Source organism: Amycolatopsis anabasis, from assembly GCF_009765355.1.
GTDB classification, from domain to species: domain Bacteria; phylum Actinomycetota; class Actinomycetes; order Mycobacteriales; family Pseudonocardiaceae; genus Amycolatopsis; species Amycolatopsis anabasis.
Genome location: NZ_VTHK01000009.1, coordinates 114223 through 227132 on the forward strand (window position 1 = coordinate 114223; position 112910 = coordinate 227132).

General features: G+C 68.8%; 117 protein-coding genes (2 of these 117 only partly in view). 66 read left to right on the plus strand and 51 right to left on the minus strand.

The genetic code is table 11. The features are described from left to right. From FXO23_RS14320 to FXO23_RS14360, 9 genes are all read right to left on the minus strand, one after another. Window positions 1-142: the beginning of a methyltransferase gene (locus tag FXO23_RS14320; RefSeq protein ID WP_158884914.1), read on the minus strand. Its footprint begins 896 nt before the window's first position; the window shows 142 of its 1038 coding nt (coding positions 1-142); its start codon is at window positions 140-142; its stop codon lies off the left edge, out of view. A gap of 25 nt (window positions 143-167) precedes the next feature. Then, window positions 168-1289, minus strand: a complete 1122-nt coding sequence (locus FXO23_RS14325) for a 2-oxo acid dehydrogenase subunit E2 (RefSeq protein ID WP_158884916.1) — start codon at window positions 1287-1289, stop codon at window positions 168-170. Then, window positions 1282-2289, minus strand: coding sequence for a transketolase C-terminal domain-containing protein (locus tag FXO23_RS14330; RefSeq protein ID WP_158884918.1), 1008 nt, complete (start codon window positions 2287-2289; stop codon window positions 1282-1284). Before FXO23_RS14330 ends, FXO23_RS14325 begins: the two co-directional genes overlap by 8 nt. Further along, on the minus strand, window positions 2276-3220 hold the full coding sequence (locus FXO23_RS14335; RefSeq protein ID WP_158884920.1) for a thiamine pyrophosphate-dependent dehydrogenase E1 component subunit alpha: 945 nt from the start codon (window positions 3218-3220) through the stop codon (window positions 2276-2278). The genes FXO23_RS14330 and FXO23_RS14335 overlap by 14 nt, the downstream gene beginning before the upstream one ends. Before the next feature lie 15 nt (window positions 3221-3235). Beyond that, window positions 3236-4270, minus strand: a complete 1035-nt coding sequence (locus FXO23_RS14340) for a class I SAM-dependent methyltransferase (protein ID WP_218952014.1) — start codon at window positions 4268-4270, stop codon at window positions 3236-3238. Window positions 4271-4343: 73 nt separating this feature from the next. Beyond that, window positions 4344-4667: a TcmI family type II polyketide cyclase gene (locus FXO23_RS14345; protein ID WP_158884922.1), complete on the minus strand. Its 324-nt coding sequence runs from the start codon at window positions 4665-4667 to the stop codon at window positions 4344-4346. A 206-nt stretch (window positions 4668-4873) separates the two neighbouring features. Continuing rightward, entirely contained in the window at window positions 4874-5206 is a 333-nt protein-coding gene (locus FXO23_RS14350) for an antibiotic biosynthesis monooxygenase family protein (protein ID WP_158884924.1), read from the minus strand. Window positions 5207-5219: 13 nt separating this feature from the next. Further along, window positions 5220-6866, minus strand: a complete 1647-nt coding sequence (locus FXO23_RS14355) for an FAD-dependent oxidoreductase (protein ID WP_158884926.1) — start codon at window positions 6864-6866, stop codon at window positions 5220-5222. A 62-nt stretch (window positions 6867-6928) separates the two neighbouring features. Further along, the gene (locus FXO23_RS14360) at window positions 6929-8425 is read right to left on the minus strand and encodes an MFS transporter (protein ID WP_158884928.1); all 1497 of its coding nucleotides are present in this window, start codon (window positions 8423-8425) and stop codon (window positions 6929-6931) included. Between the two features lie 163 nt (window positions 8426-8588). Between FXO23_RS14360 and FXO23_RS14365 the strand changes: the two genes are divergently transcribed. Both FXO23_RS14365 and FXO23_RS14370 read left to right on the plus strand, forming a co-directional pair. Further along, a complete protein-coding gene (locus tag FXO23_RS14365; protein ID WP_158884930.1) occupies window positions 8589-9194 on the plus strand; it encodes a TetR/AcrR family transcriptional regulator in 606 nt (201 codons plus the stop codon). 82 nt (window positions 9195-9276) lie between these two features. Further along, window positions 9277-9708 (plus strand): hypothetical protein, encoded by a 432-nt coding sequence (locus FXO23_RS14370; protein ID WP_158884932.1) that lies wholly within the window; start codon window positions 9277-9279, stop codon window positions 9706-9708. A gap of 40 nt (window positions 9709-9748) precedes the next feature. On the opposite strand, the gene FXO23_RS14375 is transcribed toward FXO23_RS14370, so the two are convergent. From FXO23_RS14375 to FXO23_RS14390, 4 genes are all read right to left on the minus strand, one after another. Beyond that, the gene (locus FXO23_RS14375; RefSeq protein ID WP_158884934.1) at window positions 9749-10441 is read right to left on the minus strand and encodes a VC0807 family protein; all 693 of its coding nucleotides are present in this window, start codon (window positions 10439-10441) and stop codon (window positions 9749-9751) included. Further along, window positions 10431-11432, minus strand: coding sequence for an NADP-dependent oxidoreductase (locus FXO23_RS14380; protein ID WP_158884936.1), 1002 nt, complete (start codon window positions 11430-11432; stop codon window positions 10431-10433). Before FXO23_RS14380 ends, FXO23_RS14375 begins: the two co-directional genes overlap by 11 nt. A 32-nt stretch (window positions 11433-11464) precedes the next feature. Continuing rightward, window positions 11465-12322, minus strand: coding sequence for an AfsR/SARP family transcriptional regulator (locus FXO23_RS14385; protein WP_158884938.1), 858 nt, complete (start codon window positions 12320-12322; stop codon window positions 11465-11467). A gap of 490 nt (window positions 12323-12812) precedes the next feature. After that, the gene (locus tag FXO23_RS14390; RefSeq protein ID WP_158884940.1) at window positions 12813-13487 is read right to left on the minus strand and encodes a TetR/AcrR family transcriptional regulator; all 675 of its coding nucleotides are present in this window, start codon (window positions 13485-13487) and stop codon (window positions 12813-12815) included. A gap of 127 nt (window positions 13488-13614) precedes the next feature. Between FXO23_RS14390 and FXO23_RS14395 the strand changes: the two genes are divergently transcribed. Next, window positions 13615-14844, plus strand: a complete 1230-nt coding sequence (locus FXO23_RS14395; protein ID WP_158884942.1) for a lipase family protein — start codon at window positions 13615-13617, stop codon at window positions 14842-14844. A gap of 35 nt (window positions 14845-14879) precedes the next feature. Here the strand turns inward: FXO23_RS14395 and FXO23_RS14400 are convergent, their stop codons facing one another. Then, on the minus strand, window positions 14880-15734 hold the full coding sequence (locus tag FXO23_RS14400) for a LysR family transcriptional regulator (protein WP_158884944.1): 855 nt from the start codon (window positions 15732-15734) through the stop codon (window positions 14880-14882). A gap of 108 nt (window positions 15735-15842) precedes the next feature. On the opposite strand from FXO23_RS14400, the gene FXO23_RS14405 reads away from it, so the two are divergent. After that, window positions 15843-17285 carry a CoA transferase gene (locus tag FXO23_RS14405; protein ID WP_246257231.1) on the plus strand — a complete coding sequence of 481 codons (1443 nt, stop codon included), beginning with the start codon at window positions 15843-15845 and terminating at the stop codon, window positions 17283-17285. A gap of 95 nt (window positions 17286-17380) precedes the next feature. Here FXO23_RS14405 and FXO23_RS14410 read toward each other — a convergent pair whose 3' ends face one another. Both FXO23_RS14410 and FXO23_RS14415 read right to left on the minus strand, forming a co-directional pair. Further along, entirely contained in the window at window positions 17381-18412 is a 1032-nt protein-coding gene (locus FXO23_RS14410; RefSeq protein WP_246257233.1) for a S1 family peptidase, read from the minus strand. Between the two features lie 355 nt (window positions 18413-18767). Then, the gene (locus FXO23_RS14415; protein WP_158884946.1) at window positions 18768-19460 is read right to left on the minus strand and encodes a TetR/AcrR family transcriptional regulator; all 693 of its coding nucleotides are present in this window, start codon (window positions 19458-19460) and stop codon (window positions 18768-18770) included. A 117-nt stretch (window positions 19461-19577) separates the two neighbouring features. Here FXO23_RS14415 and FXO23_RS14420 point away from each other — a divergent pair, with 117 nt between their 5' ends. Both FXO23_RS14420 and FXO23_RS14425 read left to right on the plus strand, forming a co-directional pair. Further along, the gene (locus FXO23_RS14420; protein ID WP_158884948.1) at window positions 19578-20558 is read left to right on the plus strand and encodes an AurF N-oxygenase family protein; all 981 of its coding nucleotides are present in this window, start codon (window positions 19578-19580) and stop codon (window positions 20556-20558) included. Next, window positions 20558-22072 carry an FAD-dependent oxidoreductase gene (locus FXO23_RS14425; protein WP_158884950.1) on the plus strand — a complete coding sequence of 505 codons (1515 nt, stop codon included), beginning with the start codon at window positions 20558-20560 and terminating at the stop codon, window positions 22070-22072. The genes FXO23_RS14420 and FXO23_RS14425 overlap by 1 nt, the downstream gene beginning before the upstream one ends. A gap of 19 nt (window positions 22073-22091) precedes the next feature. Here FXO23_RS14425 and FXO23_RS14430 read toward each other — a convergent pair whose 3' ends face one another. Next, the gene (locus FXO23_RS14430; RefSeq protein WP_158884952.1) at window positions 22092-22652 is read right to left on the minus strand and encodes a TetR/AcrR family transcriptional regulator; all 561 of its coding nucleotides are present in this window, start codon (window positions 22650-22652) and stop codon (window positions 22092-22094) included. 109 nt (window positions 22653-22761) lie between these two features. Between FXO23_RS14430 and FXO23_RS14435 the strand changes: the two genes are divergently transcribed. From FXO23_RS14435 to FXO23_RS14450, 4 genes are all read left to right on the plus strand, one after another. Next, complete coding sequence (locus FXO23_RS14435) at window positions 22762-23166, plus strand: DUF6463 family protein (RefSeq protein WP_246257234.1); 405 nt, start codon at window positions 22762-22764, stop codon at window positions 23164-23166. A gap of 105 nt (window positions 23167-23271) precedes the next feature. Beyond that, window positions 23272-24069, plus strand: a complete 798-nt coding sequence (locus tag FXO23_RS14440) for an SDR family NAD(P)-dependent oxidoreductase (protein ID WP_158884954.1) — start codon at window positions 23272-23274, stop codon at window positions 24067-24069. A gap of 67 nt (window positions 24070-24136) precedes the next feature. Continuing rightward, on the plus strand, window positions 24137-24805 hold the full coding sequence (locus FXO23_RS14445; RefSeq protein ID WP_179956766.1) for a class I SAM-dependent methyltransferase: 669 nt from the start codon (window positions 24137-24139) through the stop codon (window positions 24803-24805). 175 nt (window positions 24806-24980) lie between these two features. After that, window positions 24981-25937: a Gfo/Idh/MocA family protein gene (locus FXO23_RS14450; protein WP_158884956.1), complete on the plus strand. Its 957-nt coding sequence runs from the start codon at window positions 24981-24983 to the stop codon at window positions 25935-25937. Here the strand turns inward: FXO23_RS14450 and FXO23_RS14455 are convergent. Next, window positions 25929-26822 carry a LysR family transcriptional regulator gene (locus FXO23_RS14455; RefSeq protein WP_158884958.1) on the minus strand — a complete coding sequence of 298 codons (894 nt, stop codon included), beginning with the start codon at window positions 26820-26822 and terminating at the stop codon, window positions 25929-25931. The genes FXO23_RS14450 and FXO23_RS14455 overlap by 9 nt on opposite strands. A 105-nt stretch (window positions 26823-26927) precedes the next feature. Between FXO23_RS14455 and FXO23_RS14460 the strand changes: the two genes are divergently transcribed. Then, window positions 26928-28340, plus strand: coding sequence for an LVIVD repeat-containing protein (locus FXO23_RS14460; RefSeq protein ID WP_158884960.1), 1413 nt, complete (start codon window positions 26928-26930; stop codon window positions 28338-28340). On the opposite strand, the gene FXO23_RS14465 is transcribed toward FXO23_RS14460, so the two are convergent. Further along, entirely contained in the window at window positions 28337-28951 is a 615-nt protein-coding gene (locus FXO23_RS14465; RefSeq protein ID WP_158884962.1) for a TetR/AcrR family transcriptional regulator, read from the minus strand. The genes FXO23_RS14460 and FXO23_RS14465 overlap by 4 nt on opposite strands. Before the next feature lie 94 nt (window positions 28952-29045). Between FXO23_RS14465 and FXO23_RS14470 the strand changes: the two genes are divergently transcribed. Then, complete coding sequence (locus FXO23_RS14470; RefSeq protein WP_246257235.1) at window positions 29046-30602, plus strand: MFS transporter; 1557 nt, start codon at window positions 29046-29048, stop codon at window positions 30600-30602. On the opposite strand, the gene FXO23_RS14475 is transcribed toward FXO23_RS14470, so the two are convergent. The 3 genes from FXO23_RS14475 to FXO23_RS14485 form a co-directional block, all read right to left on the minus strand. After that, window positions 30603-31139, minus strand: a complete 537-nt coding sequence (locus FXO23_RS14475) for a GNAT family N-acetyltransferase (RefSeq protein ID WP_158884964.1) — start codon at window positions 31137-31139, stop codon at window positions 30603-30605. Between the two features lie 467 nt (window positions 31140-31606). Next, window positions 31607-31846: a hypothetical protein gene (locus FXO23_RS14480; protein ID WP_158884966.1), complete on the minus strand. Its 240-nt coding sequence runs from the start codon at window positions 31844-31846 to the stop codon at window positions 31607-31609. A 613-nt stretch (window positions 31847-32459) separates the two neighbouring features. Next, window positions 32460-32882 carry a PPOX class F420-dependent oxidoreductase gene (locus FXO23_RS14485; protein ID WP_218952016.1) on the minus strand — a complete coding sequence of 141 codons (423 nt, stop codon included), beginning with the start codon at window positions 32880-32882 and terminating at the stop codon, window positions 32460-32462. A gap of 122 nt (window positions 32883-33004) precedes the next feature. On the opposite strand from FXO23_RS14485, the gene FXO23_RS14490 reads away from it, so the two are divergent. The 4 genes from FXO23_RS14490 to FXO23_RS14505 all read left to right on the plus strand — a co-directional run bounded on the left by FXO23_RS14490 (window position 33005) and on the right by FXO23_RS14505 (window position 36066). After that, on the plus strand, window positions 33005-33943 hold the full coding sequence (locus FXO23_RS14490; protein WP_158884968.1) for a LysR family transcriptional regulator: 939 nt from the start codon (window positions 33005-33007) through the stop codon (window positions 33941-33943). A 94-nt stretch (window positions 33944-34037) separates the two neighbouring features. Next, window positions 34038-34358, plus strand: coding sequence for a hypothetical protein (locus FXO23_RS14495; RefSeq protein ID WP_158884970.1), 321 nt, complete (start codon window positions 34038-34040; stop codon window positions 34356-34358). Beyond that, on the plus strand, window positions 34358-35581 hold the full coding sequence (locus FXO23_RS14500) for a WXG100 family type VII secretion target (protein WP_158884972.1): 1224 nt from the start codon (window positions 34358-34360) through the stop codon (window positions 35579-35581). The genes FXO23_RS14495 and FXO23_RS14500 overlap by 1 nt, the downstream gene beginning before the upstream one ends. A gap of 17 nt (window positions 35582-35598) precedes the next feature. Further along, window positions 35599-36066 (plus strand): hypothetical protein, encoded by a 468-nt coding sequence (locus FXO23_RS14505; protein ID WP_158884974.1) that lies wholly within the window; start codon window positions 35599-35601, stop codon window positions 36064-36066. 15 nt (window positions 36067-36081) lie between these two features. On the opposite strand, the gene FXO23_RS14510 is transcribed toward FXO23_RS14505, so the two are convergent. Continuing rightward, window positions 36082-36735 carry a GNAT family N-acetyltransferase gene (locus tag FXO23_RS14510; protein WP_158884976.1) on the minus strand — a complete coding sequence of 218 codons (654 nt, stop codon included), beginning with the start codon at window positions 36733-36735 and terminating at the stop codon, window positions 36082-36084. Between the two features lie 111 nt (window positions 36736-36846). On the opposite strand from FXO23_RS14510, the gene FXO23_RS14515 reads away from it, so the two are divergent. Further along, window positions 36847-37686 carry a TetR/AcrR family transcriptional regulator gene (locus tag FXO23_RS14515; protein ID WP_158884978.1) on the plus strand — a complete coding sequence of 280 codons (840 nt, stop codon included), beginning with the start codon at window positions 36847-36849 and terminating at the stop codon, window positions 37684-37686. Window positions 37687-37753: 67 nt separating this feature from the next. Here FXO23_RS14515 and FXO23_RS14520 read toward each other — a convergent pair whose 3' ends face one another. The 3 genes from FXO23_RS14520 to FXO23_RS14530 form a co-directional block, all read right to left on the minus strand. After that, entirely contained in the window at window positions 37754-39091 is a 1338-nt protein-coding gene (locus tag FXO23_RS14520) for a P1 family peptidase (protein ID WP_158884980.1), read from the minus strand. A 65-nt stretch (window positions 39092-39156) separates the two neighbouring features. Beyond that, window positions 39157-40566 (minus strand): XrtP-associated glycosyltransferase, encoded by a 1410-nt coding sequence (locus tag FXO23_RS14525; RefSeq protein WP_158884982.1) that lies wholly within the window; start codon window positions 40564-40566, stop codon window positions 39157-39159. Beyond that, on the minus strand, window positions 40563-41114 hold the full coding sequence (locus FXO23_RS14530) for an exosortase/archaeosortase family protein (RefSeq protein ID WP_246257237.1): 552 nt from the start codon (window positions 41112-41114) through the stop codon (window positions 40563-40565). Before FXO23_RS14530 ends, FXO23_RS14525 begins: the two co-directional genes overlap by 4 nt. Before the next feature lie 415 nt (window positions 41115-41529). Between FXO23_RS14530 and FXO23_RS14535 the strand changes: the two genes are divergently transcribed. Together FXO23_RS14535 and wecB are read left to right on the plus strand one after the other, a co-directional pair. After that, entirely contained in the window at window positions 41530-41715 is a 186-nt protein-coding gene (locus tag FXO23_RS14535; RefSeq protein ID WP_158884984.1) for a peptidase, read from the plus strand. A gap of 22 nt (window positions 41716-41737) precedes the next feature. Continuing rightward, the gene (gene wecB, locus FXO23_RS14540; protein ID WP_158884986.1) at window positions 41738-42895 is read left to right on the plus strand and encodes a non-hydrolyzing UDP-N-acetylglucosamine 2-epimerase; all 1158 of its coding nucleotides are present in this window, start codon (window positions 41738-41740) and stop codon (window positions 42893-42895) included. Here the strand turns inward: wecB and FXO23_RS14545 are convergent. The 3 genes from FXO23_RS14545 to FXO23_RS14555 are packed head-to-tail and all read right to left on the minus strand — an operon-like array spanning window position 42870 to window position 46333. Next, window positions 42870-44564, minus strand: coding sequence for a cobaltochelatase CobT-related protein (locus tag FXO23_RS14545; protein ID WP_158884988.1), 1695 nt, complete (start codon window positions 44562-44564; stop codon window positions 42870-42872). The genes wecB and FXO23_RS14545 overlap by 26 nt on opposite strands. Window positions 44565-44567: 3 nt before the next feature. After that, window positions 44568-45521 (minus strand): AAA family ATPase, encoded by a 954-nt coding sequence (locus tag FXO23_RS14550; RefSeq protein WP_246257238.1) that lies wholly within the window; start codon window positions 45519-45521, stop codon window positions 44568-44570. Further along, window positions 45518-46333 carry an IclR family transcriptional regulator gene (locus tag FXO23_RS14555; protein WP_158884990.1) on the minus strand — a complete coding sequence of 272 codons (816 nt, stop codon included), beginning with the start codon at window positions 46331-46333 and terminating at the stop codon, window positions 45518-45520. Before FXO23_RS14555 ends, FXO23_RS14550 begins: the two co-directional genes overlap by 4 nt. A gap of 179 nt (window positions 46334-46512) precedes the next feature. Between FXO23_RS14555 and xsc the strand changes: the two genes are divergently transcribed. From xsc to FXO23_RS14575, 4 genes are all read left to right on the plus strand, one after another. Beyond that, window positions 46513-48267 (plus strand): sulfoacetaldehyde acetyltransferase, encoded by a 1755-nt coding sequence (gene xsc, locus FXO23_RS14560; RefSeq protein WP_158885211.1) that lies wholly within the window; start codon window positions 46513-46515, stop codon window positions 48265-48267. 64 nt (window positions 48268-48331) lie between these two features. Continuing rightward, on the plus strand, window positions 48332-49336 hold the full coding sequence (locus tag FXO23_RS14565; protein ID WP_246257240.1) for a phosphotransacetylase: 1005 nt from the start codon (window positions 48332-48334) through the stop codon (window positions 49334-49336). Beyond that, entirely contained in the window at window positions 49337-50059 is a 723-nt protein-coding gene (locus FXO23_RS14570) for a sulfite exporter TauE/SafE family protein (protein WP_158884992.1), read from the plus strand. A 52-nt stretch (window positions 50060-50111) separates the two neighbouring features. Continuing rightward, a complete protein-coding gene (locus FXO23_RS14575; protein WP_158884994.1) occupies window positions 50112-50903 on the plus strand; it encodes an IclR family transcriptional regulator in 792 nt (263 codons plus the stop codon). Here the strand turns inward: FXO23_RS14575 and FXO23_RS14580 are convergent. Further along, a complete protein-coding gene (locus tag FXO23_RS14580) occupies window positions 50890-53763 on the minus strand; it encodes an FAD-binding and (Fe-S)-binding domain-containing protein (protein WP_158884996.1) in 2874 nt (957 codons plus the stop codon). The genes FXO23_RS14575 and FXO23_RS14580 overlap by 14 nt on opposite strands. Before the next feature lie 118 nt (window positions 53764-53881). Here FXO23_RS14580 and FXO23_RS14585 point away from each other — a divergent pair, with 118 nt between their 5' ends. Continuing rightward, window positions 53882-55156: a hydroxyacid-oxoacid transhydrogenase gene (locus FXO23_RS14585; RefSeq protein WP_158884998.1), complete on the plus strand. Its 1275-nt coding sequence runs from the start codon at window positions 53882-53884 to the stop codon at window positions 55154-55156. Window positions 55157-55173: 17 nt separating this feature from the next. Continuing rightward, a complete protein-coding gene (locus tag FXO23_RS14590) occupies window positions 55174-56532 on the plus strand; it encodes an MFS transporter (RefSeq protein WP_158885000.1) in 1359 nt (452 codons plus the stop codon). Between the two features lie 62 nt (window positions 56533-56594). On the opposite strand, the gene FXO23_RS14595 is transcribed toward FXO23_RS14590, so the two are convergent. The 8 genes from FXO23_RS14595 to FXO23_RS14630 all read right to left on the minus strand — a co-directional run bounded on the left by FXO23_RS14595 (window position 56595) and on the right by FXO23_RS14630 (window position 68371). Further along, window positions 56595-57971, minus strand: coding sequence for an amino acid permease (locus tag FXO23_RS14595; protein WP_158885215.1), 1377 nt, complete (start codon window positions 57969-57971; stop codon window positions 56595-56597). 272 nt (window positions 57972-58243) lie between these two features. Beyond that, complete coding sequence (locus FXO23_RS14600) at window positions 58244-59608, minus strand: aspartate aminotransferase family protein (RefSeq protein WP_158885002.1); 1365 nt, start codon at window positions 59606-59608, stop codon at window positions 58244-58246. Between the two features lie 108 nt (window positions 59609-59716). Beyond that, window positions 59717-61180, minus strand: a complete 1464-nt coding sequence (gene pdxR / locus FXO23_RS14605) for a MocR-like pyridoxine biosynthesis transcription factor PdxR (protein ID WP_158885004.1) — start codon at window positions 61178-61180, stop codon at window positions 59717-59719. Between the two features lie 87 nt (window positions 61181-61267). Then, entirely contained in the window at window positions 61268-62557 is a 1290-nt protein-coding gene (locus FXO23_RS14610) for an SGNH/GDSL hydrolase family protein (protein ID WP_158885006.1), read from the minus strand. 194 nt (window positions 62558-62751) lie between these two features. Then, window positions 62752-63729, minus strand: a complete 978-nt coding sequence (locus FXO23_RS14615; RefSeq protein WP_246257241.1) for an alpha/beta fold hydrolase — start codon at window positions 63727-63729, stop codon at window positions 62752-62754. A 285-nt stretch (window positions 63730-64014) separates the two neighbouring features. Continuing rightward, window positions 64015-65427 (minus strand): APC family permease, encoded by a 1413-nt coding sequence (locus FXO23_RS14620; protein ID WP_158885008.1) that lies wholly within the window; start codon window positions 65425-65427, stop codon window positions 64015-64017. Further along, window positions 65424-66719, minus strand: coding sequence for a flavin monoamine oxidase family protein (locus FXO23_RS14625; RefSeq protein WP_158885010.1), 1296 nt, complete (start codon window positions 66717-66719; stop codon window positions 65424-65426). The genes FXO23_RS14620 and FXO23_RS14625 overlap by 4 nt, the downstream gene beginning before the upstream one ends. Window positions 66720-66730: 11 nt before the next feature. After that, window positions 66731-68371, minus strand: coding sequence for an amidohydrolase (locus tag FXO23_RS14630; protein ID WP_246257242.1), 1641 nt, complete (start codon window positions 68369-68371; stop codon window positions 66731-66733). A 47-nt stretch (window positions 68372-68418) separates the two neighbouring features. On the opposite strand from FXO23_RS14630, the gene FXO23_RS14635 reads away from it, so the two are divergent. From FXO23_RS14635 to FXO23_RS14675, 9 genes are all read left to right on the plus strand, one after another. After that, entirely contained in the window at window positions 68419-69120 is a 702-nt protein-coding gene (locus FXO23_RS14635) for a TetR/AcrR family transcriptional regulator (RefSeq protein WP_246257264.1), read from the plus strand. 128 nt (window positions 69121-69248) lie between these two features. Continuing rightward, a complete protein-coding gene (locus FXO23_RS14640) occupies window positions 69249-70433 on the plus strand; it encodes a macrolide family glycosyltransferase (RefSeq protein WP_158885011.1) in 1185 nt (394 codons plus the stop codon). Between the two features lie 784 nt (window positions 70434-71217). Further along, the gene (locus FXO23_RS14645) at window positions 71218-72639 is read left to right on the plus strand and encodes an NsdA family TPR-like regulatory protein (RefSeq protein ID WP_425484863.1); all 1422 of its coding nucleotides are present in this window, start codon (window positions 71218-71220) and stop codon (window positions 72637-72639) included. Beyond that, a complete protein-coding gene (locus tag FXO23_RS14650) occupies window positions 72636-73601 on the plus strand; it encodes an FAD-dependent oxidoreductase (RefSeq protein ID WP_158885015.1) in 966 nt (321 codons plus the stop codon). The genes FXO23_RS14645 and FXO23_RS14650 overlap by 4 nt, the downstream gene beginning before the upstream one ends. 91 nt (window positions 73602-73692) lie before the next feature. Further along, window positions 73693-74019, plus strand: coding sequence for a hypothetical protein (locus FXO23_RS14655; RefSeq protein WP_158885017.1), 327 nt, complete (start codon window positions 73693-73695; stop codon window positions 74017-74019). 619 nt (window positions 74020-74638) lie between these two features. Then, window positions 74639-74998 carry an SAV_915 family protein gene (locus FXO23_RS14660; RefSeq protein ID WP_158885019.1) on the plus strand — a complete coding sequence of 120 codons (360 nt, stop codon included), beginning with the start codon at window positions 74639-74641 and terminating at the stop codon, window positions 74996-74998. After that, window positions 74995-75285, plus strand: a complete 291-nt coding sequence (locus FXO23_RS14665; protein WP_158885021.1) for a hypothetical protein — start codon at window positions 74995-74997, stop codon at window positions 75283-75285. The genes FXO23_RS14660 and FXO23_RS14665 overlap by 4 nt, the downstream gene beginning before the upstream one ends. A gap of 94 nt (window positions 75286-75379) precedes the next feature. Further along, complete coding sequence (locus FXO23_RS14670; RefSeq protein ID WP_158885023.1) at window positions 75380-76513, plus strand: hypothetical protein; 1134 nt, start codon at window positions 75380-75382, stop codon at window positions 76511-76513. A 16-nt stretch (window positions 76514-76529) separates the two neighbouring features. Next, a complete protein-coding gene (locus FXO23_RS14675; RefSeq protein ID WP_158885025.1) occupies window positions 76530-77159 on the plus strand; it encodes a hypothetical protein in 630 nt (209 codons plus the stop codon). A 141-nt stretch (window positions 77160-77300) separates the two neighbouring features. Here the strand turns inward: FXO23_RS14675 and FXO23_RS14680 are convergent, their stop codons facing one another. Genes FXO23_RS14680 through FXO23_RS14695 form a run of 4 tightly spaced genes read right to left on the minus strand, consistent with a single transcriptional unit; the run spans window position 77301 to window position 80130 of the window. Further along, the gene (locus FXO23_RS14680) at window positions 77301-77936 is read right to left on the minus strand and encodes a hypothetical protein (RefSeq protein ID WP_158885027.1); all 636 of its coding nucleotides are present in this window, start codon (window positions 77934-77936) and stop codon (window positions 77301-77303) included. Continuing rightward, window positions 77917-79104 carry an MAB_1171c family putative transporter gene (locus FXO23_RS14685; protein ID WP_158885029.1) on the minus strand — a complete coding sequence of 396 codons (1188 nt, stop codon included), beginning with the start codon at window positions 79102-79104 and terminating at the stop codon, window positions 77917-77919. Before FXO23_RS14685 ends, FXO23_RS14680 begins: the two co-directional genes overlap by 20 nt. Before the next feature lie 5 nt (window positions 79105-79109). Further along, a complete protein-coding gene (locus FXO23_RS14690) occupies window positions 79110-79700 on the minus strand; it encodes a hypothetical protein (protein ID WP_158885031.1) in 591 nt (196 codons plus the stop codon). Beyond that, window positions 79693-80130: a hypothetical protein gene (locus tag FXO23_RS14695; protein ID WP_158885033.1), complete on the minus strand. Its 438-nt coding sequence runs from the start codon at window positions 80128-80130 to the stop codon at window positions 79693-79695. The genes FXO23_RS14690 and FXO23_RS14695 overlap by 8 nt, the downstream gene beginning before the upstream one ends. Before the next feature lie 240 nt (window positions 80131-80370). Here FXO23_RS14695 and FXO23_RS14700 point away from each other — a divergent pair, with 240 nt between their 5' ends. From FXO23_RS14700 to FXO23_RS14725, 6 genes are all read left to right on the plus strand, one after another. After that, window positions 80371-80724 carry a hypothetical protein gene (locus tag FXO23_RS14700; RefSeq protein WP_158885035.1) on the plus strand — a complete coding sequence of 118 codons (354 nt, stop codon included), beginning with the start codon at window positions 80371-80373 and terminating at the stop codon, window positions 80722-80724. Then, window positions 80721-81161, plus strand: a complete 441-nt coding sequence (locus tag FXO23_RS14705; protein WP_158885037.1) for a hypothetical protein — start codon at window positions 80721-80723, stop codon at window positions 81159-81161. Before FXO23_RS14700 ends, FXO23_RS14705 begins: the two co-directional genes overlap by 4 nt. Further along, complete coding sequence (locus tag FXO23_RS14710) at window positions 81158-81376, plus strand: hypothetical protein (protein WP_158885039.1); 219 nt, start codon at window positions 81158-81160, stop codon at window positions 81374-81376. The genes FXO23_RS14705 and FXO23_RS14710 overlap by 4 nt, the downstream gene beginning before the upstream one ends. An 89-nt stretch (window positions 81377-81465) precedes the next feature. Further along, window positions 81466-82641: a hypothetical protein gene (locus FXO23_RS14715; RefSeq protein ID WP_158885041.1), complete on the plus strand. Its 1176-nt coding sequence runs from the start codon at window positions 81466-81468 to the stop codon at window positions 82639-82641. Next, window positions 82638-83183, plus strand: a complete 546-nt coding sequence (locus FXO23_RS14720) for a zinc finger domain-containing protein (RefSeq protein WP_158885043.1) — start codon at window positions 82638-82640, stop codon at window positions 83181-83183. The genes FXO23_RS14715 and FXO23_RS14720 overlap by 4 nt, the downstream gene beginning before the upstream one ends. Beyond that, a complete protein-coding gene (locus FXO23_RS14725) occupies window positions 83180-83992 on the plus strand; it encodes a DUF7341 domain-containing protein (RefSeq protein ID WP_158885045.1) in 813 nt (270 codons plus the stop codon). The genes FXO23_RS14720 and FXO23_RS14725 overlap by 4 nt, the downstream gene beginning before the upstream one ends. Before the next feature lie 253 nt (window positions 83993-84245). Here the strand turns inward: FXO23_RS14725 and FXO23_RS14730 are convergent, their stop codons facing one another. The 4 genes from FXO23_RS14730 to FXO23_RS14745 all read right to left on the minus strand — a co-directional run bounded on the left by FXO23_RS14730 (window position 84246) and on the right by FXO23_RS14745 (window position 87061). Continuing rightward, the gene (locus tag FXO23_RS14730; RefSeq protein WP_158885047.1) at window positions 84246-85520 is read right to left on the minus strand and encodes a DUF932 domain-containing protein; all 1275 of its coding nucleotides are present in this window, start codon (window positions 85518-85520) and stop codon (window positions 84246-84248) included. A gap of 140 nt (window positions 85521-85660) precedes the next feature. Continuing rightward, window positions 85661-85918 (minus strand): hypothetical protein, encoded by a 258-nt coding sequence (locus tag FXO23_RS14735; RefSeq protein WP_158885049.1) that lies wholly within the window; start codon window positions 85916-85918, stop codon window positions 85661-85663. Window positions 85919-86016: 98 nt separating this feature from the next. Continuing rightward, window positions 86017-86436 carry a hypothetical protein gene (locus tag FXO23_RS14740; RefSeq protein WP_158885051.1) on the minus strand — a complete coding sequence of 140 codons (420 nt, stop codon included), beginning with the start codon at window positions 86434-86436 and terminating at the stop codon, window positions 86017-86019. Between the two features lie 94 nt (window positions 86437-86530). Beyond that, entirely contained in the window at window positions 86531-87061 is a 531-nt protein-coding gene (locus FXO23_RS14745) for a hypothetical protein (protein WP_158885053.1), read from the minus strand. A 751-nt stretch (window positions 87062-87812) separates the two neighbouring features. Between FXO23_RS14745 and FXO23_RS14750 the strand changes: the two genes are divergently transcribed. The 26 genes from FXO23_RS14750 to FXO23_RS14865 all read left to right on the plus strand — a co-directional run bounded on the left by FXO23_RS14750 (window position 87813) and on the right by FXO23_RS14865 (window position 108390). Beyond that, window positions 87813-88046, plus strand: a complete 234-nt coding sequence (locus FXO23_RS14750) for a hypothetical protein (RefSeq protein WP_158885055.1) — start codon at window positions 87813-87815, stop codon at window positions 88044-88046. A 69-nt stretch (window positions 88047-88115) separates the two neighbouring features. Beyond that, the gene (locus tag FXO23_RS14755; protein WP_158885057.1) at window positions 88116-88823 is read left to right on the plus strand and encodes an adenine nucleotide alpha hydrolase family protein; all 708 of its coding nucleotides are present in this window, start codon (window positions 88116-88118) and stop codon (window positions 88821-88823) included. Next, window positions 88804-89220, plus strand: coding sequence for a hypothetical protein (locus tag FXO23_RS14760; RefSeq protein WP_158885059.1), 417 nt, complete (start codon window positions 88804-88806; stop codon window positions 89218-89220). Before FXO23_RS14755 ends, FXO23_RS14760 begins: the two co-directional genes overlap by 20 nt. A 6-nt stretch (window positions 89221-89226) precedes the next feature. Next, window positions 89227-89355, plus strand: coding sequence for a hypothetical protein (locus FXO23_RS52250; RefSeq protein ID WP_281356530.1), 129 nt, complete (start codon window positions 89227-89229; stop codon window positions 89353-89355). Between the two features lie 765 nt (window positions 89356-90120). Next, complete coding sequence (locus FXO23_RS14765) at window positions 90121-90582, plus strand: phage terminase small subunit P27 family (RefSeq protein WP_158885061.1); 462 nt, start codon at window positions 90121-90123, stop codon at window positions 90580-90582. Next, window positions 90542-92266: a terminase large subunit gene (locus FXO23_RS14770; RefSeq protein WP_246257246.1), complete on the plus strand. Its 1725-nt coding sequence runs from the start codon at window positions 90542-90544 to the stop codon at window positions 92264-92266. The genes FXO23_RS14765 and FXO23_RS14770 overlap by 41 nt, the downstream gene beginning before the upstream one ends. Window positions 92267-92280: 14 nt before the next feature. Further along, complete coding sequence (locus FXO23_RS14775; protein WP_246257248.1) at window positions 92281-93855, plus strand: phage portal protein; 1575 nt, start codon at window positions 92281-92283, stop codon at window positions 93853-93855. Further along, complete coding sequence (locus FXO23_RS14780) at window positions 93852-94811, plus strand: hypothetical protein (protein ID WP_158885063.1); 960 nt, start codon at window positions 93852-93854, stop codon at window positions 94809-94811. Before FXO23_RS14775 ends, FXO23_RS14780 begins: the two co-directional genes overlap by 4 nt. Before the next feature lie 670 nt (window positions 94812-95481). Beyond that, window positions 95482-96000, plus strand: coding sequence for a hypothetical protein (locus tag FXO23_RS14785; RefSeq protein ID WP_158885065.1), 519 nt, complete (start codon window positions 95482-95484; stop codon window positions 95998-96000). 40 nt (window positions 96001-96040) lie between these two features. Next, a complete protein-coding gene (locus tag FXO23_RS14790) occupies window positions 96041-97036 on the plus strand; it encodes an SU10 major capsid protein (RefSeq protein ID WP_158885067.1) in 996 nt (331 codons plus the stop codon). Next, window positions 97033-97236: a hypothetical protein gene (locus tag FXO23_RS14795; RefSeq protein WP_158885069.1), complete on the plus strand. Its 204-nt coding sequence runs from the start codon at window positions 97033-97035 to the stop codon at window positions 97234-97236. The genes FXO23_RS14790 and FXO23_RS14795 overlap by 4 nt, the downstream gene beginning before the upstream one ends. A gap of 23 nt (window positions 97237-97259) precedes the next feature. Continuing rightward, window positions 97260-97631: a hypothetical protein gene (locus FXO23_RS14800; RefSeq protein ID WP_158885071.1), complete on the plus strand. Its 372-nt coding sequence runs from the start codon at window positions 97260-97262 to the stop codon at window positions 97629-97631. Window positions 97632-97637: 6 nt separating this feature from the next. Then, window positions 97638-97967: a hypothetical protein gene (locus FXO23_RS14805; protein ID WP_158885073.1), complete on the plus strand. Its 330-nt coding sequence runs from the start codon at window positions 97638-97640 to the stop codon at window positions 97965-97967. Between the two features lie 3 nt (window positions 97968-97970). Continuing rightward, complete coding sequence (locus FXO23_RS14810; RefSeq protein WP_158885075.1) at window positions 97971-98291, plus strand: hypothetical protein; 321 nt, start codon at window positions 97971-97973, stop codon at window positions 98289-98291. Continuing rightward, the gene (locus tag FXO23_RS14815; protein WP_158885077.1) at window positions 98288-98698 is read left to right on the plus strand and encodes a hypothetical protein; all 411 of its coding nucleotides are present in this window, start codon (window positions 98288-98290) and stop codon (window positions 98696-98698) included. The genes FXO23_RS14810 and FXO23_RS14815 overlap by 4 nt, the downstream gene beginning before the upstream one ends. Window positions 98699-98720: 22 nt before the next feature. After that, window positions 98721-99377 carry a phage tail tube protein gene (locus tag FXO23_RS14820; RefSeq protein WP_158885079.1) on the plus strand — a complete coding sequence of 219 codons (657 nt, stop codon included), beginning with the start codon at window positions 98721-98723 and terminating at the stop codon, window positions 99375-99377. A 261-nt stretch (window positions 99378-99638) separates the two neighbouring features. Next, a complete protein-coding gene (locus tag FXO23_RS14825) occupies window positions 99639-99917 on the plus strand; it encodes a hypothetical protein (RefSeq protein WP_158885081.1) in 279 nt (92 codons plus the stop codon). A 68-nt stretch (window positions 99918-99985) separates the two neighbouring features. Then, window positions 99986-100321, plus strand: coding sequence for a hypothetical protein (locus FXO23_RS51545; RefSeq protein ID WP_246257250.1), 336 nt, complete (start codon window positions 99986-99988; stop codon window positions 100319-100321). Window positions 100322-100346: 25 nt separating this feature from the next. After that, window positions 100347-102305 carry a phage tail family protein gene (locus FXO23_RS14835; protein ID WP_158885083.1) on the plus strand — a complete coding sequence of 653 codons (1959 nt, stop codon included), beginning with the start codon at window positions 100347-100349 and terminating at the stop codon, window positions 102303-102305. A 74-nt stretch (window positions 102306-102379) separates the two neighbouring features. Next, window positions 102380-102670 (plus strand): hypothetical protein, encoded by a 291-nt coding sequence (locus tag FXO23_RS14840; RefSeq protein WP_158885085.1) that lies wholly within the window; start codon window positions 102380-102382, stop codon window positions 102668-102670. A gap of 128 nt (window positions 102671-102798) precedes the next feature. Further along, on the plus strand, window positions 102799-103329 hold the full coding sequence (locus FXO23_RS14845; RefSeq protein ID WP_158885087.1) for a hypothetical protein: 531 nt from the start codon (window positions 102799-102801) through the stop codon (window positions 103327-103329). A 101-nt stretch (window positions 103330-103430) separates the two neighbouring features. After that, complete coding sequence (locus FXO23_RS14850; RefSeq protein WP_158885089.1) at window positions 103431-106223, plus strand: hypothetical protein; 2793 nt, start codon at window positions 103431-103433, stop codon at window positions 106221-106223. A gap of 356 nt (window positions 106224-106579) precedes the next feature. After that, window positions 106580-106711: a hypothetical protein gene (locus FXO23_RS52255; protein ID WP_281356532.1), complete on the plus strand. Its 132-nt coding sequence runs from the start codon at window positions 106580-106582 to the stop codon at window positions 106709-106711. 108 nt (window positions 106712-106819) lie between these two features. After that, window positions 106820-107134 (plus strand): hypothetical protein, encoded by a 315-nt coding sequence (locus FXO23_RS14855; RefSeq protein WP_158885091.1) that lies wholly within the window; start codon window positions 106820-106822, stop codon window positions 107132-107134. A 3-nt stretch (window positions 107135-107137) separates the two neighbouring features. Continuing rightward, window positions 107138-108028, plus strand: a complete 891-nt coding sequence (locus tag FXO23_RS14860; RefSeq protein WP_158885093.1) for a glycoside hydrolase family 25 protein — start codon at window positions 107138-107140, stop codon at window positions 108026-108028. A gap of 65 nt (window positions 108029-108093) precedes the next feature. Continuing rightward, window positions 108094-108390 (plus strand): hypothetical protein, encoded by a 297-nt coding sequence (locus FXO23_RS14865; RefSeq protein WP_158885095.1) that lies wholly within the window; start codon window positions 108094-108096, stop codon window positions 108388-108390. Window positions 108391-108630: 240 nt separating this feature from the next. On the opposite strand, the gene FXO23_RS14870 is transcribed toward FXO23_RS14865, so the two are convergent. From FXO23_RS14870 to FXO23_RS14890, 5 genes are all read right to left on the minus strand, one after another. Next, window positions 108631-108858, minus strand: coding sequence for a hypothetical protein (locus FXO23_RS14870; protein ID WP_158885097.1), 228 nt, complete (start codon window positions 108856-108858; stop codon window positions 108631-108633). Window positions 108859-108887: 29 nt separating this feature from the next. Beyond that, entirely contained in the window at window positions 108888-110288 is a 1401-nt protein-coding gene (locus FXO23_RS14875; protein ID WP_218952022.1) for a recombinase family protein, read from the minus strand. 309 nt (window positions 110289-110597) lie between these two features. Next, a complete protein-coding gene (locus tag FXO23_RS14880; protein WP_158885101.1) occupies window positions 110598-110777 on the minus strand; it encodes a hypothetical protein in 180 nt (59 codons plus the stop codon). 458 nt (window positions 110778-111235) lie between these two features. Then, a complete protein-coding gene (locus tag FXO23_RS14885) occupies window positions 111236-111697 on the minus strand; it encodes a carboxymuconolactone decarboxylase family protein (protein WP_246257253.1) in 462 nt (153 codons plus the stop codon). 192 nt (window positions 111698-111889) lie between these two features. Beyond that, on the minus strand, window positions 111890-112910 hold the 3' portion of the coding sequence (locus tag FXO23_RS14890) for a lactonase family protein (RefSeq protein ID WP_158885105.1). The gene runs 20 nt beyond the window's last position; 1021 of the gene's 1041 nt are visible here — the last part of the coding sequence; its start codon lies beyond the right edge, outside the window; the stop codon is at window positions 111890-111892.

Below are 112910 nucleotides of genomic sequence, written 5' to 3' on the forward strand. Positions count from 1 at the left end.
GCGGTCCGCCGGCGAGCAGATCGGCGAGGCCGAGTTCGGCCGCCACCTGCAGGGCACGCGCCTTCCAGGTGCCGTGCAGGATGGCGATCAGCCGGCCGGGATCTGCCGCGGCCGCACCGGTTTCGTATTCCTTGTCCGCCACTGGGCTGGCTCCTTCGTTGTCGACGTCACCGCAGGAGTCCGGTGAGCAGTTGTGGTTGTTCGACCTGGATCCGGATCGCGCGCAGGAACTGGGCGGCGTAGCGGCCGTTCACCACGCGGTGGTCGTAGGACAGTCCGAGGTGGAAGTACGGCCGGCGCTCGAAGGTTCCCCGGCCGGTGTCGCGGAGCTCCGACCGGAGCCCGCACACCGAGAGCATGCACGTCTGTCCGGGAAGGACGAACGGGATGGAGAGCACGATCTCGGTGTAGTCGCTGATCGACACCGAGAGGTTCCCGCCGCCGAGCTCCTCCGCCCGCAGCTCCGATCCGGCCGCGCGCCGGCGCTGGTCCCGGATCACCGCGGCGATCTCGGGCAGGGACCGGTGCTCGGCGTCCTCGACGACCGGGACGAACAGTCCGGAGCCCAGATCGACGGTGACCCCGACGTGGGCGACCTCGGGCCGGTGCACGGTTCCGTCCGCGCCGAGACCGGCGAAGCAGTCCGGGAACCGGGGCCGCAGCCGGGCGGCCACCGCGACGATCAGTGTGCCGAGATCGAACGGCGTTTCCCCGCTCGCCGCGATTTTCCGGCGCAGCGCGGAAATCCCCGAAGCGTCGATCCTGGCCAGCACGAACGCGGCCGGAATCGTCCGGTGGGATTCGGCGACCACGTTCGCGGTGGCCCGCTGCCGCCGGGACAGCCGGCCGGACTCCGCCGTGGTTGCCCCGGCGGCCAGCAGTTCCTCGACGTCCGCCCGCCGGATGAGCGGCCTGCCCAGTGCCCGCAGGCGCTCCGGATCGACGGCGTGCCGGTCCAGGAGCGCCCGGGCCGGCTCGGTGATGATCAGTTCCGGTCCCGCGCCGGGGGAGTCCGCGGCCGCGGACTCGCGCAGGAACTCCTGATGGGCGGAGCTGTCCGCGAAGACGAAGCCGAGCACGTCACCCGGCCGGCAGTCCGCCCCGGCCGGTTTCGCGCGGTGCAGCACCCCGCCGGTCTCGGCGACGAGTTCCTCGACGGCCTTGGCCGTTTCCACTGCGGCCACCGGATCCCCGGCGGTCACCCGTTCCCCTTCCGGGAAGAGCCATTCGACCAGCACGTAGCTCGTGTCGTTGTTGTTCAGGCGGGGAACCGTGATCCGCTCAACCACGCAGCGCCTCCCGCGTCGCGGCGACGATGCGCTCGGGCTGGAGCAGCACCTCGTGTTCCAGATGGCGTGCGGTGGGCACGATCGACGGCCGGGCGCCCACCAGCACGACGCGGTGCCGCAGCCGGGGCCACAGGCGCTCGTACACGCGGTGCGCGACTTCCGCGCCCCAGCCGCCGCCCTCGGTGCCCTCCTCGGCCACGACCACGAGCCGCGCCTCGCCCAGCAGGTCTTCCAGGGGGCGGATGTCGAACGGGTAGAGCCGGACCGGGGTGATCACCCGGCAGACGATCTCGGCTTCGAGGAGCAGGCTGCGCGCCGCGGCCAGCGCGGTGAAGGTCGCTCCGCCCGGGGCGATGAGCACCACGTCCGCGGGGCCCGGCTCGCCCGGCGAAGAGACCGCGTGGTCCCCGGCGAACTCGAAGGTGAACAGCTCGTCGATCCGGCCCCCGGTGAACCGCCGGCTGCCGTAGAGCCGCTTCTCCTCGAAGAGCAGTGCCGGCGTGCCCAGGTTGACCAGCTCGTCGAGCAGCGTGCGGTTGTCGTGGAACGGGGTCACCTCGAACAGGCTCAGGTCCGGGATCCCGAGGAAGTGCTTGTGCACGGCCTGGCTGTGCGTCGGCCCGTACCCGCGGTGCCCGCCGACCGGGCAGCGGATCACCAGGTTCATCGCTTTCGCGTGGCCGTACATGGAAACGGACTTCGCGGCGAAGTTGCAGATCTGATCGAAGGCGAGCAGTGCGAAGTCGCCGAACATCACCTCGGCGATGACCCGGTTGCCGCACAGGGCCAGGCCGTTGCACAGGCCGAGGAGCCCGTTTTCGCTGATCGGTGTGCTGAGCACCCGGTCCGGGTACTTCGTGGACAGTCCACGGGAGACTTTGAACGCGCCGCCGTAGGGATCGGACACGTCCTCGCCCACGAGATACGCGTCGCGGTAATCCGCGAAGACGTGGTGGAGCGCGTCGTTGAGGTTCTCGGCGATCCGGTCAGCCCCAGCCATCGGTCCCCCAGGTCGAAAGTGGCCGTCCGCGGACCTCGCGCACCACGTCCGCCACGGCTTTCCGTTGCCGCTCTTCGGTTTCCGCGAACAGGTCCGGGAACGAGCGCTGGTAGTGCCGGTACCAGTCCCGGCGCCGCAGGGAACGCAGCTCCTCCGGCGCCCGGGTGTCGTCCCCCTTGCTGTGCGGGCCCAGCCGGGGAACCGAGAACTCGAGCACCCCCGGCACCCCGTGCGACCGCACGCGTTCCAGGTCGCCGCGGACGAGTTCGCGGATCCGCCCGACGTCGGGGGAATCGACCCGGCGGTGCGTCAGGCCGAACGCGGCCGCCCGGCCGCCGATGCTGCCCGCCAGTTGTGCCTCGGTGGGGGAGGACTGCGCGATTCCGTTGTGCTCCACCACCAGCAGCAGCGGCAACCGCCACAGCGCGGCCATGTTCAGGGCTTCGTAGACCGCGCCCTCGCCCCAGGTGCCGTCCCCGATGAAGGCCACGCTCAGCGCGCCCGGGCGGTGGCGTTTGAGGTGCAGCGCCACCCCGGCCGCGACCGGCACGCTCTCGCCCTGGACGCCGGTGGTGAGGAACCCGGCACGATGGATGTGCTGGCTGCCCCCGACGCCGTGGCAGACCGCCCCGGCGCGTCCCAGGATCTCCGCGAGCAGGCCCGCGGGATCGCCGAACCGGGCCAGGTAGTGCCCGTGCCCGCGGTGGTTGCTGAACAAGAAGTCCTCCGGGTGCAGCAGCGTCCGCAGCGCGACCGGCACGTGTTCCTGCCCGATGCAGGTATGGGTGGTTCCGTTCACCTCACCGGCGGAGAACAGGTCCAGCACGGCCTGCTCGAAGTGCCGGATGAGCAGCAGCAGGTCCAGATCGGACCGGTCCACGTCGGTGGCGATCGGCCCGCCGGCCTCCCGGCGGCGCTCGGTCGTCGACATCGAGGCCACCACCGGCTACCGCGACACGCGTTCCGCGACGAGCACCCGGTACGGCAGCCCCGGCACGGTCCGGGAAACCGGCTCGCCGAATCCGCTCGCGGCCAGCATGCGCCGGTAGCACTCCGCGGAGTGCACCTCGCCCTCGAAGGTCCACGCGAGCATCAGGACCGAGAACAGGTGCGGCGCCGGGTCGTCCCCGGGCAACGCGTCATCGGTGGTGAAGCCGACCAGGCCGATCCGGCCGCCGGGCTCGACCACCGAGGCCACCCGGGTCAGCAGCGCGGTCGCGCGTTCCTCGGAGAAGTGGTGCAGCACGTTCGTGACCAGGGCGAGGTCGTAGGGCCCGCCGAGCGGTACCTCGAACATGTCGCCGGCGATCGAATCGGTGCGCGCGGCGACCCCGAACCGTTCGGCGTGGGACGCGGCGACGGCGAGGACGTTCTCCCAGTCGAGTGAGGTCACGTGCGCCCGCGCGAACCGCCGGGCGACGCTGAACCCGTAGACACCGTGACCGCAGGCCACGTCCAGCACCTTCAACTCGGGCCGGGGAGTCGCCCAGGGCTCGAGGATGTCGGTGAGGACGTTCGCGGTGGGCTCGGCGACCACCGGGACGTGGGCCGCGAAGTCCTCCCAGTACTCGTATTCCGGGGTTTCCGCGTGCTCGGCCTGGACGGTGCCACCGCGGCGAACCGCCTCCCCGAGGTTCTTGAGCGCGTCCCATTCCCAGTCGCTGGCGAATACGCGCACCATGTCGCCGACGAACTCGGCGCCGCCCGCGGCGAGCAACCGGTCGGCGCCCGGGGCGAGCCAGTAGCACGACCCGTCGCATTCGACGAGGTGGATCGCGGCCAGCGCGTTGAGCAGGATCCTGGTGCCGCGCGGATCCAGGCCGAGCGCGTCGGCGACCTCGGCGGCCCCGGACGGTCCGGTCGCGAGGCGGTTGAACACGCCCAGTTCGACCCCGGTGCGGAGCAGGCTGGTGCGTTTGTACGCCTGCATGATCTGGAACAGGCCGTGTCGCGTGATGGTGGGTGAACTGACGTCGGTCACGAGTGGGGTTCTCCTTGTTTCTGGCATTCCTGGCGGGACGCGGAGCGGACGGATCGGCGAAGGCGCGGGCGGCTCAGTCCGCTTCCCACGTGTAGAACGCCTCGGCTTTGGAGTCCTTGAGTTCCGTCCAGTCCGGCGCGTATGGCGTGAGCAGGCCGGACAGGCGGTCGTTCGTCTTCCGGAAGACCGGGTGCTCGCGTGCCCGGTAGAGGCTGGCCATGATGTCCTCGTCGGCCTCGATCAGATGCAGGTACAGATCGTGGAAACGGAAGAGCGTGCGCCGGTTCGCGCCGATTTCCACCGGCAGGGTGGTGCGATCATGCTCGGCGAACGCCGCGGCGACCTGCTCCGCGTTCTCCGGGTTCATCCGCATGACCATGAGCGCTCGGTACACCACAACGACTCCCCTTTTCCTCGCCTGGTTCGGCGGCGACCGTATTCCGCTCGCCGGAGAACCCATCATGCGACGACCGGCTTGAAATCCAGTCGGACGGTGATTGTGCCCGGCCTGGGGAATGCCCGGTGAGAAATGGCGAAGGGGCCGCTCCGCGTTGCCGGAACGGCCCCTGCACCGCTGTCGGCGGGTGCGTTCGAAATCCTCGGTCAGGCGGTCGTCCTGGCCTCGTCCACATAGGAAACCGTACAGAAGACGGGGTTCGGCTTGGAGATTTCCCGGCAGGCGGCGAAGTGCTCGCGCGCCTTCGGATCGGCGTGCATGGTGCGGAAATCCGCTTCACTTCGCCACTGCGCGTAATTGATCACACTGGTTCCGTCCAAGCTCAGGTGAATATTCGCGGAAATGTATCCGGGGAAGTGCTTGACCACTTCCTCGGTGGCCTCCACCAGGATGTCCCGCAGTTTCTCCTGATGCTCCGGTTCCACGGTGAACACGTTGATCAGCGTGAAGACCCCGGAGTTCGTGGAAATGGTGCCCATGATCGGATTCCCCCTAACGGCTCCCGGCGATGTCGGCCGTCCTGGCCAGCGTGCGCAGCAGCACGTCGCGCAGGGTGCTCACCGTGTCGGTGTCCGCGCTCTCCGCCCGCCAGCCGACGAATCCGTCCGGGCGGAGCAGCAAGGCGCCGCTGCTGGTCAGCCCGGTGGTGCCGAGGAAGGCGCCGTCCGGATCGGCGAGTTCACCGGATTCGCTCACCACGTACGAGGTCAACGGGACGTCGATCTCCTCGGCGACCGTCCGGGCCGCGGTGACCCACTCGGCGCCGTCGGGGCCGGTCAGCAGCACGAACGAGGCCACGGCAAGATCCACAGTGGACACTTGGGTTTCGCCGCGCCGGAGCCAGATGTGCGGCACCCGGTACCCCGGGCGGCCGGTCATCTCGAGCTCCGTCGGGATCGGTTCCGGGTACCTCGGACCGATGACGGCCTTCGAGGTGTACCGGTAGCCGGTGCTCACCACCGTGGAGTCGCGCATCGCCGCGCGCTGGGTCTCGTTGGCGGAACCGCGGATCGTCTGCCGCATCCATGCCTGCTCGGCGGTGGCCTCGCCCACCGGATGACGTTCCTCCTCGTAGGTGTCCAGCAGGTCCTCGCCCGCCCAGCCCTGGAGCACCGCGGCGAGTTTCCACGCGAGGTTGTGCGCGTCCTGGATACCGGCGTTCGCGCCGTAGGCGCCGGCTGGCGGGTGGACGTGCGCCGCGTCCCCGGCCAGCAGCACGTGTTGGCTCCGGTACGACTCGGCGACGTTGTGCGAAAGCTCCCAGGATTTGGTCATCTGCACCTCGAGGTCGAGGTCGGTCGCCCCGGTCGCGGTCCGGATGATCTGCAGGCACCGCTCTTCGGTGAACTCCGCCGGATCGGTTTTGCGCGGATCGTAGAAGAAGCCGAAGATCCAGCGTTCCTCGTCGAAGCGGTGGAGCATTCCCGGAGCCTCGGGATTCGGCAGGTAGCAGATGATGAAACGCCGGCCCTGAATGGTGGAATCGAGGTCGGCCTTGAACAGGATGCTCATCACGTGCCCGATCGGGCCGTGTCCCACGCGGCCGATGCCGAGCGATTCGCGCACCGCGCTGTGCACGCCGTCCGCGGCGATGAGGTACCGGGCGCGAATGGTGGTTCGCTCTTGCGTGGCCTGGTCGAGCACCACGGCGGTCACGCCGTCCTCGTGCTGTTCGAAGCTCTCCATCCGCGTGTTGAAGTGGACCTGCGCGCCGCGCCGGATCGCCTCGTCGCGGATGATCGGCTCCAGCTTGTCCTGGCCGCACCAGTACGGCTCGGTCGGGCTGACGTGCCCGATCTCCACCGAAGGTTCCTCGACCACCACCGCGTTCTCGATGTCGGCGATGCTGTTGGCCCGCAGGATCACCCGGGGGATCTGGTTGGCGGGCTGGCCGAGTTCGCGCCACCGGTGCCCGGCTACGAGTTTCATCCCCTGGCTGACCACGGTCTTTTCCAGTCCGGCGTTGCGCAGCAGTTCCATCGTTCGGGAGTTCACCCCGGCGGCGCGCAGCAGCACCGCGGTGGTTTCGTGCTTCTCCACGAGGTAGCAGTCGATTCCGTGCTGGCTGAGGAACAACGCGGAGGACAGTCCGGCCAGTCCGCCGCCCACGATCAATACGGGAACTTCTTTGACTGTCATGCTTTCTTCTCCATTGTGAGTGTTGGCTTGTCTGGTTGGAAATCTCGTGGCGCGGTGGTGGATCATTCGCCCGGAGCGGCGGGTTTGGCCCAGGGCCGGACCCGGATGGCGAGCAAGGCGACGATCCCGGCGACGAGGGCGAAGCCGGCCCCGAGCGCCAGGGCGTCGCCCCAGCCGTGGGTGAGTTCCGCGGCTTCCGCCGCCCGGCGGTCGGCCCCTTCCACGCCGGTGACGTGGGCGGAGAGGGTGACCATCGCGGCCAGCCCCAGCGAACCGCCGACCTGCTGGCAGCTGTTGAGGACCCCGGAGGCGACCCCGGTTTCCCGCGGTTCCACCCCGGAGACCACCGTGACGGTCAGCGGGACGATCGCCGACCCCAGGCCGAGCCCGACCAGGATCAGGGCCGGCAACAGCAATCCGGCGTAGGTCGAGTTCTCGGACATGAACGACACGTAGAACAGCCCGAGGGCGAGGGAGAACGCGCCGAACGCGATCAGCGGCAGCGGTCCGATCCGGCCCAGCAGCCGGGCTCCGACCTGGCTGGCCAGGATCACGCAAGCGGTCGAAGGCAGGAAGGCCAGCCCGGTGGCCAGCGGGCTCAGGCCGAGCACCTCCTGCGCGAACTGGCTGAAGAAGTAGTACGTCCCCAGCAGCGCCGCGTTGTTGAGCAGGTGCACCACGAAGGCGCCGGACCGGTTGCGGCTGGCGAACATCCGCAGCGGCAGCAGCGCGTGTTCGCGACCGCGCTGCAGGAGGATGAATCCGGTGAGCAGCACCACGGCGGCCCCGAAGGACACCAGCGTGCCGGCCGCCGTCCAGCCGCTGAGCGGTGCGTTGATGAAACCGTTGACCAGCAGGGTGACCCCGGCGGTCACCAGCAGCGCGCTCGGCAGGTCGATCCGGCGGCGGGTGCGTTGCGGTTCGGCCAGGACCAGCGCCGAGCCGATCAGCACCAGCACCCCGAGCGGGATGTTGATGAAGAAGACCCACCGCCAGGACACCAGATCGGTCAGCACGCCACCGCCCACCGCACCGACCGCCGCACCGGCCCCGGACACCGCGCCGTAGACGCCGACCGCCCGGTTGCGGGGTTTGCCCTCCGGGAAGGACGTCGCGACCAGCGCCAGCGCGGTCGGTGACAACAGGGCCGCGCCGAGCCCTTGCCCCGCCCGGCTGGCGATCAGCCACGCCTGGTGGTCGGCGAACCCGCCGAGCAGCGAGGCCACCACGAACAGGACGGCCCCGGTCTGGAAGACCATCCGCCGGCCGAGCACATCGCCCAGCCGGCCGCCGAGCAGCAGAAAACCGCCGAACGCCAGGGTGTAGGCGCTGACCACCCATTGCAGCGTGGTCGCCGTGTAGTGCAACTCGTGCTGGATGCTCGGGATGGCGATCGTGATGATCGTCGTGTCCAGCACCACCATGAGCTGCGCCCCGGCGAGAACGGTCAGCACCCAGCCGGGGTGGCGAGGACTCGTCGGCTGCCACTGTCCGGCCGCCGCTTCAACCGATCCGGATCCGGACACCAGGCACCCTCCCGCCAGATTCTTAGTGGACATCCCCGTCCCTTATCGGCCAGCGTACGGCGACCGGAAAGGAAACGCAAGCGTCCACTGTTTCGCCGCCGTCGCGTAGGATCGTCGACTCGGGGGCAGTACGGATCGACTCCGGCGGCGTCGATAATGGCTGTGCCGGCGAAACCCCGACGATGAGAGGCTGCTGGTGACTGAGCTCGAGAGTGATCGCGCGGTCCGCACGCGCCGTCGCGGGCAGGTGCTGGAGGAGGCGATCTTCGCCGCGGTCCTGAGTGAACTGGCCGAGCGCGGCTACGGCACGCTGAGCATGGAGGGCGTGGCCGAAGCCGCCGGCACCGGCAAGTCGGCGCTCTACCGGCGCTGGAAGTCCAAACAGGACCTGGTGCTCGACACGCTCATCCACACCCTCCCCAGCACCACCGTGCGGGCCAAGGACACCGGCGAACTGCGTGGCGACCTCACCTTCCTGCTCGGCCGGATGTCCCGGGTCATGGAGACCCCGGTGGGGCAGGTGATGCGTTCGGTCATCGCGGAGGGGGATCGCCAGCCGCAGATCGTGCACGCCGTCGACGACACCTTGATCCAACCGCGCATCAAGCTGATCTACGACGCGTTCGTGCGGGCCGCCGAACGCGGCGAGATCGAAACGGCGGAGGGCACGTGGATCATCGCCCGGACCGGTCCGGCGCTGATCATCCAGCAACTCCTGCTGACCGGACGGCCACCGGACCGGGCCGGGGTGGCGGAGATGATCGACAAGGTGATCTTTCCCGCGCTGGGACTGCCGCGGTAACCGCCCCAGCACGGCTGGCCCGAAGCTCACGCGGCCGACGACATGCTCGGTGCGACCGAAGAGGCCGATCCGAGGAGCAGACATGTCGTCCACCCGATCCCTGGCCGCCGTGGGAGCGCTCACCGCGGCCGCCCTGTGCGTGCCGGTGCAGCCCGCTGCCGCCGCACTGCCCGGCTGCCACACGCTGGCCGGCGGAACCTGGGCGGCCACCACGGACGCGGGCACCGGCGAGCCGCTGACCTCCGACTTCGTCTTCCACCGGGACCGCACGCTGACCTTGCGCACGGCCGAAGGGGTGCCGGGGCACGGAAGGTGGAGCGGCGGCCGGAGTTTCGCCTTCGACGCCGAGCATCCGGACACCTGGAACGGGGTGAGCGGCACCGTGTTCATCCACGAGGAGGGCACGTTGCGCTGCGACGAGTTCCAGGCCGCCGGCACCACGCGGTTCGTCAGCTCGACCGGGCAGGAGATCGCCCGGATTCCCATCACCACCACCGCGGTACGGCACCGCTGACCGCCGTCCGGCCGGGCGGAACAGCCCGGCCGGACGGCCGTCACGATCGGCTCGCCAGATCCCGGCGCACGGATTCCTGGGTCCGCCGGCCGTACCACTGGGTCCACGTGACGAGCGCCAGGATGGACAGCGCGCCGAGCGTGGGCGAGGCGATCGCCGCGATGTCCAGGGGGAGCCGGAAAGCCAGGCCGATCCTGATCGTCGCTTCGGCGATCAGGCCCACCGCCCACACGATCGTGGTGACGCGGTTGACCTGGCGGAACCGGGCCGAGCGAGCCCAGCTTTCGTCCCAGCTTCCGGGGTCGCCGGCGAAATCCCGCCGGATGTAGTAGGTCATCGGCCGGGCCAGCAGCAGGGAAACCGCCGCGACCACGCCGACCGATCCGGTGATGATGGAATCCTTGACCAGCACCATCCGGGCGTCGCCGGTGATCAGCCCGGCCACGACGCCGAGGCTGAACCGGGTGATGATCAGCACCGACAGCGCGCTGATGGCGCGGCGGCGCAAATAGGTGAAGCCGACCTGCAGAACCGAGACCCCACCGGCCGCCGCGAGGGCGAACACGTCCGACAGCCCGATCCTGCTCAGCAGCAGGTAGACCAGATAGGGGATGCCCACATCGGTCAGGACGACCTTGAACACCCTTTTGGCCGAGGTCGTGGCCGGCTGGCGGATTTCCCCGACCTCCGTCGCGGCTCCGCCGCGGTCGTCCGGTTCCTGTTCAGCCGACATCGACGACCAGCTTCCCCACGTGTTTCCCGGCCAGCATTCCGATGAACGCGTCGATCGCGGCGGGCAGCCCCTCGACCACGGTCTCCGCGTTGATCAGCTTCCCCGCGCGCAGCCATTGCTCGTAGTCCGCGAGATACTCGGCCTGCCGGGCGGCGTACTCGTGGCCGGTGAAACCGCGCAGGGTCAAGCTCTTCTCCACCGCGGCCATCAGGTTGCGCGGGCCGGCGCCGGACCCGCCGGTGAACTGCACCAGCGCCCCGCACAGGGCGATCCGGCCGAACGGCCGCAGCACTTCGAGCGCGGCCTCGAGCTGCGGCCCGCCGGTGTTGTCGAAATAAACGTCGACGCCGTCCGGTGCGAGTTCGCGGAGCCGGTCCACGACCGGCCCGTCGTGGTAGTCGAAACCGGCGTCGAAACCGAGCGTCCGGGTCAGGAACTCGACCTTCCGCGCCGAGCCCGCGCTGCCGATCACCCTGGCCGCACCCTTCAGCCGCGCGATCTGGCCTGCCAGGCTGCCGACCGCGCCGGCCGCGCTCGACACGAAAACCACGTCGCCCGGGCGCATCCGGGCCGCGTCGAGCAAACCGAAGTAGGCGATCAGGCCGGTGCTCAGGAAATCCGTCAGGCGGGGCCGGGCGCTCGGATCGATCTTGGTGAACCGGGCGGCCGCGGCGACCGCGTACTCCCGCCAGCCGAACTGGTGCACCACCACGTCACCGGGGTGCAGCTCGTCGGACCCGGACGTCACGACCTCGCCCACCGCCCGCCCGGTCATCGGCTCGCCGAGTTCGTACCGGGGGACTTTCACCCCGAGGTCCGACATCTGCGCCCGCATGCCGGCTTCCAGCGACAGGTATTTGTTGCGCACCACGACTTCGCCGGGACCGGGACTGGGCACCCGGCCCTCGGTGACGGCGAAGTCGTCCGGCTGGACCACCGGACCCGGCCGCCGGACGAGCCGTATCTCGCGTCCGGTGAGCCAATTGCTCATTACCGTCTTCTCCTTTCCGGGAGCCGTCGCGGCTACCAGGTGATCGCGAGCGAGTCGAGCAGCGTGCCCAGCCGGTGCCGCGGCTCGCTGAGTTGCGGATCCGCCGACAACAGGGCGCGATGCAGCGCCTGCAGCCGCGACGACGGCTCGATGCCGAGTTCCTCTTTCATGCGGCTGTCCAGTTGCCGGAAAACGCCCAGCGCGCCGGGGGTGCGGCCGGAGCGGTGGAGGGCGACCATGGACATCGCGTGCACCGATTCCTCCAGGGGGTATTCGATGACCAGCGAGGAAAGCTCGCTCACCAGTTCCTGGTGCAGCCCGCGGCACAGGTCCGCTTCGATCCGCTGGATGAGCGCGAAGAACCTGCGCTCCTCCAGGCGGTTGAGACTGGCCCGCACGTGGTCGCTCTGCGCTCCTTCGAAGGTCATCGGGCCGCGCCACAGGTCGAGTGCGCGGGTCAGGTGCATGGCCGCCCGGCCGTGCTGGCCCTCGGCCAGCGCCGAACTGCCCATGGCGACCAGTCGTTCGAACTCGAAGACATCGAACTGATCCGGCCGCACGCGCAACAGATAGCCGCCGGAATACGTGATGAGGAGCTTGTCGGAAATATAGGCCGAACTGACCCCGAGTGCGCGCTCGAAAAGCTTGCGGAGCTGGAAAACGTAGGTCTGCAGTGTGTTGCGTGCGCTTGATGGGGCCTCCCCTTCCCAGAGCCCGTCGAGCAATGTGGATACGGTGACCACTCGGTTACTGTTGATCAGCAGAAGGCAGAGCAGAGTCCGCAGTTTGGGGGCGCTGGGCGTGATGTCGACGTCGGAGTATTTTACGGAAAGCGGCCCCAGTAATTCGAAGCGTAACTGCGGGACGAATCTGTGAATAGAAGACTCCATAGGTGGCCTCGATGTCTTGTCGGCACGTCTGAGGTACGGAGGCGCCTCGACGCCGCGCTGGAGTCATAGGTCCCCCGGTCTGCTCGGTGTCCGCACCCGCGCGACGGGGTGCGGCGTCCGGGCTGGACGCGTGTCGCGTGCCCGTTCACCTGCTGGCCTTGCCCCCAGTGTTGCGCTTGGCGTCTGACCGTCCACGTCGCTCAGTGCACGACACCGACCACTATCAGTCTGACATAGCGATCCGTACTTGTCACCCAAAACGGAAAATCTTCTAAATCTCGGCAGGTTGGTTTGATCTTTTCGATTCGGGTGCGGACGGATCTCGGCGGGCCGTCCCGCGGCGTGCGCCAACGAGTGCGCGTTCCGCCTGTCGGCGGACGTTTACCGGAGCCCAATTCAGCGCTTGTAGAGTTTGGCACACGTACCTATTCGACCGCTGGTTCGGTGGCGGGTACATGCGCTGCGGCGGGGTCACCCCGGGCTCACCGTCCTATCCGGACTGATCGATATGCGCGTCGGGTTCCGGGTGGCCCTCGTCGAAGGTTCGTGCCAGTGCGCGTACCAATTCGCTCAACGGGGTGCGTAGCGTGCTCAAGGCGGCGAGGTCGCCTTGAGCTATTCGGGTGGTCGCCATGGAAACGACGGCGCCGACGAGCGCTTCGCAGGTCAACCGTTGCTGGGGCGTGGCGGCCCCGGTCAGTTGGGCGAGGGTCTCGATGACGGAAGTGTGGAAGGCGGTCCGGCGGAGCAGGAACTCGGGTCCGACGGCGTAGGCCTCGACCAGGAAGAGCCTGGCCAGGACCGGTTCGGCGGCGAGCGTGTCCAGGTAGGCGCCGATGGACCGTTCGACGGCGTCCCACGGCCCTCCGCCGCCGTCCAAGGCCTGGGTCAGCACGTCGGTCAGCGCCGTGACGGCGGCGTCGTAGGCGGCGGTGAAGCAGTCCTGCTTGTTGAAGAAGTGCTGGTAGAAGGTCAGGCGCGACACCCCCGCGCGGTTGAGCACGTCGGCGACGGTGGTGGCCCCGTACCCCTTCTCGGCGGTGACCTCCGCCATCGCCGCCAGCAGCCGCTCGCGCTGGGAGGCGACGACTTGCTCCCGGACCAAGCCGTGCCGCCCCGGGGGCAACCGTTTGGGGGCGGGCGCGGGGACGGCGGAATCCTCCATCGCACCGATGTTATCCGGGGGTCTCCGGCGGCGCGGCCACCCCTTGCCCTTTATAGACATCTTTGTTTATATATCTTCCCTCACCCGGCGACCGCCGTCGGAACCGGCGGAGCGAGGAGATGTCGACGTGCGCGGAACCCGCTCTCTGCTGGTCGCGGTCGCGATGGCCGCCGCGACGCTGACCGCCGCGCCAGTGGCGCAGGCCGCGGACACGGGACACCCGGCGCCGCCCGGGGCCGCCGGTTTCACCACACCGCCCGACCCAATTCCGCCCGGCAGGCCGGGCGACGTCATCCGCGCCGAGCCGATGGCCGCACACCTGCTGCCCGGTGTCGCGCTGCCCGCCCGGGCCTGGCGAGTCCGGTACCGATCGACGACGGCCACCGGTGCGCCCACCGCCGTATCCGGCGTGGTTCTCGTGCCGACGGCGCCCTGGAAGGGGCCCGGCGAGCGTCCGCTCATCGGGCACGCGGTGGGCACCCAGGGCATCGCCGACCGCTGCGCCACGTCCCGTTTGCTCGATTCCGGTTTGGACTACGAGGCCGGTTTCTTCGCCCTCGAGCTCGCCCGGGGGTGGGCGGTCGCGATCACCGACTACCCCGGTCTGGGAACGCCCGGTGACCACACCTACGTCGTCGGCCGCGCGCTCGGCCCCGCCGTGCTGGACTCCCTCCGCGCGGCGCGCAACCTCCGCGAGGCCGGGCTCTCCCCGGACGGCCCGCTCGCCATCACCGGCTACTCCGAGGGCGGAACCGGCGCGGAGTGGGCGCTGCAACTCCAGCCTTCCTACGCCCCGGAACTGGAACTCGTCGGCGGGGCGGCGGGAGACGGCACCACCGACCTCCTGCACACCGCCAACAGCGTCGACGGCGGCCCGCTGGGGTTTCTTCAGCTCTACGCGGCCATCGGGCTCAACGCCGCCTATCCCGAACTGCAGCTCGACCGCCATCTCAACGCCAAGGGCCGCGCACTGGCGAATCAGCTGCGCGACAGCTGCATCTACCAGGCGGGCCTCATCGGTGCGCCCCAGTGGCTGCGGCGTTCCAAGGTCCTGAACCAGGACGTGCTCACGATGCCGCGGTGGCAGCAGCGCATGGCCGAGAACCGCACCGGCGACACCGCCCCCGCGGCCCCCGTGCTGCTCGCCCATGCCCGCCACGACGAGGTCATTCCCTACTCGCAGACCGTCGACCTCTACCACCGCTGGTGCGCGCGGGGCGCGGACGTCCGCTTCCGAACCCTGCCCCTCGAACACGGTGTCGGCGCCCTCACCGCCGCACCGCTGTTCGTCGACTGGCTCGCCAAGCGATTCGCCGGTGAACCGCTCCACCGCGCCCCCGGCTGCGCCCGGACCTGACCTGCGACCCGTGTCGCGGGCGGGGCCCCGAAGTCCTACCGGAGGGAGGAGGCGAGTTCGCTGAAACGCCGCAGCAGGGTGTCGCTCCTGCGGCGGGTGGGCCACAGGAGTCGCAGGGCTACCGGTGGGGCGCCGTTCAGCGGCACGTGGGTGACCCGCGCGTGGATGTGCGCCTCGGCGGCCGAGGTGGTCGTGGAGCCGATGCCGCGACCGGCGGCGATGATGGCGAGCCACTCGTCGTAGCTGCCGCATTCGATCACGCGCTCGGGCCGCTGTTCCGGCGGCCACAGGTCGGCGCTCGTCGCCCCGCTCACCGTGTTGACGACCAGCGGGTGGGCGGTCAGCTCGGACCACTCCAGCTCCGCGCGGGCGGCCAGTGGCGATTCGGCCGGGACCGCCGCGACCCGCTCTTCTTCGAACAGCATCGCCTGCGCGATGCCCGAAGCGTGCACCGGGGCGCGCACCAAGGCGACATCGACGTCTCCGGAATGCAGGGCCGCCACGATGTCGTCCCGGCGCAGCAGCGTCGCCGTCGCGCCCGTGGCGGTCTCGAACGCGGACAGCAGGTCGCTGATCCACGGATCGGGCAGCGCCCACTGGAAGCCGATCCGCAGGCCCGCCTGCCCGCTGGCGGCGATCAAGGCCGCGTCGAGGTCGTGCAGCACGACGCGCAGCCGCTCGAGCAGTTCCCGGCCGGTGTCGGTGAGCTCGACGCTGCGGGACGTGCGCTCCAGCAACCGGGCCTGCACCGCCGCTTCCAGCTGCTGGATGGTGCGGGTCAAGGCGGGTTGGGTGATCAGGAGCTCGCCGCTGGCCGCCGTGAACGAGCGCCGCGTCGCGACCGCGACGAACGCCCGCAGGTGCCGCAGCTCCACCTCCACGACATCCACCCTACCCATCCATGCCGGAGACGCATAGATCGCTCTCAACAGGCATTTCTCTCCGCGCACCTGGCTGCCTACCGTCGAAATCAAGGGCAAGGACAGGTAAGGAACACGATGAGTACGACACCCAGGAATCCTCGTGCGTTCGACGAACTCATGGCGATCCGAGGCGGAGGTCAGCTCGCCGGGGACGAGGTGACGATCAGCGGAGCGGATCCGCTGTTCGTATCGCCTTTCCGGATCGGCGCGACCCTCGCCGACGCTCTGGCGGCGCGCGCGGTCGCGGCGAACGACCTGTGGGAACTGCGCACGGGCCGTCGCCAGCGCATCGCCGTCGACGTGCGGGCCGCTGCCGCCACGGCCCTCGGCGGCGAGGACATGACCCTCGTCCGCGACGCGGCGGGCGAGTACCGGCCCGCCCCGCTGTCACCCGCCGTCGAGCACATGGTGTCGCTCACCCAGCCCTGGCAGACCGCGGACGACCGTTGGTTCGTGCCGCACTTCAATCTGCCGCACCTCGAACGTCGCGTGCTGGACGTCCTGGACTGCGCGGCCACTCCCGCGTCGGTGGAAGCCGCGGTCGGCAAGTGGAAAGCGGAAGATCTCGAGGACGCCATCGCCGCCGCCGGCGCATGCGGTGGAATCGTCCGCACCGCGGAACAATGGCTGGCACATCCGCACGGTGCTCATCTCGCCGCGCGTCCCGTCGTCGAAATCACCAAGATCGGCGACAGCGAACCCGAGCCGCTGCCCGGCGGCGCCGAGCCGCTGTCCGGTGTCCGGGTTCTCGACCTCACCCGCATCCTCGCCGGTCCCACCGCCGGCCTGAGCATGGCCGAGCACGGAGCCGACGTGCTCATGGTCACCGCCCCGCACCTGCCCCAGGTGTCCCCGTTCGTGCGCGACACCAGCCACGGCAAGCGCAGCACCTACCTCGACTTCACCAAGCCGGACGAGGCGGCGCGACTGCGCGATCTGGCCCGCGCCGCCGACGTGTTCATCGAGGGATACCGCCCGCACCGCCTGGAAGCACACGGGTTCGGAGCCGGCGAACTCGCGAAGCTCCGCCCCGGGCTGGTGTACGTGAGCGTCAACTGCTTCGGGGCGGGCGGCCCGTTCGGCACCCGCGCCGGTTGGGACCAAGTCGCCCAAGCGGTCACCGGGATCTGCGACGTCCAGGGGAAAGCCATGAACGCTGACCGGCCGAAGCTCACCCCGGTCTACCTCTGCGACTTCCTCACCGGCTTCCTGGCGAGCTTCGGCGCGATGCTCGCGCTCGCCCGGCGCGGCCGCGAAGGCGGAACCTACCGCGTGCAGGTCTCGCTCAGCCAGTCCGCGATGCTCCTGCAGCGCCAAGGACTGATCCGCGACTTCGACGGCGCCCCCGGCCGTCTCCGGCCCGACGAGTTCGAACGCTACGCGGTCACCGACGACAACACCTGCTACGGAGACCTCAAAAGCCTCGGCCCCGTCCTCCGCATGTCCGAAACACCACCCCGATGGTCGCGAACCACCCCTCGCCTGGGCAGCTCCCGTCCGGAATGGATCCCCCGCTGACGGCGGAGGCCGGGCACAGGGGTCCTTTTTGGACAAGACGTGCCCGCGGACGCTGGCGTCCCGCGCGTGCGGGACGCCAGCATTGCCGGGTGCGCTCAGCCGGTCACCAGGGTGAGGCCGTAGGCCCGCAGGATGGGGCCGACGGGCTGGAAGTAGCAGGTGCTGGTGCTGCCGCCGGAGACGACACCCTGCGCCTGCCCGCTGGAGATGAACGAGCCACCGGAGTCACCCGGCTGGCAGCGCGCGTTGGTGGCGGTGAGACCGCTGACCGAGCCCTGCGGGTAGTTCACGGTCTGGTTCTTGCGGCCGATGGTTCCCCGGGTCACCCCGGTGGTCGAACCGGACTTGGTGATGCTGGCGCCGGTCGCGGCCTCCTGCGAGCCGGACACCGGGCCCACGCCGGTCACCGAGCCGACCGGGGTCCACGAACTGGTGGTGCGCACCCAGGCGTAGTCGCTGCCGGGGAACCGCGAGCCGCCCCAGGAGCCGAGCGGCTGGCCGTTCTTGGTCAGCGCACCGCCCCCGGTCAATGCCTGGCAGTGGCCGGCGGTCACGAAGCCGCCCTGCACCGAGAAACCGACCGAACAGCGCGACTGTCCGCCGATGTTGTAGGCCTCTCCGCCCTGGATGTCGGCGTAGAGCTGCGGCACCTCGGCCGATTCCTCGATCCGCACCTCGCCGACGCCCGCCGCGTCCGCGAGCGCCCTCGCCTTGTCCGCGTTACCGGGCAGCACCGTCATGGTGACCGAGTTGTCCCGCACGTCGACGCCCCACGTGGTGACCGACTTCGGCGCGGTGGACGCGACCGCGTTGAGCTTGTCCACCATTCCGTCCAGTTCCGCGGCGCTGTGCCGCACCACCCGGGGCTCCGCGCCCGCCCTGGCCACGTCGGCGGCCTTGGCGGCATCGGTGATGTTGACGATGAGTTTGCCCCCGGCCGGGTCGAGCCAGGCCCCGCCGAAGTCCTCGCCGAGCGTGGAACGCAGGGCTTGTTCGGTGGTGGCCGCGGCGAGTTGGACGTCGGCGGGCTGCGCGGTGGCCGACGCGGCCGGGACGCTCAGCGGCACCGCGACGGCAGCGGTCAGCACGCCGACCGCGGCAAGCAGCAAGGATCTCTTGATGGTCACTCGTAGTCTCCTTTTACGCAGGGCGCACGGCGCGTGGGACGGCGTGCGAAATACGGGCTGCGAAGGCGGAATGACCGGTCAAACCGCTGTCGGGACGGACCTCCCGAGCTTCGAGTCGATCCGGTGAGAGAATAACCAGCAATGGTGTGCTAGCTCAAGATTTGCGATGCTACTACCGACGAAAGTAGCGACGCAAATGGTATTCCGAACACGGTATGGCTATTAATCTTGGCCATTCGAGGCTGTTATGGAATCAGCCGGCCGTGATTCTCCGCGGAACCGCGCGTCATTCCGAGTGGAGTTGGTGATCGGTTTCCCGCCCTCCCGCCGCAACCGCGGTGCGGAACGTCGGTGACTAGTCGCCCAGCACTTCGCCCACCGGGCTCTCCGGGGCGATCTCGACGCCGAGCGCGCGGAGGTTTCCGTCGAGGACCGACCAGATGGACCGGGTGAGGAACTCGGCGAGTTGGGCGGTGGTGAGGGTGCGGTGCTCGTCGGCCAGCCAGCGGTTGACGGTGGCGTCGACGAAGCCGACCAGCCCGGTGGCGGTCGGCTTGGCCAGCCGGGTGTCCTTGCCGTTGGCCGCGAGCGCGGTCGCGAAGATCTCGCCCGCGCGCGCCGCGATCTCCGTTTTGGTGCCCGCGACCACCCGGGACGCGCCCGCGGTGGTATGCGCCGGGGCGACGAGGAACGCGTGCAGGTGGGGGTGCCGTTCGATCCAGTGGAGATAGGTCCCGACGGCCAGTTCGATCGCGGCGATGACCGTGCCGTCCGGTTGCAGCGTGGGCGCCAGTTCGGCCATGAGCGAATCGAGGATGCGCTGGCGGATCTGTTCGTCGAGGTCGGCGCGGTCTTTGAAGTGCCGGTACACGGCGGGGCGGGGGAGCGCGACCCGTTCGGCGATCGCCTTGACCCCGACATCCGGGCCGTCGTGCTCGATCGCGGCGATCGCGGCGTCGAGTATGTCGAGCCGGCGCCGCACCTTGTGGGCGTCCCAGCGGGTCGACCTGCCATCGACGTCCGCGGCCGCGTTCGTGGCATCGAGCATCCTCGCAGCATACGTTCCCGGTTTTTTCCCGTGACACCTTGTCACAGGCATCTAGATGAGACATCCTGTACCGGTAATACTGATCCGTGCCCGGGCGTCGATGTCGAGGAGGCTCCGATGACGCGCGTGACGTTCGACGAGGACTATCGCGAGCTGCTGCGGACCCTGTCCGAGGGTTCGGTGCATCGGCGGTTCGACCCGTTCCTGGACATCGACTGGGACGCGCCCGAGTTGGCGATCGACCCGGACGATCCGCGGTGGGTGCTCTCTCCGGAGATCGACCCGCTGGGAGCGACCCAGTGGTACCGGGACCAGCCGCTGGAGCGGCGGATCGAGATCGGGAAGTGGCGCCAGGCCAACGCGATCAAGGTCGGCGCGGCGTTCGAGAGCATCCTGATCCGCGGCATGATGCAGTACATCTTCAAGCTGCCCAACGGATCGCCGGAGTTCCGCTACTGCCTCCACGAGATGACCGAGGAGTGCAACCACATCCAGATGTTCCAGGAACTGGTCAACCGCATCGGCGTCGACGTTCCCGGAATGCGGCCGCTCTTCCGCAGGATGTCCCCGCTGATCGGGGTGGCCGGTGGCTACGCGCACGTGATCCTGTTCATCGGCATCCTGGGCGGCGAGGAGCCCATCGACCACTACCAGAAGGCGCTCATCCGCGAGGGCGCGAACATCCCGCCCGCGATGCTGCGCACGATGCAGATCCACATCGCCGAGGAGGCACGCCACATCTCCTTCGCCGGGGACTTCCTGCGGGTGCACATCGAGCGGATGGGACCGGTGAGCAAGGCGATCTGCGGGCTCGCGTTCCCGCTGGCGATGCGCTGGCTGGCCGGCGAGATCATGACACCGCCGCGGTCGTTCGCCCGGAAGTTCGGGATCCCGGACGACGTCATGCGGGAGGCCTTCTGGCGCGGTGAGCATTCCCGCCGGATCCTCAGTGGCTACTTCGGCGACATGCGCAAGCTGGCCACCGACCTCGGGCTGATGAACGCGATCACCCGGCGGCTGTGGAACGCCCTGCACATCGGCGGCGCCCCGGCCCGTTTCCGCGGGGAACCGGACCGGGAAGCCCGACGGGTGGCCTGATGCCGCACGTCGTCACCCAGTCCTGCTGCAGCGACGCGTCCTGCGTCTACACCTGCCCGGTCAACTGCATCCATCCCACGCCCGACGAGCCGGACTTCCTCTCCGCGGAAATGCTCTACATCGACCCGGCCGCATGCGTGGACTGCGGCGCGTGCGTGTCGGCCTGCCCGGTGGGCGCGATCAAACCGCACACCAGGCTCGGCGAGAGCGAACAGGACTTCCGGGCGGTCAACGCCGACTTCTACCGCGGCGAGCGGGACCGGCCGCTGCTCGCCCCGGTGGTGCCGCCGCTGCGGGTGCGCGAACGTGCCCGGCCGCCGCGGGTCGCCGTGGTCGGGTCCGGCCCGGCGGCGATGTACACCGCCGACGAGATCCTCACCATCCCCGGCGCGACCGTCTCCATGTTCGAACGGCTGCCCGAGCCACACGGGCTGGCGCGGTACGGCGTGGCGCCCGATCACCGCCGCACCCGGCAGATCAGCGACCAGTTCGACACGATCACCGAACAGGACGGGCTCGCGCTGTTCCTCGGCGTCGAGATCGGCAGCCACGTCACCCACGAGCAGCTTCTCGACCACCACGACGCGGTCGTCTACGCGGTGGGCGCCGCCACCGACCGGCGGCTCGACATCCCGGGGGCCGGCCTGCCCGGTACGGCGTCCGCCACCGAGTTCGTAGCCTGGTACAACGGCCACCCCGATTTCGCCGACCGCACCTTCGTCCTGTCCCATCAGCGCGCCGTCGTGATCGGCAACGGCAACGTCGCCCTCGACGTCGCGCGGATCCTCACCGTCGACCCGGACACGCTCGCCGGCACCGACATCGCCCCCGCCGCGCTGGATGCCTTGCGCGGCAGCCGGATCGAGGAGGTCGTCGTCGCCGGCCGCCGGGGCCCGGCGCAGTCGGCGTTCACCCTTCCCGAACTCCTGGGGCTACGCGACACGCCCGGCGTCGAGCTGTTCGTCCAGCCGGACGAACTGGACCTCGACACCGCGGCCGACGCCAAGCTCGAGGTGCTGCGCGGCCTCCGCCCGCGCGCCTGCCCGTCGCGCCGGATCCACCTGCGGTACCTGCTGTCCCCGGCGCGGATCACCGGACGCGACCACGTCGAGGCCGTCGAATTCGAACGCAACGAACTGATCGCCACGGCCGACGGCGACGTCCGGGTCAAACCCACCGGCGCGCTCGAAGTCCTGGACGCCGGCCTGGTCCTGACCTCGATCGGCTACCGCGGACGCGCCCTGCCCGGCCTCCCGTTCGACCAGGCGACCGGCACCGTGCCCCACCGCGGTGGCCGCGTCATCGACCCGGACACCGGCCACCCCGTCCCCGGGACGTACGTCGCCGGCTGGATCAAGCGCGGACCGACCGGGTTCATCGGCACCAACAAATCCTGCGCGCGCGAAACCGTGACGGCCCTCGTCGACGATCTCAACGCCGGCCGGCTCGCCACTCCGGCCGCCGCGGCCCCCGGCGAACTGCCGAACCTCCTGCCCGGCTTGAAATCCCGCTGACTTCTGGCCCAGCCTCGCGTTAGTGGCCGGGTGGCTGGGCGAGCAGGAGGTCACCGGCGCGCGCAACGACCTCGCTGCGGGTCCGGCCGCCGTGGTCGGCGGCCAGAAAGTTCTTGCCGACCGCCAGGCAGAAGGCGAGCAGGCTGCGCGCCTCGACCTCGTCCGGGTCGGGGCAGAAGGTGCCGATCATCTCGCGCAACAACTTCATGCGCTGGTTGTCCACGCGGCGCAGGCGTTCGGCGACGGCCTTGTCGCGGCGTGCCCAGTCGCGGATCGCCAGGTCGATGGGGAGCAGGCGGTCGGAGTGGGTGAGCTGGCCGGCTCGCCGGATCCTGGTCCGGGCGTCGCCACCTTCGCGCTCGACCTGATCGAGCACTTCGTCGATGCTCTCGCGTTCCCAGGTGTCCAGCATCTCGCGCAGCAATGCGTCGCGGTCGGCGAAGTAGCCGTAGAACCCGCCTTTGGTCACGCCGAGTTTCTTCGCCAAGGCCTCGACGCGCACGGCGTCCACACCGCCGTCGGCGAGCGCCCGCAGCCCTTCCTCGATCCACTTCTCGCGTGGTGTGCGAGGTGCTCCCACCGTGCCTCCTCTCCCTCCCGAGAGCGACGCGTCTCACTCCCAAGTCCTATACGCCACCGTATAGCAAGTGCTAGCCTCCGTTTTGTACGCCACCGTATAAAAGGGGGTCATGCACATGATCAAGTGGGCTGGTTGGCTCATCACGCTGTTCGGAGCCGCGCACACGCTCCTGGCCCTGACGTTGGAGAAGGCCGCGAGTCACGCCGGGGCGTGGTTCAGCGGGGAGCTGTGGGGCGCGGACCTCGCCGCGATGAGCCCGGCGAACAGCGCGTTGTGGCTGAGTGTCGACAGCTTCGGCGTGCCGCTCGTCCTGGTCGGCCTGACCGTGTTGTGGATGAACCGCCGCGGCATCACGCCGCCGCCGTTCATCGCCTGGACGCTGGGAATCTGGACCGTGGTCGGCGCCGTGATCCTCGAACCCACGCCCTGGCCGATCATGCTGCTCGCGACCGTCCTGCTGCTGGTCGGCGCCCGCCGCGGCAACCCGCGCCCCCAGCCGCACACCAAGATCTGATCGATCGTCGGCAATCCGGCGCATGTCCTTCGGCTGGGCTCGTCGCCTAGTTTCGGGCGGTGTTATGAGCTGCCACGTCGACAGGGCACGGGGAAAGGAACCACCATGGCTCGCCTGAAAGGACAGACCGCCGCCGTCACCGGCTCAAGCTCCGGCAACGGGCGTGCCATCGCACTGGCGCTGGCCGCGGAGGGCGCCCACGTCGTCTGTTCCGACATCCGCAAGTCCGCCCGCGAAGGCGGCTACGAGACGAACACCGGCCAGGACACCGACGACGTGATCCGGGCCAACGGCGGGACGGCCGAGTACCTCGACGCCGACGCGAGCAAGGCCGCCGACGTCCAGGCCGTCGTAGATCGCGCGGTCCAGGCGTTCGGGCGGCTCGACGTCATGGTGAACAACGCGGGCATCTTGAACGCCCCGCACAACATCGTCGACGAGACCGAAGAAGAGTTCGACCGCACCATTCTGATCAACGGCAAGAGCGTGTGGCTCGGCTGCAAGTCCGCCCTCGCGCAGATGCGCCGGCAGGACGTCGTCGACGGCACCCGCGGCCGGATCGTCAACATCGCTTCGATCGGCGGCCTGGTCGGGCTGCCACTGGCGCCCGCCTACTGCGCCGCCAAGGGCGCCGTGGTGAACCTGACCCGGCAACTCGCGGTCGACTTCTCCGCCGAGCGCATCAATGTCAACGCCGTGTGCCCCGGATTCCTGCACACCGCGATGCTCCGCCCACTCCTGGAGACCCCGGAACTGAACCTGGCGCTGCGCGGCACAACCCCGTGGCCGGACCTCGGCCACGCCGAGGACGTAGCCAAGGCCGTGGTGTTCCTGGCTTCCGGTGACGCATCGTGGGCCAGCGGCACCATCCTCACCATCGACGGCGGCTACACCGCGTCCTGAACCGAAGTGGACGGCATCCGACCGAGTCGATCGGACCCGAGGTTCAGCGTGTCCTAGAGTCGCGGCCATGCATTCGCGTCCGGTGCCGCAGCCCGCCGATCTTGATGTCGTTCGCGATTCCTACGACCGCGTGGCCGACAACTACGTGGACATGGTGACGACGACGGGCGTCGGCGACATCCGCACCCATCCGTGGCTGCGTGCCGCGATGGACGTGTTCGCCGACGCGGTCGGCGGGCTGGGCCCGGTGCTCGACGTCGGCTGCGGACCGGGCACGGTCACGGCCTATCTGGCCGAACGCGGCGTCGACGTCACGGGGGTGGACCTGTCGCCCCGCATGATCGAGCACGCGCGCCGCCTCCATCCGGAGTGCACGTTCAGCGTCGGGTCGTCGACCGAGCTCGATCTGGCCGAGGCGTCGTGGGGCGGGCTGCTGGGCTGGTGGTCGTTGTTCAACCTGCCCCGGGACGTCCTGCCGCGGGTGCTGGCGTCCTTCGCCCGGGCATTGCTGCCGCAGGGGCAGCTGATCATCGCGACGCACGTCGGCGACGGCGACGTGCTGCGTACCGAGGCCTACGGAGGGGTTCCGGTCCGCTGGACGACCTACCGGTGGCAGCCCGATCAGCTCGCCGCGCTGGTCGAGCAGGCCGGGCTGCGACCGACGGCCGAGCTCCGGCTTCCCGCCGAAGGACAGGTCGGCCCCACGGTAGTTCTCGTCGCACAGCGCGATCGCTGATCTTCAGCGCACATCTCGTTGTCCAATATGGACAAATAGCCCGACACCCCTCCGCTCACCCGGCGCCGGGAGAGGGTGTCCGCCCGGCGCGAGCCGAATGACCGTTTTTGAGGACAAGTTCTGACCTCAACAGCGTCTAGTGTGGGCGACGCTTTGGCGGGCGAAGGGAAACGAAATGAAGATCGCGTTGCTGGGAACCGGGTTCGGGCAGGCGCACGCCGCCGTCTACGCCGACCGCGCCGATGTCGAGGTGGTGATGTTCGGCCGCGACCCGGACAAGACCGCCGCGGTCGCCGGGCGGTTCGGGTTCGCCTCGGCCACCGATCCGGATGCCGCGTTCGAGGACGGGTCCTTCGACCTGGTGGACATCTGCCTGCCCATCGGGCTGCACGCCGAGTACGTGCTGCGCGCGCTTCAGGCGGGCAAGCACGCCCTGGTCGAGCTGCCGCTGGCCGACAACCTGGCCGACGCGCAACGGGTCGTCGAGGCCGCCGAACGCAGCGGCAAACAGGTGTTCGTGGACATGTTCGAACGCTTCATCCCCGCCAACCGCGCATTGTTCGACGCCGTCCGCGACAGCACCTACGGGCGACTGGAGCAACTGACCCTGTGGAACCTGACCGCGCACCTGTGGCCGGGCGCTTCGCTGGGCCTCGCGGTGTTACCGCTGGAGGCCATGCACAGCGATCTGGACATCATCACGCGCACCCTCGGCCTGCCGCGGCGGGCCGAGGTCACCACGGTCGCCCGCGACGACCACAGCGCCTCGATCGAGGCGACCCTGAGCTTCGACGGCGCCTTCGCCCGCGACTCGGTGTCCTCGCTGATGCCGATGTCCTGGGGCGCCCGCGGCGGCTACACCGCCACCTTCACCGGCGGTGTCCTGGATTCCACCTCGACCATGGGCTTCGACGGAAAGCCGACCGGCGCCGTCACCGCCTACACCGCCGACGGCGCCCGCGAACTCGAGCTTCCGCCCGCCGACCAGTACGCCGCGATGATCGACCACGTCCTGGCCGTGCTGCGCGGCGAAACCGGCAACCAGATCACCCCGGCCAGCACGCTGGACGCCCTCGAGCTGACCCTCGACATCGACCGGAAAGCCAGACGCGGCAACCCCGTCTCACCTTGAGGGGATCGATACCTCGCGGGCGGAGTCGAGGAAGGCCAGAGTGGTGGGGGCGGTATCGGTTTTCCGCCATACCAGCGAGGTGGTCACGTCGATCTGGCTGTCGGTGAGCGGGCGGTAGACGACTCCGGGGTGCCCGAGTCGTTGCATACAGGCGGGCAGGGCCGAGAGTCCGAGGCCGGCCGCGACCAGGGCGACGACGGTCTGCTTGGGCCAAGCCTCCCGGGAGATCACCGGTTCCAGGGCGAGCTGGTGGCAGCGCGCGATGAACCGGTCGTGCAGGGGTGGGTTGATTTCCCGGGGAATCATGATCAGCGGTTGCGCGCACAGCTGGGCGAGACTGACTTCTCGTTGCGCGGCCAGGGGATGGCTGTCCGGAATGACGGCCAGGAGTGGTTCGGTGAACAGGGTTTCCTCGGCCAGTTCGGGATGCCGCAGCGGTGGGTGCACGAAGCCGACGTCCAGCTTCGCCTCGGCGAGGTCGCGGAGCTGGGTGGCGATCCGTGATTCGGTGACGCTGATCTCGACCTCGGGAAAGCGGGTGCAGAAGTGGCGGATGACCGGGGGCACGACGCTGTAGAGGGCGGACTCGATCACGCCGATGGCGAGCTTGCCGAGATCGCCGCGGGCCGCGCGCCGGGCCCGCTCGGTGGCCCGGCTGACCCGGCGCAAGGTTTCGCGCGCCTCGTCGAGGAACACCGCGCCGGCGGCGGTGAGCGCGACGTTGCGTTTGGTGCGCTCCAGCAACTGGACGCCGAGTTCGGCCTCGAGGCGCTGGATCTGCATGCTCAGCGGCGGCTGGGAGATCCGCAGTCTCCGGGCGGCCCGGCCGAAATGCAGTTCCTCGGCCACCGCGATGAAGTACTCCATGCGACGCAGATCGACCACGAGTGATACCCAACCCCTATTAGTTGTCTTTGAAAAATATATTGGACGCGTGGTTCGGGCTCGTCAAGGCTGGAAATGCGAGTAGCCGAGCTTTGAGGAGACACTGTGTCCGACACGCGTTTTTCCCGCCGACGCGCGATTGCCACGGCCGGTCTGGCCGGAGCGACCGCGCTGGGCGTTCCCAGCAACCCCGCCGCGGCAGGGAACGCCGCCCCGACCACCGACCGGGACGTGGCGGTCACCCCACCCGCGGGCGCCTATGCCCGCAATGTCGAAGTGGTCGGCTACTGCGATCTGGACGAGCGGCCCGGATTCAAAATGGCGATCCGCGAGAAAGCCGGGCGCTGGTACGTCTACATGGGACATTTCTGGTCACCGGGCTGGAGCGTGGTCGACGTGACCGATCCCCGGCGGGCCAGGGTGTTGCGCTACTGGCCCACCCCGGGGCCGCAGGGCAACACCATGGGGCTGCAAGCCACCCTGGCCGGGGACACCCTGATCACCGCGATGGAGAAGTGGTTCCCCGAAGGCGCACCGGGAACCGACCCGGCCGCGCCGTTCAACGAGGGCGTGCTCATCTACGACATCGCCGAGCCGGCGAATCCCCGGCTGCTCAGTCATTTCCGGACCGGCGGCAACGGAACCCACCGCAACATCTACACCGGCGGACGGTATGCGCACCTGTCCGCCGCGATGCCCGGATTCCACGGCAACATCTACGTGATCCTGGACATCTCCGATCGCGCCCGTCCCCGCGAAGCCGGGCGATGGTGGGTGCCGGGCCAGGAAACCACGGCACCGCAGGACCCGCCCGCGCACACCCACGGATTCTGCTGCGGCGCGGGAGCGCATGTGCACCTGCACGGCCCGCCCTATCCGACCGACGACGGCCTGGTGTACCTGCCCTACGGCGGCGCCGGGCTGATCGTGCTGGACATCTCCGACGTGTCCCGCCCGCGCCAGATCGGCCACCTGCCGTTCAGCCCGCCGTTCCACTCCCAGTTCGGAGTGCACGGGTTCCTGCCCCTGCCCGGCCAGGGCATCGGATACGCCAATTCCGAAGACATCTCCTACGGCACCGGCCCGGCCCACCACGCATCCATTGTGGACATCAGCGACCCGGCGAAACCGTTCCTGCTGTCGCTGCTGCCCGAACCGGTGCCGCCCCGGGACGCGCCCTACGACGACTTCACCACCCGCGGCGGCTGGTGCGGGCCGCACAACTTCAACCACCACCAGTACCACCCCGACGTACAGCCGCAGGGCGACCTGTTCTACCTCGCGCACTTCAACGCCGGCCTGCGGATCTACGACGTGTCCAACCGGCGCCTTCCCCAGGAGATCGGCTACTTCGTCCCACCCGAACCCCGCAAGCGATACGGCTACCTGCCCGAACGCGAACTCGTCCTGCAGACCGAGGACGTCGTCGTGGACCGGCGCGGATTCATCTACATCACCGACAAGAACCAAGGCATGTGGATCCTGCGCTACGTCGGACCCCAGCCGAGAACCCGCTAGGTTTCGGACGCCGGGGCGAAGAGCTGATCGAGGTGGTAACGCAGCACCGCCATCGCGTCGTCGGCGGTGCGCTGCCCGATCAGCACGGTCGTGCCCAAGCCGTGGCTCAGCGCCAGCAGCCGCGCCGCCTCGACCGGGACGTCCACCGCCGCGGGCAGTTGCCCGGCATCGCGTGCCCGGGACAGGGCTTCGGCGAGTTGCCGTTCCAGGTCGTCGGCACCGGCGACGAACGGTTCGTGCGCGAGTTCGGGGTCGGTCATCGCCAGTACGGCGTAGGAGGTTCCGACGAGCTGGAACACCCGGCTCCGCTCATCGCTGGGCAGGGCTTCGGTGAGAAAAGCTTCGACGAACGCCCGCGGCGGGGGCGGATCCGGCAGCGCGGCCAGGCGCGCCGCCCACCGCTCGCGGCTTTGCCGCTCGAGGTGCCGCAGGGCGCCGAGCATCAGCTGGGCCTTGGTCTCGAAGTAGTACTGCACCAGCCGCAGCGAGACGCCGGACTCGGCGGCCACCGCCCGCATGGTGACCGCGTGCAGCCCGTCCCGGCCCGCGACCCGCACCAGAGCCTCGGCGATCTGGGCGCGGCGCGCGGTGTGATCGGCGGTCCTCGGCACCTGTCACTTCCTCCTCTGTCAGCGCACCTCCCGATTATGGTACATGTGTATATGGTACCGCTGTATCAACAAGCTGGCGGGGGCGAGGAGGGCGATGGGCATGCGGCGGAGCGCGGACGAACCCGGCGTCGCGACGGACGCCCGTTCCCGGCCGGAACTCGGCGGGGTGGTGCTCGCGGTGGCGTGCGCGGCGCAGTTCATGGTGGTGCTCGACATCTCGGTGGTGAACGTCGCGCTGCCCTCGATCCAGCGGGCGCTCGGCTTCGACTCGACCAGCCAGCAGTGGGTGGTCAACGCCTACGCGCTGACCTTCGCCGGGCTGCTGCCGCTCGGTGGGCGGCTGGCGGATCTCTTCGGTCGCAAGCGTAGCTACCTGCTCGGCCTGGCCTTGTTTTCGGGCGCGAGCCTGGCCGGTGGCCTGGCGAATTCGGCGGGGCTGTTGATCGCCGCCCGCGCGGTGCAGGGTGTGGGCGCGGCCGTGCTGGCACCGGCCACGCTGACGATCCTGACCACCACCTTCCCCGAGGGAACCCAGCGGACGCGGGCGTTGGCGATGTGGACCGCGGTCGGCATCGCGGGCGGCACGGCGGGCAACCTGGTCGGCGGGGTGCTCACCGAGTACCTGTCCTGGCGCTGGACGTTGTTGATCAACGTGCCGATCGGGACCGTGGCCATCCTGTTGGCGGCCCGCTTCGTGGCCGCCGACCACACGGCCGGGACCCGCCGCAGGGTCGATGTCCCTGGTGCGGTGCTGGCGACCGCCGGATTGGCGCTACTGGCTTACGGCATCGCCCAAGCCGGAGAGCAGGGTTGGGACGCACCCTCGACGTTGACGGGCGTGCTCGCCGGATTGGCCTTGCTGGGTGTGTTCGCGGTGGTGGAGTCCCGGTTCGCCGCCGTGCCGCTGATTCCGTCGCGGTTGTTCCGGATCCGGTCGGTCGCCGCGGGCAATGCGGCGATGCTGCTGGCCGGGGCCTGCCTGAATCCGATGTGGATGTTCCTGACCCTGTCGATGCAGAACGTCCTGCACTACAGCCCGATCCAGACCGGTCTGGCGTTCCTGCCGCACACCGTGGTGCAGATGGCGGTGGGGGCGCGGGTGACGCCGTGGCTGATGCGTCTCCTCGACGGCCGCGTGCTGATCGCGGCCGGAGCGCTGATCGCCGCCGCCGGGTTCTGGTGGCAGGGCGATCTGAACCCGCACAGCGGGTACCTGACCGGCATCCTCGGACCGGCGATCGTGTTCTCCATCGGGAGCGCGCTGGTGAACACCCCGCTCACCACCGCGGTCACTTCCGGCGTCGCCACGGAGGATGCCGGCGCCGCCTCCGGACTGATGAACACCACCAAGCAGGTCGGCGGCGCGCTCGGCCTCGCCGCGCTGGTGACCGTCGCCGCCACCACCACGACGACACCGGAGGCGCTGGCGGCGGACTACGGCCGCGCGTTCGACGTCATCGCCGTGCTCATGGTGGTGGTCATGGCGACCGCGTTCCTCCTGCCCCCGCAACGAGACCGGCAGCGCGCCCGCCGCGATGCGTCCGGCGATGGCCGAGGATCGGGCCGCGCGGCCCGAAAGGCTGCGCGGAACGAGCACCTGATTCCCGGCAATCGACTCCACGTCACCGGCACGACCACGGATCTCGAATAATCACCGGCGCGGCGAGGTCGAACAGCGGTGGAGCCGTCGTTCGTGCAGTTCGGTGCCGCCGGGTCCCCTGTCGAGCTGAGCACGTCCGGTATCGGTCCAGCCGTGGTGGTGGTAGAAGCGCAGGGCGCGTTCGTTGGTGTCGAGAACCCACAATCCGGCGTGGGTGAAACCGCAGGATCGGAGCCGGTCGAGGGCGGCGGCGTGGAGCTGGGTGCCGATGCCGCGGCGCCAGACGTCGGGGGCGAGGTAGAGCGCGTAGAGGTCGCCGAGGGTGGGGTCGGCGCGGTCGGCGGGCACGAGCGGCGGACCGGTCGCGGCGAAGCCGACGATGGCGTCCGCGATCGTCGCGACGATCGCGCGGGTGTGCGGCGGGCGGGCGGTGAGGACCTCCGACCAGAACTGTTCCCGGTCGGCGATGGACAGACCGGCCAAGACATCGTCGGGGAGCAGGCCGCGGTAGGCGGCGCGCCAGGACCGCACCAGCACGTTGGCGATGCCATGCGCGTCGGCCCGCGTCGCGTCTCGAAGCTCGACCATGCTGCCAATGCTTCCATGAAAGAAAAGGCTCACCCCTTCTTATTGCGCGCCGACCTCTTTGCCCGGTCCCGTCGAACCGCTTCTCGCGAGCGGTCCCGGTTGACCTGCTTGCCGCGCCGAACGTTCTCTGCTGCCGAGGTGAGGGTGTTGGGTTCCGCGTGGCGCAGAGCGAACCCGGGCAACCGGTGAGCTGGATCTGTTGGCGTGGGTGACCGCCGGCTTGGGTAGCCGGAGCCGGTCAACTGCTCCGAGCACTCAACATTGCACCTACTACGTCACTGGAAACAACGCTCGATTTAGACGGACACCAGGGCTGCATAGCTAAAAAATGGAAAACGGCGGCACTGTGTCACAGTGTCGCCGTTTTCCATTCCAAGAACCAACCAACAAACAGCAAATGATCACATTGGGAGATGGCGATTCTATGCCTGCTGGTGTTTATTGTCAGGAGCAGGCCGACTCGCCGGTTACTTGCTGGTGTCAACAGTGACCGTCGCTTCGGCGAGGCCTACGACTGGCACCTCAATCGTAGTCTTGTCCAAGAGGTCGGTCGTAATACCGTCCAACTCCAGCCCGGCTTGGAACGACGCATTGGCAACCTCGCCCTCAGCTCCCCCGACTATGGCTTGTGCCGAACCGGCCGAGATAAGCTGCACGCCGAGCATCGCAAACCCAACCGCCGCCACAGCCGCAATCTTGTTTCTCATGAGAATCACTCCTTTGCGCTCATTTTTGTGATGCGTTGTCACAACCATACACGACAGAGTGTGACGTGGAACACAAATCACCCTGTCGGGTGATCTTGGTCAGGGGTAACATGATTGCCGTGCGTAAAGAAAATTCGTCCCGCTTTCCGGAGGCTTTGGACAGCGCTCCTCAAACCGTCAAGAAGAAGGCCGGTCACGCGCGTTCGGCGGGGTCGAGTATGTAGGTAGTTGGGGTGTATTCGGCACTGCGGCGGGCTTCTTCGAGCACGAAGACGCACCCGCAAACAGGTGTGCGACAGCCAAGTGAGCACGGCCACTGTCAAACATCAGGTGGACCGTGTTGTCAAAGCATCTATCGGGACAGGACAAAATCATGTCGAATGTGTTGCCGAATTTGGCTCTACGGGATGGATGCTGTCACGTCCACCCCGACCGTCACTGGTGCCCCGGGATGGACGCACTCTTCTGCCGCATGAGTGCATGCGCAAGGATCAACGAACGGCAACCAGAATGGGCACGTTGACCCGCATCTTGGACGGAGCACTTCGCCCGGCAGTGGATCACGCGGAGTGCGCCAGAGCGTCTGCCGGTCGTGGCGCGGGTGTGGGACGCGTCAGCCGAGGCCAGATCGGGCGATGACGTTGGTGATGCTGATCCGAACTGCGGTGAAGCCTTCCTGGACGAATGATTCAGCCAAGTCCGCTGCGGGGTGAGCGGGGTAGTAGCGGTCGGCGATGCCCGCGGCGACGTGTTTGATCTGCGCTGGCTCGGCAGAGATTCGTGCATGCCCTTCGATGGCCACGAAGCTGTAGGGTCGCCGCTCATCGCTGACGCAGACCGCGATGCGCCGGTCACGCGCCAGGCTCTTGCCTTTGACGCTCCCGGGCGATAGGGCGAAGGCGAGTTCGTCGCCGTCGAGGATGAAGCAGACCGGGGTGACGTGGGGTCGCCCGTCGGCGCGGGTGAGGGCTAGGTGGGCAAGCCTTGTTCCCGCGGTGACAAAGGATCGCCATTCGGTGTCGGTCATTGTCGTCATTGGTGTTTTCCTTTCTGGTTGCTCTTCCCAGGGCTCCTGGCGTCGACGCTAGGAGCGATGAGCGATCAAGAAAAGCGATGATTTACGATCAGATCCATCGCGATATGCTATATATGGGAGTCATGGCCGACATCGACCTGCGGCAGCTGACGACGATGATCGCGATCGCCGAGGAGGGGACGTTCTCCCGAGCGGCGAACCGGCTGGGCTACACCCAGTCGAGCGTGAGCCAGCACATCGCGGCGCTGGAGAGGGCTCTTGGCGGCTCCGTGTTTGATCGGCCGGGTGGGCCAAGGCCGGTGCGGATAACCCCGCTCGGCGCCGTGGTGCTCGAGCAAGGCAGGGAGCTGCTGTCGAAAGCCGAAGCGCTGGGACGTGCGGTTGATCGGTTCAAGGCCGGCGATGGCCGCATCGACGTCGGCACCCTGCAGAGCGTCTCCAACGTGATCCTGCCAACCGTGCTGCGCCGCCTTCGGGACGAGCATCCCAACTGCGAGATCAGGCTCTCGGAAGCGGAACCGGACGAGGCGCGGATCGGCGATCTCGACCTGTTGTTCTACGACGGACTGATCGGCGACGAAGCGGAACACGTCCTGCTGATGGAAGACCCCTACCTGGTGGTGGCGCATCCGGGAGACCTGCCGGCCGGCCCGGTACCCGCGCGGAAGCTGGACGGGAAGGCGATGGTGGCCTGGCCGGCGACCTGTGACCAGCCCAGATTGGAGAAATCCCTCGCGCAGGCAGGAGCGCAGCCGCGCATCGTGTTCCGCTCGGCGGGCAACGAAACGATCTTGTCGCTGGTGCGCGCCGGGATGGGGCTCGCCGTGCTGCCCTGGCTTGCGATTCACCACGTCGTGTGCCGCTCCTGTGGCGCCATTCATGGCCCGGAAGGTTGGCCGGATCTGCGGGTTCACGAACTCGACCCCACACCCACGCGCGCGACCTACCTTCACTGGCCGCCTGGACGCGGCGGTCAGTCGCCGCTGGTGGCCCGCGCCATCGAGGTCGCCGTCGAAGTCTCGCGCGAGCTGGCTCAGCAGGCGCCACCAGCCCGGACCTGACCCGGTACGCGCCTATGAAAGCGGGGTGAAAGCGCCGCACTCCACCCTGGCTCCCGACATCTTCCGAGCGATGGAAACAGTGGGGGGAATGGGGATGACGGGATTCGATGTCACGGCGGCGGAGCTCGCCGACACCGCACGCAGGGTCGAGGCGGCGGCGAGTTCCATCGACGCCGAAAGCCGGAGAGCGACTGCCACCGAGGTGGCGCCGACGGGTTTCGGCGGTGAAAAGTACGCCGGTCACGGGCAGGCCTACCTCGCCGCCGTGCGCGGCGAGCTGGCATCGGTGCTGCGGGGGTTCCACGACGTGACCGCGTCGTTCGGCCGGAGCCTGGGCGAGGCGGCCAACGAGTACGGGCGCAACGAGGCGGACAGCACGGAGCGGATCTCCGGCCTGGATTCAAGGGGTAGTTGATGGCGAGGAGAGAGGCTGTCCCGGATCCGTCCGACGAGGAGATCAAGGAGATCCTCGACGACCCGAATGTGCCGGAGTCGACCAAACGGCAGATTGCCGCGGCGTGGGCGTACGACTTCGCCACCGGTTCGGTCGACGAGTCGGGCGAACCGGTCCACAACAAGCACGCGGTTCCGGACGAAGTCATGGCGTACGTCGACAAGTACGGCGCGCGCGACGACTTCGACAACATGTTTCAGTACGGCAACGACCGGTCGAAAGCGTCCTTGGGTTTCTACAACCCGATGCCGGTGGATCTGCGGGAGCTGTGTGACAGCGCCAAGAAGGAGTCCGAGGCGAATGCCGAGCACGGCGAGGACACCGAGCAACTCAGCGCTCTCAACGAGCGGCTGCGGTCTACCGGCACGACCGGTGAGGCGACGTCGGCGGCGATATTCGACGGTGGTGACTCCGGGCTCGAGTTCTTCGAGATATTCACCCCTTACTACAACGACTGGACCGGAAGCTCGCTGTCCATTGAAGAGTTCGTCAAGAAATACGACGAGCAGCGCGAGGTGAGCTTCGCCGCGCTCTACGCCGACCGCGCTCGGTTCGTCGAGGGCGCCGGACGCCTTCAGCAGAACCTCGAGGCGTTGCGGAACGCCGTGCGTTCGCTGCTGGGTTCCTGGGACGGCGATGCGGCGGACTCGGCGAGCGAGCTTTTCGACACGGTCGTCGTCGCCGGCGGAGAGACCGCGGTGGAGCGGCTCGCGCTGGCCGGTGACGCGCTCGACGTGGTGGTGCCGCGGATCGAGGAACTGTGCTGTGTGAAAGCCCAGGCCGTGTTGGACCTGTACGCGGTCGAGATCGGCGGGCTGGACGGTGAGCTGGTGGGCATCGTCATCAGGTGTGCCCGCAGGGAGGCGTCGACGGACGACCACGCCAGGATCGCCTCGGCCTTCGGCATCGACTACGAATCCGGCGCCTGCTACACCACCGGCAACGAGGTGGAGGAGCGGCTCGCGCAGGAGGCGACGAACTGGCTGAACGCGAACCTGGTGCCGATGTACGACAGCCACAAGCAGGCATTCGACGGGGTGTGCCAGCAGACCCACGAGGGGTTCGAGCAGGCGTGGCAGGGGCTGCGGGCCGCGCTGGCCGGCCAGGAGGGTGCCGTTGACGCCCTGCAGTCCGGCGCGGGCGGAACCGGTGGCCAGGGTGGCGCCGGCGGAACCGACGACTGAGCCAAAGGACCGAGACCATGCACGACCAGGCACGACGGCTGGCCCGCTCGCTTGACCGGACGATCGGCAACACCCGCGCCGAAGTGGCGCGCATGGCCGACGACCGGCAGGCCGTCCGCACCGCCGCCGAACAATCCACAAAGGACCTCGGTGAGCGGTGGCAGAAGCGGGCCACGGCGATCCGGCGCCGCGCCGAGGCCAGGCGCACGAACGCGTCCATGGCCGAGCGTGGTAAGCCCAAGATCATCGACTTCGGCTTCGAGGAGCCCGGCGAGCCGTCCGGGAATCCGTTGGACGACATGGTGCGCAAGGACGAGGTGCGCGACGCGCGGGCCAACACCGCGACCCCGCTGGCCGAGGTACCACGCCCCAGGTACGCCCGGCGCCGCGGCGACCGCACCCGGTCCGCGCCAGCCCCGCGACACACCGACGCCCGGCACCACCGGTGGTCCGCGGCACCGCCGGAGAACGACACACGCCGCTGAAGATGCTGCGCGTGTTCACGTTGCCGGGCCGGGTGTTCGAGCGCTTCGCGGCTCTCGCCACATGGGCTGGAGCCGGGGGCCGTGGTCGGGAAGCGGGATGGGGGTGCCGGTGCTGAGGAAGCCGTACCGCGCGTAGAGCGCGGCACTTCGCGTGGTGCTGGCTTCCAGATACGTCGGGTGCCCTTCGGCGTCGGACTGCCGGAGGCGGTGCCGGAGGAGGGCTCCTCCGATGCCGCGGCCCCGGCAGTGGGGGAGTACCGCCATGGAGGCGAGGTACCAGTGCGGGGTGCTGGGATGGTGGTCTGCGGTGTGCTGGAGCGCGGTGGCGAGTCGCTGGAGCGCGGTGCCCGGTTGGCTGCGGGCCAGCGCGCACAGGGCCGCGGCCTGGTGCTGGAGGGGGGCGGGCGAGTCGAGCCATTGCCAGGTGGATACGCCCTCGATGGCGCCGCCGGGTCCTTCCGCGACGAGGATTTCGCCGGTGCGGAGGGCGTCGGCGAGCCATTCCCGGAGCAGGCCGGCGGGTATTCCGGGGGAGTGCGGCTCGGCCGCTCTCACCCAGGCGCTGACGGCTTCGTCTTCGCCGGCGGCCGCGTACGCGGGCGCGATCTGGTCCAGCTCCGCCGGTTGCGCGGTGCGGACGGTGGGCTTCGCGTGGTTCGCTTCGGTCATCGACTTGCTCCGTACATCGTAAGATCGCTGGCGTGAACCACAGTTACCCGTACAGTCGCGGGTGTTCGAGTACTTTCGTCACGGAATCGGAGTGACGAAAAGGGGGTTCGGATGAACTGCGTGTGCTGTGGCGCCGACCTCCCGGACACCGGCCGCGGGCGGCCGCGGCGGTACTGCGGCAGGTCTTGTCAGGCGCGGGCGTACCGGGCTCGCCGGGACGGCGCGGGTTCCCGCCGCGCCCCGGGTCCTCGACCGCGCCGGGCGCTGGCGACACGTGGCCAGCTGGATCGCGCCACCGTGGTGCTGGCCGCCGTCCGGCTCGCCGATGCCGAAGGGCTCTCCGCGGTGTCGATGCGCGAACTGGCGGCCCGGTTGGACATCGCGGCGATGTCGCTGTACCAGCACGTGTCCGGAAAGGACGATCTCGTCGGGGCGATGGTCGACGCCGCGCTCGCCGGGTACCGGCCGCCGGATGCTTCCGCGGCCGGGTGGCGGTCGTTGCTCGAACACGAAGCGCGCCAGGAGTGGGCGGTCTACCGGCGGCATCCCTGGTTGCTGCGGGTGCTGGCGACGACGCGCCCACCCCTGGTCCGCTCGGTGCTGGAGGCGGTGGACCGTTCGATGACCGCCGTCGCCGGGCACGGTCTCGACCATCGGACCGCGCTGTCGGTGTATCTGCTGGTGAGCGGGTACGTGCAGGGCACGGCCCTGATGGGGGTCGCGGAAACCGAAACGGTCCGGGAAACCGGTGTCAGCGGTCCGCAATGGTGGAACACGCAGCTCGGGCGCCTGGCCGGAATGGCCGGTTCGGGCCACTATCCCTGGCTGTCCGAACTGGCCACCGCCGTACCCGACGGCGACGACCTCGAAAGCTGGTTCGAGTTCGGGCTGCACCGGGTGCTCGACGGGATCGCCGTGCTGCTGGCCGACGCGACGGGGACGTCGGCGTAGCGGCGAGCCTGGAATCCGGTCGGACCTTCATTTCACGGCGGCTGACCCTGGCGATCCGGTTTCCGGTTTACCGGGGTCGGTGCCAGCGGGTTGTCTGTCGGAGCAAGGCCCGGCGGACCGGTTCGATCGAGACGAGCAGCAGGGTCAGCCCGCCGAGCAGGGCCGCCGGTACCGCGAGCGAGGGGGTCGCGGGACTGTCCAGGGCGGCCGGTTGGACGGTCGGACCGCCGTGGCCCGATCCCTGGTGTGGCTGCGCGGCGCCGGGCTGTCCGGCGGCGGGCGCGGCTTCGCCGCACGCGCCGGGGAAGGTCTGGCAGTAGGTCGGCCTGCCGCCGAGCGACTCGGATTTGAGCACCGCGTGGTCGACGGCCCTGGTGAAGGTGTTCGCTCCGGCTTCGAGGATCCGGGTGAAGTCCTCGGGACCGGCCGCGGGCGCCTTGCGGGTGCTCACCGAGTAGATGGTGTCGCCGTCGTTCATCGTGTGCGCCGGGCGGATGGCGCGGGCCAGGCCGTCCTGGGCGACCTGGGCCATCTTCTGGGCCTGCGGCGCGGTCAGCGTGGCGTTGGTGGCGACCACGCCGATGGTGGTGTTCTCGTCGATGCCGGGGTCGCGGGCGGTGTTCGCGCTGCCCGGTTCGCAGCCACCCGGCGGACGCCGGGTGTCTCCGAACTCGTTGCCGACCTCCAGATGCAGCCCGTACAGCTCGCAGCCGCGGGTTTCGTCGTAGGTCTTGCCGAACGAGTTGAGCACGACGAACGCGCCGACCGTGATGCCGTTGCCGAGATCGATGCTGGCGCTGCCCACGCCTCCCTTGAGGCGGACCCCGGGACCGTCGGTGCCCGCTCCGGTGCCGGCGCCGACGCTGCCCTGCGCGACCGGCCCGGCGTTCGCGGCTTTCGCCGCCTGGTAGCCGAAACCGTGATCAGGTGTGGTTTCCAGCGGGCGGGCGAAATCCTCGCCCTGGCCGAGGTCGTAGATGATGGCTCCGGCCACACCCGGCACGGTCTTACCCTCCGCGTAGACGTGTCCGACCTTCTGCTCGCGCAGGTAGCGGGTAACCCCGTCGTAGGCGCCGAGCCCCATCCAACTGCCGCCGGAGAGCACCAGGCCGTGGAAAAACGCCTGGGAGGCCACCGGGTTGAGCGCGTCGGTGTTGACCGTTCCCGGCAGACCGCCGCGTACGTCGACCCCGGCCTGGGCGCCATCGCGCATCAGCAGCACGCTGGTGCCGGTGATGTTCGCGCGATCGGTGACCTGACCGACCTCGATGCCGGCGACGTCGGTGATGGTGTTGGTGCGTCCGGTGGCCTCATCGGCGGCCGCGACCGGGGCCAGCCCGGTCACGGCCAGGAGCCAGCCGGCGGCCGTGAGGGCCGCGACGGGCGGCTTTCGGAACGAGTTCACAGTCCCTCCCAAAATGACAATCCGTTCTGCCGCATCGACCACACTTTTTGCCTCCACACCCGTGGTCAACCGGTGCTCCGATGAATCGGCCAGGTCGATCCGGTTCCCTGTGTTCCCGCGGAGGACTCGGCGTTGCGCCGGGTTTTGGACCAGCCGTTGCGGCCACGCAGCAACCGGAACAGCGCGCGCCAAGACGTGATGTAGAAGGTGTAGATGTAGCAGGCGTAAGCCAGACCCATTCCGATTCCCCGCAGCATGTTCTTACTGCGTCGGCACCTGACTTGGTAGATCGGTCCCCAGATCGCGAACGGGGCGAGGCCGAACCAGGCGTAGACGGTGAACAGGATCCATGCCCCGTCGGAAATCCAGTGCCACATTCGCGCCGGGTCGCCCGCGGCGTGGAACAGCAGGACCAGGAACGGGATCGGGTAGATCAGCGAACCGAGCAACTGCATCCAGGGCTGCGCGAGGTAGTACATCATCTCCGCGGCGCCCAGCGTGGTCACGTGCGGTGAATCCCAGATCCGGCGGAGGTAACGTCCGCACTGCATGGTGCCTTGACCCCATCGGGTGCGTTGGGTGAGAAACCGGCGCATGCTGTACAGGCCCTCTTGGGAGACGTGCGAGTCCACGGTGAACTCGGTGCGCCAGCCCGCGGTGAGCAGGTGGACGCCGAGTTCGAAGTCTTCCAGCAGCGAACCGCGCCACGGTGTTTTCTCGGTACCGGCGATGGAACGTAATGCGGATAATCTGGTGAACTGCCCGTTACCTCCCAGAGCGATGGTGCCGGTGAAACCGCGGGAGGTTTGGATCGCCGCGATCGCGGTCCGGAATTCCATGTCTTGGAGCTGAACGAGCTTGAGCCCGAATTGGCGTGACCACCACCCTTTTCGCGTGGGTTCGGTATTCCGGTTCCCCATCCAGACGTCCAGCTGCACCGCACCGATCTCGTCGTTGCCGAACAGGTGCTCCGCCGAGCACACGGCCAAGCAGTCGGGCGCCGGTTCGCCGTCCGCGTCGACGACGGCGACGATCGCCGTGTGCCAGGGAATGTGCTCGCCATACCATTCGGTCAACGCGCGATAAGCCGCGTTGAGCGCGTCTCCCTTGCCGGTGCGTGCCCGCGGTCTGCGCCGTCGCACGAGGTGGACGTGAGGGTCCGCGGCGCCGTCGCGCCGCCGCAACGATTCCACGACCTGCGCGGTGTGGTCGTCGGAGTCGTCGTCGACCACCCAAATGTGTGCGGCGCCGAAGGTGGTCCGCAGATAGCGGACCGTCTTTCCGATCACCGCCTCCTCGTCCCGGCAGGGCACGAAGAAGTGCCAATCGAAATCTTCTGGATTACCGGCCGGCGCCGGTTTGCGGCGCAGGTAAGGAACGACGATGACGATCACGTATACGATGAACCCCACGCTGATCGTCATCGCGAAGGCCTGCGTGACGCCGAACAGAACCTGGAATGCCCCGGCGGTCATGACCCGGCTCGCTCGCGCCGGGGCCCACGGGTGCTCAACCAGACGAACAGGACGAGGGTTGCCGCGCCACCGAACAACTTCATCAGCGAGCCGAGCAACGTATGCGCCCAGTGGTCGCTGTCCTGGCCGAGCCAGTCGGCCAGTCCCACAATTGCCAGGACGTGCGCTTGACTGAGCGATATCAGGGCCACCGAAGCAATCGCCAGTGCGCACAACAATCGTCGCGTGTTCCGCGGTCGCAGCCACAGCATGATCGTGGTTAGGAGAACGAGGGGAAGAATCATGAATACCGAGGAAACCTCCGGTGCCATCCGCAAGCCGAACCGCTGACCGCTGGCCAGGTGGAGGTGAACGGTTTCCTGCGCCCCGGCGACATGCACCGCGCGGGAGGTCAGCCACCGCAAGACAATCCCGGTGAGGTGCACTTCGAACGCGCGGTACGCACGTTCAGCGAGGACCAGCGCTACTGCCGTGCCGAACAAAGTGAAGACAGCCACCCGTTCCCGCAAATAGTGAGCCTTTCGCACGGGGACACCGGCCGCGGCCACGCTGAACCTCCCGTTCGTCCCGCCGACTGGCGGCGAGCCACACCCTATCACCGGAAACCTGACCGGGTGCTATTCGTTCCAGTTCATACGGCAGTCAATGCCCCCAGTTATGCTGGGTTTATATAGTTGATGTTCGTCCTAATGAGTGGTTGTTCCGCGGACGTGTACCCGTTCTTGTGCCGACGCGATAGAACAGGTCCTGCGGCACGCCGGCGGGCGTGGTGAGAGCGACACCCGTTTCTCCAATAGCGCCATCCGATAATTCGGAGGAATACGCCATGAAGGCATGAGCCCTGCATCCGGGTGAGTCCTTTGCGCCAATTGCCGCCACCGCGTCGCGTCCCGCCGCCGACGTCGGCCTTTCCCGCACACGATTATCCCGGATATCGCCCCTGAGTGGCAAAGGTGGTAACTGATGTACAAGATGCCAGGAGCCGGTCTCGGCGCCGCGGGCGGCAGCGTGGGCGCGCTCGCCGCGACCGGGGCTGATTTCGGTTGGTGGCTGGCAGCCGGCGCTTTCCTGTGCGTGCTCGGCGTGCTGATGGTGATCGCCGCATATCGCCGGAATCGCCGCGCCTGCCACCGCGACGTTCAGCCATGATCCGGTCATAGGGATTCCGGCGTTGGAGCTGATGCTGCTGGCCGGCACCCGGCCGGAGGCCGTCAAGATCGCTCCGCTCGCACTCGCGCTGGCGAGCCATCCGGCGCTGCGGCCGGTGATCGTGCACAGCGGGCAGCATCGCGGCATGGTCGAGCAGGCGTTGGAACCGTTCGGGCTGGCCGTGGACGTGTATCTCGATGTTCCGCCGCGCACCAAGGGAACTCAAGCCGAGCTCGCGTCGGCGGTGCTACCCGAGCTGGACGAACTGCTGGACCGGCACCGCCCGGCGGCGCTGGTGGTGCAAGGTGACACGGCGACCGTGCTGGCCGGCGCGCTTGTCGCGTTCTGGCACCGGATTCCGGTGGTGCACCTGGAAGCCGGGCTGCGCACGCATGATCTCGCGGCGCCGTTTCCGGAGGAGGGGACGCGGCAGATGGTCTCCCGGATCGCCGCGCTGCATCTGGCGCCGACCCCGGCCGCGGCGGCCGCGCTGCGCGCGGAAGGCATCTCCGCGCGGCGAATCGTGATCACCGGCAATACGGTCGTCGACGCGGTGCTGGCCATCGCCGCTCGTAACCTGCCTGCTCGTGACCCCGCACTGGCGCTGCTGGAGATGGAGATCGCCGAGGGCGGCCAACGACTCGTGCTCGTGACCTCACACCGCCGCGAATCCTGGGGAGATCCCCTGGACCGCACGCTGGCCGCGGTGCGCTCGCTGGTCGCGGAACAGCCCGACGTGCAGGTCCTGTTCCCGGTGCACGCCAACCCGGCCGTTCGCGGTCAGGTGGAAACCCGGCTCGGCGGACTTCCGCGAGCCACGATCACCCGTCCGCTGGACTACCCCGACCTGATCCGCGCGCTACGGCTGGCCGATCTGGTGCTGACCGACTCCGGCGGCATCCAGGAAGAGGCGCCCAGCTTCGGCACTCCGGTGCTGGTACTGCGCGAGGTCACCGAGCGCACGGAAGCCGTCGATGCCGGCTGCGCCTGGCTGGTCGGCACCAAGCCCGCCTTGATCCTGGAGACCGCCACCCGGCTGCTGTCCGGCGCGCTGCGCCCGCATACCCGCGAAAACCCTTACGGCGACGGCGAAGCCGCGGCTCGTTCAGTCGCGGCCATCGAGCGATACCTCGCCCTCGCCGATCTGGAGACGCTCAAGCCGGGCCGAGGGTCTCGATGATTTCGTCGATCATGCGCTGGTCGGCTTGGTCCCGGGCGGGCAGCACGAGGGACCGCGGGAAGAGGTGGCCGAGGTCGACGCCCAGGCTGAGGGCGTAAACCTCGGTCCCACCGGTTTCGGCTTCGTGGACGCCGCGGAGCAGGTCGTGCTCCAGGAAGCCATCGGGGTTGACCGCGGCGGTGGCGCTGTCGGCGGGGCTGCCATCGGAGAACAGCACCAGGATGCCGCGGCGGGCGCCGAAGCCGCGGGAGCGCGCGGCCGCCCAGCGCACGGCCTCGCCCCCGAGGCCCTCGCGGAACAGGTCCGTCTTGAACAGGCCGGCGACCCCGCGGCGAGACCGTCGCCACGAACTGGCCGCGTTCTTGAAGACGAGGTGCAGGCGATCGTTGAGCCGTCCGGGGTCGGCGGGTCGGCCCGCCCGGGCCCAGTCCCGCCGCGCGCGGCCGCCGTTCCAGCCCTCGGTGGAAAAGCCCAGGACTTCAGTGGTGACACCGAGTTCGTCCAGCACGCGGGTCAGGTTGTCGACGAGGACCGCGGTCAACGGCACGTGCTGTTTCATCGAACCCGAGCAGTCGAGCAGGAAGGTGACGGAGACGTCGGCCTTCCTGGTGGTGGCCTCGGCCCGGAAGACGCGCGTCTCGGCCGGTGAGGTGATCAGGGTGGCGAGGCGGCGGCCGTCGAGGTGACCGCTGTCGAGACCGTGCTCCCAGCCGTCGGTGGCCGGGACCAGGAGCGCGGCGGCGAGGTCGCGGAGCATCTTGGCCCGGTTCAGGCGGGCGCGGCGGCCGAGGTCGTCGAGCCGTTGCCGGAACTCCTTCTGCTGCGCGGGACGGACGAGGTCGGTCGCGTCGCGCTGGCGGTCGTGGGCGGTCGTGAAGATCCGGTATTCGTCCACTTCGGACTCTCGACGGCCACCGGTGGCGACGGGGACACCGGCGTCCTCGGGGCCGGAGCCGCGGAGCAGGTCGGTGAGGGCGCGCTGCCCGGCGGAGCGCGCGAGCCGTGGTTTTCCGCTGGGAGCGCCCAGCAGGTTCGCGACGCCGACCGCGAACTCGGCCGCCAAGGGCGTGAAACGTTCCGGCTCGGCGCGCAGGCGGCCCAGGCGGGTGATCCGGGGACCGAACTCGGGCGCGAGGGCGGCGCGCGTCGGTTCGATGACCTCGTCCACGGGGGCGGGCACCGGGAAGCCGGTGAGGTGCGACCAGGCCATGGCGGCCACGGCGTGCAGCAGCAGGCCCGCGGCGGTATCGGTGAGCCCGTCGCCGTCGGCGGCGACGAGCCAATGTTCCATCCGGTGCCGCAGATTCGCGGTCGTACCGGGAAACCATTGCGGTACAAGGGATTCGACGCGGAACTGCTCGAGCTGGTCGAACAGCAGGCCGCCGATGTCGCCAGCCGGGCGGTGCTCCCGGTGCAGCGCGGGATCGGTGTGGCGCATCCGCAGGGCGAGCCCGTCGGCGGCGCCGCGCCAGCACCGCGGGTCGGCCTCCGCGTCGACGCGCAGGTGCGGCGCCAGCATGGTGAGCCGGGTGGCGCCCCGATACGGCTCCCCGGCGCGGAATCGCACCCGGGGATCCTGTCCGATCGCCCGAACGGTGGCGCCGCGCAGGAGGTCGAGCCGGTGGGTCGCGCGTGCGGCGGCGCGGTCGGCCAACGCGTCCTGCACCATCGCTCAGGCGCTCGCGCGCAGTTCGCGAGGCTCCGGGTCGCGGTCGAAACACCGCTGGAAGTACTCGCCGACGACCTCCTGTTCGAACTCCGCGCACTTGTTGGTGAAGGTGATACGCAGCGCGAGCGCCGGGTCGCCGAGGTAACCGGTGTTCTCCGCCCAGGTCACCACCGTCCGGGTGGACATCAGCGTGGCGAGGTCACCGGATTCGTGGCCCTGGCGGGTGAGGCGGGCGAGCGCGACCATGGCCTCGGCGGTCCGCCGGTCGAGTGCGGGCACCTGGCCCTGGAGGAGGGCGACCTCGGCCTCGGCGGGCAGGTAATCGAGCTTGGCGACGACGTTCCAGCGGTCGAGTTGAGCGTGGTTGATCCGCTGCACGCCGTGGTAGAGCCCGTCGTGGTCGCCGAGACCGGTGGTGTTCGCGGTGGCGAAAAGCCGGAAGCCGGGGTGGGAGTGGAGAACCTCGTTGCGTTCGAGGAGGGTGAACCGCCCTTCCTTCTCCAGCAGGCGCTGGATGACGAACATGACGTCGGGGCGCCCGGCGTCGTACTCGTCGAGGACCAGTGCGACCGGGCGCCGGACCGCCCACGGCAGGATTCCCTCGCGGAATTCGGTGACCTGCTTGCCTTCCCGCAGGGTCACCGCGTCGCGGCCGACGAGTTCGAGCCGCCCGACGTGGCCGTCGAGGTTCACGCGCAGGCAGCCCCAGTTGAGCCGGGCGGCGATCTGCTCGACGTGGGTGGACTTGCCCGAACCGTGGCGGCCGTGCACCAGCACCCGCCGGTTGTGCGCGAAGCCGAGGAGCAGGGCGAGGGTCACCTCGGGGTCGAAGTGGTAGGCGTCGTCGCGCGCGGGGACGTGCTCGTCCGGTTCGGCGAACGCGGGGACCTCGAGGTCGACGTCGAGGCCGAACAGCTCCCGCGCGTCCGCCGTCGCGTCCGGCATCCGGATCGTCACGACTGCTCCTCTCCCGGCATGGTGGCGGTGGTCTCGTGGCGGCCGATGGCCTCGGCGGCGTTGCGCAGCGCGGGCAGGGTCGTGGTGACGTCGTCGAGCGACAGGCGCATGACCGGTGCCTGGACCGCGACTCCGAGAACCGGCTGCCCGCCGTCCTCGCGGGGCACGGTCACCGCGACGCAGACCAGTCCGGGGAGGAACTCCTCGTCGTCGACGGCGTATCCCTGTGCCGAGATCCGGTCGAGCTCGGCTTCCAGGGCCTCGGGCTCGGTGATCGTCTTGCTGGTGTAGCGCTTGAGCGGGGCGTGCCCGATCAGCTTGTGCCGTTGCCGCGCGGACATCTGGGCGAGGAACAGCTTGCCGCTCGCCGAGCAGTGGACCGGGACGCGGGAGCCGGGGCGCAGGTAGAACCGCAGCGGCTCCGGCGTTTCGACGCGGTCGAGGTAGACCACCTCGCCGCGGGACAGCGCGGTGATGTTGCAGCTCTCACCCAGTTCCTCGACCAGGTGCTGGAGGATCACGTGCCGCCCGCCGTTGCGGGAGTCGTTGAGCAGCAGGTTCTCCGCGAGGCGGTGCAGCCGCGCGCCGGTGGTGTAGCTGCGGCCGTCGGCCTCCCGGAGCAGCAGCCCCGCCGATTCCAGCTGCTGGAGCATGCGGTGCAGGGTCGGTTTGGGCAGGCCGGTCTCGGCGACGAGCGCGGGCAGCGAGACCGGGTGGTCGCCGGCCGCGATCAGCTCGAGCAGCGCGAAGAGCCGCAGCGCCGGGGTGTCGCCGGACAGCGGTCCGTCCGGCTCCTGGATCAGTTCCACCATGCTCCCTCTCTGTCTCGGAAAACAGTACACCCCGTCTCGGACTTGAAGACAACCCGTTGACTGGGTCGGCTGGTGACGCCTACAGTCCGACCGGGTACCAGTTTTCGGAATCTTTCGTTCCATATTTTGCGACGTTCAGGGAGTGGGCAGTGAGCGAGCGAGCAACGGGGCCGCAGAAGATGACCCCCTCGGAGGCCTTCGTCGAGACGTTGGCGGCCAACGGCGTGACCGAGATCTTCGGCATCATGGGCTCGGCCTTCATGGACGCCATGGACATCTTCGCGCCGGCGGGCATCAAGCTGATCCCGGTCGTGCACGAGCAGGGCGCGGCGCACATGGCCGACGGCTACGCGCGCGCCAGCGGCCGCCACGGCGTGGTGATCGGCCAGAACGGCCCGGGCATCAGCAACTGCGTCACCGCGATCGCGGCCGCGTTCTGGGCGCACAGCCCGGTGGTCATGGTGACGCCCGAGGCCGGGACGATGGGGATGGGCCTCGGCGGCTTCCAGGAGGCCAACCAGCTGCCCATGTTCCAGGAGTTCACGAAGTACCAGGCACACGTGAACAACCCGAAGCGGATGGCGGAGCTGACCGGCCGGGCGTTCGACCGCGCGATGTCGGAAATGGGGCCGACGCAGCTCAACATCCCCCGCGACCACTTCTACGGCGAGATCGAAACCGAGATCCCGGTGCCGCGGCGGCTCGACCGCGGTCCCGGCGGCACCCGCAGCCTCGACGAGGCGGCCGACCTGCTCGCCTCGGCGGAGTTCCCGGTGATCGTCTCGGGTGGTGGTGTCGTCTTCGCCGACGGCGTCGGGGAGTGCCGGGCGCTCGCCGAGCGACTCGGCGCTCCGGTGGTGAACAGCTACCAGCACAACGACTCGTTCCCGGCGAGCCACCCGCAGTGGTGCGGCCCGCTCGGCTACCAGGGTTCCAAGGCCGCGATGCGGCTCATCGCCAAGGCGGACGTCGTTCTCGCGCTCGGCACCCGGCTCGGCCCGTTCGGCACCCTCCCGCAGCACGGCATGGACTACTGGCCCAAGAACGCCAAGATCATCCAGGTCGACGCCGACCACAAGATGCTGGGCCTGGTCAAGAAGATCGACGTCGGCATCTGCGGTGACGCGAAGGAGGCCGCCGCCGCGCTCACCGAGCGGCTGCGCGAGCGAACGCTCGCCTGCGACGCGACCCGCGGCGAGCGGGCCGACGAGATCCGCGAGGAGAAGCAGGCCTGGGAGCAGGAGCTCACCGCCTGGATCCACGAGACCGATCCGTACAGCCTGGACATGATCGCCGAGCAGGAGCAGGACGAGCGCACCTGGCTGCACCCCCGCCAGGTCCTCCGCGAGCTGGAGAAAGCGCTGCCCGAACGCGTGATGGTCTCCACCGACATCGGCAACATCAACTCCATCGCCCACAGCTACCTGCGGTTCGAGGAGCCACGCAGCTTCTTCGCGCCGATGAGCTTCGGCAACTGCGGGTACGCGCTGCCGACGATCATCGGCGCCAAGGCCGCGGCGCCGGAGCGGCCCGCGATCGCCTACGCCGGCGACGGCGCGTGGGGGATGAGCATGGTCGAGATCATGACCGCGGTGCGCCACGACATCCCGGTGACCGCCGTGGTGTTCCACAACCGGCAGTGGGGCGCGGAGAAGAAGAACCAGGTCGACTTCTACAACCGCCGGTTCGTCGCGGGCGAACTGGAGAGCGAAAGCTTCGCCGGCATCGCGCGGGCGATGGGCGCCGAGGGGATCGTGGTGGACTCGCTCGACGAGGTCGGTCCCGCGCTGCGCAAGGCGGTCGACGCGCAGATGAACGAGGGCCGCACCACGGTCATCGAGATCATGTGCTCGCGCGAGCTGGGCGACCCGTTCCGCCGGGACGCGCTGCGCAAGCCGGTGCGGCTGCTCGACAAGTACCGCGACTACGTCTGATCGTCCCGGTGGGACGGCTCCGCCCGGAGCCGTCCCACCGCCGACCCAGGAAAGCGGTAGCCCCGTGCCGACCTTCCCCGCACGAGCCGAGACGTTTCCCCTGCACGATCGCTGGCGTGCGGTGCTGGCCGACGTCCGGCCCACGGTCGCGCTGGCCGACGGTGACGACCCACGGGTGGTCCAGGCGGCGGCGCTCCTGCGCGAAGAGGACGGGGTCGCACCCCGTCTCGTCGGTGATCCGGCGTCGATCCGCCGGGTTTGCCGGGAAACCGGCGTCCGGTTGCCCGACGAGGTCATCGCGTGCACCCGGGACCTCGCCGCGGATCCGGCGATCCACGCGCTGATCGCGACCCGCCTCGCGAAAACCCCCGACCGGATTCCGGGCGCGCTGGCCGATTCCCTCGCGGGCGCGGTCGCCGGCGTCACCACCGGAACCTTCGACGCGTGTGTCGCGGGGGCGAACCGGCCGACCGCCGACGTGCTGCGGGCGTGCCTGCGCTACGTCGGGCTCGTCCCCGGCAACACGACGATGAGCAGCTGTTTCCTGCTGGTCCTGCCGGACGAACGCTGCCTGACCTTCGCCGACTGCGCGGTGGTCCCCGACCCCACCGCCGAGGAGCTGGTCGAGATCGCGCTGGCCTCGGCCCGCACCCACCTCGCGCTGACGGGGGAGGAGCCGGTGATCGCGATGCTGTCGTTCTCCACGCTCGGCAGCGCCACGCACGAGCGGGTCGAGCGCGTGCGCCGCGCCACCGATCTGCTGCGGCGGCGCGGTTCCGGCTTCCGGGTGGACGGCGAGTTGCAGTTCGACACCGCGGTGGAGGCCAGTGTCGGGCTGCGCAAGGCGCCCGGTTCGGCGGTCGCGGGCAAGGCCAACGTCCTCGTCTTCCCGAATCTCGACGCGGGCAACATCGGGTACAAGATCGCCGAACGGCTCGGCCGCGCCCGCGCGTTCGGGCCCGTCCTGCAAGGGCTGGCCGCGCCGGTGAACGATCTGTCCCGGGGCTGCGACGTCGGCGACATCCGGGCCACCGCGCTGCTCACCGCGGTCCAGGCCACCGGTGGCTAGATGGAACTCGTGCTCGCCGCCCTGGCGGTGGCCGCGTCCTCGCTCGTCGGCGGCGCGACGGGATTCGCGACCTCGCTGCTGTCCACGCCGGGCCTGCTACTGCTCGGCTACGACGTGCCGTTCGTGGTGACCGTCAACCTCGCCGCGACGCTGGTGTCCCGGATCCTGGTCGTATGCCGGTCCTGGCGGGCGATCGAACCGAAGCGCGTCGGCCTGCTCGTCGCGGGCAGCGCCCCGGGCGCGGTACTGGGCGCGGTGACCGTCGGCGCCATCCCGGTCCACGTCCTGCGGATCTTCGCGGGCGTCGTGGTGGCGCTGCTCGGCTTTCTCCTGCTGCTGCCGACTTTGGGCGACCCTGCCGGACCGGGCCGCGCCGGGCACGTGGCCACCGGACTGGCCAGCGGCTACCTCGCCACTTCGGTGTCGCTGAACGGCCCACCGGTCGCGGCACTGCTCAGCGCGGCGAACCTGCCGGTGCGGGCGTTCATCGCGAACCTGGCGTGCTACTTCATCTGCACGAACCTGATCTCCCTCACCACGCTGGGCGTGACCGGCGGGATCCCGCGTCACGGGCTCCTGCCGGTGCTCCCGGTGCTGCTCGTCGCGGCCATCGTGGGCAACCAGTTCGGCACGGCGGTGTCGTCGCGGGTTCCCCGGAAGGTGTTCAAGTACGTCGTCGCGGGTCTGGTCGTCGTCTCCGGGGTGGTGACCGCGCTTTCCTGACCGGCTGCGTTAACCTTGCCCGGTCAGGAGATCGCCAGGACGACGGAAGCCCGTGAACCACTCAGGAGCCCAGCCGCCAGCCGGAACGCAGGCCATCCGGCGTGCGCTCGGGGTGCTGCGGCTGCTCATGGACGAAGGCGGGGAACTGTCCCTGTCCGCGATCGCCCGGCGTCTCGAGCTCACTCCGGGCACCACGCACCGCGTCGTCGGCGCGCTGAGCATCGACGGGCTGGTGACCCACAACCCGCATACCGACTGCTACCACCTGGGGGCCGGGGCGATCCTGCTCGGCCAGGCCGCGCAGCGCGTGCACGGGCTGGAGCGGGCGCTGCCGGTGATCCGGCAGGTCAACGCGGAAACCGAGGAGTCGGTCAACATCGCCATCCGCGACGGTGGCGAGTCGGTGGTGCTGCTGCGTGCCCAGTCCACCCTGCCGCTGCGGTTCGAACAGCACCCCGGGGCCCGGTTTCCCTTGTACACCACCGCTTCCGGCAAGGCGATCCTCGCGCATTCGCTCGACGTCGAGGCGTACCTGGCGAGCCTGCCGGAACGCCTGCCCGCGCTGACCACGCACACGCTGGCGACGCGCGAGGAGCTGGCGCTGGAACTGACCGAGACGCGCGACCGCGGCTACAGCATCGACGACGAGGAGAACGTCGCCGGGGTGCGCTGCGTGGGCGCCGCGGTCGTGGACGACCAGGGCCTGGCGAAGGCCGCGGTGGTCATCCAGGTCCCCACGGTGCGGCTGCCCGACGAGCGCATCCCCGAACTGGGCGCGCGGGCCATCGCGGCCGCGCGCGAGGTCGCGCAGTTCCTGCCGCCGGACCGGTTCAGTCTGCGCTGACGCCGAGTGCCCGCGCGGTCAGCGAGGCGAGGTGCGTGGGCTCGTGCTCGGAAAGCTGGCGGATCTGGGTCCGGCAGCTGAAGCCGTCGGCGTGGACCACCGTTCCGGGGCTCGCCTCGCGCAACGCGGGGAGCAACTGGTGCTCGGCGACTTGGACCGAGACGTCATAGTGCCCGCGCTCGAACCCGAAGTTGCCCGCCAGTCCGCAGCAGCCTTCGCGCAGCACCCGCACTTCGCCGGTGACGCGGCCGAGCAGCCGGGTGTCGGCGTCGTAGCCCAGGTCCGCGTGCTGGTGGCAGTGCACCTGCGTGAGGACCCGGCCTTCGACCGCCTTGATCTCCGGGAGTTCGGCTGTGCCCACGTGCTCGGCGAAGGTGCGGACCGCCTTGCCGAGCAGGCGCACCCTCGGGTCTTCGGGCAGCAGTTCGGCGCCGTCCTCGCGCAGCATCGCGGTGCAGCTCGGCTCGAGCCCGATCACCGGCACACCGCGGCCCAGCCAGGGCGCCAGGACGTCGAGGGAGCGGCGCAGCACGCGGCGGGCCGTGTCCAGCTGTCCGGTGCTGTGCCAGGTCAGTCCACAGCAGACACTCCGGGCGGGGAGATGGACCTCGTGGCCGAGGGCCTCCAGCACGGCGACCGCGTCGCGGCCGACCCGCGGATCGAAGAAGTTGGTGAAGGTGTCCGGCCACAGCACCACCGGAGTCCGGCCTTCTGTCCACTGTGGAGGCTTGCGGCGGCGGAACCACTTGCGGAAGGTCGGTGCGGCCAGTGCGGGCAGCTCGCGTTCGGCGGCGATCCCGCCGAGCCGGTTGAGCACCCGGCGCAGCGGGCTCGCCGCCACGGCGTTGATCGCCCCGGCCATCGGCGCGCCCAGCCGCAGCCACCGGGGCAGCGCGCCCATGGTGTGGTGCGCCATCGGGCGTTTGCGGTGTTCGTAGTGCCTGCTGAGGAATTCCGACCGGTACGCGGCCATGTCGACCCCGACCGGGCAGTCGGACTTGCACGCCTTGCAGCCCAGGCAGAGATCGAGCGCGTCCCGGACCTCCGTGGACTGCCAGCCGCCGGTGATGACGTCGCCGGCGAGCATCTCGAACAGCAGCCGGGCCCGTCCGCGTGTGGAGTGTTCCTCTTCGCCGGTCGCCCGGTAGCTCGGGCACATCACGCCGCCCGAGGCGGACACGCACTTGCCGACGCCCACGCAGCGGCGGGACGCCGCGGCCAGGTCGCCGCCGTCCGCGTGCAGCGCGAGGCGTGCCCGCGTGGGCAGCACCGGCGGCGCGATCACGGTGCGCAGATCGGCGTCGAGCGGGGCGGGGTCGACGACCCGGCCCGGATTCATCCCGCCGCCGGGGTCGAAGGCGGACTTGAATTCCGCGAAGGCGGCCATCAGCCGCGGGGGGAACATGAGGGGGAGCAACTCGGCGCGGGCCTGGCCATCGCCGTGCTCGCCGGACAGCGAACCGCCGTGCGCGACGACCAGTTCGGCCGCGTCGGTGAGGAACGCCCGGTAGGCCTGCTTCGCTTCGGGTGCGGCGAGCGGGAAGTCGATGCGCACGTGCAGGCAGCCGTCGCCGAAGTGGCCGTACACCAGCCCCCTGCGGCCGTGCTTGTCCATCAGCAGCTCGAACTCGCGCAGGTACCGCCCGAGGTTTTCCGGCGGGACCGCGGAATCCTCCCAGCCGGACCACGCCTCGGCGCCGTCCGCGAGCCGGGTGGCCAGGCCCGCGCCCTCTTCGCGAATGCGCCAGAGTTTCCGTTGTGCCACCGCGTCTTCCACCACCAGCACGCTGGCGCCCACCGGCTTCGCGCGCTCGGCCACCAGTCGTGCGGTCCCGAGCGCCTCGTCCGCGGACGCACCGCCGGTTTCGAGGTACAGCCAAGCGTTCCCGGCCGGAAGCTCGCTGGCCTCGCCCGGTTTCCGCGCGTCGAGCGCCTGGACGAGCCCCGTTTCGATGCCCTCCATCGTCAGCACGGGCAGGTCGAGAAGCGCCGGCACGGCGTCGGCGGCCTCGGCGCTGCTGCCGAACCCCAGCACCACCAGCGCCCGTGAAACCGGTGCCGGCGCCAGATCGACCACCGCGCTCAGGATCGTCGCGCAGGTCCCCTCGGTGCCGACGAGTGCCTTGGCGACGTCGAAACCGTTCTCCGGCAACAGGTATTCGAGGTTGTACCCGGACACGCGCCGTGGCAGCCTCGGGAAACCGAGGCGGATGTCGGCCAGGTACTCGTCGCGCACCGCGCGCAGCGACCGGTAGAGCTGCCCGACCGGATCCTCCCGCGCGCACAACGATTCCAGTTCCGCCGGCGGCGTCCGGCCGACCTCCAGCCGGGTGCCGTCGCGCAGCGCGATCTCCAGCGACCGGACGTTGTCCGCGGTCTTGCCCCACGCCACCGAATGCGAGCCGCACGCGTTGTTGCCGATCATGCCGCCGATCGTGCAGCGGCTGTGCGTCGAGGGATCCGGCCCGAAGGTCAGCCCGTGCGCGGCCGCCTGTTCGCGGAGCCGGTCGAGCACCAGACCGGGTTCGACACGCGCGGTGCGGGCCTCGGCATCGATCTCCACCACGCGGTTGAGGTGACGGGTGAAGTCCAGGATCACCGCCTCGTTGGTGGCCTGGCCGCCGATGCTCGTCGCCGCGCCCCGCGGCAGGACCGGCGCGTCGTGCTCGGCGCACACCCGCAGCACGGCCACAACCTCGTCGGCCGACCGGGGACGCACCACCAGCAATGGGACGTGCCGGTAGTTCGACGCGTCGGTGGAGTGCGTCGCGAGTGTCGCCGGGTCGCCGGCCACCTCGCAGGACACCGCGGTGCGCAGCGCTTCTTCCAGCGCGGATCGCGAAAGTGCGGGTGACGGCATGGGCATCTCCAGGGAACTCGGGGGTTCACAACGACTACACGCGGAGCTATGGTGTGCTCGCCACATAGTGGATACAGCTTCCACATTCTGTCAATGTCGACGTGAGGAGTGGTCACCCGTGCCCGAACTGCACCGCAACGAGAGCGTGTTCACCTGGGCAGCACCGCCGCTGAAGTTCGGCGCCGGGGCCCTGGACGAGCTCGGAGCCGAGGTCGCCGCCCGGCAGGCGAAGTCGTGCCTGATCCTCACCGACCCCGGCGTCCGCCGGACCGGGATCCCGGACCGCGCGCTCGACTCGGTCCGCGCCGCCGGCGTGAAGAGCGAGATCTTCGACGGCGTGGGCGTCGAGCCCACCGACGCGAGCATCGACGAGGCCGTGAGCTTTGCCCGGCAACAGGACTGGGACTGCTTCGTCGCCATCGGCGGTGGCTCCGCGATCGACACCGCCAAGGCCGTCAACCTGCTCACCACCCACCCCGGTGAGCTCCTGGACTTCGTCACCCCGCCGATCGGCGCGGGCAAGGCGCCGTGGCTGCCGCTCAAGCCGCTGATCGCCGTGCCGACGACCGCGGGGACCGGCTCGGAGTCCACCACCATCTGCGTGGTCGACCTGCTCGGCCTGCACCTCAAGGCCGGGGTGAGCCATCCGGCGCTGCGGCCGTCGCTGGCCGTGGTCGACCCGCGGACCACGGTCACCCTGCCGCCCGCGGTGACCGCGGCCAGCGGGATGGACGTGCTCTCGCACGCGCTGGAGAGCTACACCAGCGTGGCCTTCGACGCGAAACCCGCGCCGGAGGACCCGATGCGCCGCCCCGCGTTCTGCGGATCGAACCCGATCAGCGACGTGTGGTGCGAGATGGCGCTGTCGCTGGTCGGCAAGCACCTGCGCACTGCCGTCCTCAATGGACGCGACCTGACCGCGCGGACGCAGATGGCCTTGGCTTCCACCTACGCGGGCACCGGATTCGGCAACGCGGGCACCCACCTCCCGCACGCCAACGCGTACCCGATCGCGGGCGCGGTCCAGGACTACCGGGCCGACGGCTACCCCGAGATGCCCATGGTGCCGCACGGCCAGGCGGTGTCGGCCACCGCGGCGGCGGTGTTCCGCTGGACCTACCCCGCCGCCCCCGAGCGGCACCTGCACGCGGCCCACCTGCTGTCGGGCGGGCAGACCTTCACCGCGACCGACGGGGCCGAGGCCCTGCCGCACGTGCTCGGCGAGCTGATGGCCGACATCGAGATGCCGAAGGGGCTGCACGCCTTCGGCTACGGTGAATCCGACATCGGCACGCTCGTGGACGGCACGCTCAAGCAGACCCGCCAGCTCGCCGTCGTGCCCCGCCCGGTCACCCGCGCGGCGCTCGAAGACATCTTCCGCCGCTCCCTGTGAAGGCAACGGAGTTATCAATGGAGACAACTCCTTCCCGACCTGGTGAGGGCACCAGGGCCACCTCCGACGTCCGCCTCGTCGTGGCGTCCAGCGTCTTCGGCACGACCGTCGAGTGGTACGACTTCTTCCTCTACGGCACGGCCGCGGGCATCGTGTTCAACAAGCTCTACTTCGCCGGCGACGATCCGCTCGTCGCCACCGTCCTGTCGTTCGCGACCTTCGCGCTGGGCTTCCTCGCCCGGCCGGTGGGCGGCTTCCTGTTCGGCCACATCGGCGACCGGGTCGGCCGCAAGAAGACCCTCGTGGCGACGATGCTCATCATGGGCGTCGCGACCTGCCTCATCGGCCTGCTGCCCGACTACGAGACGATCGGCCCGGCCGCGCCGATCCTGCTCGTGGTGCTCCGGCTGGCCCAGGGCGTCGCCGTCGGCGGCGAATGGGGTGGCGCGGTGCTCATGGCGACCGAGTACGCGCCGGCCGGGAAACGGGGGCTCTACGGGAGCTTCCCGCAGATCGGGCTCGCCCTCGGGCTCACGCTCGGCACCGGGGTGCTGGCGGCGCTCAACGCCCTCACGACGGAAGCGGCGTTCCTCGCCTGGGGCTGGCGCATCGGGTTCCTGCTGTCCGCGGTGCTCGTGGTGGTCGGCCTCCTGATCCGGGTGAAGATCATGGAGACACCGGCCTTCCGAGTCATGACCGAGCAGGAGGGCAACGCGACGGTCCCGGCGCTCGAACTGGTCCGCGACCCGATTTCCCGGCGGCATCTGCTCCTCGGTATGGGCAGCAGGCTGACCGAGGGCGTGGCCTTCAACGCCTGGGCCGTGTTCGTGATCTCCTACGGCAGCGGAACCCTGCGGCTGGACCGGCAGTTCCTGCTGGTGGGCGTGATGACCGCCGCGGCGGTGATGGTCGTGTTCATCCCGGTCTTCGGCCGGGTGTCGGACCGGGTCGGCCGTCGCCGCGCGTTCTCGGTCGGCGCCGTGACGACGCTGGTGCTGGCGATACCCGTGCTGGCCGCGCTGCACGCGGGCAACCCGCTGCTGATCACCGTGTCGCTCGTCGCCGTGCTGGGCATCAGTTACCCGCTGATGTACGGGCCGCAGGCGGCCTTCTACGCCGAGCTGTTCCCGGTTTCCCGGCGCTGCACCGGAATCTCGGTCGTCTACCAGCTTTCCGGCGTGGTGGCCTCCGGGCTCACCCCGTTGGTCCTGGCCTACCTGGCCGGCCGCACCGGTATCAACGGCGTGCTGGTCTACCTCGCGGTGACCACCGCGATCAGCGTGGTGTGCACCCTCGCCATCCGCGAACGCGACCTGTTCGCCGACGACGTCCCCGCCGAGGTGACCGCGGCCGCCGTCAGCCCCGGAAAAGCCTGATCGGGATCCACGGGTGGTGGGTGCAGGCCCGCACCCACCACCCGTTCCGTACTGGCGCCGGATCAGGCGAGATCCGCGCCCGGGGCGTTCCGCAGCTGTGGCCTTGGCGTGTCCGGAGGCGCCTCGGCCGCCGGGGGAGTGCCGCGGCGGCGGCGCACCTCGTAGCCCAGCAGGATCAGGACGAGGGTCACCGCGCTGAGCCAGAACTGCGATCGCGTACCCGGCAGCATCGCCATCGCCCCGATGACCAGCGCCATCAACGCGATCGTCGCATAACTCAGCCAGGGGAACAGCCACATCTTCAGCCCCAGCTTGCCGGGGTCGTCACGTTGCAGCCGCCGGCGCAGGGTGACCTGGGCCAGCGCGATCGCCAGGTAGACGAACAGCGCGACGGCGCCGTAGGAGTTCACCAGGAACTGGAAGATCAGGTCCGGTGAGGTGTAGGCGGCGATGACCGAGACGTAGCCGACGACCGTGCCGGCGAGGATGGCGCGGCGGGGGACACCGCTGCGGGACAGGCGGGTGAACGCGCGGGGCGCGTCGCCGTGGTGGGTCAGCGCGAACAGCATCCGGGACGAGGTGTAGAGCGCCGAGTTCAAACAGGACAGGACCGCGGTGAGCACGATGCCGTTCATGATGGTCGACACCGCCGGGATGCCCAGCACGTCGAGCACCGCGGCGTACGGGCTGACCGCGGTTTCGGGCGAGTTCCAGGCCTTGATCGTCACGACCACGAACACCGATCCCACGTAGAACAGCACGACCCGGAAGATGATCGACCGCATCGCCCGCGCGATGGCCCGCTTCGGCTCGGCCGACTCGGCCGCGGCGATGGTGACGATCTCCGCTCCGGTGTAGAAACCGATGCACGGCACGACGGCGGCGAGCACCGCGCCGATGCCCAGCGGGGCGAACCCGCCGTGGGACACCAGGTTCGACACCCCGCCGTGCGACCCCGGCCAGAAGCCGAGCAAGTACAGCCCGCCGAGTACGAGGAACACGATGATCGCGACGACCTTGATCGAGGAGAACCAGTACTCGAATTCGCCGTAGGAGCGGGCCGAAACCAGGTTGGTGCCGGTCAGCAGCACCAGCAGGCCCAGGCTGAGCACCCACAGCGGGACACCGGGCAGCCACAGTTGCAGGATCCGCCCGCCCGCCACGGCTTCGACGGCGACCACGATGACGAAGAAGTACCAGTACATCCAGCCCACCGCGAAGCCGGCGCGGTTGCCCATCGCCTCCCTGGCGTAGACGTAGAACGAGCCGAGCGCGGGCTTCGCCACCGTCATCTCGGCCAGCATCCGCATGATGAGCACGGTGATCAGACCGGCGATCAGGAACGAGACCACCGCGGCCGGACCGGTCGAGGAAATCACCACACCGCTGCCGACGAACAACCCGGCGCCGATGACGCCGCCGAGGGCGATGAGGTTCATGTGCCGCTGCTTGAGACCCGGTTTCAGCCCGCTGGGCCGGGCGGGATCGGACGACCGACTCACGTCTCCTCCTTGCCGCGGCGCCGCTGGTGCGGGACCGCAGGGAGCTTCGATTTGTGGTTCCCGTCACCGTAGGTACTGCCTGGGCCCGATACGAGAGCCAGTTTCGCCGTGGCCGACAGGTCCAGATGGCGTGGCGTGCGTGGCCGGACGACAAAAACGGGTGGGGCCGCCGACGTTCGGCGACCCCACCCGGTGAGTCCACTATGGATTCAGGGCTGCACGGCCTTCTCGACGTCGGTGAGCATCGCGTCGACGCCGTGCAGCAACTCGGTGAGTGCCGCCTCATCGGCCACGAGCGGTGGCGAGATCATGAGCATCGTGGCGCCGCGGTCGTCGCCGCGCAGGAGCACGCCGGTGCGGCGGAACGCCTCGGGCAGTACCTCGCGCAGGACCTTGAGCGATTCGGCTTCGGTCAGCTCCCGGCCGCTGCGGTGATCGGCCGTCAGCTCGATCGCGTAGAAGAACCCGGTCCCGCGGACGTCCTTGACACAGCGGTGGGCGTCCTTGAGCGACCGCAGGGCGGCGGACAGTCGTGGTCCCTCGGCCCGCACGTGGTCGAGCACGCGCTCGTCGCGCAGGGCGGTCAGGTTCGCCACCGCCGCGGCGGTGGCGACCGGGTGCCCGCCCCAGGTGGCGCCGTGCGTGAAGACACCGCCCTTCGGCGAGTCGTAGAGCTCGGTGGCCAGCCGCTCACGCACGATCAGCCCGCCGAGCGGCGCGTACCCGGAGGTCGAGCCCTTGGCGAAGGTGATCATGTCCGGGACGACGCCGGTCAGGCCATGGCCGAACCAGTGCCCGAGCCTGCCGAACGAGCAGATCACCTCGTCGGAGACCAGCAGGATGCCGTACTTGTCGCACAGCGCCCGCACCGCCTGCCAGTACCCGTCCGGCGGCACCAGCGCGCCCCGGCCGTTCTGCACCGGCTCGGCGAACAGCGCCGCGACCGTCTCCGGCCCCTCCTCGAGGATGACGTCCTCGATCGCCTTGACGCAGTCCAGTGCTTCGGCGGGCCCGCAATCGCCGACCAGGCCCAGGGTGTTCGGCACGTGCCGAACACCGGGGAGCAGCGGGCCGAACGGGTCCTTGATCTTCGGCAGGCCGGTCACCGACAAGGCGCCCAGGGTGGTGCCGTGGTACGCCAGGTCGCGGGCGATGATCTTCGTCCGCTCCGGCTGCCCCTGGCTGCGGTGGTACTGGCGGGCGAACTTCAGGGCCGACTCGACGGCTTCGGAGCCGGAGTTGACGAAGAACGTGGTGCCCAGGTCGCCCGGGGCGCGCTCGGCGATGAGCGTGGCCGCCTCGATGGCCGGGTTGTGCGCCGAACCCCAGTTGCTGGCGTAGGCGAGGGTGCCCACCTGATCGGCGACGGCCTTCGCGACGTCGGCGCGCCCGTGCCCGAGGTTGACGCAGAACAGCCCGGCGAGCCCGTCGAGGTGGCGGCGGCCTTCGGTGTCGACGAGGTGGCAGCCTTCGCCGCGCACGAACACCGGGAAATCGCCGGCCCAGGTGTCCTTGCGAGTGAAATGCGGCCCGAGATGCCGGCGAGCCTGCGCTCGCAACTGGGTGACGTCCACCGGAGACCTCCTTCAAGGCGCGAGTGTGTGGTTCGACTCTCGCAATCCGGCCCGGCCCCGGCCCAGCACCAGAGACGTGCGTTCCGACGGGTCCAGATGGGGCCGGGGTCAGCGGTCGAGAAGTTCCTCGCAAGCCCGGCCCAGCAGGCGGATGCCCGGATCGATCGCCCGGGGCGGGATCGCCGCGAAACCCACCCGGAAGTGATTGCGGGGCGGATCGTCGCCGAGGAAGAAGATGTCGCCGCCCTCGATGAGGACGCCATGCCGTTCCGCGCGTTCCACCAGGCGGCGGCAGTCCAGCGCGGGCGGCGCGGTCACCCACAGACTCACCCCGCCCGGCGGGTACGGGTTCTGCGGCCACGGCAGATGCTCCGCGACCGCCGCGCACGTCGCTTCCCACTTGCGCATCAGCTTCGTGCGGTAGCGGCGCAGGGAACTCTGGTACTGGCCGCTGTCGATGAGCAGGGCCAGCGCGCGCTGCAGGTGCCCTGGCGGGTGACGCAGCACGTAACGGCGGATCTCGCGCAACTCCCGGACCAGCTCGCGCGGGGCGGCCAGGTACCCCAGCCGCAGCCCGGGCGAGAGGAACTTCGAGAACGTGCCGAGGTACACGACGTCTCCGGAGCCGTCGAGGGCCTTCAGCGCCGGGGTCGGGCTGCCGCGGTAGCGGAACTCGCTGTCGTAGTCGTCTTCGACGACCACGGTGCCGGCCGCCGCGGCCAGTTCCAGCAGCCGGCGGCGACGGCCGATGCTCAGGGTGACATTCGTCGGGTGGTGGTGGCTGGGGGTGAGGTACAGCAGGTCGACGCCGGCGAGGTCGTCCGGTGGGCGCAGCCCGCGCTGGTCGACGTCCAGCCCGCGCACCCCGGCGCCGCTGCGCAGGAAGATGTGCCGCGCGTCGAGGTAGCCCGGGTTCTCCATCGCCACGACCTGCTCGGGCCCCAGCAGCGCACGTCCGAGCAGATCGAGGCCCTGCTGCGAGCCGACGGTGATGAGCACCTCTTCGGGGTCGGCCTCGATCCCGCGGGCGGTGAGCAGGTGCCGGCACACCATGTCGACCAGCATCGGATCGTCGGAGCCGACGCTGTCCTGCAGGGCCGGGAAGACGTGCGGCCGGTACAGCGCGTCGCGCAGGCAGCGGGCCCACGACCGGGCCGGGAACGCGCTGACGTCCATCTGGCCCGCCACGAACGGGTAGGGATAGGTGTGCCAGTCGGCACGCTTCTCGACGTGCGGCACGTCCGCGTCCGGGTACCGGCGCACCCGGACCCGCCAGTCGATCCGCGGCTGGGTACGCCGTTCCTGCACCTCGCAGTGCGACCGCATCTCCGCGTTGACGAACAGGCCGCTGCGTTCGCGGCTCTCCAGGAACCCTTCGGCCACCAGTTCCTGGTAGGCGAGGTTGATCGTGTTGCGCGAGATGCCGAGTTCGGCCGACAGTTCCCGTGAGCTGGGCAACCGGTGCCCCGGGGCGAACGTGCCGACCGCGATGCCGTGCTCGACGGCCCGCCGCACCTGGCGGTACAGCGGCTCCGGCGACGACCGATCGATTTCGATCAGGGTACGGGGCACCGGCTGCTCCTCGCCGAAGGTCCGGGGGCGACCGAACATAACCCGCCCGGGGCGCCGGTGGCCAGCCGCCGAAACCTATTTGGACGATCATTCAGGGCGGTGCGCCGCGGCCATCGTCCGGACAAGCGGGGCGACCTGCTCGGCCATGGCGTGGTAACCGGCGTCGCTGGGGTGCAGCCGGTCTCCGCTGTCGTAGGCGGGAGCGAGCCGGTCCGGGTCCCCGGGAGCGGCCAGTGCCCGGTCGAGGTCGACCACCGCGTCGTACTCGCCCGAGGTGCGGATCCAGTGGTTCACCTCGTCGCGTACCCGCTCCCCGCGTTCGCTGTAGTAGAACGCGCCCTTGTACGGCAACAGGGTCGCACCGATCACCTTGATGCCGCGGGCCCGTGCCTGCCGGATCAGCTCGCGGTGTCCCGCGATCAGTTCGGCGGCGGTCACTTCTGGATTCGGGGAGCAGGGGAAGTTCTGGATCTCGCTGAAACCGATGTCGTTGATGCCTTCGAGCACGACGACGGTACCCACTCGTGGCTGGCCCAGCGCGTCGCGTGCGAACCGGGTCAGCGCTTTCTCGCCGACGCAATCGTTGAGCACCCGGTTTCCGCTGATGCCCGCGTTGAGAACTGGGCGCGCCTTTCCGCCCGCGGCGAGGAGTTCGGCCAGTTCGTCCGGGTACCGGTTGTTCGCGTCCGTTGTGGACGCGGTGCCGTCGGTGATGGAATTGCCGAAAGCCACTACCGCGTCCCGTTCGGCGGGAACGCCGGTGACTTCCACCCCGGCGAGGTAGTACCAGGACAGGGTGGTCTCGGTGAACGCGGTGCCGCCCGGGTCGGCCCGGTGGTCACCGGTGGCGCGATAGCTGGTGGCCCGGGCGTCCGCGTGAAAAGTCGCCGGTCCGGTCGGCTGGGCGAAATACGTTGTCACGGTCACCGACTCCAGCTGCTCGACGCGCAACGGCGCCGCGTCACTGACCACCTCGCCCCGGGCCGGGATGACGACCGAGGGTGATTGCCCGAAAGTCAAAGGCATCAAGGAATCCGGTCGCACGGACGCGCCTCCTGCGGACAGCGCGACGGTGGCACCGGCCACCGTCAGTGGCGCGGCCCCGTAGTGGTTGCTCAGCCGGATCCGCGTCGCCGCCCCGCCGTGGGAGACCCGGACGACCTGGCGCACGGTCTGGTTGGTGAAGCCCTCCCGCGACCAGTTCGGGATGAATCCGCCGCTGGCCTGCATCATCGAGGCCGACCAGGTACCCGACCAGTCGGTCGCCGCCGCGGGCCCTGGCCGGGCATCGGCGATGCCCGGACCGGCCAGCAGACCGGCGACCGTGACAATACCGAGCAGCAGAGCGGGAAACCGTTTATGCGTCCTTATCCCCATTTGTTATGACCTCCCGCAACGTTTTTTATTGCCTGCCGTAATGGCGAAGCAATCGCATGGGGTCTGGTGTGGCTCCAAGCGCGTCGAACCGATTTCACATCAGTAATGTCAGAAACGCTAGCACGCCGATAATTACGTTAGGTACACGCTGAACGGCGCAAATTTGTTCCCCGGTTCGGGTGCGGCGCCGTCGGTCAGCGGTAGGATTCCCGGGGGAATCGGGCGCCGGACCAGAATCCCAGCACGTCGTGGTTGAACTCCGGCGGTCGTTCCCAATTCGCGGAGTGCCCGGCCCTGCGGTAGATCAGCGTGCCGGCGTCCGGCAGATGGGCGGCGATCATCCGCAGGATCGGGGGTGGCAGGTAGAGGTCGGCGTCGCCGGTCATGAGCAAGGTTCGCACGGAGAGGGTTTCCAGCCGGGGCCAGTCGATCGGCTCGGACAGGTTCTGGCCCGGCACCGGGTGCCCGCCCAGCGAGCGTTGGGAAATCTCCCGCCACTTCCGGGTGCCCTCTTCGTTGGCCGCGCGGTAGTGCGGGCTCAGTTCCAGGAAGTCGTGTGGCATGTTCTCGAAGCCCGGTGGCCGCAGCAGCCCGGTGATCCGCAGGTATTCCGGGTCGGAGATGCCCATGAAACTGCTCAGGATGACCAGGCTGAGCAGTCGTCGGGGGTGCAGCAGCGCGTAGTCGGTCGCGTAGTATCCGCCCAGCGCCGCGCCGAGCAGGTGGAACCGCCGCAACCCGAGATGCTCGACCAGGGCGTGCAGGTCCGCGGCGCCCACCCCCGGGTCGCCCGGTTCCGGGGGAGTGGAGTTGTAGTGGCCGCGTCGCGAGTACGCGATCACCCGGTAACCGGCGCGGGCGAACACCGGTTGCTGGTACGGCCACGACAGGGCGCTTCCGCTGCCCGGGTGCACGAGCACGACCGCGGGGCCGGCGCCACCGGTGTCCCAGAACCACAGCCGCCCGCCGGGTACGTCCAGGAAGCCTTCCCCGCACGGAACCTGGGCTGGAATCGGCTCGGGCGCCAACGAGTGGCACCTCGCGGACTCAGGTGCGTCCGCCGAACCGGTTGCGGCCATCGCCGAGCCGGGGGCGGCGAGTGCGGCGGCGGCCGTGGAAGCCAGAACGGTACGTCTGGCCACCTGCCCGCCGGTGGTCGCTGCGCGTGTCATGTGGAGGTTCCCTAGGGGCGTGGTTGGTCGTCGCGGTGGCACCGGTTACCCCGAACAAGCCCCCGGCGCAGGAGCTGCGGATGCGGCCCTGTTGATCTATGAGAATGCACCCATGTTGTTGCGAATGTCAACACCTGCAGAACCGCGACGAGCTGCCTGGGGTTGCCGCATGGGACTGTCCTATGAGGACGCTGCGCCGAGCGGGTCGCCGGGTTGCGGCTCGCCCCGCCCAAGACACCCGCCGACGTCCGGCGGCGGCTGGTGACAAGAAGTGCGGTCTCGTCTTCATGGGCGGTCGGTGACCGCTTTGCTCCGGCGTCGGTTGCCCAGAACGGTCAGGCCGAGGCTGGACAGGAACACCGCCGGCATCACGCAGACCAGCACCGTGTTGGTCGTGGCTCCTGCCGCGGTCAGCACGTCGACGTGGGCGACGACCAGGACCAGCGCGGTGGTGAGCAGGGCCGTGGCCAGGGCGGCGGTGGCCAGCACAGCGGGGGATCTCCGGCCGGCGCGTCCGCTGGCGAGGAACGCCCCCGCCGAGGCTGCGACGAGCACCTGCAATCCCAGCACGCCGATCACCCCCGGGGTGTTGACCCACAGCAGGAGGTGCCGGTAGGGGTCGGCGCCCGCCGCGGCGAAGGCCAGCACGACCGCCAGTGCCAGCGCGCATTGCAGCAGTCCCGCGACATACGGCGAGCGGTGCCGGGGATGCAGCCTGCCGAGCGGACGCGGCAGGATCCGGTCGCGGGACAGCGCGTACACGTAGCGGTTGACCGCGTTGTGGAAGGCGAGCTGGGTGGCGTAGACGCTGGTGATGATCAGGATTCGCATCAGGGTGGTGGCCCAGGGGCCGAGGTAGCGGTCGGTGGCGAGGAAGAACAGGTCGGCGGTGTGCTCTCCGGCCACGGCCACCGCCGCGCTCTCGCCGAAGGCCTGCACCACGGCCCAGACGATGAACGCGTACAGCACGGCCATGAACGCGACCGCGAGGTAGGTCGCCCGCGGGATGCTGCGTTCCGGATCGCGGGCTTCCTCCCGGTAGAGCACGGTCGATTCGAAGCCCATGAAGGCGGCGAAGCTGATCGCCAGCACCCCGGCCATTCCCGGGGTGGACACGGCCTCCGGGGTGAACGAACCGGCGCCGAGCCCGTCCGCGCCGCCCCGCACCACCACCGCGACGGCCAGCGCCACCAGCAGCCCGGTTTCGGCGATCAGCAGGACTCCGAGCACGTGTGCGCCGACGTCGATCCCGCGGTAGCCCAGGCCGAGCACGGCCAGCACCGCGACGGCCGCGATGAGCGGCCAGGGCACGTCCCAGCCGAGCAGGTCGCGCAGGGTCGCCTGCGCCTGGGTGGCGAACAGCCCGAACACGCCGATCTGCAGGGCGTTGTAGGCGACCAGCGCACTGACTCCCGCGGCCACGCCGGTGGCGCGGCCGAGGCCGCGGCTGATGTAGGAGTAGAAGGCGCCCGCGTCGGTGACATGCCGCGTCATGGGCAGGAAGGCGGCGGCGAACACGGACAGCACGGCGCCCGCGGCCAGATAGCCCACCGGTGCGCCGATCCCGCCGAGCAGGATGGCCAGCGGCGCCACGCCCACCATCACGGTGAGCGGCGCGGCGGCCGAGACCACGAGGAACACGATCCCGCCGGTGCCGAGCGCGTCGCGTTTGAGCTCGGGCCGCGCCGGGCCGGTCATCGGAGAGCCTCGATCAGTTCGGTGGCGGCTCGGCGGCCGCTGTCGATCGCGCCGTCGATGAAACCGGGCCAGCGCAGGGCGGTGTGCGCGCCGCCGAAGTGCACCAGGCCTTCCGGGCGGCCCAGTTCCCTTTCGTAGCGGGAGATCTGGCCCGCGCGGAACGTGGTCCAGGTGCCCCGGGACCATTCGTCGTCGACCCAGCGGTGGGTGGCGGTGTGCAGCACCTCGGCGCCGGGGGCGAACTCGCGCACCGCCCGCCGCACGTCCGCGGGGTCGTCGCCGTCCACCCGGTCGTGCTCGGGGGCGAAGCAGACGAGCAGCACCCCTTCGGCGGTGGTGCGCATCGCGCCGACGTAGTCGAAGGCGGTGCGCCAGCCGTAGCCGGAGAGGTCCTCGGGCACCCCGCGCGCCAGCGCCCAGATCTTCTGGCCCTGCCCCGCGTGGTTCTCCCGGGAGATCTCCCGTTTCGGCGCGGAGAGGGCGGGCAGGAACTCCAGCCGCCGCAACGTCCCCAGCGGCACCGTGACCAGGACGCGCCGCGCGCGGTCGACGCCGCCGCCGTGCCGGACCAGGACACCGCCGCCGCCCTGCTCGACGACCGACACCGGGCAGCCGAGCCGGATCGTGGCGGAGCCGTCGGCGGCGATGGCCCGCGCGAGCGAGCGGGTGCCGTCGGTGAAGGTGTGTCCGAGCACGCTGGCCCGGATCATTCCCCACACCGAGTTCCCCATGGCGGCCAGCCAGCGCAGGATGTCCAGCGCGGACCCGGTGTCGGCGCGGGCGTTGCCGCACCCGCAGAACCAGGAGACCACGAGGTCCCGGACCGTGCCGGTGAGCCCTGCCCGCCTGGCCCAGTCCTCGATCGGGATGTCGAGGTCGGCCAGCCCCTGGCAGGACAGCGGGCGGTCGAGGTCCAGCCGCGCCCCCGCGGCCAGCAGCGCGCGCAGGCCGTGCTCCAGCGAGTCGAGCGCGGTGGCGGGCACCGGCAGCAGGCTGTCCAGGACGCGGCCGCCGTCGGACCAGGTCATCCTGCCGGGCAGCGCGCTGGCCTCGACGGCGATGCCGTACCGGGCGACCTCGCTGAACACCGCGGTCTGCTCCGGGACGATCCAGGTGCCGCCCATCTCCAGGCCGATGCCGGGGAAGAGGTCCTCGCGGTACCAGGTGCGGCCGCCGATCCGGTCCCTGGCCTCCAGCACCAGCACCCGGTGCCCGGCCAGGCTCAGGTCGCGGGCGGCGGTCAGGCCGGAGAACCCCGCCCCGACCACGATGACGTCGTAGCCGTCCTGCATCACGTTCTCCTTCAGCGATTTCCGGAAAGAGTCGAATGGGTTATCTGTCCATTCAGGACAGTCAGGGCGATGGGCGCCTCGGCGAGCTCGTCGGCGGGCGCCCGCAGCGGATCGACGGTGAAGGCGGTGAGGTCGGCGCGCCGGCCGGGCCGGATCCGGCCGGCGACCGCGGACTCGCCGGCCGCCTCGGCGGCGTGCGTGGTCATCCCCGCCAGCGCCATCAGCGCGGTGAGGGCCTGCCCGGGTAGCACCGGTTCGATCTCGGGGCTGCCCGCGGGGCGGCGCAGCCGGGCTCCGGCGAGCACTCGTCTCGGGTCGAAGGACGCGATCGGCCAGTCCGATCCGAGGACCAGGGTGGCCCCGGCGTCGGCGAGGTCGCGGCACCGCCAGGCCCTGCCCGCGCGCGGGGCGCCGAGCCGCCGGGACCAGTTGTCACCGCCGTCGGCCCTGCTGTAGTGGGCGTGGGTGGGCTGCATCGAGGCCACCACGCCCAGTTCGGCGAAGCGGCGCAGCTGGCCGTCCGGCACGGTCTCGAGGTGCTCGACCCGGTGCCGGGCACCGGTATCCGGCAGTCCGGCCACCGTGTCCAGCACATGCCGGACGGCGGCGTCCCCGATGGCGTGGGTCGCGGTCGGCACGCCGTGCGCGGCGAAAAACCGGACCGCGGCGGAGAATTCCGCCGGATCCGGCCAGAACGACCGGGTGGAGGCGCCCCGGGTGTCCGGTTCCTCCAGCCAGGCCGTCCCGCCGTCGATCGTGCCGTCGAGGAAGAGCTTGACCCCGCCGACCCGCCACAACTCGCCGTGCTGCCGCTGCGCCCGGAGCAGCTCCTGCCAGCCCGGCTCGCCGTCGCCGGGCATGCACCACGGGGCGAACCGCAGCCGCACCGGCAACTCGCCCGCCGCGTCCAGGTCACCGACCAGCTCGATCCCGTCGCCGTCCATCACGTGCCCACCGGTCAGACCGGCCGCCGCCATCTCCCGGAGCAACCGCCGCAGCCGCGCCCGGCGGCGCGCCTCCGGCTCGGCCGGGATGACCAGGCGCACCAGGTCCATCGCCTCGTGCTCGAGCAGATGACCGGTGGGCCGCCCCGCCGGATCGCAGGCGATGCTGGCGCCCTGCCCGAACTCGCGCGGGCCGTCGACCCCGGCCAGCCGCAGCGCGGCGGAACCGGCCAGCGCCGAGTGGGCGTCGGCGAAGGTCAGGAAGGCGGGGACCTCGCCCGCCGCCTCGTCCACCACGCGCGCGGTGACCGGGTCCTCGCCGAACACGTTCGGGTCCAGGTTCCAGCCGAGGATCCAGTCACCCGGACCCGCCCGCCGCCGTTCCGCGGCGATCCGATCGCGCAACCCGCGCAGGTCGCGCACTCCGCCCAGGTCGGCTCCCGCTGTCGTCTCCAGCCCCAGCACCGGGTGCAGGTGGCCGTCGACGAGGCCGGGCGTGAGGGTCGCACCCGCCAGGTCGACCGTGGCGGTGCGCGGTCCGCGCAACCAGCGCAGCTCGTGGTCGTCGCCGACGGCGAGGATCGTGCCGTCGCGCACGGCGACGGCCTTCGCGACGGGGTGGGCGGGGTCGAGGGTGCGCACCAGGCCGCCGTGCAGCAGCAGGTCCGCGGTTCGCTGCTCGGGGAGATGCATGTCGGGGAGGTGCATGAGCGGGTAGTCTCCGCATGGTCAACGTGATAGTCAACACCGTGACTATGGGAGGGATGATGGCCGCCACCCGCCGCCGCAGGCCGCGGAACAGCCTGAACCAGCAGGTGATCGTCGACGCGGCGTTCGCCATCGTGGACCGGGGCGGGATCGAGGCGCTGACCTTCGCCGCGCTCGGTCGTGCGCTCGGCGCGCACCCGACCGCGATCTACCGGCACTTCCGGGACAAGGACGAGCTCCTGCTCGCGATCACCGACGCGTTGCAGGCCCAGTCCCAGGAGAACGGCCTGGTCACCACCGACGACTGGCGGGCCGACCTCCGCCAGGGCGCGCTCGACCTGCACGCGGCCTACCTGCGGCATCCCCGGCTCGCGCAGCTCGCCGCCCGGACCGCGCGCAGGCCGCACGAATTCCGCGCCGTGGAGCACATCCTGTCCTGCCTGCGCCGGGCCGGTTTCGACGAAGAAGCCGCCGCCCGCCACTACCGCGCGTTCGGGGACTTCGTGCTGGCGCACTCCAGCCTGGACGCCGCACTGGCCGCGCTCGAACCGCGCGTGCGCGAGGCCGACCTCGCGGCCTGGGACGGCCAGTACCGCAGGCTGTCCGCGCAGGACTACCCGAACATCGCCGCGGTGGCCCGGTACCTGCCCGAGCTGGACGATCCCGGCAACTTCACGTTCGCGCTGGACCTGATGATCGAGGCGATCGCCCGCCGGGCAACCGGCCAGGAGGGCGGTTCTCCGGGCTGACCCGCCCTTCGACGTCCATGCCGTCAGGTTGCGGATGGGCGGAGATCGCCGCCTGGGATACTCGCTCGACAGCACGCGGCGACCCTCGAAACAATGCGTCGCCAGGGGAACCAGGGAGCAGGGGGGACATGACCAAACACATCGCGTTCAACGCCGTTCCGTCGGCCGGACACGTCATTCCGACCTTGCCGCTCGTGCGGGAGCTGACCCGTCGCGGTCACCGGGTCAGCTACGCCACCGGGGCCGAGTTCGCGTCGGCGATCGAGGCCGCCGGCGCGACGCCGGTCGCGCTGGACTGGAACCCGCCGCCGATCAGGGTGTCCAAGGGCGGGCAGACCACCGCGGACCTGGCCGAGATGCTGCTGGGCAGCGTCCACTCCGTTCGCCGGGTGCTGCCGGCCACCCAGCGGTGGCTCACGGCCGACCGGCCCGACCTGATCTGCTACGACGTGCTGACCGCGCTGGGCGGCATGCTCGCGCACAAGTTCGGCCTGCGCGCGGTCGCCACCGTGCCCACCTTCGCCGGCAACGACGAGTTCGACTTCACCCAGATGCTGGCTCCGCGGGACTTCGACCCGAGCCATCCGACCATGCTCGAGTACTTCGCCGAGGCCGGCAAACTGGCCCAGGACTTCGACTTGTCCCCCGACATCATGGCTCGTCCTGGCACGTACGCCGAACTCAATCTGGTGTTCATCCCGCGCGAGTTCCAGATCCGGGGCGAGACGTTCGGCGACGCCTTCCACTTCATCGGGCCCTCGTTCGGCAACCGGGACGACGAAGACTGGGCGCCGCCCGCCGACGGCCGGCCGCTGCTGTTCGTCTCGCTCGGCACCACGTTCAACGACCGGCCGGACTTCTTCGCCTCGTGCGCCGAGGCTTTCCGCGGTACCGACTGGCAGGTGGCGATGGCCTTGGGCCACCAGGTCGATCCGGCGCAACTGGGCGAGATTCCGGCCAACGTCGAAGTCCGGCAGTACATCCCGCAGGCTGCTGTCCTCAGGCATGCGACGGTTTTCCTGTCGCACGCCGGCATGGGATCCGTCATGGAGTCGCTGATGCGGCAGGTGCCGCTGGTGGTCTACCCGCAGACCCCGGAGCAGACCGCCAACGCACACCGCGTCGAGGAACTCGGCCTGGGCAGGCAGTTGGACGTCACCCGTGACCCGGACCCCGGCGAGCTGCGCCGCACGGTCGAGGAAGTCGCCGCCGATCAGGGCATCCGTGCCAACGTGGTAACCATGGCCGAACACATCCGGGCCACCGGCGGCCCGGCGGCCGGCGCCGACGCGATCGAGGCCCTGCTGGCCTGAGCCCGCAGCCGGGGAGTGGCCACGGCCAGCGCAGACCTTGATCGACATGCGCCCTGGTTTCGCGAGTGTGGTCCTCGATTGGTTCCCGCCTCCGCATCACGTCGGCGTAGGCGTCGAGGCGGTGGCGGAACTCCGTGGCGTCGACTTCCGCACCGATGTCGAATCGCTGATCAGCGCGGCGACCCCGGAGAACGCCGCGCCCCGGATCGTGCACAACTACCCGTCCTTGATGCCCTCGCGAAAACCCAGAGTATTCCGAGAAGTACTTCGGCAAGTGAAGCCCGCCATTTCACCACAGTGAGCCTTTCTCAGTAGGGCTTCTCGGGTGGTGCTCGGCGTGCTCGATGCGGCGTGGGGGAACCTTGCCTTCCCGCGTGCACCGAAGGTCGCATTGATGCTCGCCTCCTCCCGGAACGGGGAACTCGGGCTACCGAAACGGGGAACACACCCGACCGGAACGGGGAACTCGCGGCAGTAGACCCCCCACCTGCCGCGAGTCCCCCGTTTCGGACGTGCGAGTCCCCCGTTTCGGTACACCGAGTTCCCCATTTCGGTAGGTGCTCTCGACATCCCGGGCACCCCACGAGCACGGCACCACGCCACACACCGAGAACCCAGAAAACCTCAATGCGGCTTTAGTCAAGTTGCCACTCAGGTACCAAAGCATCTCCGCTGGTAAAAGCATGTTTTGAGCGCGTCAAGCACGTCAGAGTGGAGTGGTTCACCTGATCGTGTAGTGGCTACCCTGGTAGCACCTTGACCCAGTGAACCGGGGGAAGTGCCCGTGCCGAGCAACCGCCCCAATCAAGCCCTCGCTTCGGCTTTGGCGGAGCTGGGGTGGTCGCCGCGGACTTTGGCGCGGCGGATCAACCGCACGTTCGGCACCGGAACCGTAGCCGAGTCGGTCCCGTACCACTGGCGCGATTCCGGCGGAGTGCCTCGGCCGCCTTTGCCGACTTACGTCGCGTGGGTGCTGACCCAGGAACTCGGTCGTCCGGTTACGGTCGCCGAGCTGTGGCAGGGCCGTGCCGCTGACTCCCCGGTCACGTTGCCCGCCGACGTCGAGGTGGATCGGGCCTGGTCGCAAGCAGGAACGCTCGGGCTGCTTGATGACTGGATCACCGCAGGCTTGCTTGACCGGCGTGTGTTTCTCGGTGTGTCCGGCAGCGCGCTGAGATCCATCGCGGCTGGCTACCTTTCGGCTGAATCAGGTGCGCTAACCGCCGCGCTCGAAGGCGATCGGGTCAGCGCCCCGTTGCTCGAACAGATCGAACAGAGCATTCCGCATCTGCAACGCCTGGATGACGCCGCTGGCGGTGGCGCCCATCTGAACTACGTCGGAGCACAGTTCCGCGCCGTTGCGCTGCTGCTCCGTCAAGGCAGCCACTCGCCTGGAGTGGAGCACAGGCTGTACACAGCCCTCGCTGAGATCGGCCAACTCGCCGGCTGGATGGCCTTCGACGGTGGCAAGCCCGGCCTCGCTCAGCGCTACTTCTTCACCGCACTCAAGGCCGCGCACGCGGCCAACTACCGCGCGATGGCGGCTCATGTGCTCGCCGACTTGGCGTTCCAGGCAGCGACCGTGGAGAACCCGGGCGACGCTGTGGAACTAGGTGAGATGGCCGACCACGCCGCGCATTCGACGCCTTCCGGAGTCCGTGCTTCCGTTCGAACGCGCCTCGCCTATGCCTACGCCGTCGCTGTCCGTCTCGACTCGTTCGACCGGGCTTACCGGTCTGCGATCGATGTGCTCGGTAGCGACGGCGGAGGCGAAAATCCCGCCTGGATGTACTACCTGACGCCAAACCACCTGGACACGCAAGCCGGTTATGCCCTCGTGCACGCCGGGACGCTGGCGAGCGATGACCGAAATCAGTCCGCGGCGGCCCCGCTGCTGCGTCGCGGGGAGAGACTGCTGCGCGACGGTGCCCATGCTGTTTCTCCCGATCATCCCTCGCAGCGCCGCGCTCTTTTCGAAGGGGCGTGGCTGACCGTCGCCACGACTTATCAGGGCAACCATGAGAAAGCTTGGCAGTTCGGGCAGGTCGCGCTCACGAGAACGCAGAATGTGCACTCAGTCCGCAGTCTGAGCGTGCTCTCGCGGCTGGGATCCCGCTTGCGGCGCGCACAGCGCAACGAGTATGCGCGCAGCCTGTCCGCCATGTTGGATCGCGCGTTGCCCCGCGTCGCAGGAACCAAACGGTGACAGCACCACCGAACGTCCTGGTAATCGGTGCAGGAATTATCGGACTGACCACGGCGGTGACGCTTGCCGAAGCCGGGCATCACGTCCTGGTGCGCACCGCCGAACCCCCGCAAAACACGACCTCCGCCGTCGCCGGGGCGCTTTGGGGACCTTGGATGGTCGAACCTCGCGATCGAGTGTTGCCGTGGGCGAGTCAAACGCTGGACGTTCTGCGTGACCTCGCCGCCGAGCCAGACACCGGAGTTCGGCTCGCCACGGTGAGAGAAGTCGCCCGTGCCGATCATCCGTCGCCGGACTGGGTGCACCTGCTCACCGACCGCAAGCCGTGCGCACCTCATGAATTACCTGCTGGCTACAGCTTCGGACATAGCTACCGCGCGCCGTTAGTCGACATGCCAGCACATCTCGACTACCTCCTCACCAGGCTGCGCGCAGCAGGCGTCGAACTTGAGTCCGGTCGAATCGCCTCGCTGGCGGACGCCGCGGAGCAGGCTCGCCTGGTGGTGAACTGCGCGGGCATGGGTGCCAGGAGCCTGACTGGTGATGACCAGCTTCGTCCAGTGCAGGGCCACCATCTCGTTGTCTCCAATCCTGGCCTGACCGACGTCCTCGAAGCTGACACCGGTTCGTCCCCCGACCTCATCGCGATCTATCCCCACGGCGATCACGTTGTCCTCGGCGGCACCGCCTACGAGGACGCCTGGGACAGGACTTCGGATGCCGCTGTGGCCGAAGCGATCTTCACTCGATGCCTCCACCTGGAGCCCCGCCTCAGAGGAGCTGAATTCCTCGCCCACAGCGTCGGCTTGCGACCGACAAGGCCCTCGATCCGGATCGAGCCTGAGCGCCTGCCGGGCGGATCCACGGTGATCCACAACTACGGCCACGGCGGAGCGGGCGTGAGCGTCGCCTGGGGTTGCGCGGCCACCGTTGCTTTCCTCGCCGCTGCTTCCAACAGATAGCGCCGTATTCGACAATTTCGACGCGTCGTTCCCCTCCTCGCCGTCGCCGACCCGCAGTTGGCTATCGGCAGAGGCAAAAGGAGGGACACGCGTGAAACCGCCCCGCAACTGCACCAGGCAGATCGCCCTGGACAGGAACCGCTCGGAGCGGATCAGCGCGCGCATGATGAGCCGTCGCTATGCCGGTGACGCCCTGTGCCACTTGTACTTCGCTGTCCAGGTCGACGACCGCGCGTGGGAGTACCTGACTCCGGCGTGCCAGTACGACACGCTCTACCCGCACCGCCATCCGCGGGACATGTTGTCCGAGCATGACGAGCTCTGCCCCGCCTCGCTGTTCGACGTCTGCCCGGGTTGTGCGCGGTGGGCCCGCCACAACCGGCATTCGATCTTGATCCGGGGATTGGTGCCGCTATGAGTTGGAAGAAGGATGCGCACGGCACGGTCGAGACCGACGAAGGTGACGTGTTCACCGATGAGGACGACGAGTGATGCCCCGCGTCATTGACTGGAATGCGGAAGCACGGCGGCGTGCCGCGCTGTTGGCCGACCAGCAGCAGCAACCGCAGGTACAGCGGAGGGCCAGGCGATGGCTGCGCGACCATGGCTTCAAAGAGGACGGCACCCCCAAGAACACGCTGAAGGTGACCGAGGTTAAACCGCGCAAGGCCACTATCTGCCGCTGGTACGACCACGAAGCCAAGCGATGTGACTGCTACAAGCCAGGCGGTCCTCGGTACCGCTCGACCCCATCGGGTTAACCCGGACGCGCTGACGTCCCCCTGAGCCCCAGTCGGCGCGGAGCCCATCTCCCAAATGGCTCGCCGCGCCGACTGGGCCGTCGGTTTGCCCAGCAACCTGCGCCCTAGGCGCTCGCCGCTGTTCTAGGCGAAGAATCCGGCACAGGCGAGTCCGCCAAGCTGGCCCGTTACAGTTGCAAATGTTCCCCTGGTTCGCTCGACTCACCGCGTTCGTCTCGCTACGGTCAGCGCTTGGGAGATGGGTTCAATCGAGCCGGGGGAGATATGGGGCGCAGTATGCCGCCCGAGTTCAGCGACGACCGCGAGATCGCGGTCACCCGATCTGTGCTCGGGTCGGAAATGATCGAAGACGATGACGCCCCGACCGTGCTTTATTTGCCGACGGCTGCCCCTGTCACCGGAGATGAAGTGGCCTTCGTTCTACGTGACCTGGATGACGGCTCTCGGGCATTGCTCGTCTACTCCTCCTTGGAACGCCTGGTCGAGGGCTGCGGGGACGAACAGCCGTGGCTCAGCATCCGCGCCGAGACTCTGTCCGAGTTCCAGTACCTCGCGGAAGCCGACGTTGTGCTTTGGGATCCGGTGCTTGCTCCCGCCATCCGGCAGTACGGCAACTACGACACGGAGGATCTGTGAGCGGGGGATACCACGCCGAACCGGCGACGCTGAGCGCAGTAGCAAAGATCCTGCATGGTGCGGGCGACAACCTCGGGCAGGTTGAGGCGCCGCCGGGAGAGATCAAAGCCGGATTGCCCAGCGCGGCAATCGCAGCGGTGATCGGTCACCTCTCCGAGCAGGCCAACACGTTGGTTGCGGGATTGGAATCCGCGGGCGAGGCCGTGAAAGCCAGCCGAACCGAGTACGAGGCGAACGAGCACTGGGCCGCCCAGTACGTGCCCAAGCCGGGACCAAAACCACAGTAGCGAGGGGAAACGGATGAGCTTGGACACGTGGGTTGAGGCCGACCCGGTAAGCATGAGAGCCACGGTCGGATGGATGCGTTCGGCCGGTGGGCGAGTGGACGCGACGGTCGGGCAAGTCAGCTCCGCTCGCACCACATCGCTCGACGGATGGGACGGCTCTGCCTCCGACTCGTTCCGCAGCTCGATGGGCGACCTTGGCCCGAAGGTCGACGCATTGCGGGGCGGATTCGGCGGCGCGGCCAATGCGATCGACATGCACGCCAACGACATCGACACGGTGAAGTCGCGAATGCAGCAAGCGCGCGATATCGCCACCGCCGCCGGATTGACCGTCACAGAACGGGAGATTCTCGACCCTGGGCCACCGCCGCCGGAGCCAGGCCCGATTTCGCACAACGAGCCTGAATCGCCCGCGCAGGCCGGTTCCCGGGCGAGAGCCGAGAAAGCCTGGAGCGACTGGGTGGACAAGGCGAAGGCGTATGCCGATGCGTCCGCCGTCGTCATCGAGGCCCGCAAGATGGAGAACGATTCACAGAGCCTGCTCCTCTCCTACTTGGGCAATGTCGCCGACAAGTGGCATATCAACTCCGCCGACTTCGTCACCGGCCTGAGCGCTGGCTACCTCGCACGCCAGAGCACTTGGAAAGCCAGCGCGGCCAAATACACGGCCGTGGCCGACGAGTTGGCGGGACTGTCCAGAGACGCCACGCGAGGTGCAACGCAGCAGGCCAGTGACCTGTTCGCCTCACTGATCGACCGAGCCAAGGCGAAAGTTGCCGCCGACCAAGCAGCCGCCAGCCGAATCGGGGGCTGGCTGGACAAGCTTCCCGGTGGTGCGAAGAAGGCCCTGACGACCGAGCTCGGCCGGTTCATCCCACAAAACGCGAAGTACCTTCGTACTGGCACTGCGGTCATCAAGAAGGTTCCGGTTGTCGGCACCGCATTGACCGGCATGAGCGTTGGCCTCGATGTTGCTCAAGGCAAGGACGTAACTACGAGCATCGTGTCCAACGGCACGGGCTTGCTCGCCGGTGCCTGGGCAGGTGCCGGTGTCGGCGCGGCCTTCGGCGGCCCGGTGGGCGCGGTGGCAGGATTCCTGGTTTCGACGGGTACCGGGTGGGCGATCGAGGAATTCATGAGCCCAGACAGCCAGCGAGCGCTCGACCTGCTCAACAGCCCGGAGGTCCAGGAGAAACTACCCTGGTACCTGCGCAACCCTCTGAAGTGAGGACGGAGACCCGCTCGTGAGCCCGGCCGACCTACCACCGATTCCCGATCCGCACTCGGGCGAGCCCAGGCCGCCGCGCGCTCCGGTCGAAAACCCCGACAAGGAACCAGAGGCGAAGCAGCCGTTCCAGTCCCGCAAAGTCCTCAAGGGGCCAACTGGCGGCGGCCCCGCTCTGGAGTGGCACTACGGCGATCGCTCTATGCAGCGCTGGATGTCCGGAATACTCGTCGCAGTGTGCTTGATCTTCGCGACCCTGAAGTGGGGCGGGCTCGGCTGGATGAGTGTGTGGTGGCTCTGGCTGATTCTCGCGGGCATCGGGCTATTGGGGTGGATCCTTCCGCAAGGGCACAAGATCGCGGCCGGATCCGACTGGCTGAACACCCGAGGTGGGATCGTCAGGATCTACGAACTCACCGAGATCAAGGTGACCGTGAACGCCGCAGGCGGCTACGGTATAGAACTTCGAGACCGTTCCGGCGGCGAAGCCGACACGTCGCTGGACTTCATGCACAGCAACCGTGATCTCTGGGATCTGGTGTACAACGGCATCCGCCACTCTGTCGCTTCGGGTGCGTCAACAAACGCGATGGCCCGAAGCAAACTCAAACTCGGAAACACCGGCTCAATACGCGAACACTCCGACTGAAACAAACGACCTGATCGAGGGACGTGTTGCTCTCCGGACAACGCATAACCTCGACATCGACCGAGTCGGGGCGGTCAAACCCCCGGCGCAGATCCACCTTTCCCGATGCGCCGGGGGTTCTTCCTTGCAGCCGTCCGTTGATTACACCAGCGCGGTGGCGAGTGCCCAGTAGCCGAGTCCGCCGAGGGTTGCGCCGAGTAGTGCGCCGGTGAGGACTTGCGGGGTGGTGTGGTCGCGGAGTTCGACGCGGGACCAGCAGACCCAGGCGACGAGCAGGGCGAGGACCAGAAGGACGGGGCCGTACACGATCGCCAGGACGACGACGGCCAGGGCGGCAACCTGGGCGTGCATGGAGATCTTGAAGTGCAGGCCGAAGGTGATCGCGATGCTGGCGATAAGGCAGACGACTCCGGACGCCGCGAGCGCGATCATTTCATGCGGCGCGCCGCCCAGGATGACGATCAGCAGGCCCCCGGCCAAGGACGTAACGCAGGCGGTTAGCGGGATGAGGCGGCCTTCGCGGTTGGTGACGTGGCGGGTTTCCCATTTGCCTTGCCGAGCGCCTCGGCGGATCACGGCCATGGGGATGACCGAGCCGGTGATGCTGACGATCAGGCCCCACAGCAGGGTCTCGCCGATGTGGTGGCCGGTGACCTGCCAGGCCACGATCAGGGGCAGCGCGAGGACCCATACCTCGGGCGAGAGGATCTCGGTTGCGACCCGGGCGAATCGCCGCCGCAGCGGGCGGACCGTGCGGTCAGTGGACGGGGTCGGCATCGGGGGCGGTCTCCTCGAGGACGGTTTTCACGATGGGTGATTCGGTGTAGGCGGTGGCCACGGTAGCGAGCCAGGTTGCGTCGTCGCGGTAGTCGTCGGTGCCGGGGCCGGTGAAGTTCAAGGGGCCGGAGTCTCCGACCGGCGCGTTCCGGCGGGCTGCGGCGAGCGCGACGGCGATAACGGCGGCTTGCGCGACCGCTTCGGCTTGGACGTCGTCGAACTGGTCTCGCCGGGCGTGGCCGCGGGCTCGTTCGGCGACGGCGGGGTCCAGATAGGGCTGGAGCGGTTCGAAGAGGACGTCGCGGATCTCGACGATTCGATTGCGTACCCGGTCTGTGATGTCGGGTTTGCCCGCGGCTTCGGGCGGGTTGAACCGGTAGTCGGGTGCCCAGTCGGTGAGGTCGCGCCAGAGCGGTTCGAGCGCACGGTCACGGCGGCGCAGTTCCCAGCGCGGGCCGACCGCGGGCAGCGTCATTCCGGCCATGAGCAGCAGCGTGGCGCAGGTAGTGAGCAGGCGGCTGACGCCGAGGCTGCCGTATTCGACCCACGGCGGGTTCAGGTCCAGCCGGACGGCCACGGAGTACAGGGCCTTGTGGACGGCGTAGAGCAGGCCGCACGCGCCGCCCCACCGGAGGGTGAGCAGGCCGAGCCGCAGGTAGCCGCGCTTTTCGCGCCATTTCCGGCAGGTCCAGAAGATGTCGAACATCGCGAGGCCCACGTACAGCTCGAACACGGCGAGGTAGATGCTGACGAACGGCTGGCCGGATGCGCCGGTGGTGATCTCGGGCAGCCCGGCCGCGAGCGGGCCGAGGACGTAGAGCACGGTCAAGGCGGCGAGGGTGGGCAGCAGGATTCGCCGGCGGGCGCGGGCCTTCGCCGGGACGGTGTCGGCGTCGGGGCCGAGGTAGAGCACGAATACCTGGAACCAGTACGCGGCGGCTAGGCCGATGATGTGGACGAGGAAGTTCGGCAAGGTGGGGATGCCGAACAGCCATTCGTGGTAGCCGTAGTCCACGCCGAGGATCAGCACCAGGTCGAGCGCGGCCAGGGCCTTGACCATGGCTGTCTTGCCTGGTGTTGGGGCGCGTCGCCACGATTTGAACCAGTACAGCAGGGCGGCGGTGACGGTGCACCAGACGATGATCTGTTGTGCGAGGGCGCCGGTCATGGCGGTCAGTCCTCCAGAAGGCGGTAACGGTCGGTGTCGTCGTCCATGCCGGGGTGGGGCGGTTTGGCGATGCGGGCGACCAGGTAGGCGAACAGTTCGGCGGCATGCTCCTGCGGCTTGTCGTAGCGGCCGTGGCGTTGCACCGCCCTGGCGATCACTTCGCGGCTGGGGCCGTTCTCGCCGAGGACGGTGATTGCGGGCTGGTCGCCGACATGGCGGCAGAGTCCGTGCCCGAGCTCGTGCAGGATGATGCGGAGCTGGTGCTCGGGGGTCGTGTCGTCGCGGTGGAAGATGAAGTCCATTTCGTCGCCCGGAACCCATGCCCCGGAGGGTGGTTCCTCGCCCACGGCGCGGTAGGCGTTGATGGTGTGCTCGGGGTAGGGCAGGATCCGGATTTCTCGGCCTGTTCGCTGGCTGACCACCCGGGCTACGTCGTCGACGCTCGGCGATCCGGTCAGCTTCAGCTCGTTGACCCGCCGCCGCACTTCGGCGCTGTCCACGATCGGGCCGGTGCCGGTGACCAGTGCGGCGTGGGTGCGCCGCCCGCGCCAACTCCAGCACTTCCATTTCCTCGCGCTGTTGGCCTGGTCAGTCACCCGCACCTCGCTCGCTCCGGTCTTGTCTCTCCAGCTCCCGCACGCGCTTGACCAGGTCGCCGAGAATTGCCCGGCTGGCCTCGGACATTTCCTCGGAACCGCGCAGGAGAACCCCTTCGGGAGCGCGTTGGGCGGGAAGGTCCGGCTCGCTCGCTCGGACGGGATTAGTCAGCCATTTGTCGTAATCCTCGGCGTGAAAAAAGATCCCGGCGGGCACGTCGAAGAACTCCACCAGGCCCTTGAGATGCCGGTACTTGGGTTCCCGTTTCCCTCGCCGGAGGTGCGAAAAGTACGAATAGTCGATTGAAGTGCCGTTCGCCCTCATGCCGTCCGCGACCTCGCGGTCTGTGTACCGTTCGCCGTCTGCCTTGCGGCAGCGCTCGAACACGGTCATAAGCAGCTCGTTGAACGGTGGCAGCGTCTTCCGCACCTTCGTAACCCTCCCGCGCTGACTATTGTCAGCAATTCCTGATTCTGCGTGGCAACTTGACATCCCCGCCTGTGATCAAGCTAGGCTTCGGAGCACGTCAGCGTCAACATCGAAATGATTTCGGTACCCGCTGACAATTGTCAGCAAATACGCGGACGGAGATCCGCCTTCGACGATTCCACACAGGACTACATGCTTGTCGGTTGAACTCCGACAGGTGTTATCCACGAAGGGTTCACCGTGTCCTACGCCACTCTTGCCACGCCCGAGCCTGCCCCTGACCAGGGGCCGCTCTACCGGGACGGCGTGTCGCTCTCGGTCGACGCGAGCGCTCATCTGATCGCGGAATTGCGCAAAATTAAGGTAAGACAAAGCAAACTCTCCGAGACGCGCCGACGGGACGAGGCCCTGCTGAAAGGCGTGCTCGCGGCTGGGGGCGCGAGCATCGGGACCGTGGGCGGGACACCGGTGGTGTCCTGCACGACCACGCTGCGGGTGTCGCTGGTGCAGAAGACGCTCAAGGAGCGTTACCCGCAGATCTTCGAGGAGTGCAGCGACATCTCCGAGGTGACCACCTTCAAGCTCCTGGGGTGAGCGCGGTTGCGTTCTCCGAACTGGTCTCGCTGGCGGGGGCGATGGTGGCCCAGGCCCGCGAGACCGGCTCGGCCGGAGCGGACAGTGGAGAGACGGCCGCGACGGTGGCCGCGCTGCTCACCGCGGACCCGTTGCACGAAGCGCAGGTGCTCGCGATCGTGAACGTGATCCTGCGCGACGCGCTGACCGATCCGTTCCGGGAGACGACCGCGAACCGGTGGCGTCCGTTGCTGCCGCCCTGGGTGCAGCCGCAGTTGATCGGCGCGACGGTGAACCGGCTGCGCGCCGCCGGGTTGCTGGTGACTACGGGGCGGTATGTCCGCAGCACTGACACCGCCGGGCGCAACGGCGGCAAGCTCCAGCCGATCTACGCGCTGGACACCGCCGCCTTGCCGAACCCGGACACGGACATCGCCGAGAAGGGGACGGCTCCGTGATCGGGTCCGCTCGCCACGTCGACGCCGAGGCCGCCCGCCGGTGCCTGCGCGGCGAACTGCTCGCCGAAGAACTGCCCACGAGCGGCCGTGAACTGGTCGTGGCGTGGCTGCATGCCCAAGGGTGCACCGACACCCAAACCGCGCAGCGCACCGGTATGTCCACCTACACCGCCGCGCGCATCCGTACCCGGCTCGGCCTGCCGAGCCGCCGCTGACCCACTCCGGCCGGTGCCGATGTTCCCGGCCGACTCCGTTTCTTGGCGCGCCTTCTCGGCGCGACGCGACTTGCACAAGGGGGAATCCCATGGCGCGTGATCACGCGCGGATCGCTCTGAGCATCTGGAACGACGACGATTTCTGTGCCTTGTCCATGGCGGCGAAGCTGGTGTATCTCCAGCTCGTCACCCAGTACAAGCTGTCGTATGCCGGGGTGCTCGACCTGGCGGCGAAGCGCTGGGCTCGGCCGCATCCCGATCTGGACGTCGAGGGCGTGCGGGCCGCGCTGTCCGAGTTGGACGCCGCCCGGTTCATCGTGACCGACTGGGAGACCGAAGAGGTTCTCATCCGGTCGTTCATCCGCAATGACGAGCTGTACAAGCAGCCCAATATGGTGCGGGCCGCGCTGCGGGTGGCGTTCGAGATCGAGTCGCCGATCCTGCGGGCCGCGCTGGCGGTCGAGCTGCGGCGGCTGCCGGTCGAGGTGACCGGCCCGGCCCCGGCCGTGGCCGCCGACGCGCTGGAAGCCGGGACGCGCGAGCTGCCCCCGGTCGTCAAGGCCGCCATGGGCACGAAGGCACCCGCCCGGCCCGCGCCGACCGCGCCCGCGGCCTCGGTGGAGTCCACACCGGACAAGCCTGGCGCGGAGGGGTCGCCGAACCCTTCGCCGAACCCTTCCGGGAACCCTTTGCCGAAGGACCTGGGAGAAGGGAGTAGGGAGCGGGAGACTGGAGAACCTTCTCTCATTTCTCGTTCTGGAAAAGTGGGGGTCCCCGCGCGTGCGAGCAAGACCTCGCGCGAGGCACCGGCCGCCGAGGATGAGCCCGCATCCGTCCGGCAGGCTCGGCGGTCCGACGCGCGCCGACTGGTGCTGACCCACAGCCCCGAGCAACCCCGGCGCGTGCTGGACCGGCTCACGGCCGAGGTGATCGAGCTGTTGGCCGATGGGGTCGAGCCCGCGATGATCGGCGCCGGTCTGCGGGTGTGGGCTCGTAAGCGCCTGGCGGTGAGCTTCCTGCCCGAGCTGGTCGGCGAGTACATGCGGGGGCACCTCGCCGCCAGTGCCAGCCCGGCGAAGATCGAGGCCGACGCGCTGGCCGTGGCGACCTTCGAGCGAGTCCGGGCCTCGGCGATCGACCGCGGGGACACCTCACCGATCGGCGAAGCCGTGCGCGGGGAACTGCCCGCGCACACCACACCGGACGAGCTAGATGCGCTGCTGCGCGACGCCGGAACCCGCGCCCTGGCCGGAGCGGGCGCATGACCGGCGCGACGGAGCCGATCACCCGCGAGCAGGTGGTCACGCTGATCACCCGCTACCGGCCGCACCAGGCGCAGGCCCCGGCCGAAGCCACCGTGTCGGCATGGCTGACCAGCCTTGCCGGGTGCTCGTACCTGGAGTGCGAAGCCGCCCTACTCGCGCTCGGGCCGAGTGCCGCGCGCTCGGTCACCCCCTCGGAAATCGCCGGCCGTGTCGAAGCGGCGCGGGATCGCGCCAGCGCGGCCAGTTCGCCGCAGGCAGCGGCTCGGCGGGATCGGGCCGCTGAACGGGCGCATTTCGTCGCCGTGGGGGCGCGCGGTATCCGCGCGGTGTACGAGGCGATGGGCTGGCACCGCGACCCCGAGCACGACCGCGCCCGCCAGGTCCGCTGTCCGTTCTGCCGCGCAGCGCCCGGCGTGCTGTGCAGCCCGCTGTCCCGCCGTCGCGACGGGCGCCAGGAATTCCGCGACCCGAAGACCCGGATGCACCCCAGCCGCCACAAAGCGGCCAGACGCACCACCGCGCACTCAGGAGCCAACCAGTGACCCTCGCCTACCCCATCGACCAGCACGCCGAGCCCTACCGGCCACCGAGCAGGGAGGCCGCCGGACTCGCGCGGCTGGGCTGGGAGGTCGCCGTGGACCAACTCGCACGCCCCGGCCAAGCCCGCGTCACCCGCGACGACGGCACCACCGAAACCGCCGAAGTCCTCTCGCTGCTGGACCAGCTCGCCGAAGCAGTCATGCCCGGCCAAGAGCACAACGGCAAGATCGGCGGCCCGAAGTCCCGGCCCCCGGCCGCGCTCGGCGTGCTCGCGCTGCTGGCCGAGATCCGCCAGGAGATGCGGCGCTGCTGCTGGTGCCACGATCACGCGCACCCCGAGGACCTAGCCGCACAAGTCCGGCTCTGGGTCGAGCACGCCGACGACTGGCAGCACACCGAACCCGACTACGTGACCTGGGCCGCCACCACAGCAGCCGAATGGGTCCGGCAAGCGCGGCTCCTGCTCGACCCACCACCCCGCTACACCCTGCGCGGACGAACCTGTCCACTGTGCACCGCCGACACGGTGAGCGTGTGGTCCGACGACGAAGGCGACTACATCCGCCGCCCCGCGCTGTCGATCAACCCCGAACGCATCGCCGCCGTGTGCGGAGCCTGCGGGCACGAATGGCCGCTAAGGGTCTGGGTCGAACTCGCCACCGAACTCGGCCTGCCCACCGACCCGGCCGCCGTGTCGTTCCTGCCGGACTACCGGCAGCGCTGGATTTGTGGCGTCGACGAGACAGGCGAACCACAAAAGACTGTGACCGAGGACACGCCGCAAGCTCGCGGGGAAGGCTTGACGGGTTGATAGGTCGTTCTACATACTGACACGGCTAGGTACCGCTGTGCCCAAATCCGGCGGATGCCATCCGGCAGGCGTCGAGAGCCCCGTAGACTTCCTCCCCCTTTGGCCTGCGGGGCTCTCCGCCGTTCGGCACCTGCCCCGTCCGCTCAGCCAGAGTTCGCTCCGGCACCGAGCTGGCCGCCCCGTTTGGCCCCTGGGGCAGCGAAAAGCCCCAGGGGCCGGAAGGGATCCGGTCCCTGGGGCAGGCTTTTACCGTCTACTTGGAGAGTTCTTGGTAGGCGGTGGCCGAAATCTTGGCCATGCCGCCAAACAAGGCTTGCTCCGCGCGGCGGGCCAGTTCCGCCTCCTTCTCGTCCGCATTAACCTTCACGTGAGGCATGTGCTGAGCGACGAACTGGATAGCCTGCCAGGCAGACCACCGCGTCTGGCCCAAACCGGAAAAGGACTCGTGCTCACCAAAGAAGAGGATCTCAAGCATAGACTTCCGGAGCTTGTGTTGATCTTTCAGCCGCGTGTTGGCCGTCATCGACGGTGGTTTCCACAGCTCGTTACATAGGATGTTGAATTCCGCGAGTTCCATCTTGGTTGCCAACATCTTGGACGCGGTTTCCTCGATGATCTCCACCGAAGACTGAACCATGGCGATGGCCTCGCTAGCTTCGCTGGCCCGGATGCTGGTGTTGGACATGTAATCCAGGTATTGCGGCTCCCATCCGAAGTGTTGAACCGTCGCGGTCGCTGGCCGCACTGGGGAGACCATGATCTGAGACTTTTTGCCGTTCACGGAGCAGATCAGCACTACCCGCAGTTCCAGTTCATCCGACTTAGCTCCCTTGCCAATCTTGACCCGTTCCGGCATCCGCAGGGACAGGAAACCGGCAGTGTTCCCCCACAGTGGGCCAGCAGGGCCGAACTTGGCTTTAGTCTGCTTGACAATGTCGGCGAGCATGTTGGCCCGGTCCTCGATGGCAACCGGATCACTAGTTCTGGTCGTCGATCCGATCGCCTCGTACCTTCCGGTTTTGGGATCAGTTCGAATGAGGGCAAAAGCGCCGGGGATTTCCACGTGGTCGGTGGTGTCATTCTCGTCCACCTTGCCATCGAACTCTTCACCCTCTTCCGCCACTGCGAGGTAACACTTTTCCGCGTGGTCCTCGCCCGCAGGCTTATCGCAGTCCATGCACTTTCCGGTGGGCACGGCCGCGAGGGCCGGTTCCCGCCGAACATTCCAGCCTTTCAGTCCCGCCTTGGTCACCAGTTCGCCGACCGACCGGGAATTGTTGACCTGAGTGGCCAGCACGCTCCAGGGATCCTGCACCTTGGGCAGGGTCGGAACATCCTCGACGGTCTCCACCGCAGTCTCGGGCTTGGTCTTGGTCTTGGCCGCAGCCGGAGCCTTAGCCACGGCCTTGGGGGCCGCCTTGGTGCCCTTGGGGGCCGCCTTGGCCGCAGCGGTTCTAGCCGGAGCCTTAGCCGCCGTGGTGGCCTTGGCCGCAGCCTTGGCAGGCTGCCCCTTTACCGGGTTGGACATGGTCAATCCGCCTTTCATGAAGGGGTGCACCGGTGTTGCCTCACCGGCTGCCCCCGCTTGCTGTACCCCTCAATAGTATCACAGCTCGTGACACTATTGAATAGGCCGAATGGGTGAAACCCGCAGGTCAGAGGCTACGACTAGACGCGCCGCTTGCGCGGGGCCGACCGGTCCGCCGTCACGCCCGCCATGCGCAAGACCCGCGCCATCTTCTGATGCGACCAACCGGTTACCTCGATGAGGTCCTTCGTGAGCAGTCCCGCCTGACGCGCTTCGGCCGCCAGCTTGCGAGCCTCTTCCTCCAGCTCGTCCGCCTGCTCGCGCAAGGCGTTGGCTTGCGCAACCTTCGCGCTGATCTCGGAAAGGCGTTCCTGGTCGGTCTGTTCGGGCTTCGGCATAGTGACGATCTTTCCTTACGGCCGCGGCTGGCGGCCAGCAGTGAACGAGCACCGGGCGGTGTCGGCGAGAACCGACACCGCCCGGCTGAATCGGTCGATCAGAACACGATGACCTGCTTCCACAGCGGCGCGAGCAGCGGGTGCCCGTCCAGCACGGTCATGTAATCAATCCACCTGTCCACCTCGCGCCGACCACTTGCGCACAGCATCAGACAGGCGTGCATGTGGTCGAACTCCACGAAGCCCAGCGCCCCGGCCAATGCGCGCGTCATGGGAGTGGTCTCCGTGTAGAACAGCGCGGTCCCACCTGCATCAGCGCGGAGCAGATACAGCACACGGAGCACTCCAACCCGAGCGGCGAGCATCCTGCACAGCGTCTCGGCGGCCCGAGGGTCGGTCTGCACGGAGTTGACCAGCTCGGCGACGAAGCGGTCCCGCGCTTCCGTGTAGGCGCGGTACGCCTGCTGTGCAGTCGGGTCCTGATTGCCTGCGGTATCGTTGACCTTGTCGGAACTCATTTCTAGCCTTTCTGGGTTCCGCGCTGTGCCCCTGGGATGGTGTTGCCTCACCGTTTGACCAGGGGCACAGTCACGTACAGGGATTTACAGAGCCTTACAGCAAACCGGTGTCCATCGGCAGGAACGGCTGGAACCGCCTGCCGAGCACCCTCCGCCACGGCCGATAAACGAACACTCGGCCGGTGCGCCACCGAATTGCTTGCTCGTTTTCGTTGCAAATGAAGATCTCGCTGCCATGAAAGCGACGGTCGGTGTGGTCACCGTCACGTGTCCAGTTGAACCGTTCGACGAACTCTGCGTACTCGCCGCGCATTTCAGTCAAGAAACCTGGGTCGGCAAGCTCGGAGTCAAGGAATCCGTGAATTTCAAAGTCGACGAAACGGCCGCCGTAGACCCAGGCATTTACGCCCCAGTTCGGGCGGCCGATCCAGAACTTGCGGCCCAGTCGAGACCGGCGCTTTCCCATGCGGGGGGATTCGAAATCTGGGCCATACTCGGCGCCCATGGCTGCAACGATTCGACGGGCCAACTCGGGCAGGGTGGCCACGTCCGCCGTGGCCCACACCATGTTGCCGAAGTCGCGCGTCTGCGTGTACTGCTCTAATGAGGGCAGCGCGAAACTCATCTCTCTAGCCTTTCGATTGGCACCCCCGGCATTGCCTTACCGAGAGCTACGCGTGCTTTCCATTGTCAAGCCTGTCCGGCCCAGCAATGAACCAACATCTAAATAGTGTCACAGCACGTGATACTGATCAACCATCTTAGGTCTTTTCACCCATATGGAATAATGGTCATTAAATCCTAGGTTCGTCGAGTTGAGAATGAATTCACGCGCAAAACGCGCTTGCACGCGTCCGGGGTGCGGAAATGTGACACGCTCGGGCGGTCGGTGTCCCGAGTGCCGTTCCCGAGCCCGTTCGGCGTTTGGTAGTTCCGCACAGCGGGGCTATTCGGCTAGTCATCGTTCCCGCTTCCGGCCTGGCGTGCTCGCGCGTGACCCCATGTGCCGCTGCGATCTGGTCGACTGTCCCGACCATCCGGGCCACGGCTGTATTCGTCCGTCCACTGTGGCTGATCACTGGCCAGTCATTCGCCGAGATCTGGTGACCGCTGGCCTTGACCCGGATGACCCTGCCCATGGCCGTGGGTTGTGTGGTCCGTGTCATAGCCGGGTGACCGCCCGGACCCCGGCAACCCGGGGAGGCTGGAACCATCCACACTAGTCATTCCACAGTGGACACAACTGTGTCCGTGCCGCATGACGCCGGGCCGCCGGTCGGTCGCGGAGCTGGCCTGCCCCGCGCACCCAGGGGGGTGACCCCCTGCCGCACCGCCCGCGCACAAGCCACTGAGGGCCGGAGAGGTGGTGCCAGGTTTTGCCGCACGCTTCCCCTACGTCCGATCCGATCACTCGCGCCGAGGTGCGCCGCGCCGAGCTGGCGGCCGAGCTGAAGCAGGCTGCCGAGCAGGCCGAGGGATGGCACGCCGAACGAAACCGGCTGGTCACAGAGCTGGTCGCCGCCGGGGCGTCCTACCGGGAGGCCGACGCGCCAGGGCGGCTCTCGGCGTCCGGGATCGGCCTGATCGTGCGCCGTGACCGGCAGCGCTGACCGATCCGGCCCCGTTGACCGCGTGCACGTTCGTGCACTCAGTACACAGCCCACGTCCGGGGGTTCGTCATGATCACGATTGACGGGGTGACGCCTTCCGGGCGGATCCTCGACGACCTGGCCGCCGAGGGGAAACCGGTTTTGCTCGGCTTCTCCCGGGGCAAGGACTCGCTGGCCGCGTGGCTGGCGCTGCGGGAACACGGCATCGAGGTCGTGCCGTATCACCTGTACTCGGTGCCGGGCCTGCGGTTCGTGGCCGACAGCCTGAAGATGTTCGAGGATTTCTTCGGCCAGCACATCTACGACCTGCCGCATCCGTCCCTGTATCGCTGGTTGATCAACTACGTGTTCTGCCCGCCCGAGCGGTGGCGGGTGATCGACGCCGCCGGGCTCACCGAGTTCACGCTCGAGGACGTCGCCGCGACCCTGCGCCTGGACCTCGGCCTACCGGAGGACGTTTGGAACGCCGACGGGGTACGCGCCACGGATAGCCCGCTGCGCCGGATGGCCATGTCCACCTACGGGCCGATCAAGGAGCACACGCGCAAGGTGTCGGTGGTGTGGGACTGGCAGGTCGCCGACGTGCGCGCGGCGATCAAACGGCACTCGGCGCCGCTGCCGATCGACTACGAGTGGTTCGGCCGCAGCTTCGACGGCCTGGACTACCGCTTTCTCGAACCGCTGCGCCGCAACGCGCCGGACGACTACGCCCAGCTCCTGAGCTGGTTTCCCCTCGCCGAGCTGGAGTTCCTGCGCCATGAGCAACTCACCCGATGACCCGAACGCCGCGCTGCTGGCCCAGCTCCAGACCGTCTCGGCCGTGTCCGGCATGGTCTCCAACGACGACGTGCTGGCCATGCTCACCGCGGACCCGGACCCCGACCCGCTGGACGGCGTCGAGTACACCGGCGACGAGGAAGCCGACGGGCGGGCCGAGTTGGACGCGCTGCACCGCGGCTTCCGCGAGCGCCAGGCGCGCGAGGCCGAACGGATGGCGCTGGCCACCGAGACGGAGTTCTGGTTCGCGGTGTGCTTCAAGCACCAGGCCGACAAGGACGCCTTCCTGGCCGCCGCGAACCTCACGATGATCGGTGACAAGTACCTCGACGGCTACGCCGTCGCGAAGCTGCTCGGCGTCACGATGCCGGACCCCGACCAGCCGGAGAGGGGGTGATTCTGAATGCCTCCTCGCAAGCGCCAGCAGGTCGCCGCCGCGAAGAACCGGGGCAAGGCCCGGAAGAAGGCCACCACCGCGCCCAAGGCCGCGTCCAAGGGCAGGTCGAGCTCGTCCTCGTCCCCGACGTCCTAGCTTGATTCGTCGGCGGGCGCGCAGCCAGGCATAGCTCCACCAGCCGCTCGCCCCGATCGATGGGGTCTATGAGGGATCTATCATGAGCCCTTACACGCGTATACACGTGTAAGGGGTACGCTCTGCTTGCTGGTTTGCTGCTTTGCTGTCATGCCAGTAAAGGGACGGGCCGGGCACCCTCACAGATGCCCGGCCCGCGTGCCTACTGACCCCGGAGCTTTAGGACCTCGTGGGTCAGGGCCACCAACTGAGTACTCAGTTGGATAAAAAGGTTGGCGACGTGGCCCCAGTCGGGCCGGTGAACCCGGCCGGGGTCACGTCCTGACTCATCGCGACCGTCATCTCGCCGCGACTCGTCTTTGCTGTCGCCTTCCTCATCGCATTGACTGCTCAACTGCGTCTCCTACCGGCTGACCTTAGAGATCGGGCGCCGGTCTTCCCGACCTCCCCGATCGGGAAGCGGAAAGAGTCGCTGAAGCAATCACTGCGGTCGCTGACTCTAGCGAACCGCGTTGCCCGGCAAGCCACCTGTGGGCACTGAAGCGATCGAAAAAGCCGCTCCTGATCAATCGAGAAGTGGTCCGTTAAGCCCTTCAACTACCCGTTAACGTGGTAGTAGCGTGCACTCAGAGCCCCTAAGTGTGCTTTCAAAGCACTGAACCGTCATTCAGAGCGCCGAAGTGTGCTCCGAATCGGCCCAAATGCATGCGCGCCAGGCATGCCCGGGAAATATCACGGTTCGGTCACAATCACCCAGGGGTTGCGATGGGCAAACGAGGCCCTGCGGGCAAACCGACTTCACTGCGAATCCTGCACGGGGACAGGAAGGACCGGATCAACTCGGCCGAACCACAGCCCCCGTCCGCCGAGGTCACCGCGCCGGACTGGCTTTCGGAGAAGGCTCGCGGGATCTGGGACCGGCTCGCGCCGAGCATGGTCACGCGCAAGGTGCTGACCGCGTGGGACGTGGACGCATTCGGCGTGCTGTGTGAGGCGCTGGCCCGGTACGTCACTGCGACCACGCTCGTGAACGGGTCTGCGCTGCTGGTGCCGGGCGGCGGGGGCTTGGTGCCGAATCCGGCTTTGAAGGTGCAGGCCGACGCCGAGCGGGTGTTTCTGACCTATGCGGCGCGGTTCGGGCTCACACCGTCGGACCGGCAGTCGATCAAGACCGAGGTGAGTGCCGATGGCGACACCTCGGGCGGAGCGGGCCGCCTCCTCTCCTGAACCTCGCGCCCGCAAGCCCAAGGACGGGCGGCCGCCGCTGCCGGTGTGCGGGTGGAGCTTCGACGGGCGGTCCTGCCGGGAACGCGGCGACCACTTCTGCACACCTCGCGCCGGTCATGCGCAGGCGTTCGCCGAAGAGATCTGCGTGCACACCAAGGACCGGTGGGCGCGGCAGCCGTTCATCCTGGCCGATTGGCAGCGGGAGGAGATCGTGCGTCCGCTGTTCGGTGAGGTGCGCTGGGATGCCGAGGCCGAGTGTTACGCCCGCCGGTACCGCTCGGGCTGGATCGAGATTGCCCGCAAGAACGGCAAATCTGAGCTGTTGGCGTTCGTGGCGCTGTACATGCTGGTCGCGGACGGCACCGAGTCCGCCGAGGTGTACGGGTGCGCGCGGGACAAGGACCAGGCCCGGCTGGTGTTCAACGTCGCGGCCCGCATGGTGGCGCTGTCGCCGGTGCTGGCGAAGCGGCTTCGGGTGATCGAGCACGCGGCCCGGATCGTCGACGAGCGCACGAACTCGGTCTATCAGGTGGTCGCGGCCGACGCGCTGGGCAACCTCGGGTCGAACCCGTCGTGCGTGATCTTCGACGAGGTGCTGACCCAGCCGAACGGGGATCTGTGGTCGGCGCTGCGGACCGGCATGGGTACCCGGCTGCAACCGCTGTTGCTGGCGGCGACCACAGCGGGCAATGACCCGGCCAGCTTCGCCAAGAGCGAGCACGACGAGTGCGTCAAGATCGCCGACGATCCGGCGCGGGCGCCGCACCGGTTCGTGTTCCTGCGCAACCTCCCGGCAGATGCGGACCCGTGGGACGAGGCGAACTGGTACTACTCCAACCCCGCGCTCGGGGACTTCCTGTCGCTCGCGGCGCTGCGGGAGGAAGCGCTGGAGGCCCGCAACGACCCGGCGCGGGAGAACGCGTTCCGCCAGTTCCGGCTCAACCAATGGGTGTCCCAGTCCACGCGGTGGATGCCGATGCACCTGTACGAGCTGTGCACCGGCACGGAGTTCACCGACCCGGCCGAACTGCGCGCGCGGCTGGCTGGCCGGCCAGCGTGGGGCGGGCTCGACCTCGCCTCCAAACTCGACCTCACCGCCTGGTGCCTCGTCGTACCGGACGGGATCGACGGGCACTCGAGCGCGTTGTGGCGGTTCTGGTTGCCCGAGGCCGCCGTGGTCTTCCTGGATGAGCACACCGACCGCCGCGTCTCGCGCTGGGTCGAGCAGGGCTGGATCACCACCACGCCCGGAGAGGTCATCGACTACGAGGTGATCGAGGCCGACATCACCGCGGACTGCGCCGCGCTGCGGGTGGCGGACATCAACTACGACGAATGGTCCGGCGAACCCGTCCGGCAACGCCTCGAACGCCTCACCCGCGTGGACATGTACCCGGTCCCGCAGACCTTCCGGGGCATGACCCACGGCATGACCGAGCTGATGACCTTGACCCGCTCACGGTCCTGGTCGCACCACGGCAACCCGGTCGCCGCGTTCTGCTTCGACAACGTCGAGGTACGCCACCCGCCCGGCGAACCCGATCTGATCCGCCCGGACAAGCCCCAGCGCGGCAAGACCGGCAAACGCATCGACGCCGTGCCCACCGCCGCGATGGCCGTGTCCGGCTGGCGGCTGCGCGGCCAGAAGCCGAAGAAATCAGGACGCATGGTCGTCATGGGCTAACACGCGCCAAGGGGGTGACGCGCGTGCTCCTGGTCGACGAGCTGACCCCCGAGCAGTGGGTGACGCGGCTTTCGCGGCTGCACAACGCGCAGCTTCCCGAGCTGGAACTGCTCGATTCCTACTACGAGGGCGAACAATCGCTCTCCTACATGCACCCGGAGTTGCTGCGGCGGCTGGATCAGCGGGTACGCCAGGTCGTGATCAACTGGCCCCAACTCGTCGTCGACGCCCTGGACGAGCGCCTAGACGTGACCGGATTCCGCCTCGGCGGCGAAGAGGCGGCCGACCGGGACCTGTGGGAGATCTGGAAAGCCAACCGGCTCGGCCTGCACTCTGAACAGGCGCACGTGGACGCGCTGGCGCTGGGCCGGTCGTTCGCGATCGTGGGCACCAACGAGACACAGCCGCGCCTGCCCCTGGTCACCGTCGAATCGCCGTTCGATGTCCACGTGGACCTCGACCCGCGCACGCGGGAGGTCCGGGTCGCGCTGAAACGCCAGTTCGCCGAAGACGGGGACGGGGACCTGCTGGAGGCTTACGCCACGCTGTACCTGCCCAACGAGACCATCTGGTACAGCTCGGACTCCGGTGGCGCGGTCTGGGAGGAAACCAACCGGGACGAGCACGGCATGGGCGCGGTGCCGGTGGTGCCGCTGGTGAACCGGCCGCGCACCCGCAGGCGTCGGCACACGATGCCGCGCTACTCGGCTACCCGGCTGGGGCGCTCGGAGTTGGCCAGTGTGCTCCCGCTGTCGGATGCCGCGTGCAAGATCGCCACCGACATGATGGTGTCCGCGGAGTTCCACGCGATGCCGCGCCGGTACGCGCTCGGGTTCGACAAGGACGATTTCGTCGACAGCAAGGGAAACGCGCTCACCCCGTGGGAGGCCGTCGCCGGTGTCCTGTGGGCTAGCTCGAAAAGCCCGAAGGACGACGGCGTTTCGGTCGGGCAGTTCCCCGAGGCCGACCTGTCCAACTTCCACAACACGCTCAACGCCCTGGCCCGCCTGGTCGCCTCGCTGTCGGGGCTGCCGCCGCACTTCCTCGGCTACGCCACCGAAAACCCCGCCAGCGCGGAAGGCATCCGGTCGGCGGAGTCGCGGCACATCAAGCGGGCCGAGCGGCGCCAGCGCTCGTTCGGGGACGGTTGGGATCGGGTGGCGCAGCGCATCCTGCACGTGCGCGACGGCAAGGTCCCGGATGAGGCGCTGCGGGTGGAAACCCAGTGGGTCGACCCGGCCACGCCGACCTTCGCGGCCCAGGCCGATGGGGTGGTCAAGCTCTACAGCGCGGACAAGCTGCTGCCCCGCCGCTCCGCCCGGCGTGCACTCGGGTACTCCGACGCGCAGATCCGCGACATGGAAGCCGAAGACCGCGAGGCATACAGCAGGGTCGCGGGCGGCGACCTCGCGGCGGAGTTCGGTCCGAAGCCGGACACCGAGCTGCCCGCCGCACCGGCTGAAGGCGTGGACGAGGACCAGGCCGTGACCGGTCTGCAGGAACGTCCGAGCGTGCTCGCCGGATCCCGGCTGCGCCCGGCGCGGGCGATCGAGTTCCGCGCCCCCGCCTACACCACCACCGCGCGGTGAACGGCACCACGGCGGCCGATCGGGAGTACTACCGCGCCCAGCAGCGCATCGTCCGGCAGGCGGCGAACCAGGTCCAACGGGCCTGGACCGAGCTGGACACCGAGACGTGGCCCGAGCTGCGGCCCGAGTTGGTGGCCGCCATCACCGAGGGCCAGGCCGACGCCGCCGCGCTGGCCCCGCGCTACATCGCCGCCACCCTCGCCGCCGCCGGGGCGGTCTCCAACCCGCTCGGCGAGCTGGTGGCCCGCGGCTTCGCCGGTCGCGCCGCCAACGGGCTGTCGCTGGCCCGCCTGGTCGACTTCGCGTTCAGCCTCTACCGGCGGGCGATCGGGCTCGGGATGCCGCCGAGCGAGGCACGCGCGGCGGGGCTGGCGCGGGCGCTGCTCTACACCTCCACCGAAGTGGCCGACGCCGGGCGCCTGGCCGTTCAGGTCGGCTCGGTCCTGGAACCGGAGATCGCCGGGCACGAACGGATCGTGCACCTGCCCGCCTGCGGGCGCTGCACCCAGCTCGCCGGACGGCTCTACCGCAACTCCACCGGATTCCTGCGCCACCCTCGGTGCGACTGCTCGATGAAACCGGTCACCCGCGAGCAGTGGCGCACCCAGCGCCCCGGCAACAACCCCCGCGCCCTGTTCACCGCGATGACACCCGAACAGCAAGAAAAGGCGTTCGGCAAGGGCGGAGCCGCAGCCATCCGCGCCGGAGCCGACCTGTCCCGCGTGGTCAACGCCCGCCGCAAAGGGGCCGTATACGTCGCAGGTGGGCACGAATACACCCGCGAGGCGATCACCAGCCGAGGGGTGGGCCGCCAACTCGGCGACCTAAAGAAACGGCCTGGACGCCGCTACCGCACATCCGGCGTCGCCCGGCCGACTCCAGCTCAACTCGTCAACAGCACTCGCGACGAACCCGAGCTTACCGAACAGCTGCGCCGTTTCGGCTACCTGCACTAGGTCCGTACTAGGTCGCATCGATCGATGCCGAAACTTAACCTCACGATCCGTGTTTTTTTATTTCGCCCGACGTGAGCAGAACGCCCCCGGCTGCGGCGAGTATCGTCACCAGCAGCCATGCGAGCTGCCACAACGTGAGTTCCCCGTTGACTCCGGCGATAACCTGCGCGCCCCCACTGAACGCGACAAATGCCACGGCCCGCGCTGACTGCCCCGATACATACCTGCGAGCGCGGGGAATTTTTCTTGTACGACCTCGTGCCTTCACAGTTTTACGGCTCGCGGACCGGCTCTTTTTCCTATCGGCTGTAGCCAGCAGCCACGTCCCGGCACCCATCGTGAGCGTCACGAACAACACAGAGGCGGTCACCGCCACAGGGTCCTCGATCTTATCCGCCACAACGGCGGCACCAGCGGAACACGCCGTTGCAGTGACGGCCAACGCGCGGCGGGATCGAGACTTCACGCGGCCATCGTTCCAGCCTCCTTTCCGCCTTTCATCACACGATCGGAGCACATATCGATGAGCAGTAGCTTTGTTAAGCCTGCAGCAATCGGCCCAGCCGCCCCGACAACCTCGGAACCAGCCGCCCTGGCGACCGAAACCGGACAGGCCGATCCGGCAGGGCAGGCCGAGCCCGATCCGGCCAACTCCGTGGATTACAGAGCCTTGTACGAACAGGTACAGGCCAAGCTCACCAAGACCGAACAGGCGGCCCGAGGCCACAAGAAGAAGGCCGCGCGCCTGGATGAGATCGAGGCCGCCCAGCAGACCGACACCGAGAAAGCCGCCCGGCGCGCGGAGACTGCGGAGAAGCAGCTGGCCGCGTTCCGGCGGAAGGCGGTCGAGGCGGAGATCCGGGCCGCCGCGACCGGGTGGGCCGACCCGAGCGACGCACCCCGCTACCTCGACGACCGGGACCGCTATCTCGGCGAGGACGGCGAGATCGACACCGCCGCCATCGCGGCGGACCTGGCCGCGGTGCTGCTCGCCCGGCCGCACCTTGCCCGCGACCGCGAGCAGTCCGGTCCTCGCCGGCCTGCGCCGGATCCGTCGCAGGGGCAGCGCCAGTCCGGCCCGGCGAGTCTGGACGTCCAGATCGCCGATGCGGAGAAGCGCGGCAACTGGATGGCCGCCATCGCCTTGAAAAACCAGCGGCTCGCCGAGCAAGCCGCCCAGCAGCGCTAGACACGCGCTCCACTTCCCCCGAGATCCTGGGGAGGCATTGATGCCTGGTGTGGCCGCGATTGCCAACACCTACAACAGTCCCAACTTCGTGGGCGAGCTGTTCGCCCTCACTCCGACCGATACCCCGTTCCTGTCCGCGATCGGCGGGCTGACCGGTGGCAAGCGCGCGACCGGCACCGTGCACACGTGGCAGGTCTACGACCTGCGCCCGGCCGACCCGAACCGGCAGCGCGCGGAAGGGGCGGACGCTCCGGCCGCCGAATCTCGGGTTCGTGGCCAGGACCGGAACGTCCTGGAGATCCACCAGGAAACCATCGGCCTGACCTACACCCGCCAGGCCGCCCAGCAGATGACCGCCGGGACCGGCTCGCCGAACCCGAACGCTGCGGGCATCGTCGGGACGAACCCGATCACCAACGAGATGGACTGGCAGACCCAGCAGGCGCTCGTGCAGATCGCCCGCGACACCGAAGCCTCGTTCATCTCCGGCACGTTCCAGGAACCCACCGACAACTCGAAGGTGCGCAAGACGCGCGGCATTCTGGAGGCGACCAAGACCAACGTCGTCACCAACGCCACGCCGAAGCCGCTCACCGAGGCCATGGTCTTGGACCTTCTGCAGGCGGTGTGGACCTCCGGCGGTATCCAGGTCTCGGAAACCGCTGTGCTGATGTGCAATGCCTGGCAGAAACGGCAGCTCACGAACGAGTTCGTCACGAAGAAGAACTACCGCGAGCAGACCCGCAACCTCGCCGGGGTGAACGTCACCCAGATCGAAACCGACTTCGGGATCCTGTCGGTGATGCTCAACCGGCACATGCCGCTGGACGTGGTCGAGGTCGTCTCGGCCGACCAGTGCGCCCCGGTGCTGCTGGAAGTGCCCGCGAAAGGGTTCTTGTTCTCGGAGCCGCTGGCCAAGACCGGCGCGACCGACCGCGCGCAGATCTACGGCGAGATCGGTCTGGAGTACGGGCCGGAGAACGCGCACGGCAAGATCACCGGCCTCACCACTGGCCCGGCGGGCGGTGGCGCGTGAAGTTCACCAGTACCCGCTACCCGCACCTCGTCGTGCACGACCTCGGTGTGGTCTTCCGCGACGGCGAAGCCGACGTGACGGACAAGGCCGTGATCGAGGCGTTGAAGCGGCTGCCGTCCGATCTCGGCGTGCGTGCTGCTGGTGGGCGACCGTCCAAGGACACCAGCGGCGACGGCCCAGCCGCCGAGCCTTCGGCCTGACCGCCGAGTCCAGCGGTGCGGGGGTGAGTGCCCTGTCCGCCCTCGCACCGCTTGCCACCGTGGCCGATGTCCAGGCCCGTACCGATGAGGCACTGAGTACCGAGCAGCAGGCGCGGGTGGCGGTGCTGATCGCGGACGCCTCGGCGATCATCCGCCACGACGTTCCGAACATGCCGGAACCGCCGCCGGACACGGCGGTCGGGGTGGTCTGCACGGCGGTGTTGCGGGCGCTGGCGTCTCCGGCGGATGGCAACGCTTCCGAGACGGTGGGCGGGCACTCACGCACCGCCGCGCACGCCGGAGGCGGGCTCTACCTCACCGATGACGAACTGGACCGGCTGCGGCCTCCGGTGCCGCCGCCGCGCGCTGCGTTCTCGATCTGGACGGTGCGGTGATGCCTCGTGCAGCATCCACACCGCCTCACGGTGATCACCCCCTTGTTGGTGGTCGACGAGTACGACAACCCCGCACCGGCCCGCGACTACGGACCGGCCGCTCCCCGCCGCGCGATCCGGGGCCTGATGCAACCCGGCGGCTCGACCGAACCGGCCGCACCACATCGGCAACCAGTTGTCACCTCCTGGCGGCTGTTCACCACGGCGGCGGTCACCGCAAGGGAACGGATCGTGTGGCAGGGCCGAACGTTCGAGATCACTGGGGAACCGGCGCGGTGGTCCCCGCGGTTTGGCCACGTCCACTACGAGGCCGTCTTAACGCATGTGGAGGGCTGATCGATGGCAGCGCTGGAACGGGTCACCCTGGACCGTGCCGGGGTCGCGGAGATCCTGAAATCCGCCGAGTTCGACGCGATCATTCGGGAGCTGGCCAAGAAAGTGGGCGAGATCGCCCGCTCCGGTGGGCATCGGGTGACCTCCGGCGAGCCGTTGCCCATCGACGTCTACTCGGACCCTAACCGCGACCGTGCCGGGTGGACCGTCGCGATTCGCCACCCCGCTGGGGTCGGCATGGAAGCCCGCTACGGCGTGCTCGCGCGGGCCGCTGGAAGCTCCGGCCTGGAGGTCAACGGCGGCGCGCAACCGGGTGACGAGACATGATCGCCCGGCCACCGGCCCCGCTCGACGTCACCGAGCTGGTGGTCCGCCGCCTGCGCACCCAGCTCGCCGGGCAGGCCGCCGAGGGAGTCAAGGTCTCCACGGAAACCGGGGACGGCCCGGACGGCGGGCCGCCGTCGCTGCCGTGGCTCCTGGTCGCCGAGGACGTCCACACCTGGGACTGGCCCGCCGTGCAACGGGCGGTGATCCGGTTGACCTGCTGGCACCGCACCCCCTACACGTCCAAGGCTCTGGTCGGGCTCGCGCTCGGGCTGCTCTGCGCCCCGCCCGAACCCGGCTCGATCCTGTGGGCGCATCCCGTGTCCGCTCCGATCGCGGGGATCGACCCGCACACCAGCGCCCCGCTGGCGACGGCTTCGGCCGCCGTGTATGCGCGCACCCCCTCCTGATCACGGGAGAGGTTTCCGTTTCATGGCTGTGAATTCATCGCTCGTGCGGGTCCCCGGTACCGGGGAGCTGTCGCTGGCCCCGGCAGGCACCGCCGAACCGCCCGACGCCACCACCCCGTTGCCCGCGCCGTGGGGCGGGCTCGGGTTGTCCACTGAGGACGGTGTGACCATGGCGCGCAAGGTCGAGAAAGAGGGCACGAGCCATTGGCAGCAGCTCACCCCCGCGCGCTACATCTACAAGTCCCACGAACTGACCGTGAAATCGGTTTTCCAGGAAACCAAGGGAATCGTGCTCGGTGCGTACTTCGGCGGGCTCAAGTTCGCCGAGACCGCGACCGGATCGAAGAAGTACCGGGCCGAGATTTCCAGCGTTCCCAAGGGTGACGTGCGGGCGTTGTGCGTGGACTGGACGGACTACATCTCCGAGACCGAGATCTACAGTCACCGGCTCTACGTGCCTCGCGCCGAGGTCTCCGAGACCGAGGAAGCCCAGCTCTCCCGCACGCAGGAAGCACGCTGGGGGTTGACGTTCTCCGCGCTCGCACCCGAACAGGGCTCCACCATTCTGGCGGTCTGGCTGACCAACGACCCGGCCGTGATCCTCTCCGCTCCGGCTACGGCGGCGGGTGTGCCGGACGGGCCAGCGTTGGCTCGTGTCGCCCCGTCGATGGAGAGCTAGGCGCAGGGGCGGCGATGAGTGGCGGATTCTACGAACTCAGCGACTCCAGCGAAGGGATCACGTTTCGGGGCCGGACGCTGGGCGCGCTGTTGCGCAGCGCTGCCCTGTACTTCCGCCCCGACAACCCGGAAACGTTCCTTCAAGACCAGATCTCCGGCCGAGACGATTACGCGCGACGGCACCACCTCGCCGTGATCCACGGGCGCGAGTGCGAACGCTTCGCCATGCGACCAGCCGACAAGAACCAAGGAGCAACCCCCGATGAGCAAGACACAGCGCGCGGAGGCGACCGGCCAACCTACGGCGAAGGGCGCCGGGCTGGCCGTGATGTGGCGCGGGAAGCGGTTCACGCTCCCGCGCGCCGAGGACTTCCCGCTCGAAGCGCTTGAGGCCGAGGAGGAGGGTAAGCACCTCACCGCGCTGAAACTGATTCTCGGCGTCGACCAGTACGCCACCTGGCGAAGCCTGGCCTCGAAAGCCGGGGATGCCGATGAGTTCTCGGAAACGGTGATGCGGGAGCTGGGGCGGGGAAACCCGTAACGGTCGCCCTGCTGCTAGCAGACGGGGCGACCGCGGAAGCTCTCGAAACCGATTTCCTCCGGCACGGCGTGGACCTGCTCGACCTCTACCGGGGCCGCCTGTCGTATCGGCGGGTCTGCGCCCTGGTGACGCACCTGCCCGACGACGCGGCAGTGTGGCGGCTGCTCGCCGGCGGGGTGCGGACACGGTCCGAGTTACTGCTGGCGGCAGTCGAACGCCGGGTCACCGCGCTGTGGGCGACCGTGGCCGCGGCACTGGGACAGGACGTCACCGATGCCCAGTTGGCCAGCCCGCTCGACGCCTGGGACGGCCAACTCGTACCGGAACGGGAAGCACCGACCGAGCAGGCCGAACCGGAAGTGAAGTCCCTGCGCGAAATCGCGCTGTGGATGCGTAACGTCTGACCGAGACCGTGAGTGGTGATCGCCCGTGACCTCGGTCGCCCACGCCTACCTCAAAATCATTCCCAGCCTGCAGGGCCTCGGCCGCCACCTGCGGGATCAGGTGCGCCAAGCCGAGGGCGAAGCCCCGAAAGTCAGCCTCGCGGCGGACCTGAAAACGGCGCTGCTGAAAGAGCAGCTCCGAGCCGCCGCGCGTGAGGGCGATCAGACGGCGGTGCGGCTGCTGGCCGAGCTGGACGCGACCCCGGCGGAAACCCGGTTTGAGCGGTTGCTGCGGCGGTTGTCCGGGCGATCGGTGTCGGTTCGGGTCGACGCGGACCGGTCCCTTGGCTCGGCGGTGAGCGGTCTGGGCTCTCTGCTGGGCGGACTCGGTGTCGGTGCCGCCCGGCTGGCCAGCTTCACCGCCACCGTGGGTGGGGCGCTGTCCACGCTCAGCGGCCTGGGCAGCATGGCCGTGTCTGCGTCCGGGGCGCTACTGCTGCTTCCGGCCGCCGGGGTGGCGGCGGGGGCGGCGATCGGCACGCTGAAGCTTGGCCTGTCCGGGTTCTCCGACGCGCTGAAGGAGGACGACCCGACGAAGTATGCCGAGGCGGTGGGGAAGTTCCCGCCCTCGATGGCCTCCGCCGCGAACGCCATCCGCGGCCTGCGCCCCGAGTTCGCAGGTCTGCGGGCGCAGGTGCAGCAGCGGCTGTTCGCCGGGATGGCGGGCGAGATCGACGCCCTGGCGGGCCGGTATCTGCCGGTGCTGCGGGCCGGGCTCGGGCAGATGGCGGGCAGCCTCAACCAAGGAGCCCGCGGCTTCACCGCGTTCGCCCGTGAAGGCCGCACCGTGGGCGATCTGCGCACGATCCTGGACAACTCCTCGACCGCGACCGGCCGCCTCGCCCAAGCGGTACGGCCGCTGCTCCAGGTCGTGCGTGATCTAGCCGCCGTAGGCTCGGGATTCCTGCCAGGCTTCGCCTCCGGGCTCGCGGGTGCGGCGCAACGGCTGGCCGAGTTCGTATCCCGCGCCCGCGAAACCGGGCAACTCCGGACCTGGATGCAGAACGGCATCAACACCGTCCGCGAGATCTTCACCATCCTCGGCGATGTTCTGGCGATCATCGGGAGCGTGTTCTCCGCGCTCCGGGAAGGCGGTGCGGGCGTGGGCGGGTTTCTGGGCCCGGCGATCGCCACGATCAAGGAGTTCGTACAGTCCGCCGACGGCCGCGAGGTGTTCCGCACCCTGGGCGAGGCGATCTCCCGCGTGAGTGCGGTCGTGTCCCGCGTGCTCAAGGTCGCGCTCGAGCAACTCGGCCCGCTGGTCCCACCCTTGGCGGACGCGTTCGCCAAGTTGGTCGAGCAGGCCGGACCGTTGCTGGAGTCCGCGATCCGGATCGGCGGCGGCCTGCTGGCCGGGCTGGTCCGATTCATCTCCGACAACATCGACTGGCTCGGCCCGCTCGCGATCGCGATCGGCGCCGTGACGGCCGCGCAGTGGGCCTGGAACGTCGCGATGGACGCCAACCCGATCGGCGCGGCGATCCTCGCGATCGGCGCGATCATCGCCCTCGCCCAGTTGATCATCGACAACTGGGGGCCGATCACCGACTTCTTCAAAGACGTGGCGATCGGGATCGAGGTCCGATGGAACTCGTTCCGCGACTTCTGGGTCGACCTGTGGAACACCGTGTGGAAATGGGCCTCCGACCGGATCACCGACCTGTCGAACTATGTCAACGGCCGGGTCTTGGACATCATCTCGGCGTTCAACTGGCTCGGCGAACTCCCGGGCCGAGTGGGCACCTGGTTCGAGGAAGTCCGGCTAGCGATCGTGCTGCGCCTCAACGACGCCGTCGAATGGGTGCGCAGCCTGCCGGGCCGGATCCGGGACGCGCTCGGGAACATGCGCCTGGTCCTGCTCGACGCCGGAGCCGACCTCATGCGCGGCCTGATCGACGGCATCACCTTCGGATTCGACTGGGTCAAGGAAAACTCGCCGAGCTGACCGGCTGGATCGGCCAATGGAAAGGCCCACCCGCCCGCGACCGCGTCCTGCTGACCGGCAACGGCCGGTTGATCATGAGTGGCCTGCTCGACGGCCTCCAGTCCGGCGAACCCGCCATCCGCGACTACCTGACCGCGCTCACCACCACACTGCCGCAGACCGTAAACAGCACGGGCGGAGGTGTGTCCGATGTGGACATCAGCCCGCGACGGTCGGCCCTCGCGGCGGGCGGCGGTCCCGATGCCTCGGGCGGGGTCACCGTCGTGATCGACGCCTCCGGCCTGGACCGCCACCTCACCGCCTGGCTCCGGGGCGCGGTACACGCTCAAGGCGGTGGCAACGTCCAATTCGCCTTCGGTCACTAACCGGGCGGCTTTCCGTTCGACAACGCGCGACACCCGAACGTCCACGCGCCTGAAACGGTGGAGGTGGTTCTAGCGACTGCGGTGTTAAGGAGGCGGTCACGGAACTGCCTGGCAAGCAGAGGGGCGATATGACGCTATACACCGTTGGCGGAGTTGATCTAAGCGATTTCGCAAACTCCTGGCTTCCGTCGCTCGAACGCGATGATGCGCCTGCGAGGAGCCTTCTCGACCACATCGAGGAAGGGTACGACTACGGCGCACATTTCATGATGGCCAACATCGGGCCACAGGCGGTCGATCCTTCTGCTGGCAAAGAGGTCTTGCTGTTGTATGCAGTGCTCGCAGTCTTTCAAAACGATGAATTCCCTGGCTGTCGCGAAGGCTGGCAGGGGACGGCAAAGCATCTAGAGCGTGCCTTCAAACATGCCAAGCGATTGGGTGACAGAGGTCTGGCTAAGACCCTGCTCCGCGAACTGGCGGACCGAAGCAAGCGAGACCGTGCGCCGATGTTTGAGGACATGCTGGCGCAATCTATGGGCCATGCCCCTGCGCGAATCGCTGCTCACGATCGAAACATGGCGAACATCTTGTCACGGGATGTGCGCGCCGCTAAGTTGCTCGACCCATCAGCGTCCGTTGATGACTTTCTGTTGGAGTGACTACTGGGTAGTTGCCAGCCAATCTGGATAACACCTGATCATTGGCATGTGCGACCACGTCGGCTTGATGCGATCAATCCCATAGCCCGGGAGGTGGCCGGGTGGACAGGACCGATGTGCGGGTCGAGTTGGCGTTCGGCGCGGACCTAGCGGGCCGTCCGGCGGGCTGGACCTGGCGAGACGTGACCGGCGATCTGCTGCCGCAGGCGATCGCGGTCTCGCGGGGGCGGCAGGACGAGGCCGCCCAGGTGCAGCCCTCGTCCTGCCGGGTGGTGCTGGACAACCAGCACGGGCACTACACGCCGAACCATCCCGCCTCGCCCTACTTCCCGCATGTGGTGCTCGGCGTGCCGATGCGGGTTTCGCTGCCCGCCGGGCGCACCGTCCTGACCGTGCCCGGCGTCGGCGCAGCGACCACCCCGGACACCGTCGCGTCCAGCGTGACCGGGGACCTGGATATACGGGTCGAGGCCACGCTCGACACCTGGGCCGGGGTCGTTCTGGCGTCGAAGTGGGATCCGGTCACTCCGGCGTTGTCCTGGTTCCTCGGCACCAGCACTGACGAGGCGGTCACGTTTGGGTGGAGCCCGGACGGCACCACCGGCTACGTGTTCCCCTTTCCGCCCCTGCCCCGCACACGGCGGCGGGCGCTGCGGGTCACCCTGGACGTGGACAACGGCCGGGGTGGGTTCGTGCTCACCCTCTACACGGCGGACTCGATCTCGGGGCCGTGGACGGTGGCGGGGGATCCGTTCGTCGCGCCGATCACCACGAAGGTGTTCGCCAGCGCGGTCCCGCTCCGGGTCGGCCCACTGCCCGACGTCGAGTCCCCGGTCCTTGACGAGATCGCTGCGGTGCAGGTCCGGCGCGGGATCGACGGGCCACTGGTGGCCGCTCCGGACTTCACTCGCGCCCAGCCTGGGGATTCGACGCTGACCGATTCCACCGGCCGCGTCTGGACCCTGACCGGCGGTGCGGCGCTGACCGACCGCACGGTCCGATTCTCAGGGTTCGTCGCGGAATGGGCACCGGAGTGGCCCTACGGCGACCTGTCCGACGGACAGGGCTACCCGGGCGAGTCGCGGGTCACCGTGACCGCCTCCGGGGTGCTGCGGCGGCTGGAACAGAACAAGACCGTCCCGCCCTCGCCGGTGCGGCGGGCGGTGCTCGACACCCGGCCCGCCCCGATCGCGTACTGGCCGTGCGAGGACCCCGCCGCCGCAACCGAACTCGCCCCAGTGCTCGGCAACGCGAAGCCGATGGTGCTCGCCGGGGACGTCACCCTCGCCGGGGTGTCCGACGTGGACGGCTCCGCGCCGTTGCCGAGTTTCAAGGCGGGGCAGGCATCGGTGTTCCTGCCCCGCTACCCCGACACCGGCCGATTCAGCGCCATCGCCCTGCTCGCCCTGCCCATGGAGGGGGTGAAGGCTGACCACACTCCGCTGATCACGTTGTACGGGCTCGGGCCCGGGACGGCCGCGTACTTCGCTCTGGAGGCCAGTCCGGAGGGTGCGATGCGGATCCGCACCCGTAGCGCACTCGGCGGTGAGTTGGAGACCACGGTCTATTTCCGGTACTTCCCGCCCAACGGGCGCACCGTGCTGGTGCGGTTCGAACTGGTCAAGGGCGACGACGGGTCGACCACGGCCTCGGCGGTCCTGTTCGCCCCTGAGTTCCCGTTCGGCGTCGGCTACGCCGCGCGGTTCAACACGGTGTTCAATCCGCCGCAGGGGATTGTGCTGGGCGGGGGCTGGTGGGTCGGACAACCCTCCGATTTCGCTGATCTCAACGGCACCGCCATCGGCCATCTGATCGCCACCACCTCCGACCAGCCGGTCGGCGACGGGCTGCGCGGGGCCGCGCTCGCCTGGAACCCCGAACGCGCCGGAGACCGGCTTCGCCGCCTCGCCGCCGAAAACGACATCCCGCTGACCGTGATCGGACGGACCGCCGACACCGAGCTAATGGGACCGCAACGCATCGAGACCCTGCCCGAGCTACTGCGCGGCTGCGCCGCCATCGACGGCGGGATCCTGTTCGAAACCCGCTCCCGACCCGGGTTGACCTACCGCACCCGCGCCTCCCTCTACACCCAACCCGCCGCCCTGTCCCTGGACGCAGCCCGCGGCCCCGGCGACATCGCGCCCGGGTTCGCCCCCGTAATGGATGACCGCCAGGTCCACAACGACGTCACGATCAGCCGCCCCGGCGGCCGGTCGACCCGAGTCACCAACCAGGCGCACATCGCGGCACGAGGCCGCTACGACACCCAGGTCACCCTGAACGTGGCCAGCGACGCGCAGTTGCCGGACATCGCGGCGTGGGAACTCCACTTGGGCACCGATTCGGGGATGCGGTACCCACAGGTCGCCCCCGCACTGACCGCGAACCCCGACCTGTTGCGGCCGTGGCTGGATCTCGACCTGGGCGACCAGATCGAGGTCACCCGGCTGCCCCCGCAGCACCCGCCCGGCGCGGTCGCGCTGCTGGTGCAGGGCTACACCGAGACCTACCGACCCCACCGGATCGACGCCGAGGTGAACGCGTCCCCGGCACGGCCGTGGCAGGTCGCCACCACCATGGCCAACGCACCCGGCGGCGGGCACTGGCGGGCAGATACCTCCGGTTCGGTCCTCACCACGGCCATGGGCACGGACGATCGCCAGTGCACCGTCACCACGACGGCCGGACCGATGTGGATCACCACCGCCGAACACGGCGCACAGTTCCCGCTCATGATCACGGTCGGCGGGGAAACCATGCGGGTCACCGCGATCACCGGTACCCGCTCGCCGCAATCCTTCACCGTCGAGCGCGGCACGAACGGTCTCGTGCGCCCGCACCCAGCCGGAAGCGCGGTCTACCTGGCCACCCCCGCAACCGCCGCACGCTGAATCTCAAGGGAGGGACGCAATCGCTCCGCAACCCTGGCGGGCGGGGGAGAACATCACCGCCGCACGCCTCAACCCCATGGCCACACTCGTCTACCGCATCACCGAGCTGACTGGCGCGGAAGTCGCCCAGTTCAACAGCATGGTTGTCGGCTCGGTCGACCTCCCCGACCCCGGCTACCCCTACCAACTCGTGTTCCTCGGCCAGATGTTCCTCGACCCTGGCGACGGCACCGGCCTCGACCTCGTCATCAAAGACGGCAAGAGCCCCGCCGGAACTGACCTCTCGCTGGTCACCAGGCTGGACGGGGCAGCGGTCGGCAACCAGGGGGGGACGCCTGCCGTTTCCGATCACCGGCATGAGCCCGGCCCTGGCCGGTGCCCGCGCCGTCTCGCTGGTGGTCAGCAAATGGAAAGGCGGCAGCGCGGACGGCTACAACTTCGCCGGACCCGCCTACACCAACGTCACCGTGCTCCTGATCGCCGCCTGACCTTCCGCCCTTCCAGATATTGCTCATTTCTCGCGCGCAACTTGGACCTTTCGTCCTCATGCTTGGCCGGGTAGCCGAACGTGTTAAAGCCCAGCTTGGAGGTACTGATTGCTGCCTGCCTGGCTTACCGCGCTGGGCACGTTCCTCGGCCCCGCAACCGGGGCGCTCACCGCGCTGTACACGGCACGCCGGGCCGTGCGCACCGCCCGCACGTCCGCCGACGCGCAGGCCCTCGCCGAGTTGCACGCCGGATACCAAGCCCTACTCGCCGACCGCGCCAACCACACCCGAGACGTGCTCGCCGAGCTGGCGGCGGTCAAGGCCGAACTCTCCGCCGTGCGCCAGGAGAACGCGCGGCTGCTGCTCGAAGTCGGCGCACTGCGCGCCCAGCTCAACCACCCACCCAACCCGCGAGGTGACTAACCGATGGCCCTCGGCCTCGACATCTACCGGTACCAGCAGGTCACCGACTGGCGCGTGGTCCGCGGCCATGGCGTGAGCTTCGTCTGGGTCAAGCTCACCGACGGCGGCGGCCCCGCCCCCGTGCGCGGGGACCGCCAAGTCTCCGGAGCCCGCAGCGCCGGAATCCCCGTAGGCGGCTACCACTTCGCCCAGACATCGCCCAGCCCGGAACGACAGGCCGAAATCCTGATCAGCGAGGTGCGCCGCCTCGGCGCGGACGGGCTCGTGCCGATGCTCGACCTGGAGAAACCCTTCGTGCCCGATCGCGCGGCGCGGGAGTTCGGTGTCCGGTTCTGCCGCCGCGTCGCTGAGCTGGGCTATCAGCCCGGCGTGTACATGAACAACTCTTTCGCCAAGGCGCTCCGGCCCGATACGTGGGATACCCGGCCCGTCCTCTGGATCGCCCGCTACGGCGCGCGACCCGCCTACGGCGGCCCCTATGACGTGCACCAGTACAGCGACACCGGTCGCGTCCCCGGCATCCGCGCCCAGGGCGTCGACCTAAACGAGTCCTACACGACTCGCCACTTCACCAACACCTCGGAGAACGGATTGAGCAAGACCGCCTCGGAACAGATCAACGAGATCTACAACAGCGTGAGCAAGACCTTCACACAGGCGGGCATCGAGTTCGGCGACTTCCTGGTCCAACTCGCCCGCCTCTTCCCCGCTCTGGACGAGCGCGCCATTGCCAAACGCGGCGGATACTCCGCCGGATCGCTGACCAACGCCGCCCACTCGGTGTGGGAGCACGAAATCTTCACCACCTCGCCCCGGATCGAGGCGATCGAGAAGGCTCAGGCCGAACAGGGCAAGAAGCTCGACGCCATCCTCGCCGCGCTCACCAAGAGCTGAACCGTTCCGCGGCTTCGCCGCGACCACTCCGTCTCGACCAGGCATCGAAGAAAGAGAGCACCCGCATGTCCCGTTACCCCCTGCGCATCGCCGCGTCCGTCGTCGGCGGCCTGACCGCCATCGTGTCCGGCCTTGTCGGCTCCGGCCTGTTCACCACCGACCAGAGCAACGCCGTAACCGGCGTGATCACCGCCCTGGTAACCCTGCTCGCCACCTTCGGCATAGTGATCTCCACCGAGCACAAGGTCACCCCGCTAGCCGACCCCCGCAACCGGCAGGGACAGGCCCTAACACCGGCTGAGACCGCCGCAGAGGGCCGAACCGAAGGCCCCAAAGCTGAGTGGACCTCCCTTGACTACTGAGCAGGCCGCCACGGTCGCCCTCGACCCGCGTTCCGTGCTTACTCCTGCCGAGGTGGCCGCAGCGCACGCTGCCGCTGCAACCGCGCCCCCGTTCACCGATGAGCAGCGCGACCGACTACGCACGATCTTCGCGCCCGCCGTGCGCAGACTCCACACCCGCCCAGCACCGGGCTAACCCGCGAATCGGCCCCGGCACTCCCGAAGGAGGCCGGGGCCGCTCACCTTTTCTGGCCTAGCCGGTCAGGCGGCCTCGTCCACGTCCGGGATCGGTGCGGGCTTCCCGAGCCAGGACAAGCGGATCGCGTCCGGATTGAACGGTGCCCGCCCACCCGTAGTCGGCAGCAGCCGGGGCCGTACCACTGCCCGCAACACCTCGCGTTTCTGGATCAGCGGCAGCGTGTCCCATGCCTGCGGGGCCTGCGGGCCGATCAGCTTGGCGACCACCGGCATCACGCCGAGGTTCTTCACCCGCGCCTCCGCCGCCTTGATCTTCGGCGTCAGTTTCGCCTCGATCCGCCCAACCGATCCGGGCTGATCTTGCCGTCGGCCGCCTCGTCGGTGAACGCGTCCAGACGGGCACGTAGCTCCTGCGCCGCCTGCACCACCTTGATCAACTCCTGGGCATGGTTCTCAAAGTGGAACAACTCGCGCGCGTCCTTCGACATCAACCGCGTCAAGACGGCTTCGACCACCAGCGAGTCACACTTCGCCATGTCCCGGGTGAGGTGCCCTTCGGCGCAGCGGTAGCGCATCTGGCCCCCGTGTTTCCTGGTGCCGACGCCCTGCTCACACACGCTGCACAGCATGATCCCGGACAGCAAATACTTGACTCGCACACCGTCCCTGATCCACCTACGGCTTGGGTCGCCGAGCCGAGCCACGACCAGAGCGCGCTTTTCCTCGGTGATGATCGCGGGCCAGTTGCCCTTGCCGATGATCTCGCCCCGGAACACCCGTAGACCCGCGAGCGCCGGATTCAGCGCGATGTTGCGGATCTTCGCCGGGTTCCACCTCCCTGGCATCGGATGCGCCCGCTGGCCTTGGTTCATCTCCTTCGCCACCTGTGACGGAGACTCCGTGCGCAGCAGCGCCAGCGCCTCATACGCTGACTCCAACTGCTCGGGGGTCAACGACGCGGTGAACTTTGCCCACCCCTCTGCATCCCGCGACAGCTCATACAACTTGCGCACATGATCGGCCCGCCATGTCTGCGCCCGCGCACACGACACCCCACGGGCGTTGAAATCCTGTGAGACCTCGGTCTCGTTCCCGGTCACGATCAACCGGTCGACCAACTCTTCGGCGATCGCGGCAGCCTCCGGGTCGATCTCCCTGCCCGGCTCGCCCGTGCGAGGGTCATAGATGATCCGCAACCCGAATGACAGCGGCCCCGCCCAAAGCCCCTCCATCGCACGGGCTTCGACCCCGATCCGGACCCGCTTGCGCAGCCTCTCCGACTCCCGCTCGGCGTCCACCGCGTCCTCGGCGGTGTCCACCCTGTCGTCCGGATCGTTCATGTCGTAGATCTGGTCGTCATAGGCCCAGAAGCCGCCCACATCGACCAGAATCTTCCGCAGCCGAACGAACACGTCCAGCTCACGCTGCGCCCGAGAGTTCTCCCGCGTCCACAACGTGTTCGCCTCGCCAGTCGCCAGCAGCCGCAGCGCTTCTTCATAGTCCGTGCGCTGCTCGGTCGCATACCGCGACGCCGACAGGTCGTTGTCCACCAGCACAGCGACTACGACCGCCCCGATCCGCTTGCACCACGCCCTTCCTTGCGCGATCTGCGTACCGACCGAGACCTTCCGGCCCTTCCCATCCTTCGACGCCCGCGCGTAGATCACCACACGCAACTCCGGAAGCTCGCCCGCAGCCTGCCGCCGCAGCCGACGATTCAACGCCCTACCCACCGAAACACTCCCAGCAACTCGCTGGGCGAAGGTCACATCTGGACCCTTTGATGATCAACCACAGCGTAACGGAGTTTCCGCACGTCAGCGACCAAATCCGGGCGCAATCAGGCCAGACACGGCGAACAGCCCCCACTGCCGCACCCAGCAAACAACCCGAGCAGGTCCAAACCCACGAAACCGCAGGTCCAGCACACTTTCTCAACAAGATTCCCATCATGGGCAAGGGAACCTAAGTTGAAATTCCACATTCGGGGCGTTGAAGGTACCGAAAGCCACAAGTAGGCCGCTCGCCGGTCAGGGATTGTCGGCAAGCCATTTGCCCGCGTCGTCGATCGGGGAGTAGCCGCTGCCATGGAGCGACTCCTTGTGCCGCTTCATGGCTGCTTCGGCTTCGGTCGACGTCATCATGTCGGCGGCGAGCAGCATGTGTTTGCCGCGCTCTTTGACCTCCCAGGCCAGATCCTGCAATGTCATCCGGGTCTTCGCGCAGAACTTCGTGTACCCGCTGCCAACGGTGATCCACGGTCAGTACGCGGTCATTCTGCTCAGGCGGCGTGATCTCCCATCCCGGCAGGAGCGAGTTGACGTAGTTGCCTCCGTAGCGTATCCAGTTCCGGTTGAACATGTAGTAGCCGATCGCCGCGTCAATGATCTTTTCGACGGCCTGGTGGAGCTGTTCCTCGAAATTCACAATTGGCCTCCCGTGGTAAAGGCTGTTGGAACGCGCATTCCACCACGATGGTTCCGCAGGTTGCCCAATAGTTACGCAAAGCCTGTGGACACGAGGAGGGGGCAAGCCTCGAAATGATCTTGGAAGCGCGCCGTGGCCCGCCGAGGGGGCCGCGGGACCACGGCGCGTTCTCATTCCGTGTGGTGACCCCGTATCTTGGCCGGGGAATGGGGAGCTCGCCTTACTCGAACCGGTAGCGGTGTCACTTCCACGGGTCGGTGAACGACCGGCCGGGTACCGGCTTGGCGATGAGCGCGATGGGGGTGAAGAAGTTCACCTGGCCGATCGCGAACATCAGCGTGGCGAGTGCCTTGGGTTCGTAGTGCTCGGCTGCCTGTGCATACAGCTCGTCGGAGACCCTTTCGCCGTGTGCGGGCTGCTGAAGCACGGCTTCCAGCAGTGCCAGCGCGGCACGCTCGGCACTGGTGAAGTAGGGCGAGTCCGGCCAGGACGCCACCGAGGTGATCCGTTCCTCCGATTCTCCGGCCTTGCGGAGGAAGCCGGTGTGCAGAACGGTCAGGTAGGTGCTGCCGGCGACCTGGCCAGCGCGCAGCTGAACGAGGCTGATCGTGGAGCGCGGTATCGAACCGTTGCCGACGACCTTGAACAGGGCCGCCGACACCTCTGCCAGTTCGGGGACGAGCTGCGCGGGGTCCTCGGTCATCCGTGGAACCATCGGGACCTCCGACGTGATCGAGCGTGTTTCCATAGCCGTCTCCTTCGGGCTTCAGGTTGCTGTCAAACGCCCCGACGGATCGCGACAGAGAAATGTGACCGCTGGAGGAGAGACCCGATGAGCGAGATGAGGGAGCAGGCTCCGGTGTTCTACCGTCACCGCCGCGTCGCGAACCGGGCGTTATCCCCTGACCGCCACCGACTGGAACATCGAGAACTGCCCCCTGGCGTCGAACGGCGAGTTGGCCAGTGGCGACAGCGCACCGGTGTTCGACTTTTCGAATCCGAAGACCTCACCGCTGGTGTCCTCGTTGGTGACGTACAGGTGACGGCCGTCCGGGGTGAGGGCTGGCCAGACCGGTGTACCGCCCGCCGGTGTCGGATCGCTGGCGACCGGCCGCAGCGTGCCGTCGGCTTGGATCTTGAAGACCCGGACTCCCTTGGTTGTGCCGGTGTTGTCCCCGTGACTGGTGGCGAACAGGAACTTCCCGTCCCGGCTGATCTCTGCGGACACCGGGAGGTCCGGCGCCCGTACCACCGGGAGCGGGGTCAGCCGCCCGTCGTGGCCGATCTTGAATGGCATGATCTCGTCGGATACGCCGCAGGCCAGGTACACGAACCGGCCGTTCGGTGCCACGCCGATGCCGAGTGCTCCCGCCCCGGCCGGAGCCGAGCTCCGGAACTCGAGCGTGTGGTCCGCCCGCACCGCGAACGTGGTGAGCTCGCCCGGGTCGGGGGAGAACGGGTCGCCGGTGCCGACGAAGACGAACCGGCCGTCGGTGCTCACCGCGACGCCCCGCGCGGACAGCGCACCGTTGCCCACGGGCACCGGCTCGCCGATCGGCTCGAGCGTGCCGTCATAGCGCACGGCGAACGACGAGACCGACGGCGGGTCGTTGAGGTTCGTCACGAAGACCGCGTCCCCTCGGGGGGAGAGGGCGATGCCGAACGGGTATCCGGCCGTCTCGATCTTCTGGCGCAACGTCAACCGGCCACGCGAGTCGACCTTGTAGGTCGAGACCTGGTGGGCATCGCCGTTTTCGACGTACAGGAAGTCGCCGCCTGGCGAGAAGACCATGCTGCGTGGTTGGTCAGCCGTGGGGACCGGGTCGCCGAGCGGAATCAGGTCGCCGGTGTCGGTGATCGTGAAGATGGCGATGTTGTCGGAGTTGCCATTGGTCACATAGAGCGTGGGACCGGCC

Coding starts and splice junctions, on each gene's coding strand:
- FXO23_RS14330 (WP_158884918.1), bottom strand. CDS start 2,289: ATGGCTGGGGCTGACCGGATCGCCGAGAACCTCAACGACGCGCTCCAC.
- FXO23_RS14335 (WP_158884920.1), bottom strand. CDS start 3,220: ATGTCGACGACCGAGCGCCGCCGGGAGGCCGGCGGGCCGATCGCCACC.
- FXO23_RS14350 (WP_158884924.1), bottom strand. CDS start 5,206: ATGGGCACCATTTCCACGAACTCCGGGGTCTTCACGCTGATCAACGTG.
- FXO23_RS14355 (WP_158884926.1), bottom strand. CDS start 6,866: ATGACAGTCAAAGAAGTTCCCGTATTGATCGTGGGCGGCGGACTGGCC.
- FXO23_RS14360 (WP_158884928.1), bottom strand. CDS start 8,425: ATGTCCACTAAGAATCTGGCGGGAGGGTGCCTGGTGTCCGGATCCGGA.
- FXO23_RS14370 (WP_158884932.1), top strand. CDS start 9,277: ATGTCGTCCACCCGATCCCTGGCCGCCGTGGGAGCGCTCACCGCGGCC.
- FXO23_RS14375 (WP_158884934.1), bottom strand. CDS start 10,441: ATGTCGGCTGAACAGGAACCGGACGACCGCGGCGGAGCCGCGACGGAG.
- FXO23_RS14380 (WP_158884936.1), bottom strand. CDS start 11,432: ATGAGCAATTGGCTCACCGGACGCGAGATACGGCTCGTCCGGCGGCCG.
- FXO23_RS14385 (WP_158884938.1), bottom strand. CDS start 12,322: ATGGAGTCTTCTATTCACAGATTCGTCCCGCAGTTACGCTTCGAATTA.
- FXO23_RS14390 (WP_158884940.1), bottom strand. CDS start 13,487: ATGGAGGATTCCGCCGTCCCCGCGCCCGCCCCCAAACGGTTGCCCCCG.
- FXO23_RS14405 (WP_246257231.1), top strand. CDS start 15,843: ATGAGTACGACACCCAGGAATCCTCGTGCGTTCGACGAACTCATGGCG.
- FXO23_RS14415 (WP_158884946.1), bottom strand. CDS start 19,460: ATGCTCGATGCCACGAACGCGGCCGCGGACGTCGATGGCAGGTCGACC.
- FXO23_RS14420 (WP_158884948.1), top strand. CDS start 19,578: ATGACGCGCGTGACGTTCGACGAGGACTATCGCGAGCTGCTGCGGACC.
- FXO23_RS14425 (WP_158884950.1), top strand. CDS start 20,558: ATGCCGCACGTCGTCACCCAGTCCTGCTGCAGCGACGCGTCCTGCGTC.
- FXO23_RS14435 (WP_246257234.1), top strand. CDS start 22,762: ATGCACATGATCAAGTGGGCTGGTTGGCTCATCACGCTGTTCGGAGCC.
- FXO23_RS14440 (WP_158884954.1), top strand. CDS start 23,272: ATGGCTCGCCTGAAAGGACAGACCGCCGCCGTCACCGGCTCAAGCTCC.
- FXO23_RS14445 (WP_179956766.1), top strand. CDS start 24,137: ATGCATTCGCGTCCGGTGCCGCAGCCCGCCGATCTTGATGTCGTTCGC.
- FXO23_RS14450 (WP_158884956.1), top strand. CDS start 24,981: ATGAAGATCGCGTTGCTGGGAACCGGGTTCGGGCAGGCGCACGCCGCC.
- FXO23_RS14470 (WP_246257235.1), top strand. CDS start 29,046: ATGGGCATGCGGCGGAGCGCGGACGAACCCGGCGTCGCGACGGACGCC.
- FXO23_RS14475 (WP_158884964.1), bottom strand. CDS start 31,139: ATGGTCGAGCTTCGAGACGCGACGCGGGCCGACGCGCATGGCATCGCC.
- FXO23_RS14480 (WP_158884966.1), bottom strand. CDS start 31,846: ATGAGAAACAAGATTGCGGCTGTGGCGGCGGTTGGGTTTGCGATGCTC.
- FXO23_RS14485 (WP_218952016.1), bottom strand. CDS start 32,882: ATGACGACAATGACCGACACCGAATGGCGATCCTTTGTCACCGCGGGA.
- FXO23_RS14490 (WP_158884968.1), top strand. CDS start 33,005: ATGGCCGACATCGACCTGCGGCAGCTGACGACGATGATCGCGATCGCC.
- FXO23_RS14495 (WP_158884970.1), top strand. CDS start 34,038: ATGACGGGATTCGATGTCACGGCGGCGGAGCTCGCCGACACCGCACGC.
- FXO23_RS14500 (WP_158884972.1), top strand. CDS start 34,358: ATGGCGAGGAGAGAGGCTGTCCCGGATCCGTCCGACGAGGAGATCAAG.
- FXO23_RS14505 (WP_158884974.1), top strand. CDS start 35,599: ATGCACGACCAGGCACGACGGCTGGCCCGCTCGCTTGACCGGACGATC.
- FXO23_RS14510 (WP_158884976.1), bottom strand. CDS start 36,735: ATGACCGAAGCGAACCACGCGAAGCCCACCGTCCGCACCGCGCAACCG.
- FXO23_RS14515 (WP_158884978.1), top strand. CDS start 36,847: ATGAACTGCGTGTGCTGTGGCGCCGACCTCCCGGACACCGGCCGCGGG.
- FXO23_RS14525 (WP_158884982.1), bottom strand. CDS start 40,566: ATGACCGCCGGGGCATTCCAGGTTCTGTTCGGCGTCACGCAGGCCTTC.
- FXO23_RS14535 (WP_158884984.1), top strand. CDS start 41,530: ATGTACAAGATGCCAGGAGCCGGTCTCGGCGCCGCGGGCGGCAGCGTG.
- FXO23_RS14545 (WP_158884988.1), bottom strand. CDS start 44,564: ATGGTGCAGGACGCGTTGGCCGACCGCGCCGCCGCACGCGCGACCCAC.
- FXO23_RS14555 (WP_158884990.1), bottom strand. CDS start 46,333: ATGGTGGAACTGATCCAGGAGCCGGACGGACCGCTGTCCGGCGACACC.
- xsc (WP_158885211.1), top strand. CDS start 46,513: ATGACCCCCTCGGAGGCCTTCGTCGAGACGTTGGCGGCCAACGGCGTG.
- FXO23_RS14570 (WP_158884992.1), top strand. CDS start 49,337: ATGGAACTCGTGCTCGCCGCCCTGGCGGTGGCCGCGTCCTCGCTCGTC.
- FXO23_RS14580 (WP_158884996.1), bottom strand. CDS start 53,763: ATGCCGTCACCCGCACTTTCGCGATCCGCGCTGGAAGAAGCGCTGCGC.
- FXO23_RS14590 (WP_158885000.1), top strand. CDS start 55,174: ATGGAGACAACTCCTTCCCGACCTGGTGAGGGCACCAGGGCCACCTCC.
- FXO23_RS14595 (WP_158885215.1), bottom strand. CDS start 57,971: ATGAACCTCATCGCCCTCGGCGGCGTCATCGGCGCCGGGTTGTTCGTC.
- FXO23_RS14610 (WP_158885006.1), bottom strand. CDS start 62,557: ATGGGGATAAGGACGCATAAACGGTTTCCCGCTCTGCTGCTCGGTATT.
- FXO23_RS14615 (WP_246257241.1), bottom strand. CDS start 63,729: ATGACACGCGCAGCGACCACCGGCGGGCAGGTGGCCAGACGTACCGTT.
- FXO23_RS14620 (WP_158885008.1), bottom strand. CDS start 65,427: ATGACCGGCCCGGCGCGGCCCGAGCTCAAACGCGACGCGCTCGGCACC.
- FXO23_RS14625 (WP_158885010.1), bottom strand. CDS start 66,719: ATGCAGGACGGCTACGACGTCATCGTGGTCGGGGCGGGGTTCTCCGGC.
- FXO23_RS14630 (WP_246257242.1), bottom strand. CDS start 68,371: ATGCACCTCCCCGACATGCATCTCCCCGAGCAGCGAACCGCGGACCTG.
- FXO23_RS14635 (WP_246257264.1), top strand. CDS start 68,419: ATGGGAGGGATGATGGCCGCCACCCGCCGCCGCAGGCCGCGGAACAGC.
- FXO23_RS14640 (WP_158885011.1), top strand. CDS start 69,249: ATGACCAAACACATCGCGTTCAACGCCGTTCCGTCGGCCGGACACGTC.
- FXO23_RS14660 (WP_158885019.1), top strand. CDS start 74,639: ATGCCGCCCGAGTTCAGCGACGACCGCGAGATCGCGGTCACCCGATCT.
- FXO23_RS14680 (WP_158885027.1), bottom strand. CDS start 77,936: ATGCCGACCCCGTCCACTGACCGCACGGTCCGCCCGCTGCGGCGGCGA.
- FXO23_RS14685 (WP_158885029.1), bottom strand. CDS start 79,104: ATGACCGGCGCCCTCGCACAACAGATCATCGTCTGGTGCACCGTCACC.
- FXO23_RS14715 (WP_158885041.1), top strand. CDS start 81,466: ATGGCGCGTGATCACGCGCGGATCGCTCTGAGCATCTGGAACGACGAC.
- FXO23_RS14720 (WP_158885043.1), top strand. CDS start 82,638: ATGACCGGCGCGACGGAGCCGATCACCCGCGAGCAGGTGGTCACGCTG.
- FXO23_RS14730 (WP_158885047.1), bottom strand. CDS start 85,520: ATGTCCAACCCGGTAAAGGGGCAGCCTGCCAAGGCTGCGGCCAAGGCC.
- FXO23_RS14735 (WP_158885049.1), bottom strand. CDS start 85,918: ATGCCGAAGCCCGAACAGACCGACCAGGAACGCCTTTCCGAGATCAGC.
- FXO23_RS14740 (WP_158885051.1), bottom strand. CDS start 86,436: ATGAGTTCCGACAAGGTCAACGATACCGCAGGCAATCAGGACCCGACT.
- FXO23_RS14745 (WP_158885053.1), bottom strand. CDS start 87,061: ATGAGTTTCGCGCTGCCCTCATTAGAGCAGTACACGCAGACGCGCGAC.
- FXO23_RS14755 (WP_158885057.1), top strand. CDS start 88,116: ATGATCACGATTGACGGGGTGACGCCTTCCGGGCGGATCCTCGACGAC.
- FXO23_RS14760 (WP_158885059.1), top strand. CDS start 88,804: ATGAGCAACTCACCCGATGACCCGAACGCCGCGCTGCTGGCCCAGCTC.
- FXO23_RS52250 (WP_281356530.1), top strand. CDS start 89,227: ATGCCTCCTCGCAAGCGCCAGCAGGTCGCCGCCGCGAAGAACCGGGGC.
- FXO23_RS14765 (WP_158885061.1), top strand. CDS start 90,121: ATGGGCAAACGAGGCCCTGCGGGCAAACCGACTTCACTGCGAATCCTG.
- FXO23_RS14770 (WP_246257246.1), top strand. CDS start 90,542: ATGGCGACACCTCGGGCGGAGCGGGCCGCCTCCTCTCCTGAACCTCGC.
- FXO23_RS14790 (WP_158885067.1), top strand. CDS start 96,041: ATGCCTGGTGTGGCCGCGATTGCCAACACCTACAACAGTCCCAACTTC.
- FXO23_RS14810 (WP_158885075.1), top strand. CDS start 97,971: ATGGCAGCGCTGGAACGGGTCACCCTGGACCGTGCCGGGGTCGCGGAG.
- FXO23_RS14815 (WP_158885077.1), top strand. CDS start 98,288: ATGATCGCCCGGCCACCGGCCCCGCTCGACGTCACCGAGCTGGTGGTC.
- FXO23_RS14820 (WP_158885079.1), top strand. CDS start 98,721: ATGGCTGTGAATTCATCGCTCGTGCGGGTCCCCGGTACCGGGGAGCTG.
- FXO23_RS14825 (WP_158885081.1), top strand. CDS start 99,639: ATGAGCAAGACACAGCGCGCGGAGGCGACCGGCCAACCTACGGCGAAG.
- FXO23_RS14840 (WP_158885085.1), top strand. CDS start 102,380: ATGAGTGGCCTGCTCGACGGCCTCCAGTCCGGCGAACCCGCCATCCGC.
- FXO23_RS14845 (WP_158885087.1), top strand. CDS start 102,799: ATGACGCTATACACCGTTGGCGGAGTTGATCTAAGCGATTTCGCAAAC.
- FXO23_RS52255 (WP_281356532.1), top strand. CDS start 106,580: ATGAGCCCGGCCCTGGCCGGTGCCCGCGCCGTCTCGCTGGTGGTCAGC.
- FXO23_RS14860 (WP_158885093.1), top strand. CDS start 107,138: ATGGCCCTCGGCCTCGACATCTACCGGTACCAGCAGGTCACCGACTGG.
- FXO23_RS14865 (WP_158885095.1), top strand. CDS start 108,094: ATGTCCCGTTACCCCCTGCGCATCGCCGCGTCCGTCGTCGGCGGCCTG.
- FXO23_RS14880 (WP_158885101.1), bottom strand. CDS start 110,777: ATGACATTGCAGGATCTGGCCTGGGAGGTCAAAGAGCGCGGCAAACAC.
- FXO23_RS14885 (WP_246257253.1), bottom strand. CDS start 111,697: ATGACCGAGGACCCCGCGCAGCTCGTCCCCGAACTGGCAGAGGTGTCG.